This window comes from Gordonia sp. J1A, assembly GCF_055393515.1.
Map to the genome: position 1 here is coordinate 509,750 of NZ_AP041607.1, position 115,343 is coordinate 625,092.

The following is a 115,343-nucleotide window of genomic DNA, read 5'->3' on the forward strand; positions in this document are numbered from 1 at the left end:
GCGTAGCGCAGTGCCGCGGCCACCAGCAGGGCACCGATGAGGACGGGAAGTCCCACACGGGCCGCCTGCTGACCGGTGGCCGAATCGATGGCGGCCTTGGTGATGAGTGGAGTGACCAGATCGACGGCAACGGCGCCGAGGGTGACGGTGACCAGCACCACGGCGAGGCGGCGGTGTCGTCCGCACTCGCCGACCAGGCGGCGAATCCAGCCCTGCGCGGCCGGCGCCGCGCGGCCGGTCAACCGGCCTCGATCGTGCGCTGGTGCGCGAGAACCTCCCCGTCGACGTCCCAGAAGCGGGGCGGGGGACCGAAGGCTTCGCGCGCATTGCGGACCACGAGCGACCCCAGCGCCCGGTTGCCGACGCCGCCGACCACCGCGCCGATGCCGCCCGGAATGAGCTTGCCCATCACGACGGGTGCCTTGCCGATCGTGAACTTCTTGATGAACCGGTTGCCGAGCGTCTTATTGAGCGTCGAGAGGTTGACCCCGGGCATCCCGGGCACGCCGAGCTTGGCGATCGCGTCACCGCCTCGCGCTCCGAGCGCTTTCCCGACGACAGACGTGCCCTCTTCGCCGAGCGCGACGGCGAGCACCAGCGTCTTGCGGCGTTCGGTGTCCGCAGGCGAGATGCCGTGGACTTCGGCGACCGCCAGGGCCAGCAGGGCGGACGCCTCGATGAACACGGCGCTCTCCGCGGTGATCGCGCCGAGGGCGGTCAGGGTGCCCACGCCGGGAATCGCCGCGGCCGCGCCGACCGCGCCTCCCGATGCGGTGACCGAGCGCAGGTAGTGCTTCTCCAGCCGTCGGATCACCTGCTCGGGACCCTCGTCGGGATGCTTGCGGCGCACGCGGCGCACGTACTTCGCCACCGCCGGTTGTTGAAGTCGCTGGGCCTTGTCGACGAGCACGGTCAAGATCGCCAGCGACGACTTGCCCGCGTTCTGGGCGGCCCGGCCGTCGACGTACGTCACCGGAGCGGGCGCGCCACTGCGGCGGTTGTCGTCGCTGTGCGCGACGGATTTCGACTTGCGCATGTGTCGATCCTCCCTGTCGGCCGGGCTGTCGGCGCGGACGTGTACTCCGATTCCGCGCGAGGATTCCGCGCGACCGGTGCGCGACGCGATGGCCGGGCGACGACTCCACAATATGCGCGACCACTGACATCGGTGGTGCGCCGAGCGTCCGCCAGAGCGCCCGGCGGCGTCCGGAACAGGTCGGTGAGCGGTGTTAACCTGATGCCCTCGCTCGGCCTCGCGCCGATGTCCGGATCCGAAAGGACGCGCACGTGACCACAACCCTGCAGACTCCGGTGTTCAAATCGGTCACCGATCGGCCGTGGGCGGCGTTGATGGCGCTGTGCGTCGGCTTCTTCATGATCCTCGTCGACATGACGATCGTCGCGGTCGCCCAGCCGCAGATCATGGAGGCGCTCGACGCCGATGTGAACGGGATCGTCTGGGTGACCAGCGCCTATCTGCTCACCTACGCGGTGCCGCTGCTGGTCGCCGGCCGTCTCGGCGACAAGATCGGGCCGAAGCGGGTGTACCAGGCCGGCCTGTTCCTGTTCACCGCTGCGAGCGTGTGGTGCGGACTGTCGGGAAGCATCGGCGAACTCATCGCGGCCCGCAGCGTGCAGGGACTCGGCGCGGCGCTGATCACACCGCAGACCATGGCGCTCATCACCCGCATCTTCCCGCCCGAGCGGCGCGGTGCGGCGATGGGCGTCTGGGGCACGGTCGCCGGTGTCGCCACACTGGTCGGTCCGCTTCTCGGCGGCGTCCTCACCGACTCGCTGGGGTGGGAGTGGATCTTCTTCGTCAATCTCCCGGTCGGGCTGGTCGGACTGGTGCTCGCCCAGATGCTGGTGCCCAGGGTGGAGACCCACGACCACAAGTTCGACTGGGTCGGCGTCGCGCTGTCCGCGGTGGGTCTGACGGCGCTGGTCTTCGGCATCCAGGAGGGAGAGTCGTACCACTGGGCGGCATGGATCTGGGTGCTCATCGGCGCCGGAGTCGCGGTGATGGGGTGTTCGTCTTCTGGGAGAGCCGCACGCGGGGGGAGCCGCTGGTGCCCCTGTCGCTGTTCCGCGACCGCAACTTCAGTGTGTCGAACGTGGGTATCGCCACGATGGGATTCGCCGTCTCCGGTTCGATGATCCCGATCATGTTCTTCCTCCAGCTGGTCGGCGGGATGTCGCCGCTGCGGTCGGCGCTCGTCCTGGTGCCGATGGCCGTGCTGACCGGCATCTTCGCGCCGATCGTCGGGCGCGTGCTCGACCGGGTCCATCCGCGAAACGTGGTCGCGCTCGGACTGTTCGTCTATGCGGTGGCGTCCTTCTGGGCCGGAGCCGTGTTCCGGCCGGAGAGCCCCGTGTGGCTCCTGGTCGCGCCCACGCTCCTGATGGGTCTGGCGAGCGCCGGGATCTGGGCGCCGCTGGCGGCGACCGCGACGCGGAATCTGCCCTGGCATCAGGCGGGGGCGGGCGCCGGCGTGTACAACACCACGCGGGTCATCGGCTCGGTGATCGGTTCGGCGGGAATCGGTGCGCTGATGATGTCACGGCTCTCGGCGCACCTGCCGGGAGTCGACACCGCCGGCCACAGCGGCGAGGTTCATCAGCTGCCGGAGTTCTTGCGCGACGGATTCGCGAGAGCGATGGGCGAGTCGATCTATCTCGGCGCCGCCGTCCTGCTGGTGGGTGCCGTCGCCACGCTCTTCCTCGTGCGGACCTGAGTCGGTTCGGCGGACTGAGCCGCGGCCGCGTCTGACCCGGATTGTCGGAGGTGCCTCGTACCATCGTCACGACGGGCCGACTCCGGTCCGACAGACGATCTGGAGGGAGCGGGAGCATGTCACGGCCGGCCTACGACGATTCGGCGCTCGACGGCGCGTCGTGCGTGACGGAACCGCTGTTCGACCTCGAACCGCTGGCATTGTTCGCCGTCCCCGCCGACGCTGCGGAATCGACGCCCGAGCCCGCCGCGGCACGGAGCGTCACCTTCCTGCACACGGCCGACTGGCAACTCGGCATGACCCGGCACTTCCTGTCCGGAAACGCGCAGTCGACGTACAGTGCGGCCCGCGACGACGCAGTGGTGCGCATCGGCGACCTCGCACGCGCCACCGGAGCGGAGTTCGTCGTGGTCTGCGGAGACGTCTTCGACGACCCCCGGGTGTCGACCCGGATCATCCGCCGCACGCTCGCTGCGCTGGGTGAGTATCCGGTCCCGGTGTACCTGCTGCCCGGCAATCACGATCCGCTCGATGCCACCAGCGTGTACCGCTCGCGCGAGTTCGTCGCCGCCTGCCCGGACAACGTCATCGTCCTCGACGAGCCCGGGGTGGTGGCGGTGCGCGACGGTGTCGCATTGGTGGCGGCCCCGTGGACCACGAAACGGCCGTTGACCGACCTGGTGAGCGATCAACTGTCCCAGCTGACCGAGTCCGACGACATTCGGATCGTGGTCGGACACGGCGGGGTCGATTCGCTCAGTCCCAACGACGACCCGTCGATCGTCGGCAGCACCGCCCTGGATGTCGCGGTGGCCGCGGAGCTCGTCGACTACGTCGCCCTGGGGGATCGTCATTCGCTCACTTCGGTCGGCGACTCGGGGCGCGTGTGGTACTCCGGTGCGCCAGAGGTGACCGCGTTCGATCATGTCGAGTCCGCGCCGGGGCACGTTCTGGAGGTGACCCTGAGCCGGGGCGGCGAGTCCTCGATCGAGGTGACCCCGCACCGCGTGGGGCAGTGGTCGTTTCGCACGATCCGCGAGCACATGAACGGCGCTGACGACATCGCGCGGCTGCGCGGACTGTTCTCCGAGATCCCGGACAAGTCGCGCACGGTGGTGCAGTTGGCGTTGACCGGGACCATCAGCGTGACCGACGAAGTCGCACTGGCCGACCTGCTCGACGAGTTCGGCGACCGGTTCGCGGCGTTGAAGATCTGGGAGCGGCACCACGACTTGACCGTCGTGTCCGATCCTTCCGATGTGGCCCAGCTCGATCTCCAAGGCTATGCGGCGCTCGCCGCGGCCGAGCTGGCCGAGCGGGCGGCGTCGGATTCCGACATCGCGGACGCCGCCGACGCGCGCGCGGCCCTCGCCCTGCTGTACCGGCTGGCGGGGGCGGGCCGATGAGACTGCACCGACTGCGAGTGGCGAACTTTCGCGGAGTGGCCGCCCGTGAGGTGGAGTTCGCCGACACGGGCGTCACCGTCATCGAGGGCGACAACGAGGCGGGCAAGTCGTCGATGATGGAGGCCTTCGACCTGTTGCTGGCAGCGCAGGCGAGCAGCAAGGCGAGGAACGTCCGTGCCGTCCAGCCCGCGGGGCGCGACGTCGGTACCGAGGTTTGGGCCGATATCTCTTGCGGCTCTTGGCGTTTCGAGTACTTCAAACGTTTCAATCGGCAGCCGGAGACCACCTTGACGATCACGCAGCCGGTGCGTGAACAACTCACCGGGCGCGAGGCGCACGAGCGTGTGGACCAGATTCTCGCGGAGGCGCTCGACAAGACGTTGTTCGGGGCGCTCCGATTGCTGCAGTCGGCCGACCCGCGGTTGGGCGACCTCGCGAACAGTTCGGCGCTCTCGCAGGCCCTCGACCGTGCGGCGGGACAGTCCGAGTCGGACGGCGGCGAGACGCCGCAGACCCAGGAACTGGTCGCGGCGGTGGCCGCGGAGTACAAGAAGTACTTCACCCTCGCCCAAGGACGGCCGACCGGTGAACTCGCCGCGGCCGCCGATGCGGCCGATCGGGCAGCCGCCGCGGTCGCCGAGCGCGAGGAGATCCTGGCGCGGGTTCAGGACGCCGCTGATCGGCTTCCCCGCGTGGCCGAGACCATCCGAGGGTTGGTGGCGCAAGAGCAGTCGGGCAACGTCGAGGTCTCCACCGCGGCCGCGGCGCTGGCGGAGGCCGAAGCGGTGAGCGAGCAGGTCAAGGCGGCTCGGGCCACAGTCGAGAGCAGGAAGCTGTCGCACCGGGTCGCGGCCGACGCGTTGCGAAGCCGTCGGCGCGACCGGGAACGAGCCGCGGCGCTGCGCGAGTCCCTCGCGGAGAATCGCCGAGCCGTGAGTCAGGCGCGCGCGAAGGCCGAGGCCGCCGCCGGCGAGGCGGCCGAGCTTGCGTCGGCGCTCGCGGAATCGCAGAAGCGGCGAGACGACCTCGGCGCGGAACTCCGGGCGGCCGAGAGGGCGGCGGTGGTCGCATCGGATCGGGCCCGTCTGGCCCGCCTGGACAACTCACTCGACGAGGTCCGGCGGCTGCGATCGGAATTGGCGTCGGCGCGTGCCGAAGCCGCAGCCGTCCCGGTGAGCGAGGACGACGTCCGGCTCGCCGCCGCACTCGAGCGCGATCTCGCCGCCACCGCGGCTCGGCTCGACGCGGCCGCACCCACGGTCACGATCACTCGCCTGGGCGCGGACGAGGTCCTCCTCGACGGTGAGACGGCGGCGGACGGTGCGCAGGTCTCGGCGGCGCGGCCCACAGTCGTGGAGGTGCCGGGATCGGTGCGCGTCGAGGTCCGGCCGGGCGCCGATTCCGCTGAGCCGGCCGCAGAACTGGAGACGCTCCGCGAGCGGGCCGCAGAGCTTCGTCGCCGGTGCGGAGTAGCCGAACTGTCGCTCGTCGCGTCGGCGGCCGCGCGACGAGCGGAGATCCTTCGGCGGATTCAGGACACCGAGCGTGCCCTGGCGCGTGAGCTCGGCGGAGCCGAGGCGGAGGACCTCGAGCGGCAGCGCCTGGACCTGCTGTCTCGCCTCCCTGAGCAGGCGGGAGCAGACGCCGGCAACGGGCACGAGGGGGAGCGCGCTCACGCCGACCTCGCCGAGCTCCGGCGGATCGAACGTGACGCGTCCGATCTCGCCGCGGAAGCCGACCGAGCACGGCAGGCGCGGCTGGCAGCGGTGCGTGAGTACGAGTCGCGGGCATCGGCGCTGGAGGAGACCGGCGTCCGCATCGCCGAAGAGTCGGCCGCACTGGAGTCCGAGCTCAGCGCCTCCGCCGCGGCGGCCTCCGACGAGACGCTAGCGGAGCGGGTCTGTGAGCACGCGGCCGAGGTCGACGACGCGGAGGCGGATCTGGCTCGGCTGACGCAGCGCCTCGAGCAGCTGGATCTGAACGGATTGCGCGAGAAGCTCGCGCAGGCCGAGGCCGCGCAGGACCGGCTGCGCAGGCAGGTGTCGGAGCAGAAGCGAATCCAGACCGAGCTGTCGACCAGACTCGAGGTGTGCCGAAGCGACGGACGTCTCGATGAACTGTCGGAGGCGGTCGCGGCGAACGACGCCGCGCAGGCACACCTGCAACGCGTCCGAGAGCGCGCCGCAGGAGCGCGTGTGCTGCACGAGACGCTGCAGCGCAAGCGCAACGAGAGCCGCGCGCGGTACGTGGATCCATTCGCCGAGCGTCTGGAGGAGCTGGCGGCCCCGGTCTTCGGCTCCGGTGTGTCGTTCCACATCGACGACGACTTCGTCATCGCCACCCGCACCCTCGACGGTGTGACGGTCGACGTCGACTCGCTCTCGGGCGGTGCCAAGGAGCAGCTCGGTCTGCTCGCCCGGCTCGCCTGCGCCACTCTGGTCGACAAGGCCGACGGGGTGCCGTTGATCCTCGACGATGCGCTCGGCTACACCGATCCGACGCGCCTGGCCTCGATGGCCCATGTGCTCGGCACTGCGGGTGGCGATGCGCAGATCATCGTCCTGACCTGCACGCCCGACCGGTACCGGGAAGTGGCCGGCGCCAAGCTGATCGCCGTCTGACGCGCTGCGGTGACCCCGGTGTTGGGCGGTGAGGTCCCTGTGCGCTAATGTTGCTTTCGCCCGATGAGCCCCCCTAGCTCAGGGGATAGAGCGTCTGCCTCCGGAGCAGAAGGTCGTAGGTTCGAATCCTACGGGGGGCACCAGATCTGTCAGCGCTGATCATCCAGATCTGTCAGCGCTGATCATTCTCAGCGGTCTTCCCAGACCTCGCCCGGCCTGCTGAATCCCTGCCGAACGTCGCAGTGTGTCAGTAGCCTACCGACCATGCCGACACAGCTCGATCCGCGCCCGAACGGTGTCCTCTCGTCCGTGACGGAGACCGACTGGGATGCGATCGCGGCGTGGACCGACGACAAGTACATGTCGTTCGACGTCCGGCCGTCTGGCCGTTCGACGTCGCCCTGCTCGTCGATGTTCTCGATCGACGTCGGTGAGATCACCATGACTCACTTCCGGTACGGCACCGAGGTGGCACTGCGGGACTTCGACGCCGAAGCGGGCAACGTGCTGGTTCTGACCACGCTGCGCGGACGGACGCGGCACCGGGTGGGGCGCGCCGAGGGGACCGAGCTCGGGGCCGGGCAGACGTTCGTCGCGGACTGCAGCCGCACCGACTTCCGGCTCGCCGCCGACGACGACCATCTGCAGCTCAATCTCACGGTGCCGCACCGACTGCTCGCCGATCTCTCGCTGCAGTGGTGGGGCCACGTCCCCGACGACGCCCTGTGGTCCCGCGGCGCCGTGATCGGCGGATCGGGGAGCCCGTGGTGGAATCTGCTCGGGTATGCGACGAGTACGGCGGCCATCTCGCCCGAGGCAGTCGCCTCGGGCAGAATCGGGCTCCATCTGCAGGAGCTCATCGCCGCGCAACTCCTGCACGATTGGGCGCTGCGAGCCGCCGTCGACCTCGAACGTCGGCCCGCCGTGGCGGCACCGGGCTATGTCCGCACCGCGGCGCACTTCATCGACGCCCACGCCCGCGACCTGCCGACGGTGGCCGAGATCGCGGCCGCGGCGGGCGTGAGCGTGCGGTCGCTGAGCGGTGGATTCGCTCGTTATCTGGGAACGTCGGTGCGCTCCTATCTCGTCGAGCAGCGCCTCCAAGGCGTCTACCGCGAACTGCGCTCCGGCGCCGAGTCGGTGACGGCGACCGCCCACGCCTGGGGTTATGTGAACCTCGGCGTCTTCGCGGCCTCCTATCGACGCAGGTTCGGCGAGAATCCCTCCGAGACGCTCGCTCGCGCGCGGTCGTGACCCGCCGCCGGTAGGGACGAGTCTCCGCTACGAGAAGCTCGCCGCTCGGAGACGGTGCCTGCCGTTCGCAGACGTACCCGGCCGTGAACACCGGCCAGGATCACTGGTGCCATCAACTGCTGCACAGGAGATCCCGATGCCCGACCTCACCCGCCTCGACGACATTCTGAACCGAGCCGCCTCCGCCGACGACGCCCAGTGCGTGCCCGGCGTCGTCGCGACCGTCACCCGCAGCGGCGGCGACGCCTACCTCGGCACCGCGGGCGTCCGGTCCGTGGACGACGGTCGGCCGATGACCGCCGACACGGTATTCGCGATCTTCTCGTGCACCAAGGCGCTCACGTCCACCGCCGTGCTGCAATGCGTGGAGGAGGCGCTGGTCGACCTCGACGCCCCGGCTGCGGACTATGTACCGGACATCAGCCGGCTGCAGGTGCTCGAGGGCTTCGCCCCGGACGGCTCACCGCGACTGCGGGCACCGTCGACGCAGATCACCACCCGGATGCTGCTGCTCCACACGGCGGGCCTGTCGTACTCCTTCTTCTCACCGGAGTACGCCCGCCTGCTCGAGTCGACGGGACAGCCGGACATTCTCACCGCATCCCGCGAATGCCTCACCTCGCCACTGCTCTTCGACCCCGGGACTCGGTGGGGATACGGAACCAACATCGACTGGGCCGGGCTGGTGGTGGAAGCCGTTCGGAGACAACGGCTGTCGCAGGTGATGCGGGAGCGGATCTTCGAGCCCCTCGGCATGGACGATTCGGCCTTCGTCATGAGCCGGTCGATGGCGGATCGTCGCGCGGAGGTCCACCAGCGCGTCGACGACGGGTCATTGGTCGCCACCGGCCTGGTGCTTCCGCAGGACCCGGAGGTCGACATGGGCGGACAGGGGGTGTACGCCACGATCCCGGACTACACCCGCTTCCTGCGGATGTGGTTGCGGGACGGCGAGGGCGAGCGCGGTCGGGTGCTCGCGCCCGAGACCGTGCGGGCGGCATCCCGGAACGGGCTGGGCGAGCTGAAGGTCGGAAAGCTCGTCGGGTCGGCGCCGGCCCTGACCCACGACGCGGAGTTCTTCCCCGGGCAGTCCAAGTCGTGGGCCTACTCGTTCATGGTCAACGACGAGCCCGCACCGACGGGCCGGTCGGCGGGCTCGCTCGCGTGGGCCGGACTGGCCAACCTCTACTACTGGATCGACAGGGAGGCGGACGTCGCCGGGATGTGGGGCTCGCAAGTGCTGCCGTTCGCCGATCCCGCGTCGGTCGCCGCCTTCCTGGACTTCGAGACCGCGGTGTACCGCTCGATCCGCTGAGGCGCGGTCACCGTCCCTCGCCGCGGCGGCGGACACGCAACCGGTCCCATTCGGCGATGCGCTCGCGGACGGAGGCTTCGAAACCGTTGGCCGTCGGCCGGTACAGCGGTTCGTGCTCCAGGCCTTCGGGGAAGAAGTCGGCCCCGGAGAATCCGTCCTCGGTGTCCGGGTCGTAGCGGTAGCCGGCACCGTAGCCGAGCTCGCGCATCAATCCGGTGGGCGCATTCAGAATGTGCTTCGGCGGCATGAGCGATCCGGTGCGCCGGGCGAGGGCCCGGGCCGCCCCGAACCCCCGGTAGACGGCGACCGACTTCGGCGCGGTGGCCAAGTACACCACCGCCTGTGCGATGGCGAGCTCACCTTCGGGTGAGCCGAGCCGCTCGTATGTGTCCCACGCGGCCAGCGCCTGCGCGAGCGCCCGGGGATCGGCCATGCCCACGTCCTCGGCGGCGAAGCGCACGATGCGCCGGGCGATGTAGAGCGGATCCTCTCCGCCGTCGAGCATCCGGGCCAGCCAGTACAAGCCGGCATCGGCGTCGGAGCCGCGCATCGACTTGTGCAGGGCCGAGATCAGGTTGTAGTGCCCTTCCTGCGACTTGTCGTACAGGGGAGCCCGCTGCTGCACCAGCCGGACCAACTCGTCGACGCCGATCGGCGTGCTGATGTGGCCGAGTTGCTCGACGAGGTTGAGCAGATAGCGTCCGTCGCCGTCGGCCATCGCGATCAGCGCCTGCCGGGCCTCGCCGTCGAGGGGCAGCTCCCGTCCCGTCAGAGTCTCGGCTCGTTCGACCAACTCGACGAGCGCGGCCTCCTCGAGTCGTTTGAGAACGAAGACTCGGCAGCGGGAGAGCAGGGCGGCGTTGAGCTCGAAGCTGGGGTTCTCGGTGGTCGCGCCCACCAGGACGACGGTGCCGTCTTCGACGTAGGGAAGGAAGGAGTCCTGCTGCGCGCGGTTGAACCGATGCACCTCGTCGACGAACAGCAGGGTGCCGCGGCCGAGCTCGCGGCGCTTCTCCGCCGCGCGGAACACCTTCCGCAGATCGGCGACTCCCGCGAATGTCGCCGACAGCGGTTCGAAGACGAGGTCGGTCTGTTCGGCGAGAAGCCGCGCGATCGTCGTCTTGCCGCAGCCCGGGGGACCCCACAGGATCATCGACGCCAGCCGCTTCTCGGCGACCATCTGGCCGATCGCTCCGTCCGGGCCGAGGAGGTGGTCCTGCCCGACCACCTCCGTGATCGACCGAGGCCGCATTCGGTCGGCGAGCGGACGGCCGGTGTCGTCGGGCTCGAAGAGTGACGGCTGTTGCACGCTGTGCTCCTCGTCGCGCGGATGCTGCCCGATTGTAGGTGCGCCCTCCGACATCCGGCCGTCTGCGCCGGTGGCCGTCAGCTCGTCACACGGTCGGCCGTGGGTTGGGATTCGAGGTAGCGCTCCCGGGAGTCGTCGAGCTCGTCGATCCAGCGGGTGTGGTGAACGGCGGCCATCGTTCCCGTCATCACCGACGGGTACACCTGATCCCGGTAGGTGAGGATGTTCCGCTTCTTGTCGGCCTTCCATTCGAGGAAGATCCGCACCACCTCGTCGAGGTCGAACATCGGGTAGTCCGTCTGCTCGATCAGATCGCGGATGTAGTCGGCCTGGAAACGCACCGCGGCGGCGTCGTCCTCGACGCCGCGGTAACGATCGGCCCACTGACGCATGTGCGCGGCGCGCTCAGCGGCGGACGGGAGCTGGGCTCGACCGAGGATGAGGTCCCGGACATACCAGGCCTGCGCGTCGAACATGTTGAACGTGAACCACTGATTCTGCGCGCCGAGGTAGTGCAGGTGCGGGTTCGCCTGCCACGTCACGCCCCGGTAGAGACCGCCGGGGTAGAGGTTGTTGGGCGAACGCAGATGCAGATGCTCCGGGAGGAACGGGTAGTGGTGCAGGTACCCGGTGCAGAGGATGATCGCGTCGAACTCTCCGGATGAGCCGTCGATGAAGGTGGCGACACCGCCGTCGATCCGGTCGATCTGCGGTCTCTCGTCGACACCGTCGGGCCACGCGAATCCCTGCGGCCGCGACCGGCAGCTCATCGTCACGTGCCGGGCCCCCATCTTGTGAGATTGGATGCCGATGTCCTCGGCGGAGTACGACCCCCGACGAGCAGCAGGCGCTGACCGGCGAATCGCTCGGCGCCGCGGAACTCGTGCGCGTGGATCACCTCGCCGGGAAAGGTTTCGATTCCCGCGATGTCGGGGACATTGGGAAATGAGAAATGACCCGTCGAGACGATGACTTCGTCGAAGACCTCGGTGGAGGTCACATGCTCGCGCAGATCGTCGACGGTGACGGTGAACTGTTCGGTCTCATCGTCGAATTCCACCCGACGCACCACGTGAGCGAATCGGACGAGTTCTTTCACACCCGACTGGACGGCACGGCCGTTGATGTAATCCCAGAGGACTTCGCGAGGAGGATAAGAGGAGATCGGACGGTTGAAATGCTCGTCGAATGTGTACTCGGCGAACTCGAGCGCCTCTTTGGGGCCGTTGGACCACAGATTCCGGTACATGCTCGAATGCACGGGTTCGCCGTACCCGTCGGTTCCAGTGCGCCAGGTGAAGTTCCACTGTCAACCCCAGTCGTCCTGCTTCTCGTAGCAGACCACTTCGGGGATCTCGGAGCCGGACTTCTCCGCCGATTTGAAAGCGCGCAGGGCTGCCATTCCACTGGGCCCCGCGCCGATGATCGCAACTCTTTTCACACTATTCAACATTTTACCTTTCACGCCAGACTGGACTGAGGGATGTCGTTGGAATCCGCTGGTCCCGGGCCGTGTACCGACCCATCTGTGGTCAAACGATCGATGGTCGTCCCAAGGGTCACGATGGTGAATTGTCCGACCGATGTCAAACTCGTCGGGAGTGATTTCAGCGGCGTGATAGAATTGCGCGTTTCGCATTCTTCAGAGCGAATCGGTCGCCGGCTCGGTGGCTCGTGGCACCGGCTGCCCGCTACGGTCGGTCCATGACCGCCCCGCATTCCCGCGCTCTCAACCGAAACACCGTGCTGTGCGTCTCGCTGGCGGCGCGGCCGTCCGACATCGGGACCCGCTTCCACAACTATCTCTACAACCGGTTGGGCCTGAACTTCGTCTACAAGGCCTTCGCGCCGACCGACATCGCCTCGGCGGTGGCCGGGATCCGTGGCCTCCCGATCCGCGGTGCCGGGGTGTCGATGCCGTACAAGGAGGCGGTGATCGACCTGATCGACGTGATGGAGGAGTCGGCCGCGGCCATCGACTCGGTGAACACGATCGTCAACGACGACGGCGTGCTCCACGCGTACAACACCGACTATCAGGCGGTCGCCGACCTGCTGGCCGCCTCGCGCTTCGATCGCACCGCGCCGGTGGCCGTCGCCGGAAGCGGCGGAATGGCGAAGGCGGTGGTCGCGGCGCTGCGTGCGACCGGCTTCACCGATGTGACCGTGGTCGCGCGCAACCGGGCCGCCGGTGCCGTGCTCGCCGCGCGATACGGCTACCGGCATGCGGTCAACGCAGCGGGACTCGCCCCCGCAACTCTCGTCAACGCGACGCCGATCGGCATGGCCGGGGGACCGGACGCCGACGCGCTGCCGTTCGACGAGGCTCTCGTCGACGCGGCGACCGGTTGTCTCGACGTGGTGGCGATGCCGCCCGACACGCCGATGGTGCGGGCGATGCGGGCACGCGGACTCGAGACGATCAGCGGAGACGCGGTGATCGCCGGCCAGGCCGCGGCGCAGTTCGCGCTCTACACCGGAGTGACGCCGACGCCGGAACAGATCCGGGAGGCGTCCGAGTACTCACGTGCCGGCGATGCGACACTGACCGGGTGACTTCGACTACCGGCGCGCCCTCGGTGAAAGTGATCGCCTTCGACACCTTCGGGACGGTGGCCGACTGGCATACCGGGGTCAGTCGTGTTCTGGCTCAGATCTTTCCGGAGATCGACGCCTCGGCGCTGGCGCGTTCCTGGCGACGAACCTACGCGCCGGCACTGGCCGAGGTGGAACAGGGGAGCCGGGACTGGACGCTGCTCGACGATCTGCATCGCGAATCACTCGACCGGCTGCTGCGCGAAGAGCACGGAATCCGGGCCGGTGCCGATCAGCTGGACGCCGCGGTGCACGCGTGGCACGTCCTCCCGGCGTGGCCGGATTCGCCCGAGGGACTCCGTCGCCTCAAGGAGAGGTACACGATTTGCGCCCTGAGCAACGGCAACGTGGCACTCCTGACCGAGATGGCCAAGTCCGCGGGTCTGCCCTGGGACTTCATCGGCGGCTCGGACCTCTGGCGCCACTACAAACCGTCCGGTGAGGTGTACCTCGGGCTCGCGCGGCTGATGCGGGTGGATCCCGGTGAGGTCCTGATGGTCGCGACGCACGTGACCGATCTCGCCGCGGCGCGTGGATTCGGCCTGCAGACGGCGTATGTGGAGCGGCCCGCGGAATGGGGTCCGGAGCCCAAGCCGGAGGCGCGCTGCCCCGACGATCGCTTCCACGTTCGCGGCATCGACGAACTCGCGACCCTGCTCGGCTGCTGAACCGCGCTACCGCCACTACGCCCGCGTCATGACGCAGATCCGTCCGTTCCTCATGTTCCAGGGGGCCGTCGCCGCCGACGCGATCGACCTGTACCTCTCCGCATTCCCCGGCGGACGCGTGGTCACGTCCACGCCGCACGCCGACCCGGCCCAGGGCATCATGCTCGCCGAACTCGATCTCGCCGGTCTGCGGGTGCTGGTCAGCGACAGCGCCGTCGGCCACGCCTTCGATTTCACCCCGTCGAGTTCGCTGTTCGTCGACGTCGACGATCGCGCCGAGCTCGAGCGTCTCGCCGCACTTCTCGGCGAAGGCGGCGGGGTCTTGATGCCGATCGGCGACTACGGCTTCTCGCAGGCCTTCGCCTGGGTCAACGACCGATTCGGAGTGTCCTGGCAGCTGAACCTGCCCTGAGCACTTCGCCCGGCGGGTGGGGCCTCGGACAGCGCCGATTCCCGGCACCGAGGTCCGATTGTCGTGAACCGCACCTGGGACAATAAGATAGGTTCCCGTGACTCCCACCGAACTCGCTGCTCTGCTTCGCGCTGCGACGCAGAAGGTCTTCCACGCTCATGACCTCGATACGTCGTTGATTCCGGAGACCGTGGTCGTGGAGCGTCCGCGCAGCCCGGAGCACGGCGATTACGCCACCAACATCGCCCTGCAACTGGGCAAGCGCGCGGGAGCCAATCCGCGCGAACTGGCGACGTGGCTGGCCGACGAGTTCGCGACCGACCCCGGCATCGACTCCGCGGAGGTCGCCGGACCCGGATTCGTCAATCTGCGCTTGGCTGCGGCCGCACAGAATCAGACGGTCGCCGCCGTCCTCGCACAGCGGGATGCGTACGGCCGCGGTGATGAGCTCTCGGCGCTGAACGTGAACCTGGAGTTCGTGTCCGCCAATCCCACCGGCCCCATCCACCTCGGCGGCACACGCTGGGCCGCGGTGGGCGACGCACTAGGGCGCGTGCTCACCGCACGCGGCGCGAAGGTGACGCGCGAGTACTACTTCAACGACCACGGCGAGCAGATCAACCGGTTCGCGAACTCGCTGCTGGCCGCGGCCAAGGGCGAGCCGACCCCCGACGACGGGTACGCCGGCGAGTACATCGACGAGATCGCCGCGACCGTCGTCGAGAAGTCGCCCGGAGTCCTCGAGCTGCCGGTCGCGGAGGCGCGGGAGGTCTTCCGTGCCGAGGGCGTGGAGCTCATGTTCGCGCACATCAAGCGGACGCTGCACGAGTTCGGCACCGATTTCGACGTCTACACGCACGAGAACTCGATGTTCGATCGAGGCCTCGTCGAGCAGGCGATCGACGAGCTCAAGGCCAACGGGAACCTGTACGAGGCCGAAGGCGCCTGGTGGCTGCGGTCGACGAATTACGGCGACGACAAGGACCGCGTCGTCATCAAGAGCGACGGGAACGCCGCCTACATCGCCGGCGACATCGCCTACCTCAAGGACAAGCACGACCGCGGCGCCAATCACCTCATCTACATGCTCGGCGCCGATCACCACGGCTACGTGGTTCGGCTGAAGGCCGCAGCCGCCGCGCTGGGATACGACCCCGAAGCCGTCGAGGTCCTCATCGGGCAGATGGTGAATCTGGTGAGGGACGGACAGCCGGTCCGGATGTCCAAGCGCGCGGGAACCGTCATCACGCTCGACGACCTCGTCGAGGCGGTCGGAGTCGACGCCGCCCGCTACGCGCTCATCCGCTCGTCGATCGACGTCAACATCGACATCGACCTCGATCTGCTGCGCAAGCAGTCCTCCGACAACCCGGTCTACTACGTGCAGTACGCGCATGCCCGGCTGTCGGCGCTGGCCCGTCACGCGGCCGAGCTCGGGTTGTCGGCGAGCACCGCGCGTCTGGAGCTTCTCGACGACGAGTCCGAGGGCGATCTGATCCGCACCATCGGCGACTTCTCCGAGGTGGTCGCCACCGCCGCCGCACTGCGCGAACCGCATCGGGTCTCCCGCTACCTGGAGTCGCTGGCCGGTGCCTATCACCGGTTCTACGCGCGCTGCCGCGTCCTCCCGCAGGGCGACGAGGAGGCGGGCGATGTGCACGCCGCCCGGCTCGCGCTCTGCGAAGCCACCCGCCAAGTCCTCGCCAACGGCCTCGAGCTGGTCGGCGTCAGCGCTCCGGAGAGAATGTGATGGCACACCCCGCCGGCCCCCGCCACGCCGAGATCCTCGCCGCTCCGCATCTCGCGGAGCGCCCCAACCGCCCCGAAGAGCTCTCCCGTATCCCGGAGAACGTCTACCCGCGTGGGACCGTCCGCGACGAGGACGGCGTCGTGACGATCGGCGGAGTCCGGGTCGACCGGCTCGCCGAGCAGTACGGCACCCCGCTGTTCGTGTACGACGAAGCGGACTTCCGGTCGCGCTGCGCCGACATGCAGCGGGCGTTCGGGCCGTACGGCCGCGTGCACTACGCGTCGAAGGCCTTTCTCTCCTCGCAGGTCGCGAAGTGGATCGAGTCCGAGGGCCTCTCGCTCGACGTCTGCTCCGGAGGCGAACTGGCGGTGGCGCTGCACGCGGGATTCCCCGCCGAGCGCATCGCACTGCACGGCAACAACAAGGCCGAGGACGAACTGGCGGCGGCACTCGACGCCGGTGTCGGGGACATCGTCCTGGACTCGATGATCGAGATCGAGCGTCTGGACCGTCTCGCCGGTGAACGGGGAGTGGTCGCCGACGTGCTGGTCCGGGTGACTCCGGGCGTCGAGGCGCACACTCACGAGTTCATCTCGACGGCGCACGAGGACCAGAAGTTCGGTTTCGCACTCGCCGGCGGTGTGGCGCTCGACGCGGTTCGCGCGGTCTTCGCCGCCGACAACCTGCGTCTGGTGGGGCTGCACAGCCACATCGGCTCGCAGATCTTCGAGATCGACGGATTCGAGCTCGCCGCACGCCGGGTGATCGGCCTGCTCGCCGACATCGTCGCCGAGTTCGGGGTCGAGAAGACCTCGCAGCTCAAGGTGCTCGACCTCGGCGGCGGTCTCGGCATCTCGTACCTGGAGAGCGACGACCCGCCGCCGGTCAGCGTGCTGGCCGAGGCGCTGGCGGAGATCGTCCGCCGCGAGTCGGCCGCGCTGAACCTGCCGATGCCGACCATCGCGGTCGAACCCGGTCGCGGGATCGCGGGGCCGGCGGGCGTGACGCTGTACCGGGTGGGAACCGTCAAGGACGTCGCACTCGACGGGAACACCGTGCGCCGGTACGTCTCGGTCGACGGCGGCATGAGCGACAACATCCGCACGGTGCTCTACGACGCCGAGTACGACGTCCGGCTCGCCTCGCGGGTCTCGGACGCGAAGGCCGTCGTCTGCCGGGTGGTGGGCAAGCACTGTGAGAGCGGCGATATCGTTATCCGCGACTGCTGGCTGCCGGACGACCTGGTCCCGGGCGATCTGCTCGTGGTGGGCGCCACCGGCGCCTACTGCTATTCCATGTCGAGCCGCTACAACATGGTGCCGCGTGCGGCGGTCGCGACAGTCAATGACGGCCGGTCCCGGCTCATGCTGAGGCGGGAGACGGTGGAGGACTTCTTGAGCCTGGAGGTGGACCCGGAATGAGCGAATCATCCCGTCCGATCGGCGTGGCCGTGTTGGGCATGGGCAATGTCGGCACCGAGGTCGTTCGGATTCTGACCGAGAACGCCGCCGACCTGCGGGCTCGGATCGGCGCGCCGCTCGTGCTCCGGGGCGTCGCGGTGCGTGATGCCTCCCGCGCGCGCGAGGGCGTCGATCCGGCGTTGCTGACCGACGATCCGCACAGCCTCGTCGCCCGCGACGACGTCGACATGGTGGTCGAGCTGATCGGCGGCATCGAGCCGGCCCGCGCGCTCATCAAGACCGCCCTGGAGTCGGGCAAGTCCGTCGTCACCGCCAACAAGGCGCTGATCGCCGCGCACTCGGGCGAACTGGCCAAGGCGGCCGAGGACAACCGGGTCGACCTGTACTTCGAAGCGGCGGTCGCGGGCGCGATCCCGGTGATCCGCCCGCTGACCCAGTCGCTCGCGGGCGACTCGGTGAATCGGGTGGCCGGAATCGTCAACGGCACCACCAACTACATCCTCTCGGAGATGGACGAGACCGGCGCGGGCTACGGCAAGGTACTCGCCGAGGCCGGCCGGCTGGGCTACGCCGAGGCCGATCCCACCGCGGACGTCGAAGGGTACGACGCGGCTTCGAAGGCCGCGATTCTCGCCTCGATCGCCTTCCATTCCCGGGTCACCGCGTCGGACGTCTACCGCGAGGGGATCACCAAGATCACCTCGAAGGATCTCGAGGCGGCGAAGAAGTTCGACTGCACGGTGAAGCTCCTGGCCATCTGCGAGCGCATCCAGACCGCCGACGGGGAGAAGATCTCCGCCCGCGTCTACCCGGCGCTGGTTCCGTTGGAGCACCCGCTCGCCACCGTCAACGGCGCGTTCAACGCCGTCGCCGTGGAGGCGGAGAATGCCGGCCGCCTGATGTTCTACGGTCAGGGCGCCGGCGGCGCACCCACCGCATCGGCGGTGCTCGGTGATCTGGTGATGGCCGCCCGGAACCGGGTGTACCACGGGCGCGGTCCGCTGGAATCCACCTACGCCTCGCTGCCGATCGCGTCGATCGACGAGGTCCCGACGCGCTACTACGTCTCGATGAAGGTCGCCGACAAGCCCGGAGTCCTTCAGCAGGTGGCGGGCGAGTTCGCGGCGCGCGACGTCAGCATTGCCGCGGTACGCCAGGAGGGCGCGGGCACCGACGCCCGGCTGATCGTCGTCACACATCGCGCCTCCGACCGCGCACAGTCGGAAACCGTTGCCGCACTTGAACAGATGGACTCCGTAATCAAGGTGTCCAGCGTGCTCCGTCTGGAGGGAACCAATGACTAACGCCGAGTACCAGCCCGTCCACCGCGGATGGCCGGGCCTGATCGAGGCCTACCGCGACCGCATGCCGGTGCGCGACGACTGGAAGATCGTCACCCTCCTGGAGGGCGCGACGCCGCTGGTGGCGGCTCCGGTGCTCTCGGAGATCACCGGCTGCGAGGTCTACCTCAAGGTGGAGGGGCTCAACCCCACCGGGTCGTTCAAGGACCGCGGTATGACGATGGCCGTCACCAATGCCGTCAACAACGGCAAGAAGGCGGTCCTCTGCGCCTCGACCGGCAACACGTCGGCGTCGGCTGCGGCGTATGCGACGCGCGCGGGAATCACCTGTGCGGTGCTGATCCCCGAGGGCAAGATCGCGATGGGCAAGCTCGCTCAGGCCGTCATGCACGGCGCGAAGGTGATCCAGGTGCAGGGCAACTTCGACGACTGTCTGGAGCTCGCGCGCAAGGTGACCGCCGACTACCCGGAGATCGAGCTGGTCAACTCGGTGAACCCGGCCCGCATCGAGGGCCAGAAGACGGCGTCGTTCGAGATCGTCGACGTCCTCGGCAAGGCCCCCGACGTGCACGCACTCCCGGTCGGTAACGCGGGAAACATCACCGCGTACTGGAAGGGTTACCGCGAGTACCACTCCGACGGGATCATCGACTCCCTGCCGCGCATGCTCGGCGTCCAGGCCGCCGGTGCCGCGCCGCTGGTCAACGGAGCCCCGGTGAGCGACCCGGAGACCATCGCGACCGCGATCCGCATCGGCTCGCCGGCCAGCTGGAACCAGGCCGTCGCCGCCAAGGACGAGTCGGGCGGCATGTTCCGGGCGGCCACCGACGAGAAGATCCTCGAGGCGTACAAGCTGGTCGCCGGACGCGAAGGCGTCTTCGTGGAGCCGGCCTCGGCCGCCAGCGTCGCCGGCCTGCTCGCGAGCCGCGAGGAGGGCTGGGTGAAGCCGGGGGAGACCGTGGTGTGCACCGTGACCGGCAACGGTTTGAAGGACCCGGACACGGCGCTGCTCGGCATGCCGAAGGTGGATGCGATCCAGGTCGATCCCGTCGCCGTGGCGACTGCGCTGGGTGTGAACTGACGACGTGGAAACGGCGATGACCAACGACGCGCTGATCGGGCATCCCGACGCGGAATGCATTCTGCCCGAGGGGCTTTCGGTCCGAGTGAAGGTCCCGGCGTCGAGTGCGAATCTGGGTCCGGGGTTCGATTGCCTCGGCATGGCCCTCGCGATCTACGACGAGGTCGCGGTCACCGTCACCGGAACCGGCATCACCGTCGCGGTGACCGGCGAAGCCGCCGACCAGGTTCCGCTCGACGAGCGCCACTTGGTGGCGCGCGCGGTGGTCCGGGGGTTCGAGAGCGCCGGCGTCGCAGTCGGCGGTTTCCACCTCGAATGCCGCAACGCGATCCCGCACTCGCGCGGGCTGGGGTCGTCGGCCGCGGCAGCGGTGGGCGGACTCGCGGCGGCGTCGGCGCTGGTGGCCCTCGACGGTCGGCGCCCGGCCCTCGACGACGCTGCGCTGGTGCAGCTCTCCAGTGAGTTCGAAGGCCATCCCGACAATGCGGCGGCGTCCGTGCTGGGCTCGGCGGTGGTGACGTGGTCGCACGGTCAGGAGTCGTTCTACGCCCGCCGGTTGGAGTTGCATCCGGCGGTGGTGGCCACGGTATTCGTGCCGCAGACCGAGTCGTCCACCGAGACCACGCGCGGCCTGCTTCCCGACGCGGTGCCGCGAGCGGACGCGGTCTTCAACGTCAGCCGCGCGGCACTGGGAGTCGTGGCACTGACCACCGATCCCGCCTGGCTGATCGACGCCACCGAGGACCGTCTGCACCAGGGCTATCGCGAACAGGCGCTTCCCGAGACGACTCGCCTGGTGCATTCATTGCGCGAACGCGGACACGCCGCTACCGTATCGGGTGCTGGGCCTTCGGTTCTGGTGCTGGGAACGAGTCCCCTCGGAACGCACGAGGCAGACCTCGCCGCCGATCTGGGTTTCGCGATGATCCCCGTCGCGGTGGCGGACGGCGTCGAGGTGGTCTCCTGACGCAGCGGCTACCCGGTGGTACGCTGAGAGTGCTTCACCGGGACCCAGGGCGTGTCTGATCTCCACCCGATTGTCCGGCGAACCAACAATTTTTGCTCCTCCACCCGTGTTCTGGGTGGGGCCCCCGGCATCTGAAGCCGGGGAACGAAAGGAATTCCGTGACCGAAACGGATGTGCAGGCACCCAAGCGGGCCCGTACCGGACTTTCCGCCATGCTGCTGCCCGAACTCCGCAGTCTGGCTGCTGAGCTGGGCATCAAGGGCACGTCGGGAATGCGCAAGGGCGATCTGATCGACGTGATCAGGGCTCATCAGCACGGCGGAGCAGGCTCCGCCAAGGGCGCAGAGAAGGCCGCAGCGGACAAGCGTGCGGAGAAGCCCGCAGAGAAGTCCGACGCAGAGAAGTCCGACGCAGCGAAGTCTGCGCCGGAGAAGCCGCAGGCCGGCGAGCATGCCGCGAACGATCAGCAGCCCGGGGGACGGCGCAACGCCCGGCGCGGCGCCGATGCTGCGGGCGATGATGGATCGTCGCGGGCCGCGAAGGCTCCGGAGACTGACAGCTCTGACCACAAGAGCGCTGACCAGAAGAGCTCCGACCAGAAGGGCTCCGAGCAGCGCAACACCGAGCAGGGCCGCGACGAGAAGCCCGCCCAGCAGCGCGGCGAGCAGGACGGCGACGGCAACCGGCGCAACCGCAACCGGAACCGCGGGGGAGAGCGGAACCAGGGCGACAAGAGCCAGGACGGCGGCGATAAGTCGGGTCAGGGCAATCAGAACCAGGGCGGGAACCAGAACCAGGGTCAGAAGAACCAGGGCGGCAACCAGGGCCAGGGCGGCAACCAGGGCGGCGGTCAGAACCAGAACCGCAACAACAACGATGACGACGACGGCGAGGGCGGTGGTCGTCGCCGCGGACGCCGGTTCCGCGAGCGTCGTCGCGGACGCGACCGCGACGGCGGCAACGCGGGGGAGCCCCAGGTCAACGAGGGCGACGTCCTCGCGCCGGTGGCGGGCATCCTCGACGTGCTCGACAACTACGCGTTCGTGCGGACGTCCGGCTACCTGGCCGGACCCAACGACGTCTACGTATCGATGAACATGGTCCGCCGCAACGGACTGCGCCGCGGTGACGCGATCACCGGTGCCGTGAAGGTGCCGCGCGAGGGCGAGAACCCCAACAACCAGCGGCAGAAGTTCAATCCGCTGGTGCGGCTGGACACCGTCAACGGCACCGACGTCGACTCGGCGCGCAAGCGTCCCGACTTCACCAAGCTGACTCCGCTCTACCCGAATCAGCGACTGCGGCTCGAGACCACGCCCGAACGGATCTCCACCCGCGTCATCGACCTGATCATGCCGATCGGCAAGGGGCAGCGTGCGCTGATCGTCTCCCCGCCGAAGGCCGGTAAGACGACGATCCTGCAGGACATCGCGAACGCGATCACCACCAACAATCCGGAATGCCACCTGATGGTGGTGCTGGTGGACGAGCGTCCCGAAGAAGTCACCGATATGCAGCGGAGTGTGAAGGGCGAGGTCATCGCGTCGACCTTCGACCGCCCGCCGTCGGATCACACCAGCGTCGCGGAGCTCGCGATCGAGCGTGCCAAGCGGCTGGTGGAGAACGGTATGGACGTCGTCGTGCTGCTCGACTCGATCACCCGTCTCGGCCGCGCGTACAACAACGCATCGCCCGCCTCGGGCCGCATCCTCTCCGGTGGTGTCGACTCCCAGGCGCTGTATCCGCCGAAGCGATTCCTCGGTGCCGCGCGCAACATCGAGAACGGCGGATCGCTGACGATCATCGCTTCGGCGCTGGTCGAGACCGGGTCGACGGGCGACACGGTGATCTTCGAGGAGTTCAAGGGCACGGGCAACGCCGAACTGAAGCTCGACCGTAAGATCGCCGAGCGGCGCGTCTTCCCCGCGGTCGACGTCAACCTGTCGAGCACGCGCAAGGACGAGCTCCTGCTGTCGCCGGATGAGTTCGCCATCGTCCACAAACTGCGCCGTCTGCTCTCCGGACTGGACTCGCAGGCCGCGATCGACCTGCTCGTCGCGCAGCTCAAGAAGACGCGGAGCAATGTCGAGTTCCTGATGCAGGTGAGCAAGAACGCGCCCAGCGTCGTCGACAACGACTGAGGCCTCCACCGCGGAGTGGTGCACTGTGCCGTATTCCGTGACCCGAATCGGGTCACGGGGTACGGCACAGGGGCGTTTCGGGAGAGTGCGGCGTCAGTAGACGTCGCGGCGGTACTGACCCGACTCGCGCAGCCGCTGGAGTTCGGCGCGTGCTCCCTCATCGTCGAAGCCGCCGTACTCGCGAATGATCGCCACCAGGGTCTCCTCCACGTCGCGTGCCATCTTGGTGGCGTCGCCGCAGACGTAGAGGACCGCGCCGTCGCGGATCCAGCTGTACAGTTCTTCGCCCCGTCCTCCCATGAGGTGCGAGACGTAGACCTTCTCGTCCTGCTCGCGGGAGAAGGCGACGTCGAGCCGGAGGGTCCCGTCGGCTTCCATCGCCCACATCTCGTCGCGGTACAGGAAGTCCTGGTCGCGATGTCGAGCACCGTGGAACAGCCAGTTGCGTCCTCGGCCGTTGTCCTGGCGGCGCTCGTGCAGAAAGGCACGGAACGGGGCGATGCCCGTGCCCGGGCCCACCATGATGATGTCGGTGTCCGGCTCGGGCAGCCGGAACGACTTGTTGGCCGTCACGTAGATCCCCACGGTGTCGCCGGGTTCCACGCGGTCGGCGAGATAGGTGGACGCGGCGCCGCCGCGGTCGCGGCCATCGCCCCAGAACTCGGTCGCGAAATGTCGCACGGTGGCGGGCGTCAGGTGCAGGGTTCCCTCGTGGACGGCAGGCGACGACGAGATCGAGTACGTGCGGGCGGCGAGGGGGCGCAGTTCGCCGAGGAAGGCCTCGGGCGTCGGAAACCAGGTGGGGTCCAGGTTGAGCAGGTCCAGGACGTCCCTGCCGCGCGACCATTCTTCGAGTGCGGCACGGTCGCCGGCCAGCAGGTCGGCCACCTCTCCGACGCCGCGGGCGTTCGCGAGGTGATCGAGCAGGTACGGCGAGACCGAGGTGATCTCGAAACCGTGTGTGAGTGCATTGGTGAGCGTCCGCTCACCCTTGCGGTCGGTGATCACCGTGTCGCCCGGAACGCCGAGCCGGTCGACGATCGCGGCGACCAGCGCCGGCTCGTTGGCGGGGGTGACGTTGACGGCATCGCCTGGCAGGTACTCCAGCCCGGAGCCGGAGATGTCGAGTACGAGGTGGCGCACCTCCTTGTCGCTGTCGGGTGCCGTCAGGAGGCTGTTGCGCACCACGGTCGCAGGGTACGGATTCCGGCGGGACCAGCGAGGCCGTTTCGAGGCGCGGGCGGTTGCGGCATCACTCGTCGGATTCGCGGTCGTCATGTGTACTCGGTGCTCCCGGAGGCTCGCAGGGACGTGGTGCGGGGTGGACGGCGTCCTCGACCGGGCCGGTCCGAGTACGAGGGTAGACCGTCCGGCGGTCGGCTCCGGTTGGGCCCGACAGGAAGAGAGACCGGTCTCACTGCGATCTGACTGCTGTCGCGCTGGAGGACCGCCAGGCCTCGCACCTGCGCGATTGGCCGGGGTGACCGGGGTTGTGGAATAATTCTTCGGTCAGTCCGGTTCCGGTTCACACCACTGAAAAATCAGAGGTGACCCGGCGACCATGATGAAGGGACATCAATGAAGCAGGGAATCCATCCCGACTACGAGGTGACCACCGTCAACTGCGGTTGCGGCAATGAGTTCACCACGCGCAGCACCGCCAAGGGCGGCCACATCACCGTGGAAGTCTGCTCCAACTGCCACCCGTTCTACACCGGCAAGCAGAAGATCCTCGATACCGGCGGTCGTGTGGCTCGCTTCGAGAAGCGTTACGGCAAGCGCGTCAAGTAGCTTGCATCCGGCGCCCGGCGAGAGATCCCAGCGGATCTCGAGTCGGGCGTCTGTCGTTTAACGCCCACCGTCGTTTAACGCCACCGTCGGTTAACGCCCGCTGTCGTTCGACGCCGCCGTCTGGCGCGGCGCGGCACGCCGGAGTGTCTGGGTGGAGCCTCCTAGGACGAAAGAGAATCATCAGGTGAGTACGCAGGAACCGTCCGCGATCGACGACATCCTCGCCGAGCACGCCGGACTCCAGACTCAGTTGTCCGACCCGTCGTTGCACGACGACCCGGCCAACGCGCGCCGCGTGGGCAAACGGTTCGCCGAACTCGCACCCGTGATGACCACCTACACCAAGCTCACGGCCGCGCGCGACGACCTCGAGGCGGCCAGGGAACTCGCCGAGGCAGATCCGGGATTCGCCGAGGAGATCCCGGCGCTCGAGTCGACCGTCGCCGAGTTGGACGCCGCGCTGACCGACCTGCTGGCGCCCCGCGATCCACACGATTCCGACGACGTCGTGCTCGAGGTCAAGTCGGGAGCGGGTGGCGAGGAGTCGGCGCTGTTCGCCTCCGACCTCGTCCGCATGTACCTGAAGTACTGCGAGAAGCGCGGCTGGAAGGCGACGGTCCTGGGCGTCACCGAGTCCGATCTCGGCGGCTACAAGGAGGCCACCGTGTCGATCAAGGCGCGGGAGACGCTCCGCGACGGTGTGTGGTCGCGGCTGAAGTTCGAGGGCGGTGTCCACCGGGTTCAGCGGGTTCCGGTCACCGAGTCCCAAGGCCGGATCCACACATCGGCCGCCGGGGTGCTGATCTACCCGGAGCCCGACGAGGTGGAGGAGATCCACATCGACGAGTCCGACCTCCGGATCGACGTCTACCGCAGTTCCGGGAAGGGCGGTCAGGGCGTCAACACCACCGACTCGGCGGTCCGCATCACGCACCTGCCGACGAACATCGTCGTGACCTGTCAGAACGAGCGCTCGCAGTTGCAGAACAAGGCCCGTGCCATGCAGGTGCTCGCGGCGCGGCTCAAGGCCCTGGCGGAGGAGGAGGCCGAGGCCGAGGCCGCCGCCGGCCGGCAGGCGCAGATCCGGACCGTGGACCGTTCGGAGCGGATCCGCACATACAACTTCCCGGAGAACCGCATCACCGACCACCGGATCGGCTACAAGGCCAACAACCTCGACTCGGTGCTCGACGGTGAGATGGACGCGCTGCTCGACGCGCTCGTCGACGCCGACAAGCAGGCACGCCTGCAGCAGTGACGGCACCCGAAGGCGGTTCGGCCGACGCTCTGCGCCGGTGGGCGGCGGTGCGGCTGGCCGAGGCCGGGATCGACTCGGCCGGTGCCGAGGCCGCCGAACTGGTGGCGCAGATGCTCGGGGTGGATCCCGGACGGCTGCTTCTCGTCGATGAGGTGCCTGCCGAGATGCGCAGTCGCGTCGTTGCCGCCGTGGAGCAACGCTGCTCGCGGGTTCCTTTGCAGCACATCACTTCTCGCGCATTCTTCGCGGGCCTGGAGTTGACGGTGGGACCGGGAGTCTTCATTCCGCGGCCGGAGACCGAGTTGCTAGCGGAGTGCGCACTGGCCCGCATCGCCGAACTCCGCGAGAGTGCGGGCGACCCGATCCGCGTGGTCGACCTGTGCTCCGGGAGCGGCGCGCTGGCCCTGGCGATCTCCGCCGGCGCACCCGACGCGACGGTGACGGCCGTCGAGCGCTCGGAGCGGGCGCTGTCGTATCTGCGACGCAACCTCGAGGCGACCGGACTCACGGAACGGGTCGCCGTGGTGCGGGCCGACGTCACCGATGTCGCGGCGGTCGCGCCCCTGCTGGCTTCGGCGCACGTCGTCGTGAGCAACCCGCCGTACGTTCCGTCCGGCGCCGAGGTCTCACCGGAGGTGGCGCACGATCCGCCCGAGGCGGTCTTCTCCGGCGACTGCGGAATGGACCTGATCGATCAACTGGCGCCGATCCTCGCCTCGGCTCTGCGAGTGGGCGCGTTTGTGGCCGTCGAGCACGACGACACGACCGCCGATCTGGTGCGCGACGCGCTGACGGCGACCGGCGGATTCGCCGCCGTCCGCACCCATGACGACCTCGCCGGGCGACCCCGGTTCGTGACCGCTGTACGAGCAGCCGTCGGTGACCCTGCGCGATCGGGGGCCGACGGCGTGGAAGGATGGAATACGTGAGCGCGGTGTTCGATTGCAGTGATCCAGACGAGCGGGAAGCCGGAATCCGGGCGGCGGTGGGAGCCGTGCGCGCCGGGCGGCTCATCGTGATGCCGACCGACACGGTCTACGGACTCGGGTGCGACGCATTCGACAGCGAAGCGGTCGCGTCGCTGCTGGCGGCGAAGGGCCGCGGGCGGGACATGCCGGTACCGGTCCTGGTGGGCTCGTGGCACACCGTGGACGGTCTCGTCAGGTCGGTGTCGCCGCAGGCCCGAGAGCTGGTGCAGGCCTTCTGGCCGGGCGGTTTGAGCCTGGTGGTGGAGCAGGCCCCGTCTCTCGCCTGGGATCTCGGCGACACCTCGGGCAGCGTGATGATCCGCATGCCACTGCATCCGGTCGCGATCGAGCTGCTGCGGGAGATCGGGCCGATGGCCGTCTCCAGCGCCAATATCTCCGGCCATCCGCCGGCGGTGCAGGTGCACCAGGCCCGCGAGCAGCTGCAGGAGAAGGTGTCGGTCTATCTCGACGGCGGTCCGGCCGACCATGCCGTCGCCTCGACGATCGTCGACCTCACCGGCCCGGACCCTCGCATTCTGCGTGAGGGCGCGATCACCGCCGAGGACATCGCCGAAGTGCTCGACGTGGACGCGGATGAGCTCCGGGGACGGCCGTGACCGATCCGCTGGCGAGTGATCCGGAGATCGCCGAACTGCTTCGGCGCGAGGAGACGCGCCGGCGCGGCAGCCTGCAGATGGTGGCCGCGGAGTCGACGGCCACCCCCGCGGTGCGGGCCGCGGTCGGATCGATTCTGGCGGACAAGTACGCCGAGGGCTATCCCGGCCACCGGTACCACGGCGGAGCGGAGGTGGTCGACGAGGTCGAGCAGCTCGCGATCAGCCGCGCGCACACGCTGTTCGGCGCCGATTACGTCAACGTCCAGCCGCTGTCGTGGGCGCTCGCGAACTTCGCGGTGTACGCCGCGTTCTCGCAGCCGGGCGATCAGGTGCTCTCCCTGAACCTCAAGCACGGCGGCCACCAGTCACACGGCTCGCGCGCGAACCTGTCGGGACGCTGGTTCAGTGTCCTGAACTACGAGGTCCGCCGCGACACCGAGCGGATCGACTACGACCAGATCCGGGATCTGGCCCTGATCCACCGGCCGCGGATTCTCGTCGCGGGCGGTACGTCCTACTCCCGGTCGTGGGACTTCGCGGCGATGCGCACCATCGCCGACGAGGCCGACTGCATCCTCTGGGTCGACGCGGCGCATCTGGCCGGTCTCGCCGTCGGCGGGGTGCTCGACTCGCCCGTGCCGTACGCCGACGTGGTGACGGTCGCCACCAACAAGGTGATGCGCGGACCGCGCGGCGGACTGCTGCTCGCCAGGTCCGAACACGAGGACTCGCTCTCGCGGGCGGTGTACCCGTTCATGCAGGGTGCTCCGGCGATGCACTCGATCGCGGCCAAGGCGGTGGCGTTCGGCGAGTGCCTGCGCCCGGAGTACGCGGCCTATGCCCGCGACGTGGCAGACGACGCCGCCACCCTGGCCACCGAACTGGGCGCCCGCGGGCTGCGCACCGTCTCGGGCGGCACCGACACGCATCTGGCGGTGATCGAGGTCTCGTCGCTCGGCATCACCGGACGGGAAGCGGCCAAGCGGCTGGCGGCCTGCCGGATCATCGTCGACAAGGCGGTCACCCCGTTCGACGAGGCGCCGGTCTCCGAGGGCTCGGCCATCCGCTTCGGCACGGCCGTACTCGCCGCCGACGGACTGCGGCCCGCGGACATGCCGCAGATCGCCGACCTCATGCTCGACGCGATGCGGACCGATCCGTCCGACGAGGCCCGCCGCGCGGCGATCACCGCCGCCGTGGCGGCCGTGGGGGAGGGGTGACGGTGCTCGGATACGCGCTGGAGTCGTCCGGCGGCGGTGCTGGCGTGCCCTTGCGCGAACTCGCGCTCGTCGGCCTCACCGCCGCGGGGATCACGTACTTCCTGACCTCGCTGGTGCGGGTCTGTGCGGTCCGCTTCGGCGCCGTCGCCGTTCCCCGGCAGCGTGACGTCCATGTGATCCCGACGCCGCGGCTCGGCGGTGTCGGAATGTACATCGGCATCGTCTGCGCGATCGGCCTGGCCGCACAGTTGCCCGCTTTGAACCGCGGATTCTCGTACACCCACGACATGCTGGCCGTCATCACCGCGGGACTGGTGATCGTGCTCGTCGGCGTGATCGACGACCGCTGGGGCCTGGATGCGCTGACCAAATTCGTCGGACAGCTCACCGCCGCCGGCGTCCTGGTCATCATGGGCGTCAGCTGGTACCTGCTCTACGTGCCGTTCGCCGACATCGGCACGGTGGTCCTCGATCCGCTCCAGGCCGGCCTGCTCACCGTCGCCATCACGGTCACCACGATCAACGCGATCAATTTCGTCGACGGACTCGACGGCCTCGCGGCCGGACTCGGGCTCATCGCCGCCAGTGCGATCTGCCTGTTCTCCCTCGGACTCCTCCACGACCAGGGCGGCGACGTGAGTTACTACCCGCCGGCCCTGATCACCGTGGCTCTCGCCGGCGCGTGCCTGGGCTTTCTGCCGCACAACTTCTCGCCGGCGCGGATCTTCATGGGCGACTCGGGCGCCATGCTGATCGGACTCATGCTCGCCGCCGCGTCGACGAGCGCCTCGGGCCGCGTCGCCCGCAGCGCATACGGCCCCGCGGATATGTTCACCCTGCTCTCGCCGCTGATCCTGGTGGCGGCGGTGATGTTCATTCCGATGCTCGACATGATCATGGCGGTGATCCGGCGGACGCGCGCCGGAGTGGGCTTCTACACGCCGGACAAGATGCACCTTCACCACCGGTTGCTCGAACTCGGACATTCGCAGCGACGCGTGGCGCTGCTGATCTACCTGTGGGTCGGCGTGCTGGCCTTCTCCGTGGCGGCGGGCAGCCTGCTGCCTCTCGAGGTGGTGATGCCGCTGTTCTTCGGTGGTCTGGTCATCGCGCTGGCGGCGACCTTCGCTCCGCGGTTGAGCCGCCGGTTCGCCCGATAGCGGGGCGGCTGGCTAACCTGGTCTCTCGTGTCGACCAATGACGAGAACGAATCACCCGAACCGGCCGCGAGCGGCATCGACTCGGGGGCGCTGGACGAGGCCACCGATCCCACCGCGCCGCTGCGGGCCGGCCTCAAGTACGGCCTCTACGGACTCGGGGCGCTGCTCGTCGCGGGCCTGCTGATCTGGTGGCCCTGGAAGGGCACTCCGGGGTTGTGGGGCGTACTGGTGGGCGCAGCGATCGGCGGCGGCTTCATCCTCATCACGGTGTTGACCATCCTGCTCACCGCGAAGGCGTCACCGAGCGTGGTGATGGGGGCCCTCATGGGTGGATACCTCGTCAAGGTGGTGATCGTGATCGCTGTGACCGCGCTTCTGAAGGATATGACCTTCTACAGCAAAGGCGCGCTGGTCAGCATGCTGATCGGCGCGATCGTTCTGGTTCTGGGCAGCGAACTGTGGGGAGTGTTGACCACCCGGCAGACCTATGTGGGTCCGGACGCCGACTCGGAGGTCTGAATGTGACGAGTATCACGAAGGGTCGCCTGACCAGCTACTACGGCTGATAGTAGAACGATTGCATCGGGACGATATGCAGATATTGTCGCCCCGGATTGGTCGCTGACCATCCTGACTTGCTAGTCTGCTCACCGCGGGTCGATGCGGCAATGTGCAGTTCAATGCACTGCGGCACCTCGCACACTGAACGATGGAACCCGCCGGCTGAGAAGTTGTGCGGGCCCGAGAACGGGAGAGAACGCTGAGCGCCACCCTCGCAGCCGAGTTCCACGCACCGTCCCTGGATGACTTCTACCCCCCGATGCTGTTCGGAGAAGACACCTGGTGGGGAATGGACCGGCTCATGCTGATCCGAGTCGTCGTGGCGGTGCTCGTCGCGGCGTTTTTCGCGCTCGCTCTGCGCAGCCCCAAGATCGTCCCGAGTGGTCTTCAGAACGTCGGTGAGAGCTTCATCGACTGGGTGCGCATCAACATCGCCGAGGAGATCCTCGGCAAGCAGAACGGCCGCAAGTTCCTGCCGATCATCGCCTCGATCTTCTTCGCGACGATCTTCCTGAACTTGACCTCGATCATCCCGTTCCTGAACATCTCCACCAACGCACGCATCGGCATGCCGCTGGTGATGGCGGCGGTCGCCTACATCACCTACTGCTGGGTGGGCATCGCCAAGTTCGGCTTCTTCGGCTTCATCCGATCCTCGATCGTGCTCCCCGGTGTGCCGCTGCCGATCCACTTCCTGCTGGTTCCGATCGAGTTCGTCTCGACCTTCATTCTGCGGCCGTTCACGCTGACCGTCCGACTCATGGCCAACATGCTGTCCGGCCACATCATGCTCGCGCTGTTCTTCGCCGCGACGCAGTTCTTCATCATCGACAAGAGCGGCATCTGGAGCGTCGCCGGACTGGGCTCGCTCGTCGCCGCCGTCGGCTTCACCTTCTTCGAACTTCTGGTCATCGCGCTGCAGGCGTACATCTTCGCTCTGCTGACCGCGGTCTACATCGACCAGTCGATCCACGCAGACGCGCACTGACACGACTCGTCCTGACCAACTGAATACTTCGGGCCGGCACGAGCGCCGGACCGAAACAGACTGACTCGCTCGCCCGACCGGGTGGGGAGCCACCAAGAAAGGGAATCGCAAAGATGAGCTACATCGCCCAGACTCTGGCCGACGAAACCATCACGGGTAAGGGCTTCGGCGCGATCGGCTACGGCCTCGCTGCCATCGGCCCCGGTATCGGCGTCGGCATCGTGGCCGGCAAGGCCATCGAGGGTATCGCCCGTCAGCCCGAGCTGGCCGGTCAGATCCGCACCACCATGTTCCTCGGTATCGCACTCTCTGAGGCTCTGGCGCTGATCGGTATCGTCGCCGGCTTCATCTTCTGATACGAGACCACGACATGATCAACACCAGTCTGATTCTCGCCGAAGAGAGCGAGAGCCATAACCCGCTCCTTCCCGAGTGGTACGACATCACCTGGTCGCTGGTCGCCTTCGCCGTCGTCCTCTTCGTCTTCTGGAAGTTCGTCATCCCGCGGTACCGCAAGGTGCTCGACGAGCGTCACGACACGATCGAGGGCGGTATCGCCCGCGCCGAGGCGGCTCAGGCCGAAGCGGCTCAGCAGCTGGCGGCGTACCGCGAGCAGCTCGCAGGAGCTCGTGAAGAGGCTGCGGCGATCCGCGACGAGGCACGCACCCAGGGTGCGCAGATCGTCTCGGACATGAAGGCTCAGGCAACCACCGAGAGCGAGCGGATCATCGCCAACGGCGCGGCTCAGCTCGACGCCCAGCGTCAGCAGGTCGTCTCCGAACTGCGCGGTGACCTCGGCAAGCTGTCGGTCGATCTGGCCGAGAAGCTGGTCGGTGCGTCCCTGTCGGACGACGTCAAGCAGGCCGGAACCGTCGACCGGTTCCTCGCCGAGCTGGACGGCGTGTCGAACGAGACCGCCAAGTAATCCGATGGATACACCGATGGTGCGGGTCGGCGAGGGGGTCGGAGAGATCTCCGTCCCTCGCTCCGCCGCATCCGAGGCAAGCCGACACCCAGGCGGGGTCCGCCTAGACAAGGAATGTAGCTAGATGTACGCAGCGTCAAGCCGCGAAGCCCTCGAAGGGGCCCGCGTTGAGCTGGAAACCGTCCTTCGTGGAACCTCCGCATCGTCCGACACCGATGCGGTGACTGTCGGCGAGGAACTGCTGTCGGTGTCCGACGCCGTCAGTGGTGACCGCTCGCTGCGCATCGCGCTGGCCGACTCGAGCACTGCGCCCGACACCCGGGCGGCAGTGGCCGACAAGGTCCTGACCGGCAAGGTCTCTGACGCCACCCGTTCCATCGTCTCCTCGACGGCGGCGCGGGCGTGGTCAAGCGATGCCGACCTCGTCGAAGGCCTCCGCCGGCTGGGCCGAGAGGCTCTGCTGCTGGCTGCCAAGGACGCGGGCAAGTCCGATGCCGTCGAAGACGAGCTGTTCCGCCTCGCACGCGTGATCAAGGGCGACACGGCTCTGGAGCAGGCACTGTCCGATCGTGCACGCAGCACCGCCGATCGCACCGCGTTGCTGCGCAAGCTGATCGACGGCAAGGTGGACACCATCACCGAGCGGCTGGCGGTGAACGCGGTCGCGACCACCGAGGAGCTCCCCGGCGACGCGGTCGACGAACTGTCGCAGCTCGCCGCGGCGAGCAACGGCCGCAAGGTCGCCTACGTCACCAGCGCGGGCGAGCTGTCGAGCGATCAGCGCAACGCGCTCGCGGCCAAGCTCACCGAGATCTACTCGGCACCCGTCACCCTGCACGTCGACATCGATCCCGAGCTTCTCGGCGGCGTCGTGGTGCGTGTCGGTGACGAACGCATCGACGGCAGCATCTCGGGCAAGATCGCGACGCTGCGTCGCGGCCTGCGGTAACACCATCGCACGTCACCACAATCGATTCCCAAGACCAAGAACCAGAAAGCCAGGAAGAGCAGGAACATGGCGGAGTTGACCATCTCCTCCGATGAAATTCGGAGCGCGATCGCAAGTTACACCGAAGACGTGGGCAACCAGGCCTCGCGAGAAGAGATCGGCACCGTCACCGACACCGGCGACGGCATCGCTCACGTCAGCGGCCTTCCGGGTGCCATGGCCAACGAGCTGCTGGAGTTTCCCGGCGGCATCCGCGGCGTCGCACTGAACCTCGACCTGGACGAGGTCGGCGCCGTCATCCTCGGTGACTCGGAGAACATCGAAGAGGGCCAGGAAGTCAAGCGCACCGGCAACGTCCTGTCGGTCCCGGTCGGCGACAAGTTCCTCGGCCGAGTCATCGACCCGCTGGGCTCGCCGATCGACGGACTGGGCGCCATCGAGTCCGAGGGCGACCGCGTCCTCGAACTGCAGGCAGCCACCGTCCTCGAGCGTCAGCCGGTCGAGGAGTCCCTCGCCACCGGTATCAAGGCCGTCGACGCGATGACCGCGATCGGCCGCGGCCAGCGTCAGCTGGTCATCGGCGACCGCAAGACCGGCAAGACCGCGCTCTGCATCGACGCCATCCTGAACCAGAAGGCCAACTGGGCCACCGGTGATCCGGAGAAGCAGGTTCGCTGCATCTACGTCGCCATCGGTCAGAAGGGCTCGACCATCGCGGGCGTCAAGACCGCCCTCGAAGAGGCGGGCGCGATGGAGTACACCACCATCGTCGCCGCTCCGGCGTCCGACTCGGCCGGCTTCAAGTGGCTCGCACCGTACACCGGCTCGGCCCTCGGCCAGCACTGGATGTACCAGGGCAAGCACGTCCTGATCGTGTTCGACGACCTGTCGAAGCAGGCTGAGGCCTACCGTGCGATCTCGCTGCTGCTGCGCCGCCCGCCGGGCCGCGAGGCGTACCCCGGTGACGTGTTCTACCTGCACTCCCGCCTGCTGGAGCGTTGCGCCAAGCTGTCCGACGAGCTCGGCGGCGGATCGATGACCGGCCTGCCGATCATCGAGACCAAGGCCAACGACGTCTCGGCGTTCATTCCGACCAACGTCATCTCGATCACCGACGGTCAGGTCTTCCTCGAGTCGGACCTGTTCAACAAGGGCGTCCGCCCGGCGATCAACGTCGGTATCTCGGTCTCCCGTGTCGGTGGCGCCGCGCAGACCAAGGGCCTGAAGGACGTCTCCGGCTCGCTGCGTCTGGAACTCGCGCAGTTCCGTGAGCTGGAGGCCTTCTCGGCCTTCGCCTCGGACCTGGACGCCGCGTCGAAGGCACAGCTCGAGCGCGGTGCCCGCTGGGTGGAACTGCTCAAGCAGGATCAGTACAGCCCGGTCGCCGTCGAGGACCAGATCGTCTCGCTGTACCTCTGCGGCGAGGGCTTCATGGACTCGGTGCCGGTGGCCGACATCCGTCGCTTCGAGGCCGAGCTCCTCGGCGATCTGCGGCACACCGCCTCCGGCGTGTACAGCAACATCGCCGGCGGCAAGAAGCTCACCGACGAGGACAAGGCCGCGCTCGCGACCGCCACGAACAACTTCAAGGCCGGCTTCATCGCCTCTGACGGCAGCCGTGTCGTCGAGGTCGAGGCCGACCCGCTGGCGCCCGAGGACGTCGAGTCCGAGACGATCCGAGTGACGAAGAAGCTGAAGTAACATGGCAACCATTCGGGAGCTGCGCTCACGGATCAAGTCGATTCAATCGACGAAGAAGATCACGAAGGCGCAGGAGCTGATCGCGACCTCGCGGATCACCAAGGCTCAGGCACGGGTGGCTGCCGCCCGTCCCTACGCCCAGGAGATCACCCGGGTCGTCACGACGCTGGCGAACGCCTCCACGTCCCTGGACAGCCCGCTGCTGGTCGATCGGGAGAACCCGCGCCGCGCCGCGGTCCTGGTCGTCACCAGCGACAGCGGTCAGTGCGGCGGGTACAACTCGAACGTGCTGAAGGAGACCGAGGAACTCCTCTCGTTGCTCCGCAGCGAGGGCAAGGAACCGGTCGTGTACGTGATGGGCCGCAAGGGCATCGGGTACTACACCTTCCGTGACCGTCCGGTGGCCGCCGGCTGGTCCGGGTTCTCCCAGCAGCCGAAGTTCTCCGACAGCGCCGACGCGGTCCACCATCTCGTGGACTCCTTCCTGGCCGGATCCGGTGAGTCGGTGGCGCTGCCCGAGGGCGGCGAGATCGAGGGCGTCGACGAACTGCACATCGTCTACACGCGTTTCGTGTCGATGCTGACGCAGAAGCCGGTGGTGCGCCGGATGGCGCCGATCGACGTCGAGTTCGAGATCGAGCAGTTGAACATGGGGGAGGACATCCTCGAGGACTCCGCCAACGCCGAGGTGAGCGCCGAGGTGGAGTTCGAGCCCGAGGCCAAGGAACTGCTCGACGCGCTGTTGCCGAAGTACGTGGCATCGCGGATCTTCGCTGCGCTGCTCGAGTCGGCGGCATCGGAGAATGCGGCACGTCGCACCGCCATGAAGGCGGCGACCGACAACGCGACCGAGCTCGAGAGGAACCTGTCCCGTCAGGCCAACGCGGCCCGTCAGGCGCAGATCACCCAGGAAATCAGCGAGATCGTCGGCGGCGTCGAAGCGCTGGCGAACTGATCGCGACACAAGACACACCTGAAGGAAAGTGAAGAACAATGACTGCAGCAGTCACTGATACGCCGGGGGCCGCGTCCGCGACAGCCGGTCGTGTCGCCCGGGTGATCGGCCCCGTCGTCGATGTCGAGTTCCCGCGCGGCGCCATTCCCGCCCTGTTCAACGCCCTGCACGCGGAGGTCACCCTTCCGGCGGTCGCGAAGACCCTGACGCTCGAGGTCGCTCAGCACCTCGGCGACAACGTCGTCCGCACCGTCTCGATGCAGCCCACCGACGGCCTCGTCCGCGGTGCGGCCGTCGTCGACACCGGCAAGCCGATCTCGGTTCCCGTCGGTGACGTCGTCAAGGGCCACGTCTTCAACGCGCTGGGCGACTGCCTGGATGCGCCGGGCACCGGTCGCGACGGCGAGCAGTGGGGTATCCACCGCAAGCCGCCGGCCTTCGATCAGCTCGAGGGCAAGACCGAGATCCTCGAGACCGGCATCAAGGTCATCGACCTGCTGACCCCGTACGTCAAGGGCGGCAAGATCGGTCTGTTCGGTGGCGCCGGTGTCGGCAAGACCGTTCTGATCCAGGAGATGATCACCCGTATCGCTCGCGAGTTCTCGGGCACCTCGGTGTTCGCGGGCGTCGGCGAGCGTACGCGTGAGGGCACCGACCTCCACCTCGAGATGGAGGAGATGGGCGTTCTTCAGGACACCGCGCTGGTGTTCGGCCAGATGGACGAGCCGCCGGGCACGCGTATGCGCGTCGCTCTCTCGGCCCTGACCATGGCCGAGTACTTCCGCGACGTGCAGCACCAGGACGTGCTGCTGTTCATCGACAACATCTTCCGTTTCACCCAGGCCGGTTCCGAGGTCTCGACCCTGCTCGGCCGTATGCCTTCGGCTGTGGGTTACCAGCCCACGCTGGCCGACGAGATGGGCGAGCTGCAGGAGCGCATCACCTCGACCAAGGGCCGTTCGATCACCTCGCTGCAGGCGATCTACGTCCCCGCGGACGACTACACCGACCCCGCGCCGGCAACCACGTTCGCGCACCTCGACGCCACCACCGAGCTCTCGCGCCCGATCTCGCAGCTGGGTATCTACCCGGCCGTGGATCCGCTGACCTCGACCTCGCGAATCCTCGAGGCCTCGATCGTGGGCGACGAGCACTTCCGCGTCGCCAACGAGGTCAAGCGCATCCTGCAGAAGTACAAGGAGCTGCAGGACATCATCGCGATCCTCGGTATGGACGAGCTCTCGGAAGAGGACAAGGTCACGGTCGCGCGCGCCCGTCGCCTGCAGAAGTTCCTCGGCCAGAACTTCCTGGTCGCCGAGAAGTTCACCGGCCAGAAGGGTTCGGTCGTCCCGCTGTCGGACACCATCGAGGCCTTCGACCGCGTGTGCAAGGGCGAGTTCGATCACCTGCCCGAGCAGGCCTTCAACAGCTGCGGCGGGCTCGACGACGTCGAGGCTGCAGCCAAGAAGATCGCCGGAAAGTAGTCGCTGCTCATGGCTGACAAGACTTTCCGACTCGAGGTCGTCTCGCCGGACTCGGAACTGTACTCCGGCGACGCGACGTTCCTCGTGGCTCAGACCACCGTCGGCGAACTCGGCATTCTCGCGAGCCACGCTCCGATGCTGGCTGAGCTCGCTCCCGGCGGCTGCGTCGTCGTGACCGAGTCCGGTGGAAACCGGACCGCGTTCGCGGTGCAGGGCGGATTCCTGTCGGTGACCGGCGAGTCGGTCACCGTGCTCGCCGAGCACGCGCAGTTCGCCTCCGACATCGATGTCGCCGCCGAGCGCTCGGTGCTGGAGTCGGCCGACGAGGGCAGCGCGGAGTTCCTCCGGGCCAAGTCCCGGGTCCGCGCCGCGGAAGCCGTGGGCTGACCGGGAGACTGCGACATTGCGCGCAGCAGATGTGATTTAGACGACGACAGCCGTCCTGCTCTGCAGGGCGGCTGTCGTCGTCTCAGGAAGGGCTCATCCGCGGTCGTGTATACCTGCATGTGAGGAGGTTGATGCGGTGCCGATGTGGGTATGGGTGATCGTCGGCGTCGTCGTGGCCGGCCTGTTCGTGGCCGCAGGCGTCGTCTACCGGCTGATCGAGGTCCGGCGCGCCGGGACTCCGGTGCTGCTGCGGTCGCTGCCCGCCGACGCCGATCAGGGCTGGCGGCACGGGTCGGTGCAGTACGGCGACGACGCCCTCGCGTACTACCGCCTCAGTTCCCTGCGTCCGGGCCCCACCGTCAGCCTCTCGCGCCGCCGGATCGAGATCGTGGGACGCCGAGCCCCGGTCGGCACCGAACTGGAGATCATGGACGCCGACTTCGCCATCGTCGAGCTGTCGATAGGGCGCTCCGGTGCCGGTGGCCGCTACGAAATCGGCATGAGCCCGGCGGTCTCCACGGCCTTCCAGTCGTGGATCGAGGCGCGTGCCCCGAAGCGGTCCAAGCGGCGTCGTCCGGCCGCCTGATACCGGGCGCGCCCCGCTCCTCACCGCTTCCGGTCGCCTCCCGGAACCCACTTGACGTCGCCGACCCCGGCGCGCACGTTGCTGACCCGTGCCAGGATGAAGAGCAGGTCGGAGAGCCGGTTGAGGTACTTGGCCGGAAGCACGGACGAATCGTCGGGATGTTCGGCGATCGCCGCCCAGGCGGAGCGCTCGGCTCGCCTGGTCACCACCCGCGCCTGGTGCAGAAGCGCCGACAGCCCGGTACCGCCGGGGAGGATGAACGAGTCCAGGGGAGCGAGCTCGGCGCCGAAGGAGTCGCACCAGGCTTCGAGCGCGTCGATGTACTCCGGTTCGATCCGCAGCGGCGGATACTTCGGATCGTCGACGACCGGGGTGGAGAGATCGGCCCCGGCGTCGAAGAGGTCGTTCTGGACCGTGGTCAGGACCTCCGCGATTTCGGGCGGGACGTCCGCGGCGAGCGTGAGAGCGGCTCCGATGGCCGCGTTGGCCTCATCGCAGTCGGCGTACGCGACCACTCGGGAGTCGGTCTTCGGGACTCGTGAGAAGTCGGAGAGACCGGTGGTCCCGTCGTCGCCGGTGCGGGTGTAGATGCGCGTGAGATGGACTGCCATGTCTGTCAACCTACGCGTCCGGCGATAAGCTGTGTGCGTGAGTGATCGCTACTTGGTTACTGGTGGGGCACGGCTGGCGGGAGAGGTGACGGTTGGGGGAGCCAAGAACAGCGTTCTGAAGCTCATGGCGGCGGCACTGCTCGCGGAGGGCCGCACAGTTCTGACCAATGCGCCCGAGATCGCCGACGTCCCGCTGATGGCGGACGTGCTGCGCGGACTCGGCGCCGAGGTGATGATCGACGGCGACGTGGTGGTGATCGACGTGCCCGCCGAGCCCGAGTACCACGCGGACTTCGACGCGGTGAAGCAGTTCCGCGCCTCGGTCTGTGTGCTGGGCCCGCTGATGGCCCGGCGACGCCGGGCGGTGGTGGCCCTGCCGGGCGGTGACGCCATCGGTTCCCGGCCGCTCGACATGCACCAGGCCGGACTGCGCGCGCTGGGGGCACAGAGTGCGATCGAGCACGGCTGCGTGGTCGCCGAGGCCGAGGAACTCACCGGTGCGGCGGTCGCGCTGGAGTTCCCCTCGGTGGGAGCCACCGAGAACATCCTGATGGCGGCCGTGCTCGCCGAGGGCGTCACGACCATCGACAACGCCGCTCGCGAACCGGAGATCGTCGACCTCTGTGAGATGTTGATCCAGATGGGCGCCCGAATCGACGGCGTCGGCTCGCCCACGCTCACTGTCACCGGCGTGCGGTCGCTGAGCCCGACCCGCCACCACGTGGTCGGCGACCGGATCGTCGCCGGAACCTGGGGAGTGGCTGCGGCGATGACCCGCGGCGACATCCGGGTGCGCGGCGTGGACCCTGATCATCTCCGACTCGTGCTGAAGAAGCTCGAAGACGCGGGGTCCACGGTGGAGCGGTTCGACGACGGTTTCCGCGTGGTGCAGGCAGGCCGGCCGGTGGCGGTGAACACCGCGACGCTGCCGTATCCGGGCTACCCGACCGACATGCAGCCGATGGCGATCGGGCTGGCGGCCGTCTCCGAGGGCATGTCGATGATCACCGAGAACGTCTTCGAGGCGCGCTTCCGGTTCGTCGAGGAGATGGTGCGGCTCGGCGCCGACGCCCGCACCGACGGGCACCACGCGGTGATCCGCGGTGTCGAGACGCTTTCGAGCGCGCCGGTGTGGTCGTCCGACATCCGTGCCGGCGTCGGTCTGGTGCTGGCGGGTCTGGTCGCCGACGGCGTCACCGAGGTGCACGACGTGGAGCACATCGACCGCGGGTACCCGAACTTCGAAGAGCAGCTGAGCGCGCTCGGCGGCAAGATCGAGCGCGTCTCCGGCTGAACGCCCCTTCGTCGTTCGCCCTCCTTCAACGCAGAACCTGTCCGAACGGCCAGGTGCGTCTCCCATCCGCTCGGGCTGATCCTCTCGGCGCCGGGTCAGGGCCCCTTGTCGCCATGATGTGACGGGGAACACGCTGGTGGGGACCGTTTCGGCAACGGGGTGCACCGCATCCCGGACAGAAGGAGTTGACCAGCCCATGGCAATCGAGCTGAATCAGATCTGGGACTTCCCGATCAAGGAGTTCCACCCGTTCCCGAAGGCGAAGCTCGGCGTCGGCGCGCACGACATGCTCGGTGTCGAAGCCAAGGAACTCGGCATGACCCGCGTGCTGTTGATGACGACCGGCCTGCGCGGTTCCGGGATCATCGAGGAGCTGACCGGGAAGATCGAGTACCAGGGCGTCGACGTGGTCCTGTTCGACGAGGTGCAGTCGAACCCGAAGGACACCAACGCGATGGACGCCGCGGCTCGCTACCAGTCGGAGAAGTGCGACGGGATCATCTCGGTCGGCGGCGGCTCGAGCCACGATGCGGCGAAGGGCGCGCGAATGGTGATCGCGCACGACGGCCGCAACATCAACGAGTTCGAAGGCTTCTCCAAGGCCACCAATAAGGAGAACCCGAAGCACATCGCGGTCTCGACCACCGCGGGCACGGGTTCGGAGACGTCGTGGGCGTACGTCATCACCGACACCTCCGACATGGACAAGCCGCACAAGTGGGTGGCCTTCGACGACACCTGCCTGGTGGATCTGGCGATGGACGATCCGTTGCTCTACTACTCGTGCCCGCAGGAGTTCACCGCGTACTGCGGTTTCGACGTCCTCGCACACGCCAGTGAGCCGTACGTCTCGCGACTGGACTTCGCGCCCTCGCTGGGGAACGCCAAGTACTCGATCGAGCTGATCGCGAAACACCTGCCCACCGCCGTCTACGACCCCCACAACCTGGAGGCACGGACCGGCATGATGCACGCCCAGTACATCGCGGCCCAGGCGTTCAACTCGGGCGGTCTCGGCCAGATCCACTCGATGTCGCATGCGGTCAGCGCGTACTTCGACCTGCATCACGGACTGAACAACGCGATCGCGTTGCCGCGCGTGTGGGAGTACAACCTGCCGGCGCGGTACGAGCGATTCGCCGAGATCGCGCCGCTGATGGGCGTCGACACCCGCAACATGACGACGGTGCAGGCGGCCGACGCCGCGGTCGAGGCCGCGATCCGGCTGTCGAAGGACCTCGGCATTCCCGACAACTTCGGCTCGGTGCACCCCGACACCTACCAGAAGAACCGGATGAACACGGGCAAGTACGAAGGCCGCGGCTCGTCGATCGACACCTCCGACGAGATAATCCGCACCATCTCCGAGCACATGATGGAGGACTGGTGCACGCCGGCCAATCCGCGCGAATGCACGGTCGAGTCGCAGATTCCGATGATCCGCCACGCGATGACCGGAAGCTACTGATCGCGACGGTCGAGCAGGACGAGGAGATACGTGCCGTGATGGAGATGACGAAGACGAGGAAGCCTGTGCCTGCCGAACCGCGGGACGGCGAACCGATCGCGCAGTTCGAGACGGTCGACGACCTGACCGCGTCGCTGGAGGCGCAGGGTTATCTGATCGAGCCGGACCTCGCGGTGGTGCTGCACCTCGCGACCCTGCTCGACCGTCCGTTGCTGCTGGAGGGCCCGGCCGGCGTCGGGAAGACGGAGCTGGCGAAGGCCCTCGCCGCGGCGTCGGGCCGGGAACTCATCAGGCTCCAGTGCTACGAGGGCCTCGACGACGCGCGGGCGCTGTACGAGTGGGACTACGCACGCCAACTGCTGCACGTGCAGATGCTCCGTGACCGCATCAGCGACGAACTGGCGGCCCACGAGACGCTCTCGGCCGCGTCGTCGGCGCTCGCGCGAACCGACGTCGGCGTGTACACCGAGGACTTCCTGGTGCCGCGTCCGCTCCTCGCGGCCATCATGTCCACGGCGCCGACGGTGCTCTTGGTCGACGAGATCGACCGCACGGACGAGGCGATGGAGGCGGTGATGCTGGAGGTGCTCGCCGAACGCCAGGTGACCGTTCCCGAACTCGGCACCTTCGTCGCGCGGTCGGCGCCGTGGGTGATCCTCACCTCCAACGACACCCGGGAGCTCTCGCCCGCGCTCAAGCGGCGGTGTCTGCACTTCCAGGTGTCGTACCCGACGGCCGAGCGGGAGCAGCGCATCGTGGCGGTGCGGGCGCCCGGGGTGCCCGAGGCGGTGGTCGCCGACGTCGTCGATCTGGCGCGCCGGCTCCGCGAACTCCCGCTCCGCAAGAGTCCGTCGATCGCCGAGGTGATCGACGCGGCGCGGGCCGCGGCACTCCTGGGTGATCGGCGAGCCGGTGACGGCGACCCGGCGTTGATGTCGTTGCTGGTGAAGTTCGGCACCGACCTCGACCAGGTGCGACGGCTCCTCGCGTCCGATCTCGGATCGGGTGCGAAGGCCGGATCGGGGACGGCGGGTTCGGGCGTGACGGGTTCGGGGACCGCCACCGCCTTCGGTGCCGGCCGGGCCCGGTCCGGTGCCGGAGCGCGGCGATGACCGTGCTCGACGGTCTCGCCGTGGCCTTCGGCCACACGCTGCGAGCCCACGGCCTCCCGGCGTCGCCCGCGGAGGTGATCGAGATCCGGCGTGTGATGGACATCGTCGGAGCGGCCGACCTCGATCGCCTCCGGACGGGGCTCCGGTGCGCCAGCGTGAAGTACTCGCACGAGCAGCCGATGTTCGAGCGTGCGTTCGCGACCTACTTCGGTCTCGGCCGGCCCGAGGAGACGGCCGCCGATCGGCCGAAGGTGCGGACCGTCGTCAACGATCTGCCCGACGACGTCGCCTGGGACGAGGACTTCACCGGCGCCGGACGGATGATCGGTGCCGACGAGCACACCGAGGAGATCGGCGATCTGATGATCGACGATCCCGATGCCGCCGAACGGACGGGCGAGAGCTCACACCGCGAGGACGACGATTTCTCGGTCTCGTCCGGCACCGAGGAACTCCAGGTCGCAACCGAATCGGACAACGTGAGCAGCGGCGCCACGTACACGATAGACGTGGACCACGCCGCTGCCGCGGACGTCGGAGAACTGGTCGCGAGCACCGCGCGCGTCCAGGGCGGAGCGCTGTCGCTGGCCGACGCGGCCAGTCTGCTGCGCGCCCTCGGCGCGGGTGACGGCCGGACGGCGTACGAGCAGGACGGCCCGTGCGACCAGGTCGCCGGGCTCGGCGCCGAACGGCGCGAGGCGCTGGAGGAAGCCCTCGCGCGGTTCGTCGACGCACTGTCGGAGCGGATCGAGACGGTGGCGGCCGATCCGGCCGGGACTGCCGTCGAACACCGCGACCAGGCCGATCTCGATCGGGCCTGTCATCGGCTGGTCCAGCGGATGCGAGGAGCTCCGAGACGGGTTCCCCGACTCGCCGACACCGGCCGTCTGGACATGCGGGCCACCATGCGCGCGGCGATCGCGACCGACGGGATTCCCGTCGACCTGTGGCGACGCCGGACCGTGCCCGGGCCGGTGCGACTGTTGGTGATCGTGGACGTCTCCCTATCGGTGCGCCCGGTCGCCGGCTTCATCCTGCGGCTCGCTCAGACCCTGCACCGCTTCGGCGATCGATGCGAGGTGATGGCCTTCGTCGACGATCCGGTGCTCGTGACGCCGGCTCTGCGGGCCGCCGACACCGACGACGCTCTGGCGGCAGTCCTGGCCGCCGACGGTCTCGACCTCGCCGCGACGAGCGACTACGGACGCACCTGGGCCGCCGTGCTCGACCGCTTCGGCGACCTGCTCTCCCGGCGGACCAGCGTGCTGGTGGTCGGGGACGGACGGAGCAACGCCTTCGATCCCCGGGTGGACCTCTTCGCCGAGATCGCGCGCCGCGCTTACCGAGTGGCCTGGCTGACGCCGGAACCCTCCCGATACTGGAACCAAACCGGTTGTGCGCTAGGCGATTACGCCGAACACTGTGCCGGTGTCGTGAGCGCGCGCGACGGTGAAGAGATCCTCACCCGGTGCGATGAACTCGGCGCGGCGCTGCGCTGAGCGGGGTAGCGTCACCGGCGAACAGGAGGTGATCGGTGACCGGTGACCGGACGCCGCGGCGCGCCACCACCAGCGTCGCGAAGTTTCACACGCCGGAGATCGTGCTCGGCCCCGGATCGTTCCCGGAGGCCGCCGTGGCCGTCGCCGGGCTCGGGGTCCGCCGGCCGCTGGTGGTCTCCGACCGCCGCCTTGAGGCCGCGCCCTGGTACGGCGCACTGCTCGACGACCTCCGCGCCCAGGGTCTGAGTCCGGCGTCGTATCTGGACGTGACGCCGAACCCTCGGGCGGGCGAGGTGGCCGACGGCTTCGCCGCGTATCGCACACACGGTGCCGACGGCCTCATCGCCCTCGGAGGGGGATCGGTGATCGACACGGCCAAGGGCGTCGCCGTGCTCGCGTCCAACGGCGGGGTGATCCTCGAGTACGAGGGCATCGACCGTGCGGTGCGGCCGCTGCCGCCGCTGGTCGCGGTACCGACCACGGCCGGCAGCGGGGCCGACGTCTCTCAGTTCTGCATCATCAACGATCCCGAGCGGCGGACCAAGGTCACCATCATCGGGCGCACGTTGGTGCCGAATGTGACGGTGATCGATCCGACGCTGCTCACCACGGCACCGCCGGAAGTGACCGCGCAGGCGGGGATGGACACGCTCACCCATTGCGTCGAGGCGTACGTGTCCCTGGCTCACGGCAGGCTCACGGACTCGCTCGCGCTCGAGTCGCTCAGCGGAGTGTGGAATAACCTGGAACGGCTGGTCGACGACCCGCGCGACGCCGGAGCCGGCGAGGAGATGGCGCTGGCGTCGCTGCGGGCCGGTATGGCGTTCACCAACGCGATCCTCGGCGCCGCCCACGCCATGAGCCACCCGGTCGGCGGATACTGCGACGCCCCGCACGGCACCATCAATTCCGTCCTGCTGCCGCACGTCATCCGCTACAACGCCGTGGTGTGCGCGGACGACTTCGTGCAACTCGCCGACGCCGTCGGGCTGGCGACGTCGGGAGACCCGCGGGCCGTGGCCGACCGGCTGGCCGACGCCGTCGCACGGCTCGCGGCGCGGGTCGGCATGCCCGACACGCTGTCGCCCCTCGGTGTGCGGTCCGGTGACCTGGATCTGCTCACCTCACACGCTCTGGCGGATTCGTGCATGATCACCAACCCGCGGCGGCCGGAGGAGGCCGCGATCCTCGACCTGTACCGGCAGGCGATGTGACCGTGCCCGAGAAGGAACCGGATCTCGCCAGCCTCGTCGGCCTGCGCACCGTCAAAGCCGGGCACTACGCGCAGTTCCGGGGCACGGCGGCGCGCCTGAGCCGGGTGATGACCGCGTTGGAGGGGATCTCGAAGGCGCTGGTGCAGACCGCCGAGGGGCCCGAGGCACTGGTGGTCGCGGTGGTGGAGACGGTACGAGACCATCTCGGCGCCGACTGGGTGCTGTTCGCGCTGGCCGACGGTCAGTTGGGCAAGACCACCCCGCGGCACCTGATCGCGTCGGGGGACGGGCGGATCATGGCCTTCGAGGGCGTCCGGATCGCGACCGAGCCGACGGATCTGCCCGATCAGGTGCTCAACCGGCTCAACGACGTCCTGCGCGGCGAACGCGATGTCCTTCACGGCCCGATCGTCTCCGAGCACCACATCCATGTGCCGGTCGAATTGGACGGGCGAGTGGTGGGCGGACTGTCGGCGTGGACGCCCTCCGACCGCGACGTCGACCCGGCCGATCTCATGGTTCTACGCATCCTCGCCGGTCAGGCAACCGTGGCGATGGTCAATGCCGCGCTGTTCGCGGAGACCGACCGTCGGGCTGAGGAACTCGCGGAGCGGAACTCGGAACTGCTCCGGACCCAGCGCGAGCTGTCCGCGGCCCAGCGCACAGCGCTCTTGGGCGGCGAGCGGGCGCGCATCGCGCGGGAGCTGCACGACTCGGTCGGTCAGTCGGTTCTCTCGGCCGGGCTGCAGATGGAACTGTGCCGCCCGTCGGTGTCGGGTCCGGCCGCCGACCACGTCGACAAGGCGGTCCGGCTCACTCGCGACGCGATGGAGCAGTTGCGGAACGCGATCTACACGCTCGCCGATGCGCGGACACCGGCGCCCAGCATCGCCGAGACCCTCGATGAACTGTGCGCCCTGCACATGCCTGCCGACACACAGACGTCAGTGACCGTCCGTGGGCGGCCGCGCGAGCTCTCCGGCAACCTCCAGCACGCCGTGCTGCGGATCGCGGGGGAGTCCTTGTTCAATGCCGCCGTGCACTCCGAGGCCGAACGGGTGAACGTCACCTTCGGCTACACCGATGAGCGGGTGACGCTGTGGGTGGACGACGACGGGGTCGGAGATCCCGACGACCTGCGTTCGGTTCTGCGGGCAGCACTGGCCGGAGACCGGGCGGCCGGCCGTCATCGGGGATTGGCGAACATGGCGTCTCGGGCCGAAGAACTCGGCGGGACTCTGCGTATCCGCAGGTCGCGGCTCGGTGGCGTGCGGATCGCCGCCGTGTTGCCGCTCGTTCCGCCGGGTTACGGCGACTCGGCGGAGGAGGAGATCTGATGGGCGCACCGATACGGACGGTCCTGATCGATGATCACGCGTTGCTGCGCGAAGGCCTGCGGTCGTTGCTGGAGCGGGACGACGACGTGGTGGTGGTCGGCGAAGCCGGAACCTTCGACGCCGCGCTGGCCGAGATCGCGCACTGTGCGCCCGATGTGGTCGTGGTGGACCTCAAGCTCACGGCGGGTACCGAATACGAGGGTCTGCGCCTGATCCGGGAGATAGCCAAGCGGAATCCCGGGGTCGCGACTCTGGTGCTCACCACGTTCCTCGACGACGATCTGGTGGTGCGGGCCGTCCGCGCCGGCGCCAAGGGGTACGTGGTCAAGGACGTCGACACCACCGAACTGATCCGCGCCATCCGCACCGTCTCGACGGGCGGAAGCGCCTTCGACCCGCGCAGTGCCGCGATCGTGCTCCGCACCGTGTCCGGCGAGCACGAGGCGCCGGCGGATCTCACCGACCGCGAACGCGAGGTGCTCAAGCTGCTGGCGGACGGAAAGTCGAACGCCGACATCGGCAGAACGCTGTTCATCTCGGAATCGACGGTGAAGTTCCACATCCGCAATGTGATCCGGAAGCTCGGGGTCTCGAAGCGCACGGACGCGGTGTACGTCGCGAGCAAGCGCGGACTGATCTGATCGCCGACCCGGGCGGTGAGTGACGGCGGTCTTCGTCTACAGGTCGATGACGAGCCAGCCACCGTGGTCGGCGAAGATCGTCGTGCGGTGCTCACCGACCGCCTGCGCCCACTGCCGGAGGTCGGCCTCGCGGAGCAGTTCGAGGTGGCCGAAGTGGGGACACACTTCATCCTCGTACGGCACCGCGACCACCACGCGACTCCGCGCGACCCGGCAACATTCGGCGATCGCGGTGCAGACATCGTCTGCGGGGAGGTGCTCCAGAAGATGCAGTATCGTCACTGTGTCGAAACTGTCATCAGTGAAAGGCAGGCGGCGAACATCGCCCGGGACGGTCGTCACCGGGAGATTCAGGCTCGACGAGGCGCTCCCGAGGAGGTCCAGGGCGCCCTGGCAGATGTCGGTGGCCGTCACCGCGAATCCGTCGCCGGCGCACTGCAGGGCGAAGAAGCCGAAGCACGAGCCCACCTCGAGGACGGATTCGCCGACGAGAAGGCCGCGCGCGCGGCGATGGATCGGACTGAACGGCACTGAGCCATCACGGAGTTCCCGGACTGAGTTGCGATAGAAGGCGACCCAGGCCTCGTCCGAATCGGCCGCGCACCCGGTGATGAGTTCGACCGCCGCGGCCTCGAACTCCTCCTGGCCGGCGATCGCGCCGGCCGACACCAGCGCAGTGAGTTCGCCGACAACCACCGAATCGCTGATGTCGCGTGGACCGTAGGGGTGCGCCAGCTCGAGCAGATCGCCGGATCGTCGCCACCTCAGCCGACCGGATCCTCGGAAACCGGCGAGTGCCGAGCGGCCGGACACGGTCTCGACGACCAAGCCACGTGTCGGCGCAGATAGAGCGGCTGGGAGTGCGGTGGCGGTGCTCATTCTCCGACGCTAAGACGGTGGCGCCCTCGGGGTAACTGACCCAACGGTCGTGGGAGCTGACCGAAAGTACAGGTCTGCGACCGTCGACCTGCGGAAACCGCCGAATGTTCACTCTCGCGACCTGGCGATTTGACCTTCCGGGCCGCGCTGCGTAACTTATTGCAGGTCAGCGCGTCGGTGCTGGCGAGCGAAATGTCCTTCCGGTCGGTGAGTTGATCTTGCCGGGGTGGTGGGGGTAGAGTAGCGGTCCTGCGTCTGGCGGACTTCCCGTTCTTCTTCGGAGTTCGAGAATGTCGCGGTTGCAGGGAAGATTCCAGTCTGGTAGGCTGGAAAGGTCGCCTCGGAGACGGGGTGGCGGATAATTGCAGATGTCTGCTGGTGTTCGGCCCTTGTTTGTGGGGGTTGGTTCTGGTGGGTGTGTGTTCTTTGAGAACTCGATAGTGTGTTTTGGATTTCTTGTGCCACTATTTTTTTGTTTTGTGGCGTGGGAGATTTTTGGACAGATTGTGCTTGCCGGCCCTTTTGGGGGGTTGGTGAGTGTTTTGGATGAATTTTTTACCATGTCAGTTTTTTGGATTTGGTCAGGTTCTGTTTTCTGGCTTTGTGTTGAAATCTTGTGGTTTCTGCATTTTTTGTTGGAGAGTTTGATCCTGGCTCAGGACGAACGCTGGCGGCGTGCTTAACACATGCAAGTCGAACGGAAAGGCCCAGCTTGCTGGGTACTCGAGTGGCGAACGGGTGAGTAACACGTGGGTGATCTGCCCTGGACTCTGGGATAAGCCTGGGAAACTGGGTCTAATACCGGATAGGACCACTGATTGCATGGTTGGTGGTGGAAAGCTTTTGCGGTTCAGGATGGGCCCGCGGCCTATCAGCTTGTTGGTGGGGTAATGGCCTACCAAGGCGACGACGGGTAGCCGACCTGAGAGGGTGATCGGCCACACTGGGACTGAGACACGGCCCAGACTCCTACGGGAGGCAGCAGTGGGGAATATTGCACAATGGGCGCAAGCCTGATGCAGCGACGCCGCGTGAGGGATGACGGCCTTCGGGTTGTAAACCTCTTTCGCTAGGGACGAAGCGTAAGTGACGGTACCTGGAGAAGAAGCACCGGCCAACTACGTGCCAGCAGCCGCGGTAATACGTAGGGTGCGAGCGTTGTCCGGAATTACTGGGCGTAAAGAGCTCGTAGGCGGTTTGTCGCGTCGTCTGTGAAATTCTGCAACTCAATTGCAGGCGTGCAGGCGATACGGGCAGACTTGAGTACTACAGGGGAGACTGGAATTCCTGGTGTAGCGGTGAAATGCGCAGATATCAGGAGGAACACCGGTGGCGAAGGCGGGTCTCTGGGTAGTAACTGACGCTGAGGAGCGAAAGCGTGGGGAGCGAACAGGATTAGATACCCTGGTAGTCCACGCCGTAAACGGTGGGTACTAGGTGTGGGGCTCATTTCACGAGTTCCGTGCCGTAGCTAACGCATTAAGTACCCCGCCTGGGGAGTACGGCCGCAAGGCTAAAACTCAAAGGAATTGACGGGGGCCCGCACAAGCGGCGGAGCATGTGGATTAATTCGATGCAACGCGAAGAACCTTACCTGGGTTTGACATACACCAGAAAGCCGTAGAGATACGGCCCCCCTTGTGGTTGGTGTACAGGTGGTGCATGGCTGTCGTCAGCTCGTGTCGTGAGATGTTGGGTTAAGTCCCGCAACGAGCGCAACCCTTGTCCTGTATTGCCAGCGGGTTATGCCGGGGACTTGCAGGAGACTGCCGGGGTCAACTCGGAGGAAGGTGGGGATGACGTCAAGTCATCATGCCCCTTATGTCCAGGGCTTCACACATGCTACAATGGCGCGTACAGAGGGCTGCGAGACCGTGAGGTGGAGCGAATCCCTTAAAGCGCGTCTCAGTTCGGATTGGGGTCTGCAACTCGACCCCATGAAGTCGGAGTCGCTAGTAATCGCAGATCAGCAACGCTGCGGTGAATACGTTCCCGGGCCTTGTACACACCGCCCGTCACGTCATGAAAGTCGGTAACACCCGAAGCCGGTGGCCTAACCCTTGTGGAGGGAGCTGTCGAAGGTGGGATCGGCGATTGGGACGAAGTCGTAACAAGGTAGCCGTACCGGAAGGTGCGGCTGGATCACCTCCTTTCTAAGGAGCAAACAACACGTCGATGCTGGTGCCGAATGTGTATCGGGTCGGTGTTTGTTCATGGGTGAAACACAAGAATCCATCATTTGTTTGTCGGTGGCCTGCGAGATGCGGGCGGGCCGGCGGGTGGTCGACCGTGAGTGATTGCGGTTGTGGACGAAGCACACTATCGGGGTTCTGAGGGAACACGCGTTCTGCGCGGGTTGTCTTGGTGCTCACTGTTTTCCGCCCCGAGTGTGGGGTGTTGGGGGTGGTGGGTGTGTGTTGTTTGAGAAGTGCATAGTGGATGCGAGCATCTAGCCCAGCGAGTTCCTTGGTGTTCTTGTTGGGTTGTGTGTTCTGCAATTTCGATTCTGGTTTGTGCGATCGCGTGTTGTGATCGTTGATTTTTGTTTGTTGTCCGCATTCGCGTCTCGGGCACTGTTGTGGTGTGTGGGGTGTGTTTGTGGGTGTTGTTGTAAGTGTTTGAGGGCGTTCGGTGGATGCCTTGGTACCAGGAGCCGATGAAGGACGTGGTAGGCCGCGATAGTCCTCGGGGAGTTGTCAAACGAGCTGTGATCCGAGGGTGTCCGAATGGGGAAACCCAGCACCAGTGATGTGGTGTTACCCACTCGTGAATGTATAGCGGGTGTGGAGGGAACGTGGGGAAGTGAAACATCTCAGTACCCACAGGAAGAGAAAACAAGTGTGATTCCGTGAGTAGTGGCGAGCGAAAGCGGAGGAGGCTAAACCATGCGTATGTGATACTCGGCAGGGGTTGTGCGTGTGGGGTTGTGGGGTGATCGTTCATCGTGCTGCCGTGCGGTGGGTCAGTGATAAATCGACATGTTAGGTGAAGTGGCCTGGAATGGTCTGCCGTAGTGGGTGAGAGTCCCGTAGCTGAAAGCGTGTTGACTGGCTTCGATTGTTCCCAAGTAGCAGCGGGCTCGTGGAATCTGCTGTGAATCTGCCGGGACCACCCGGTAAGCCTAAATACTTTCTGGTGACCGATAGCGGACTAGTACCGTGAGGGAAAGGTGAAAAGTACCCCGGGAGGGGAGTGAAATAGTACCTGAAACCGGACGCTTACAATCCGTCAGAGCCTGCGCACCTTTCGGGGTGGTGGGTGATGGCGTGCCTTTTGAAGAATGAGCCTGCGAGTTAGTGCTCAGTGGCGAGGTTAACCCGTGTGGGGTAGCCGTAGCGAAAGCGAGTCTGAATAGGGCGTGTTGAGTCGCTGGGTCTAGACCCGAAGCGGAGTGATCTACCCATGGCCAGGGTGAAGCAGCTGTAAGAGGTTGTGGAGGCCCGAACCCACTTCAGTTGAAAATGGAGGGGATGAGTTGTGGGTAGGGGTGAAAGGCCAATCAAACTCCGTGATAGCTGGTTCTCCCCGAAATGCATTTAGGTGCAGCGTTGCGTGTTTCTTACTGGAGGTAGAGCTACTGGATGGCCGATGGGCCCTATCAGGTTACTGACGTCAGCCAAACTCCGAATGCCGGTAAGTGAGAGCGTGGCAGTGAGACTGCGGGGGATAAGCTTCGTAGTCGAGAGGGAAACAGCCCAGATCGCCGGCTAAGGCCCCTAAGCGTGTACTAAGTGGAAAAGGATGTGGGGTCGCTGAGACAACCAGGAGGTTGGCTTAGAAGCAGCCACCCTTGAAAGAGTGCGTAATAGCTCACTGGTCAAGTGATTCTGCGCCGACAATTTAGCGGGGCTCAAGTACACCGCCGAAGCCGCGGCACTCACACATTTCATCCATGCCTGCCTGCGGGTGGGTGTGTAGTGGTGTGGGTGGGTAGGGGAGCGTCCTGCATCCGTGGAAGCAGCGGAGTGATCCAGTTGTGGAGGGTGTGGGAGTGAGAATGCAGGCATGAGTAGCGAAAGACAAGTGAGAAACTTGTCCGCCGGATGACCAAGGGTTCCTGGGCCAGGTTAATCCGCCCAGGGTGAGTCGGGACCTAAGGCGAGGCCGACAGGCGTAGTCGATGGACAACGGGTTGATATTCCCGTACCCGTGTATCCGCGCCCAGTGATGAATCATCTGTACTAACCATCCAAAAGCTGTCGTTGATTTCTTCGGATTTCTCTGATGGTGGCTGCGTGGGACCTTGGGTGTAGTAGTCAAGCGATGGGGTGACGCAGGAAGGTAGCCGGGCCAACTGGTGGAATAGTTGGTGTAAGCCTGTAGGGTGAGACATAGGCAAATCCGTGTCTTTTTGAGCCTGAGAGGTGATGCGTAGCCGTTGTGGTGAATTCGGTGATCCTATGCTGTCGAGAAAAGCCTCTAGTGAGTTGGTACACGGCCCGTACCCCAAACCGACACAGGTGGTCAGGTAGAGAATACTAAGGCGATCGAGTGAACTGTGGTTAAGGAACTCGGCAAATTGCCCCCGTAACTTCGGGAGAAGGGGGACCACGACCGGTGATCACTTTTTCGGTGTGAGCTGGTGGTGGTCGCAGAGACCAGAGAGAAGCGACTGTTTACTAAAAACACAGGTCCGTGCGAAGTCGTAAGACGATGTATACGGACTGACGCCTGCCCGGTGCTGGAAGGTTAAGAGGACCGGTTAATCATCTTTCGGGGTGGTGAAGCTGAGAATTTAAGCCCCAGTAAACGGCGGTGGTAACTATAACCATCCTAAGGTAGCGAAATTCCTTGTCGGGTAAGTTCCGACCTGCACGAATGGCGTAACGACTTCTCTGCTGTCTCAACCACAGGCTCGGCGAAATTGCAGTACGAGTAAAGATGCTCGTTACGCGCGGCAGGACGAAAAGACCCCGGGACCTTCACTATAGCTTGGTATTGGTGTTCGGTGCGGTTTGTGTAGGATAGGTGGGAGACTGTGAAGCCGGCACGCTAGTGTGGGTGGAGTCGTTGTTGAAATACCACTCTGATCGTATTGGGCTTCTAACCTCGGACCCTGATCGGGTTCAGGGACAGTGCCTGGTGGGTAGTTTAACTGGGGCGGTTGCCTCCTAAAGTGTAACGGAGGCGCCCAAAGGTTCCCTCAGCCTGGATGGCAATCAGGTGTTGAGTGTAAGTGCACAAGGGAGCTTGACTGTGAGACGTACATGTCGAGCAGGGACGAAAGTCGGGACTAGTGATCCGGCACCGGCATGTGGAAGCGGTGTCGCTCAACGGATAAAAGGTACCCCGGGGATAACAGGCTGATCTTCCCCAAGAGTCCATATCGACGGGATGGTTTGGCACCTCGATGTCGGCTCGTCGCATCCTGGGGCTGGAGTAGGTCCCAAGGGTTGGGCTGTTCGCCCATTAAAGCGGCACGCGAGCTGGGTTTAGAACGTCGTGAGACAGTTCGGTCTCTATCCGCCGCGCGCGTGTAGAAACTTGAGGAAACCTGTCCCTAGTACGAGAGGACCGGGACGGACGAACCTCTGGTGTGCCAGTTGTTCCGCCAGGAGCACTGCTGGTTAGCTACGTTCGGAAGGGATAACCGCTGAAAGCATCTAAGCGGGAAGCCTGTTCCAAGATGAGGTTTCTCACCCACCTTCGGGTGGGGTAAGGCCCCCTACAGATGATGGGGTTGATAGGCCGGAACTGTACGCACAGTAATGTGTTCAGGTGACCGGTACTAATCGGCCGAGGACTTACCAACAACACTCACCAACAATTCTTTTCGGATTCAACGAATCACGACGGATGGGTTGTGTGGGTCGGTTTCGGTGATTGTTACACGCACACAGAATGTTTGCTCGTTCATCCACTATGTACTTCTGAAACAACACACACACCACGATCTGGTTATAGATTGTGGTGTGGATGGTTTCATATTGTTACGGCGGCTATAGCGGTGGGGAAACGCCCGGTCCCATTCCGAACCCGGAAGCTAAGCCCACCTGCGCCGATGGTACTGCACTGTAATGGGTGTGGGAGAGTAGGACACCGCCGAACACAACTTGTTGGGCCCCGATCAGACACCGTCTGATCGGGGCTCAACCCATTTCCCGGGACGTGCCCCCCGGCGAGTGCCGTCTGGATACGGCGCGCCTGACAGACCGCGAACGCACCCGCTTCAGACTGGCTTCAGGCTGGTTGAGCGAGCGAAGCGAGTCGAAACCACCACACGACGGCAGAGTCGTCTCGATACGGCGTGCTCGCTACGCTCACCCGCCTACTCGACAAACCTCGAGGGGCCGTCTTTTCCAGTCCGGTCGAGCGCGCACCCCCTTCAGGCTGGTTGAGCGAGCGAAGCGAGTCGAAACCACCACACGACGGGAGAGTGGTCTCGATACGGCGTGCTCGCTACGCTCACCCGCCTACTCGACAAACCTCCGGGGGAGCCGGCGATTCCAGGCCGGCTGAGCGCGCACCCCTCTTAGGCTGGTTGAGCGAGCGAAGCGAGTCGAAACCACCACACGACGGGCAGAGTGGTCTCGATACGCCGTGCTCGCTACGCTCGCTCGCCTACTCGACAAACCTCGGGCGACGTTCTTTCCGGGTTGGTTGAGCGCGCACCCCTCTTTGGCTTGTTGAGCGAGCGAAGCGAGTCGAAACCACGACACGGCAGGAGAGTGGTCTCGATACGGCGTGCTCGCTACGCTCGCTCGCCTACTCGACAAACCTCGGGCGACGTTCTTTCCAGGTTGGTTGAGCGCGCACCCCTCTTAGGCTGGTTGAGCGAGCGGAGCGAGTCGAAACCACCGCACGGGGGTGCACATTGGTCTCGATACGCCTACTCGACGAACCTCGGGACGAGGGGCAGGTTGAGCGAGCGGAGGGTGTCGAAACGGCTCGTGACTCGATACGGCTCGGCAAGGCTGTTCGGGTGCGTCGGGGGTCTCCACTACACTCGCTGAGGTGCGTCTTGTGATTGCCGATTGCCAGGTCGACTATGTTGGTCGGCTCACCGCCCATCTGCCGATGTCGAAGCGGCTGATCTTGATCAAGTCCGACGGGTCGGTCAGCATTCACGCCGACGACCGAGCCTACAAGCCGTTGAACTGGATGAGCCCGCCGTGCTGGCTCGTCGAGGAGCCGGCGGCAGACGGATCCGACGGTATCGACTCGGTCTGGGTGGTCGAGAACAAGGCGGGGGAGCAGCTGCGGATCAGCATCGCGGCATTCCATCACGACAGCAGCCACGAACTCGGGCTCGACCCGGGACTGGTGAAGGACGGTGTGGAGGCACACCTCCAGGAACTGCTGGCCGAGCACATCGAGACGCTCGGTGCCGGCTACACGCTCATCCGTCGCGAGTACATGACCGCGATCGGGCCGGTGGACATCCTCTGCCGAGACGCGGATGGCCACACCGTCGCTGTGGAGATCAAGCGACGCGGCGAGATCGACGGTGTGGAGCAGCTGACGCGGTATCTGGATCTGCTCAACCGCGATGCGACGATCGCACCGGTCAGCGGAGTGTTCGCGGCACAGGCGATCAAGCCTCAGGCCAAGACTCTGGCCAACGATCGGGGGATCCGGTGCGTGACGCTCGACTACGACAAGCTGCGCGGCACCGAGGACAACGAGTTCAAGCTGTTCTGACGGTCAGGCCGTGACCTGATCGCCCTTCGGTGAGTCCTCCTTACGCGCCGGACCGCCGTAGCGCTCGTCACCGTGATCGTCGTCGTATTCCGCGTCGACGGCGTCGAGCACATCGGTCTTCTCGGCCGGCGGGGTGGAGGCGTCGTCCTGCGGGGTGAATCGATCCCTCCCGAGCAGCGTGCGGTTGAGGAGTTCGAGGTCGTCGGTCTCGGTGAGAGAGACCAGATCCCGCTCCTCGTCCGACAGTTCGAGGGCGCCGGGGAGGTTGGTGATGTGCTCGCGGAGAGCGTCGAGGTGGTCGAGGATCTGCTTGTGTGCATCGTGGGCCGATTCCGCCAGCTCACGAGAGCGTGCGAGGCGGTTCATCGCGACGTTGTGCGCGGCCCCGCGCAGGCGTGCGGCGTCCTCCTCGGCGGCGGCGATGATCTCCCGGGCCCGTTCCCGTGCGGCCTCGAGATCCCGCTTGGACTGTGCTTCGCGTTCCCGCGCGGCCTCGTCGATCTCGGCGGCTCGCTCCTCGGCTTCGGTGATCTTCGCGTCGGCGTGCTCCTGCGCGAGTTCCTTGGTCCGGGTGGCGGCCGCTGCCGCGGACGCACGGATGTCCTCGGCCTCCTGGCGGGCGACGGACAGCGTCTCGTCGGCCTCGTCCTTGGCGTTGGCACGGACTTCGCTGGCCTCGTCGGTGGCCAACTGCAGCATGCGGGAGACGCGCTCGGTCATCCCCGCGACCGTCGTCGGCGGGACGGAGAGAGTGTTCACCTCGTCCTGGAGCTCGCGGATGCGGTGTCGGGCGTCGTCGAGATGCGCCTGGAGTTCGTCCGCGCTGGCATGAGCGGAGTCACGATCGGCGGCCATCATGCGCAATTCGGCTTCGAGCCGCCGAAGGTGATCGGTGACCTGGTCGCGGTCGTATCCGCGCATCACGATGGGGAAGGGGCTCTGACGATGTCCAGGGGCTGACATGATGCCAGTCTAGGTCCGATCGGCGTCCGAATTCAGTATCGAATGCGGGGTGTTGCGAGCGAGCTTGCACAGCGCGGGCGGCCGGCACGGGGCCGGCCACCCGCTCGGCGACGAGAATGCGGTCGTGATCAGTGACCGACGGCCGGTTCCACCAGCTCGAGGAGAACCCCGCCCGCGTCCTTCGGATGGACGAAGTTGATGCGCGAGTCGGCGGTTCCGCGCTTGGGCTGCGGGTAGAGCAGTCGCACTCCCGCCGAGGTCAGACGCTTGGCGACCTCGTCCAGGTCGGTGACGCGGACGGCCATCTGCTGCATTCCCGGTCCGTTGCGGTCGATGAACTTGGCGATGGTCGACTCCTCGTTGAGCGGCATGAGGAGCTGGATCAAGGTGTCGCCGTTCTCGGGGCCGATCATCGCTTCGCGGACGCCCTGCTCTTCGTTCACCTCCTCGTGCTGGTTCGCGAAGCCGAAGTTGTCGAGCCACCAGGCGGCCGCGGCGTCGAGATCCGGGACCGCGAGGCCGACATGGTCGATCGCTGTCACGAGATCGCCGATCGAGGTCAGAGGGCCTCCGTTGGTGGTGTTTGTCACGTCGTTCGATGGGGAGTTGGTCATGCCATAACGGTAGCGTTGTTTGCAGACGGGGTCGCCATCGCGGCTGCCCCGAGCAGTACCGCAGCTACGGCGTGTGCCGCCGTGACGACCGCTGCCCCCACCGCCAAGGAGCTGATACATGTCCGACAACACCACAGTGATCGTTTCCGGCGCGCGCACCGCTCAGGGACGCCTGCAGGGATCGCTGAAGAACTTCTCCGCCGTCGATCTCGGCGCGGTCGCGGTTAAGGGCGCGCTCGAGCGCGGCAACGTGGACCCGTCGCATGTCCAGTACGTGATCATGGGACAGGTCCTCACCGCAGGAGCCGGCCAGATGCCGGCCCGGCAGACCGCAGTCAAGGCGGGCATCGGCTGGGACGTCCCGGCGCTCTCGATCAACAAGATGTGCCTGTCGGGAATCGACGCCATCGCGCTCGCCGATCAGCTGATCCGCGCGGGCGAGTTCGACTGCGTGGTCGCCGGCGGCCAGGAGTCGATGACCCAGGCCCCGCATGTGCTGCCCGGCAGTCGCTCGGGATTCAAGTACGGCAACACCGAACTGGTCGACCACATGGCGTTCGACGGACTGCACGACGTCTTCACCGATCAGCCGATGGGTGCGCTGACCGAGCAGGGCAACGACACCGACGGCTTCAGCCGTGAGGAGCAGGACGCCTTCGCCGCGCGCAGCCACCGGCTGGCCGCTGAGGCGATCGCCAAGGGCGTCTTCGCCGACGAGATCGTTCCGGTCGAGATCCCGCAGCGCAAGGGTGACCCGATCCTGTTCAACGAGGACGAGGGTGTGCGCGCCGACACCACCGTGGAGACCCTCGCGGGTCTGCGTCCGGCGTTCCGCAAGGGTGGCACGATCACGGCGGGCAACTCCTCGCAGATCTCCGACGGAGCCGCGGCCGTGGTCGTGATGAGCAAGGCGAAGGCCGAGGAGCTCGGACTCGAATGGATCGCCGAGATCGGCGCCCACGGTGTGGTCGCCGGCCCGGACTCGTCGCTGCAGCAGCAGCCCGCCAACGCGATCGTCAAGGCCTGCGAGCGCGAGGGCATCACCCCCGCCGATCTCGACCTGATCGAGATCAACGAGGCCTTCGCGGCCGTCGGCCTGGCGTCGACCCGCGCGCTGGGCGTCGACCCGGAGAAGGTCAACGTCAACGGCGGCGGAATCGCGCTCGGTCACCCGATCGGTACCTCGGGCGCACGTATCACGCTTCACCTGGCTCTCGAGCTCGCCCGTCGCGGCGGCGGGGTCGGCGTGGCGGCGCTGTGCGGCGCCGGCGGCCAGGGCGATGCGCTCATCGTCCGAGTCCCGAAGGCGTGAGTGGGATGGGCAACGTGTTCGACGTCTCGACCCCGGCCAAGCGTTTCCGGCTGATCGCCGTCATCGAGGCGATCACCTGGGGCCTGCTCTTGATCAGCATGGGGGTCAAGTACGGAGCCGGAATCGATGCGGCGACGATGGTCCCCGGCGCGCTCCATGGTGTGGCGTTCGTCGTCTACCTGATCATCACCGTGCTCACCGCGCGGTCGTTGAAGTGGAACCTCAAGGTTCTGGCGCTGGCACTCGTCGCCTCGATCCCGCCGTTCTTCACGGTGTGGTTCGAGCAGTGGGCCAGTAAGAACGGTCATCTGGGCGAACTGTCCGACTCGACGTTCAGTGAGTCCGCCGATCGTGACACACTGAAGGTGTGACCAGACCTTCTCGACGCAATGAACCGGCGAACGCCGCCATCGCGATGGCGGGTGCCGTAGATCTGTCAGTTCTCAAGGAGCGGGCCGAGGCGCAGCGGGCAGCTGCGTCCCGGCCCGCTTCTGACTCTCGCCCCGGCGCCGTCGTCCTCGATGTGACCGAACTCGACTTCGAGACGGAGATCGTCGAACGCTCCACCCGGCAGCTGGTGGTGGTGGACCTGTGGGCCTCGTGGTCGGAACTGAGCACGCAGCTGTCCCCGGTGCTGGCGCGCCTGGCCGAGGCAGCCGGCGGCCGGTGGGCACTCGCGCGGGTCGATGTCGACACGAACCCGCGGATCGCACAGGCCTTCGGTGCTCAGTCGGTGCCGACGGTGATCGCACTGATCGGCGGTCGGCCGGTCGCGATGTTCGAGGGGCCGCAGCCGGAGGAGCAGATCCGCGGATGGATCGACGAGATCTTCGCGAAGGCCGGACATCTGCTTCCGGAGACCGCGGCGACGGCATCCGACGACGAGCCCGAGCAGGATCCGCGCATGGCGGCCGCCGAGGAGTTGATGAACTCCGGCGACCTCGACGGGGCGCTGGCCGCCTATCGCGCGATCGCCGAACTCGAGCCGGACAACGTCGAGGCGAAGTCCGTGGTCCGCAACCTCGAGTTCGTCACCCGAGCGCAGGCCCACGACCCCGAGATCGTCAACACCGCCGCGCCCGGAGACGTGGACGCTCAGCTCGCCGCAGCCGACGTGCTGCTGCTCGGTCAGCGGCCGGAGGCCGCGTTCGATCGGATCATCGAGCTGGTGAAGGTGACGCGCGACGACGACCGCACCCGGGCGCGCGCCCGGCTCCTCGAGCTGTTCGAGCTCTTCGACCCCGCCGAGCCCTTCGTCACGGCAGCGCGCCGGAAGCTGGCGACAGCGCTGTACTGACACAGCGCTGTACTGACGCCTCCGACCGTCCGCCGGCCACCGGCAGGGTCAGCGGCCCGGTGTGAAGAAGACCGCGGCGGAAGCGGGGAGGGTGATGGCCGCGCTGTAGGGACGGCCGTGGCTCGGCTCGTCGACCGCGACGATCCGGCCCAGGTTGCCCACCCCGTGACCGCCGTACTCCCGCGCGGCGGTGTTGAGGATCTCGCGCCACGGCCCGGCGAGCGGGAAGCCCAGCCGGTAGCCGTGGAGATCGCGGTCGGAGAAGTTGAAGACGCAGGCGACGATGCGGCCCCCGGTGGCCGCCCCGTCGTCGGCCAGCCGCAGGAAGCCGATGACGGTGTTGGCGGTGTCGCGGGCGTCGAGCCAGGCGAAGCCGCGGGCGTCGCAGTCCATTCGGTGCAGCGCCGGCAGTTCGGCGTGCAGGTGGGCCAGGTCGCGGGCCGCGAGCGCGATGCCGCGGTGGACCGAGGCGTTCGACCCGTCCGGATCGAGCAGGTTCCAGTCGAGCCCGCGGTCGTCGGCCCACTCTCGGGTCTGCCCGAACTCCTGCCCCATGAACAGCAGCTTCTTGCCGGGATGGGCCCATTGGAAGGCCAGGGCGAGCCGCACCCCCGCCGCAGCGTCGGCTGAGACTGGCATTCTCGTGACGAGGGTGCCCTTGCCGTGGACCACCTCGTCATGACTGATCGGCAGGACGTAGCGCTCGGCGGTGGCGTGCGTGAGGCCGAACGCGACACGTTCGTGCAGCTCCGCACGCCGCCGCGGCGGGAGCGAGAGGAACGACAGCAGATCGTTCATCCAGCCGAGATTCCACTTGAAGTCGAAGCCCAGCCCGCCGCGGTCGGTGGAGACTGTCACCCCCGGCCACGCCGTCGACTCCTCGGCGATCATCACGGCGCCCGGACACGCCTCGTGGACGGCGTCATTGAGGCGCCGCAGGAAGTCGACGGCCTCGTCGTTCTCGTGTGTCCCGCGCGCATTCGGCCGCCATTGGCCCGGGCCGCGCGAGTAGTCGAGGTACAGCATGGACGCGACCGCGTCGACGCGCAGCCCGTCGAGATGGAACTCCGAGCACCAGTAGACGGCGCTCGCGATCAGGAAGTCGCGGACCTCGGGCCGACCGAGGTTGAACGCGTACGTGCCCCAGTCCGGCTGGTCCCGCCGCAGCGGATCGGCGTGCTCGTAGAGGGGAGTGCCGTCGAACTCGCCGAGCGCGAAGGCGTCCTTGGGGAAGTGCGCCGGGACCCAGTCGAGGAGTACCGCGATCCCTTTCGAGTGCAGGTGGTCGACGAAGAAGCGGAAGTCGTCGGCGGTGCCCCACCGGCTGGAGCAGGCGAAGTACGAGCCGACCTGATAGCCCCACGATCCCCCGTAGGGATGCTCGGTGATCGGCATCAGCTGTACGTGCGTGAAGCCGCGGTCGGCGGCGTACTCAGCCAGCTGGACGGCGGCCTCGCGATAACTCAGGCCCGAGCGCCACGACCCCAGGTGGACCTCGTAGATCGACATCGGCTCGCGCTCGGGGCGCCGGTCGGCGCGCGCGGCCATCCACGTCTCGTCGTTCCAGACGAACGACGACGGACCGGCGATCACCGACGCCGTCTCGGGTGGTCGCTGAGTCGCACGGGCGAGCGGATCGGCCTTGTCGCGTGTCAGTCCGTCGGCTCCGACCACGCGGTACTTGTATGCCATTCCCGGCCGCGCGCCGTCGACCGTGGCGGTCCAGACGCCGTGCGGTCCGCGCTCCATCGGGTGGTCGGTGCCCGCCCATCGGTCGAAGTCGCCGAAGACGGTGACCGATCGCGCATTGGGCGCCCACACGGCGAATTCGGTGTCCGCGACGCGGGGCCGGGCGCCGAGCCGCTGCCACAGCGGGTCCGTCACGATCGCCCCGTCACTTCTTCGCGGCGCCCGTCGTCAAGCGGGTGAGCGCGGCTCGGACGGCATCGCGGTCGGTGGTCCGCCAGAACGGTGGAAGCCCGGCCAGGAGGTAGCCCGCATACCGCGCCGTCGCCAGACGTGAGTCGAGCACGGCGACCACGCCGCGGTCGTCGGTGGCGCGGAGGAGCCGGCCCGCGCCCTGGGCGAGGAGCAGTGCCGCGTGGTTCGCCGAGACGGTCAGGAAGCCGTTGCCGCCGCGCGCGTCCACATCGCGCTGGCGCGCCGACAGGAGCGGGTCGTCGGGCCTGGGGAAGGGGATCCGATCGATCATCACCAACCGCAACGAGGGACCCGGGACGTCGACGCCCTGCCACAGCGACAGAGTGCCGAACAGACAGGTGGCCTCGTCGGCGGCGAATCTCTCGATCAGTGCCGACGTCGCATCGTCGCCCTGGCACAGGATCGGGAACCCGACTCGGTCGCGGAGCTTCTCCGCGGCCTCCTTGGCGGCCCGCATCGACGAGAACAGGCCGAGGGTACGACCGCCCGCAGCGTTCATCAGATCGACCATCTCGTCCAGCGTCGACTCCGCGATGCCGTCACGGCCGGGCGCCCGCAGGTGCTTGCCGACGTAGAGAATCGCGGCGCGCTGGTAGTCGAAGGGGCTGCCGGCGTCCATGCCGCGCCATCCCGCGGCCTCCACGTCCTTGCCACCGTGGGCGGGCAGCCCCCAGGTGCGTGCGAGGGCGTCGAAGTTGCCGCCGATGGTCAGGGTCGCGGACGTGAGGATCACAGTCGAGTCGGTGAACAGCGAGGTACGCAGCAGCCCGGCCACCGACAACGGCGCTATCCGCAGCGTCGGGCGGACGTTTCCGCGGATCCGGTCGGCGGACAGCCAGACGACGTCGTGCCTCTTGGTGATGTCGGTCTCGGCGAAGACCGTCAGCACTCGCACCACCGAATCGTGCAGCGAGTCGGTGGCCGACAGCGCCATCTGCCTGGCGGCCGCAGCCTCCGGATCGGTGCCTGCCGACGGCGCCGGACCGACCGCGTTCCGCGCGTTCCAGAGGCGGTCGCGCAGCGATGCGAGGACCTCGGGTGCGCCGCTCGGGAGTCGGGTCCACTCGCCCTGGGGTGAGTCCTCCAGCAGCAACTCCAGCTGTTCGCCCGCGCCGACCAGCGCGTCGGCGCTCTCGTCGTCGATCAACTTGCCGAGCCGGCGGGCGACCTGCGAGACGCTCGCGGCCGAGATCTCCTCGGTGGTGACGGAGGTGATCCGATCCACCAGTTCGTGGGCCTCGTCGATGACCACCACGCGGTGCTCGGGAAGGATGGTCGCCGGACTCATCGCGTCGATGGCGAGCATCGCGTGGTTGGTGACCACGACGTCGGAGGCGCCGGCCTTCTTCCGTGCCAGTTCGGCGAAGCAGTCCTCGCTGTAGGGGCAGTTCGACGCCCCGAGACATTCGCGCGAGGAGACGCTCACCTGGCGCCACGACTGGTCGCTGACGCCGGGGGAGAGATCGTCGCGGTCTCCGGTCTCGGTGTCGGAGGTCCACTCGCGCAACCGCGTCACCTCGCGGCCCATGCGGGACAGGTCGAAGGCGTCGAACAGCTCGGCGTTCGGATCCTCGTCGGCCACTCCCGAGTGGATCTTGTTGAGGCACAGGTAGTTGGCGCGACCCTTCAGGATCGCGAACGACGGTTCGCGGCCCAGCGGCTTCGTGAGCGCGCCCGCGAGACGCGGTAGGTCACGTTCGGTCAGCTGGCGCTGGAGGGCGATGGTGGCCGTCGAGACGACGACGGTCTCGTCGGTGTCGACGGCGTGCCGGAGCGCGGGGACCAGGTAGGCCAGCGACTTTCCGGTGCCGGTGCCGGCTTGGACCGCGAGGTGATGGTCGTTCTCGATCGCCTCGCCGACGGCCTCGGCCATCGCCAGCTGACCGTCGCGCCGGGCTCCGCCGAGGGACTCGACGGCGGTGGCCAGGAGGTCGGCGACATCGGGGACGCTCACTCGGCCGCGTCGTCTTCGTGACGGGTACCGGTGTGCACGAGGGTGCCCACCAGCTCGACTCCCGCGTCGCGCATGACGTCGAACGCGGTCGCGGTGGTGGTCTCGGCGACGGCCGCGGTGAAGTCCAGCAGCACACGTGTGGCGAAGCCGGCTGCGGCGGCGTCGACCGCGGTCGCGCGAACACAATGGTCGGTGGCGATGCCGACGACGTCCACCTCGGAGACGTCGCGCGCGGTGAGCCAGTCGGCCAGGCCGTTTCCGTGTTCGTCGCGGCCCTCGAAGCCCGAGTACGCGGCGTCGAACTCGCCCTTGGAGAAGACCGCCTGCACGGGGCCGGTGCGGAAGGCCGGATGGAACTCGGCGCCGGGCGTGCCCACCACGCAGTGCGGTGGCCACGAGTCGACGAAGTCGGGGGTCTCGGAGAAGTGCCCCCCGGGGTCGACGTGGTAGTCGCGGGTGGCCGCCACCACCGGATACGAGCCGGTGATCGCGTTGATCGCGGCGGCGACCGCACCGCCGCCGGCCACCGCGAGGGAGCCGCCCTCACAGAAGTCGTTCTGGACGTCGACGACGATCAGCGCACGATTCCGCGGTGGGGTCTCCTCGGTCATCGACTCTCCGGTTCGGTCAGGTAGCGGGTGGGGACTGCGGGGTCGCCGTGGCTGAGCCCGAGACCCTCCCACGGGAGGGTGACGAGCCCGTGCGCGAGATGCCCGCGGGACTGCTCCAGTGTAGGCAGCCCGGAAACTCGGTCGCCGCCGCGGACCAGTGGAATCTGGAGTTCGGCCACGTCCAGGCCTCCGGTGCCCGGGATCGCCTGATCCGCGGGCGCGTCGGCACGCAACAGGATCTCTTCGACGATGGTTCCGGACGCGCGGGCCGCGCGAACGGCGCGCTTGCGTCCGCCGTGGCTCTCCTTGTGGCTCGACCGCTTCGCGACCGGGACGCCGTCCACCTCGACCAGTTTGTAGACCATGCCCGCAGTCGGTGAACCGCTGCCGGTCACCAGCGAGGTTCCGACGCCGTAGATGTCGACGGGTTCGGCGCGCAGCGAGGCGATGGCGTACTCGTCGAGATCGCCGGAGACGACGATCTTGGTGCCGGTGGCGCCGAGCTCGTCGAGCTGCCTGCGTACCTGGCGGGCGAGGACGCCCAGATCCCCCGAGTCGATCCGGACCGCTCCGAGCGAGGTGCCTGCGACCTCGATCGCGTTCTTGACACCGGTGGTGATGTCGTAGGTGTCCACGAGCAGGGTGGTCCCGACGCCGAGCGCCTCGACCTGCGCGGCGAAGGCGGCCCGCTCGTCGCTGCCGTCGGGATGCGCGAACGAGAGCGTGAACGCGTGCGCCGCGGTTCCCGCACTCGGCACGCGGTAGGTGCGAGCGGCCTCGAGATTGCTGGTCGCGTCGACTCCCGCGAGATATGCGGCGCGCGCTGAGGCGACCGCCGCGTGCTCGTGCGTGCGGCGTCCGCCCATCTCGATGATCGGGCGGCCGGCGGCCGCGCTCACCATACGCGCCGCCGCGGAGGCGATCGCGCTGTCGTGATTGAGGATCGAGAGGATCAGCGTCTCCAGCACCACAGCTTCGGCGAAGCCGCCGCGCACGGTCAGGATGGGCGAGCCGGGGAAGTAGAGCTCGCCCTCGCGGTAACCGTCGATCTCTCCGCGGAAGCGGTAGTCGGACAGCCATGCCAGGGTGTCCTGGTCGACCACGGTCCGGAGCGAGTCGATCTCCTCCGGACCGAATCGGAAGCGTTCGAGGGCGTCGAGCAGACGTCCGGTGCCCGCGACGACTCCGTAGCGTCGGCCGTCGGGGAGGCGGCGGGCGAAGACCTCGAACACGCAGCTGCGCTGCGCCGTCCCGGCCCTCAGGGCGGCCGACAGCATGGTCAGCTCGTATTGATCGGTCAGCAGCGCGGTACTGGTCACCTTCGCTACCCTATTACTCATGGCGCGCGATGAGGCGACACCAGGTACGAGCACCGGTACCGCGGTGGCAGAACCAGAGGTGACTCACGACCGCCCCTGGGTGACGCTGGTGTGGGACGACCCGGTCAATCTCATGAACTACGTCGCTTATGTCTTTCAGCGGATCTTCGGTTATTCGGAGGAGAAGGCCAAGGCGCTGATGATGCAGGTGCACACCGAGGGGAAGGCCGTGGTCTCCAGCGGCGACCGCGTGAAGGTGGAGGCCGACGTCCGCAAACTGCATGCGGCCGGCCTGTGGGCGACCATGCAGCACGACTCCTGATGCGGACCTGGCGCAGAACCGGTGCGGGCGAGGACGTCCGCATCTGCTCCAACCTCGAGAACTACGAATGCCAACTGCTGGCGTCGATGGTCGAGTCCATCACCGATCTGCTCAACGAACGCGCCGAGTCGGCTCCGCGCGACGAACTGTCGGAGCTGACGGGGATCCAGACGGGGCACACCCGCGCACCGGACGATGTCACGCTGGGACGGCTGCTGCCCGATTTCCATCGACCCGACCAGGAGCCGGAACTCGCGGCCGGACCGATCGCCGCGGACCTCAACGGGGGACTGCGCAGCGTCAACGAACCGCAGATCATCGACGCGAAACTCGCCGCGGCACGCACAGTTCTCGAAACACTGCCGAGCGGCGGCGGGGACGTCTCGCTGACCGAGTCCCAGGCCGACCGCTGGCTGACGGCGCTCACCGACATCCGACTGGCACTGGGCGCGATGCTCGGGATCACCGATGAGCCCTCGAAGCTGCCGCCCGACCATCCGCACGCCGCACACCAGGACGTCTACGACTGGCTGTCGGTGGTGCAGGGGCTGCTGGTCGAAGCACTGATGTCGGCGGAGTGGACGCAGCCGGAGGACCCGTCGCAAGGGGAGTGGGGGCACGACGGATGGTGACCGAGCCGAAGTCGTCTGTGTCGCGCCCCGGCAACCGGATCACGGATGTCGCCGGAATCGCAGTGGGCCATCACCACCGACTCGACGACGAGGTGGTGCTCGCGAGTGTCGCTGAACCCGGCAGCGGGTGGGCGACCGGGACCACGGTCATCACCCTGCCGCGCGGGTGCGCGACGGCGGTGGACGTGCGCGGCGGCGGTCCTGGGACGCGCGAGACCGACCTGCTCGATCCGGTCAACACGGTCCGCGGCGCCGACGCGATCGTGCTCTCCGGTGGCAGTGCCTATGGTCTTGCCGCGGCCGACGGGGTGATGCGGGGACTCGAGGAGGCCGGCGTCGGACTGCCGATGGACGGTCAGGGGCACGTGGTGCCCATCGTGCCGGCCGCGGTCATCTTCGACCTCCCGGTCGGCCGGTGGGAGAACCGTCCGACCGCCGAGTTCGGTGCGCGGGCGCTCGCCGACGCCAGGACCGATTTCGCGATCGGATCGGTCGGGGCCGGGACCGGGGCGCGCGCCGGCGCACTCAAGGGCGGCGTGGGCACCGCGTCGATCACGTTCTCCGACGGTCCGGCTCGCGGATTGACGATCGGCGCTCTCGTCGTGGCCAATCCGGTCGGCGGTGTCGTCGATCCGTCGACCGGGCTGCCGTGGGGTGCCGACGACCTCGAACTGCACCGTTTGCGCGCGCCGAAGCAACTCGAGATCAAGAGGCTCGCTGAGCTCACCGCAAAGGGCACGGTACTGAACACGACGATCGGGGTGGTCGCGACGGATGCCACGCTGTCGGTGGCGAGCACCCGGCGTCTGGCGATGTCCGGTCACGACGGCCTCGCGCGGGCGGTCCGTCCCGCGCATTCACCGCTCGACGGCGACACCCTGTTCGCCGTCGCCACCGGCGAGAAGGCCGCCGATCCGGACATCGCGGTCGACGTTCCGCCGGGGATGGACCCGGACACCGCGATCGTCGCGGCACTGGCCGACGCATCGGCGACGGTGGTGCAGCGGGCGATCGTCTCGGCGGTGGTCGCCGCGACCGGCGTCGCCGGGATTCCGGCATACCGCGACGTGCTGTTCTCCGCCTTCGGCGACGCATGAGCGGCGGGATCGCGTCGCCGTCCGACCCTCGTCTCCCGAAGCCGCGTCGGTCGCCGATGCCCAAGTGGGAGCGGTCGGGCATCACGATGGGCGTCATCGCCGTCGCGCTGCTGGTGGTCGAGGCGATCGACATGGCGACCGGTGGGGACCTCGACGAGTACGGCATCGTGCCGCGACGGCTGTCCGGCCTCGACGGGATCATCTGGGCGCCGCTGCTGCACTCGGACTTCGCTCACCTGATCGGCAACCTGATCCCGGGCGTGGTGCTCGGCTTCCTGCTGCTGATGTCGGGACGATTCCTGTGGGTGACGGCGATCGTATGGGTCATCAGCGGTCTGGGAGTGTGGCTCACCGCCCCGACCGGCTCGGTGACGATCGGCGCATCGGGGATCGTCTTCGGGTGGCTGGCGTATCTGCTGGTCCGCGGTCTCTTCAACCGCGACGTGTGGCAGGTGCTCGGCGGGGTGGTCCTGTTGGCGGTCTACGGTGGGATCCTGTGGGGCGTGCTGCCGCACGGAGGTGGAGTGTCGTGGCAGGGACACCTGTTCGGCGCCGTCGGCGGCGTGCTGGCGGCGTGGATGCTCAGCGACCGACGCGATCCGGGCAGCTCCGAGCCCCGACGACCAGAACTCAAGGGAGGCCCCCGATAACCGAGCTGCAAACCGGTCCCATCGGCATCTTCGACTCGGGCGTCGGCGGGCTCACCGTCGCGCGCGCGATCATCGATCAGCTGCCCGATGAGGATGTCATCTACATCGGCGACACCGCGAACGGGCCGTACGGGCCGTTGACCATTCCGGAGATCCGCAGGCATGCGCTGGCCATCGGTGACGAATTGGTGCACCGTGGGGTCAAGGCGATCGTCATCGCCTGCAACACCGCGTCGGCGGCCTGTCTGCGCGATGCGCGTGAACGCTATGCCCCGATTCCCGTCATCGAGGTGATCCTGCCCGCCGTGCGTCGCGCGGTGGTCGCGACCAAGACCGGTCGGATCGGCGTCATCGGCACGGAGGCGACCATCGCGTCGCGCGCGTATCAGGACTCGTTCGCCGCGGCACGCGATGTGGAGATCACGGCCGTCGCCTGCCCGAGGTTCGTCGACTTCGTGGAGCGGGGGATCACCAGCGGACGCCAGATCCTGGGTCTTGCCGAGGGCTACCTCGAGCCGCTGCAGGAGGCCGGCGTCGACACTCTGGTCCTGGGGTGCACCCACTATCCGCTGCTGTCGGGTGTGGTGCAGTTGGTGATGGGCGATCAGGTGACGCTCGTGTCGAGCGCCGAGGAGACGGCGAAGGACACTGTCCGCGTCCTGACCGAGCGCGACGCCCTGCATCCGCACTCGAATCGCGTGGCCCGGCGTCATTTCTCCGCGACCGGCGATCCGGACTCGTTCCGCAAGCTCTCGACCCGGTTCTTGGGACCTTCGGTGGGCCACGTAGAGCATTTCTGACCACTCCCGTGTGGCGTTCGGCACGGTCGATGCAGTGCCAACTCACCGGTCACAGGAGGGCGGATTGATGCCGGATTTCCGGAGCGGCATGGCAGAGTGTGTCCCATGCGTTTGACGGTGCTCGGGTGTTCAGGGAGTGTGAACGGCCCTGGTGCACCGTGCTCCGGATACCTGGTTCAGGCCGACGGACACCCGCCGGTCTTGATCGATTGCGGACACGGTGTCTTCGGTGAACTGCAGCAACACGCGGATCCGAACCAGGTCGCCGTCCTGCTCAGTCATCTGCACGCAGACCACTGCATGGATCTGCCCGCAATGCTGGTGTGGCGTCGGTGGGCGCCGACTCCGGCCACCGAACGTTCGCTCCTGTACGGGCCGGAGGGCACGGCGCTGCGCGTCGGTGCCGGGGCGTCGGAGTACCCGGGTGAGGTGGACGACCTGTCGGACACCTACGACGTGCGCGAGTGGGTCGACCGCGAAGCCGTCGAGATCCACGGCCTCCACATCGAGCCGTACAAGGTGAACCATCCGCCGAGCACCTTCGGGTTGCGGATCGTCGGCCCCGACGGCGAGGTGCTCGCCTACAACGGCGACACCGGCGTGTGCGAGGAGGTGGTCGATCTCGCGCGCGACGCCGACCTGTTCCTGTGCGAGGCGTCGTGGACGCACGAGCCCGGCGTCCGGCCCGAGGGGCTGCATCTCTCCGGGGTCGAAGCCGGACAGGTGGCCGCCCGCGCATCGGTCCGCTCGCTCGCCCTGACTCACGTGGTCCCGTGGGCCGACTCCGCCGCCATCCTCGACGAGGCGTCGGGCGAGTATGCGGGACCGCTGCAACTCGTCCACCAGGGTCAGGTCATCGAGGTCCGTAAGCCGGTCGCATAGATCGCCTCGCTGGTTGAGCCGCGACGGTCGCTGCCGGTCTGCCCGTTCTTGTATCCGCGCAGCTCGACGACGGACGCGCGCTCCCAGCCCGCGCGTTCGTCGCGGAGTTGCGCGGATGTGCTGCACGCTGCCCGGCACCTCCTCGTCGGCGGATATGTCGGCCTGTCCAGTAAGGTCGGGGCGTGACTTCACGAGCAGACGGCCGGGCAGACGACGAACTCCGGCCCATCAAGTTCACCCGCGGTTTCACCTCTCATCCGGCCGGTTCGGTGCTGGTCGAATTCGGCAACACCCGCGTCATGTGCACCGCCAGCGTCACCGAGGGCGTGCCGTCGTGGCGGCGCGGATCGGGGCTCGGCTGGCTCACCGCCGAATACTCGATGCTTCCCGCCGCGACCCACGAGCGCTCGAAGCGTGAGTCGGTGCGCGGCAAGATCGGCGGACGCACGCACGAGATCAGCCGCTTGATCGGACGTTCGCTCCGCGCGTGCATCGATCTGGCGGCGCTGGGTGAGAACACGATCGCCATCGACTGCGACGTCCTGCAGGCCGACGGCGGAACGCGGACGGCGGCCATCACCGGCGCCTACGTCGCGCTCGCGGACGCCGTCACCTACCTCGGCGCGGCGGGCAAGCTGGCCGACCCGCAGCCGCTGTCGTGCATCATCGCGGCGGTGAGCGTCGGTGTGGTGGACGGCCGCGTCCGCCTCGACCTGCCGTACGACGAGGACTCGCGTGCCGAGGTCGACATGAATGTGGTCGCCACCGACGCGGGCACCCTCGTGGAAGTGCAGGGGACAGGCGAGGGCGCGACCTTCGCGCGCGGAACGCTCGACAAGATGCTGGACGTGGCCTGCGCCGGCATTGAGAACATCGTCGCCGCGCAGCGCGAAGTGCTGTCGCAGCCGTACCCCGGATCGCTCCCGGGCAGCGGGCAGTGACCGGGACGGTCCTGCTGGCGTCGAACAACGCCAAGAAGCTGGCCGAGCTGCGACGCGTCGTCGAAGCGGCGGGCATCACCGGGCTCGAGGTGCTCGGGCTGGGTGATGTCACGCGCTATCCGGAACCGGTGGAAGACGGTGCGACGTTCGAGGACAATGCGCTGCTCAAGGCTCGCGCGGCCGTCGCCGCAACCGGACTGCCATCGCTGGCCGACGATTCCGGCCTCGCCGTCGACGCGCTCAACGGCATGCCGGGAGTCCTGTCGGCACGGTGGAGCGGTGGCGCCGGCGACGCCGCCAACAATCGCCTGCTGCTGGCCCAGCTCGCCGACGTACCGGACGAACGACGCGGTGCGGCGTTCGTCTCGGTGTGTGCGCTGGTGCTGCCGACGGGCGCCGAGACCGTGGTCCGCGGAGAGTGGCGCGGCACCATCCTGCGTGACGAGCGCGGCGCGAACGGCTTCGGTTACGACCCGTTGTTCATTCCCGATGACGAGGTGGCCGCCGGGCGCACCTCCGCGGAGCTGCCGCCCGCGGAGAAGGACGCGCTGAGCCACCGTGGCAAGGCGCTGGCGCAGTTGGTCCCGGCACTCCGGGCCCTCGCCGGCGCGGGCGGAGGAGACCGATGATCGTATTCGACGACGCGGTCGTGACCGCTGTGCTCCGGCATATGAACGACGACCATGCGACCGACAATCTCGTCATTGTGCGAGCGTTCGCCGAACCCGACGCCACCGCCGCGGTGATGACGGGCTTCGACTCGGTTGCGGGGAAGTGGACGGCGACCGTCGACGGAGCGGACCGTCCCGTCCGCGTGCCGTGGCCGAACGAGCTCACCGACCGAGCGTCCATCCGTCGCGAGGTGGTCGCCCTCTACAAGGCCGGTGCCGAGCGCCTGGGGATCGAGCTAGACGATCACTGATCGAGCTTGAACTGCTCCTTAACATCGCGAGTGCGAATGTGCTCGAACCAGAAGGACAGGAACGGGATGGTGCCCGCGATCGCGGTCGCCACCAGCTTCGGCAGCGGCCACCGGACCTTGATCGACAGGTCGACGGTGCAGATCAGGTAGATGAAGTAGATCCAGCCGTGAGCGACGCCGACCCAGCCGAAGCCCTCGACTCCGAAGCCGAACTTTGCGATCATCTCGGCGCACAGGGCGAGCAGCCACACGCCGGTGACCCAGGCCAGAACGCGGTAGCGCAGCAGCGCGCTGCGGATCTGGGGGATGGTCGCAGTCACAGTCCCGTCCGGGGCGTCGTCGGCGGTCTTGGCGGATTCGGTCACGTCGTGGTCCTTCATCGGTCGCGCGGAGATTTCAGCTGATGCGTCAGTCGTGCGTCGGGTGTCTGTCGAGTTCGGCGAGGTATCTGTTGTACTCGGCCAGGTCGTCGTCCGGGGCGGCGTCGAGGATGGCCGCGACCGACGGGTCGTGTCGCGTGGGCCGCTCGGGAAGGACCCCCTCGGGTATCTCGGTCGGCTCGGCGCGGTCGCGGTGTTCAGCGTCCGGATCGGCTTCCATCACGACGAAGCGGCGATAGGCGTACACGACGGCCACCGCGAAGGCCGGCCACTGCAGGGCGTATCCCAGGTTCTGGCCGGTGCCCGTCGACGATTCGTAGCGGCCCCACTGCCACCAGGCGAGCGCCAGGCAAGCGCATGCCGCGACCGCCACCAGCGCGATCAGTGCGGGGCGGTGACGTCGTTTGGCGGGCGACGGCAGAGAGGACTTCACAGTATCGAAGGTACCTGGTCGGCTGCCGTGCATCGGGCCCGGTGCGGCCGCCCTCACTGTGCGTTCTGCCACCAGTCTGCTACTAATTAGCCAAGCCTAATCTTAGGTTCGAGTGGTTGACGATGGGGTGGACATGGGCAAGGGCTTCCAGGGAGCGGTGCTTCGCGCTCTCGGAGCGAAGAATCATCCGGCGACGGTCACCGGTGTGCGGTGGATGACCGAACACGTCGTTCGCATCGAGTTCCAGTGCGGCGAGATCCTGCACGCGGGCGGCGAGAAGCCGGCCGCCTGGATCCGTGCTTGGTTCCCGGATGTGAACAACGCGGCCAAGTTCCATCAACGCGGATACACGTTGCTGGATCCGGACCCGGCGGCGGGGACGTTCGCGATCTGCTTCCTCGTCCACGATCCGGCCGGACCCGCGTCCACCTGGGCGCGCAATGCCGTCGTGGGCGATGAACTGCTGATGACACGGCTCGGCGGCGACGGCTACGACATCGCTGCGGACCGCGAGCGTCCGCGCGGATACCTGCTGATGGGAGACGTGGCGGCATGGCCGGCCATCGTGCGGCTGATCGAGGAGATCGGCGATGACATCCCGATCCGGGCGGTCATCGAGCACGAGAACGACGACGACCGCGACCTGCCGCTGCCCGAGCATCCGGGCCTCACCGTCGACTGGGTGCCCACCAGTCCGGACCGCCGGGCGCTGACCGAGGCGATCGGCGAGGACGACTATCGCGGATGGCACACGTGGGTCACGGCCGAGAGCAAGGCGACGCGACTGGCCAAGGGCGCGCTCGCCCTGAACCACGAGCAGAACAAGGCCACCATGCACACCCAGGCCTACTGGATGGCCGGACGTGCGATGGGAAAACAGGTCGACACGGCGACTGAGGACACCGCCGTGTCGACCGCCTCCGAGACGGCGACGGACGATGTCGCGGAGGCGGCTCTGACCCCGCCCCGCGCCCCGAAGGCCGCAGCGCCCGCCGAGCCCGTCCTCAAACCCGCCCTTCCCGCGCTGATCGTCGCCGGTCTGTTCGCGCTCGTGCTCGCGGTGCTCGCGGTGGTTCCTCTGGTGCTCTTCGCGGAGCTGGCGCGCTTGCTGGTGGAGGGGGCCGACCGCCACGAGCTGATCGACGTCGCGGTCACGGCACTGATCGTTCTGGTGGCGGGCGCCGCCGGCAGCGCGGTGCTGATCACCGTGCTGCACTTCTACGACCAGGTGTACGCCGCGGCGCTGCGGCGGCGAGTGCTCCACAAACTCACCCGACTGCCGCTCGGATGGTTCCTCGGCAGACGCAGCGCGGAGGTCAAGAAGCTGGTCGCCGACGACATCTCGTCGCTGCACTATCTGGTGACCCACGCGGTGCCCGATCTCGTGACGGCGATCGTCACGCCGCTGGCGATCCTCGGGTACCTCTTCTCGGTGAACTGGGTGCTCGCTCTGGTGCTGCTGGTGCCGGTACTCGGGTACATCGTCGCAATGGCACGCCTGGCGACTGCCGACAGAGCCCGCCTGGAACAGAAGATGCGATGGGACGCGACCCTGCCGGGCGACGCCGAACGCTACATCGGCACGCAGCAGGTCAGCCGCGTGTTCGGCGACGGCGCGATCACCGACCTGCCCGCCCGACTGCGGCGTCTCACCGAGTTCCTGAAGGACTGGCAGCGCGCCACGATCGATGCGAAGTCGGTGATTCTGCAGCTCAACCGGCCGACGACGTCGATGGTGGTGGTCGCGCTGGCGGGCACGGCACTGATCACCGCCGACCAGATGGACGCGGCCGCGATCCTGCCCTTCCTGATCCTCGGCACCTCGTTCGGCGACCGGCTGCTCGCCGCGTCGTACGCCGTCGGCGGACTGCGCGAGGGGATGAACGGCAAGACCTCGCTCGATCTGTTGCTGTCGAGCGGTGAGCTCGAACAGGCGGAGAACGGCAGCACCGGGCCGGAGCCGAGCGGCCCGGCGCGAGTGGAACTGCGCGGCGTCACCTTCGGGTACACGCCCGGTCGGCCAGTGGTGCGGGACCTGCACCTGGACCTGCCCGCGGGCGGGACGACGGCCCTCGTCGGACCGTCGGGTGCGGGCAAGTCCACCGTGGCGGCTCTGGTCGCTCGCCTGTGGGACCCGGATGCCGGCGCGGTACTGCTCGACGGCGTCGACCTGCGCGACATTCCCGAGGTGCAGCTGCGGCAGCGGATCGCCGTGGTGTTGCAGGACGTCCAACTCATCCGCGGCACCATCGCCGACAACATCGCGCTCGGCATGCCCGACGCGGATCGTGCGGCGATCGCGGAGGCGGCCCGGGCGGCTCACATCGCCGACGTCATCGAATCAATGCCCGACGGATACGACACGGTGGTCGATCGCGACAGCCTCTCCGGAGGCCAGCGGCAGCGGGTCGCGATCGCCCGGGCGCTGCTCGGAGACCCGCGGTTCGTGGTCCTCGACGAGGCGACCGCCGCCGCCGACCCCGACTCGGAGTGGGAGGTGCGGCAAGGCCTGTCGAGGCTGTTGGCGGGGCGCACGGTGCTCATCGTGGCGCACCGACTGCACACCGTCGCCGACGCGGATCGGATCGTCGTCTTCGACGGCGGACAGATCGTGGAGCAGGGGACCGGCCCGGAACTGATCGCGGCCGGTGGACGATACGCGGCGATGACCGCGCAGGCGCAGGAGGCCCTCCGATGAGTTCAGACTCGACCCGAATCCTGCCGACCGTCTTCGCCGACGTCCGCGTCATCACCGGCGCCGCGGGGCGGCCGCACCGCCTCGCCTTCTACGCGCTCACGACGCTGTCCACGGCGCTGCAGGCGGCGGCCGTGCTGCTGTCGATCCCGCTGTTGCGCGCGTTGTTCGGCGACACCCCGTCGGACGCGTGGGTCTGGGTGGCGGCGATGGTCGCGGTGCTCGCGGTCGGCTGGACCGCGGACATCCTCGCGACCCGCGCCGGACTCCGCGTCGGATTCGGCTTGATCGACGCGGCCGAAAGCGCCGGTGTGTCGGCCATCGGCCGGCTCGATCCGGCCGAACTCCACGGCGATCGTGCGTCCCGGCTGCGCGACCTGGTCACCAAGTCCGGCCCGGAGTCGGTCTCGGCGATCGTCCTGCTCTTCTCGCCGCTGATCCATGCGGCCCTGCTGGTGCCGATGCTGGCCGTCGGCCTGCTGTTCGTGTCGTGGCAGCTCGCGGTGGTCGCTCTCGTCGGCGGTATCGTCCTGCTGGGCGCCTTCTACGGCGGACGCCGGGCCGTCGCGAAGTCGGAGGATCGGTTCGCCGAGGCAGGCCGCGCGCTGGACGACCGCATGCTCGAATTCGGCTGGGCACAGCCCACGCTGCGCGCCGCGGGGGTCGGCACCGGGACCGTCGACGAGGTGCTCGCGGATTCGCGGCGGCGCGGTTTCCGGCTCCTCGCCTGGCAGATCCCCGGCGACCTGCTCTTCACCGTCGCCGGTCAGCTCGTTCTGCTGGCCTTCGGCGTCACCACCGGAGCGCTCTACCTCGACGGCACCCTCTCCGGAGTCACCGCGGCGGCGATGGTCGTCGTCCTGCTGCGAGTGGTGGAGACCACCGGTTCGCTCTCGCTGCTGGCCACCCCGATCGCCGGAGTGGAGCGATTGCTGGCACAGCTGCGCGACCTGGTCGTCGAGGATCTGGCTGCCGAACAGAACACAGTGCGGCGACCGACGTCGAACGACGCGCTCCGCGAAGCCTCCGGTGCTCCCGTGCCGGTCCGTCTGAGCGAGGTCGGCTACACCTACCCGGACGGGACGCGGGCCCTCGACGGGGTGGACCTGACCATCCCTGCCGGGGAGATCACGGTGCTGGTCGGAGCGTCCGGCTCGGGCAAGTCGACGTTGCTCGACGTCATCTCCGGGCTCCGCGAACCCAGCACCGGACGAGTCGACTTCGGCGGCGACGAGACGACTGCCGCCGGTCGGCTGCAGAACGCGTCGATGGTCTTCCAGACCACCTCGCTTCGGCCGGGCACGGTGCGCGAGAACGTGGTCACCAGCGCCGAGCCCGATCTCGTCGAGATCGCTGATCTCGCTCGACTCGACGCCGTGCTGGACACCCTTCCCGAGGGCTGGGACTCGCGGATCGGCGACGGCGGCAATACGTTGTCGGGCGGCGAACGCCAGCGAGTCGGGCTCGCCCGCGCGCTGGCGAAGCCCGCCGGACTGCTGCTGGTCGACGAAGCGACGTCGTCACTCGACGTGATCACCGAACGCGCCGTGGTCGATTCGCTGCGGCGGATCCGCGGGACGCGGACGGTGGTGGCGGTGACGCACCGGCCCGCGCTGGTGGCGCTCGCCGACTCGGTGATCGTCCTGGACCACGGCCGGGTGGTGGACTCGGGTGCGGTGGACGACCTGCTCGCGCGCGGCGGGGTGTTCGCCGACCTGTGGCAGCGGTGGCGAGAAGCGGAGGGCTGGCAAGTCTAGGGGTGCGCCCGGGGTGGTTTCACCGCACAGCCGCTCGCGACCGTTGCCAGTCCCGGACGTCGTGTTCGGTGTGATCGCGTGCCGGCCGCGCGTTCCATGCCGGGACCAGCAGATCGACGACCGCCGCGACGGCGACCGCGAGGAGCGCTCCGCCGATGACGTCCGACGGTCGGTGCCATTGCTGGCTGACGACGGTGAACGAGACCACGCCGAGACCTGCCGTCGCGGCGATCGCCGCAAGCGGCCGCGCACGGCGGGGCGTGACCGCGCACAGGGCGATCCCCGCCGCGGCGAACGCGGCGACCGTGTTGGACGGGAACGAGTTGAGCGCGTTGCCGACGTCCAGCGGCGGTCGTTGCAGCTCGGATTTCAGGACGACCGCGAGCACCACGACGGCGCCGATCAGCAGGCTCGCGTGCAGGGCGAGCCGCCAGGATCGTCGCGCGAGACAGATCGCGCCGATCAGCAGGCCGCAGCCGGCGAGCACGGGGACTTGTATCTCGGCGAGCAGACCGCCCGTCGGAGCGTCGTTCCCGGTGCGCGCGCCCATCAGTTCCATCACGTCCTGATCGACCATCTGGCCCGCGTACGAGACGACGAGGAGCTCGTACGTCGCGGCGATGCCGAGCGACGCGAGGATCGCGGCCGCGAGGGCGGCGATCGGTGAAGTGCGATGCGTCATCCTTCGATGGTGCCTCGTGCGGTTGGCAGAACGCTCGTCCCGTACCCCGGGAGTGTCGTAGACCGGGACGCTGCTGACATCAGGCGTGGCAAGGCGCGCCGAGGGCGATATGCCCTCGGTACGCCCTGTAGCTACTGATCTTGACGGGGCAAACGACCGGGGCCGCTGGTGCGCGAGAAGGGACTTGAACCCTCACACCACTAGTGGGTACTGGAACCTAAATCCAGCGCGTCTGCCAATTCCGCCACTCGCGCGTGCAGTGCAACTGTACCGGTACGCTCGTGCGGTGATTCGCTACCCTCTGGACGCTCCGGACATCGTCGACGCCCTCGGGGCGGACCTGCGCGCCGCCGGTTACACCTCCGACGGAATCGCCGACCTCCTCGGCGAGGAGGCCGGCCAAGCGCTGGTGAGCGGTGTGTGGTGGCCCGCTCTGCGTCAGACGCGGCGAGCGGCCCCCGACCGCGCGCCGCTCGCGACTCTGATCCGGCTGTTCCTGCTCGGCGCCACGGAACCGGCCGACGACGTCGCCGCCGCACTGCCCGGCGTCGGACCGGAGGCCCTCGTCGACCAGCAGGTGATCGAGCCCGCGGACGGCGGTGTTCGCGCCGTCCTCGACATCCGGCCGCACGGCAGCGACGACGCCGACCGGCTCGTCGTCGCCGATCAGGACGCGTCGATGCGTCCCGGCGCCGTGGCCCACGACCACGTGCTCGGCATCGGCGGGGCGTCGATGTCATTGGCGCAGGCGGTGATCCGCACGCCGTTCGCGCGGGCGCTCGATCTCGGAACCGGATGCGGCGTACAGGCGCTGCACATGTCGTCTCACTGCGAGACGATCGTCGCCACCGACACCAACGCGCGGGCGCTGGCACTGGCGGCGGCGACGGCGCGGCTGAACGGACTGGACTGGGACCTGCGGGAGGGCAGCCTGTTCGAGCCGGTGGCGGGCGAGAGATTCGACCTGATCGTGTCCAATCCGCCGTTCGTGGTCGGCAGCGGTGCGCAGGACTACATCTACCGCGACTCCGGGATGGCCGGAGACGGCATCAGCCGAAGCCTCATCGAGCGGATCGGCGAACATCTGAATCCGGGCGGCATCGCGCAGATCCTGGCGAACTGGGAGGTGCGCGACCTCGACGCATGGGACGACCGGGTCCGGGAGTGGGTGCAGGCGAGCGGTCTGGACGCCTGGGTGGTCCAGCGGGAACTGGCCGATCCCATCAGCTACGTCTCGCTCTGGGTCTCGGATGCGGGGGAGTCGGTGGTCGACGCGGCCGAGCGGGGTGCGCGGTGGCTCGACTGGTTCGAGTCCGAGGGGATCGTCGCCGTCGGCATGGGTTCGATCACCTTCCGCCGACCCGTCGAGGATCGTCCGGCCGATGTGGTGATCGAAGAGATCACCGCCGCCGGCCAGGAGGTCACCGGCTTCGAAGCGCAGGCCTTCTGGGCGCGGCGCGACTTCCTGCGTGAGAACTCCGACGCCGACCTGCTGGCCTCCCGGCTCAGCACCTCACCGGTGTTTCTGGAGACCCAGGCGCTCCCCGGCGACGACGGCTGGCAGCAGGTGAGCGCCTCGGTGACCCGCCCCGGCGGTCCGGGAGCGGTGCTTCCGGTGGACGAGGTGCTGACGTCGCTTCTCGCCGGCTGTCGCGGCCAGGTGCCGCTGGCCGCGCTGATCTCACTGCTGGCCGACTTCCACGGCGTGGACGCCGACGCGCTCGCCGCGGCGGCGATGCCGGCGATCCGCGAAGCCATCGGGCGCGGGATCCTCTACCGGGCCGACTGAACGTCGGGCCGGTAGCGAAACGACGCCCCGGCTACTCCGTCGCCAGCCTCAGCCCGAAACCGACGAGCGCGAGACCGGCCACCAGATCGATGCGGCGCCGAATGCGGGGCGCACGCATCCAGGCGCCGATCCGGTCGGCGGCGACGATGAGCACTGCGAAGTAGACGCCGGTGAGCGCCAGATAGACCAGACCGAAGCCGAGCGTCGTCCATGCGACGGGCGCACCGTCCGGAACGAAGCCCGGCAGCAGGGTGATGAACATGATGCCGATCTTCGGATTGAGGATGTCGGTCGTGAACCCGGTGAGGAAGCCCGCCCGGCGCGACGACGGCGCCTCATCGACCGACGGCCCGCCGCGCAGGGACCGGATCGAGCGCAGCGTCTGGACGCCGAGCACCACCAGGTAGCAGCCGCCGACGATCTTGAGCACCTCGTAACCGATCTCACTCATCTGCAGAATCGCCGAGAGACCGAGGACGGCGGCGAGGACCCAGACCAGCAGTCCGGTCATCACGCCCAGCGACGTCCGGACCCCGCCGGCCCGGCCGCCGCGGGCCAATCCGCGCATCACCACGAGGGAGTCGGGGCCGGGCAGCAGTACCAGGAGCGTCGACGCGAGAGTGAACGACGCGAGAGACGACAGCATCCGTCAATGGTAGGGCCGCGCGTACTCGTCGACGCAGGCGACGGAGCCGAGTGCGGCGATCGCGGCCATGACGGCGTCGGTGGCGCCGCGGACGTCGTGTGAGGCGCCGAGCAACTCATCGGCCGGCATCGGGTCGCCGATGCGGATGCGCACCGGTCCGCGACCGATCCGCCGGGTGCCGGGCGGATTCACCTCGCGTGTTCCCGAGAGCAGAACGGGGACGATGACGGTGCCCGGGACTCGCGCCGCGACTCGCATCATCCCGGTGTGTCCGCGGTGCAACCGCCCGTCGGGCGAGCGCGTGCCCTCCGGGTAGATGCCCCACGCGCCGCCCCGGGCGAGCAACTGCGCCGCAGCCTCGAGCGCGGCGTCGTCGCCCGACCGGTCGACCGGGATCTGACCGGTTCCGCGGAAGAACGCACGACTGACCGCGCCGCGGACTCCGGAACCCCGGAAGTACTCCGCCTTGGCGAAGAACGAGAGTCGGCGGGGTATGGCCAGCGGGAGGACCAGGGAGTCGATCTCCGCCAGGTGGTTGGCCGCCACGATGACCGGACCACTGGTGGGAACGCGGTGGGCGCCGTCGACGGTGATCGGCACCCAGAGCCGGAGTGCGGGGCCGATCAGAACGTGTTTGCAGAGCGGATACAGCACGGGAGGCCTTTCGTAGACAGTGTCTACTGGACAGTGTGCGGGCGACCGTAGACACTGTCAACGTGGTTGACGATCCGAGTACGCGCGCACGGCTGGTCGCCGCGGGGGTCGACCTCGTCGACACCGCGGGATTCGGTGCGGTGGGCGTGCGTTCGGTGGCCGCCCGGGCAGGCGTCTCGCACGGCGCTCCGCGCCGATACTTTCCGACGCTCGAGAGCCTGCTGGCGGCGATCGCCGCCGAAGGCGTGGCCGATCTCAACGCCGCTCTCGCACCCGCCATCGCGAACGGCATCGGCGACGGCGCCGTCGCCTATTGGCGGTTCGCGCGCGCCCGGCCGGGCATGTTCACGCTGATCTTCCGGCACGACCTGCTCGACTCGGCCGGCGGCCGCCTCCGCGAGACCACGGGCGGCTGGTTCTCGGCCCTGGTCGAGGCGACCGGCGACGAACTGCGCGCCATGTCGTGCTGGGCCGCCGTGCACGGCCTGTGCGTGCTGGCCGCGACCCGCGCACCAGAGGCCTTCGGGTTCGAGATCGACGAGAGCGTGGTGCGGCGAGTGGCCGAGGACCGGGCGCGAGGTTAGCCCGCGGCCGAGTCGAGGGCGGCCGCGAGGTCGGCCTTCAGATCGGCAACGTCCTCGAGGCCGACCGAGAATCGCAGGTGCCCGTACTCGCGGAAGCCCTCCGGGTAGGCGGCGACGCGCGGTCCGCTGGTGCCCACGTGCACGATCAGCGACTCGTCGTGGCCGACGGAGACCGCCGACGTCACGACCTTCAGGTCGTTCACGAAGCGGTTCTGCAGGTCCGGATCGCCTTTCAGTGCGAACGACATGATGCCGCCGAAACCGCCGATGCCGCGGTCACCCGCCCCGAACTGACGCTTGGCCAGCTCGTGCTGCGGGTGGCTCTCCAGACCGGGATAGGCCACGTAGGCGATGCGCTCGTCGGCCTCCAGGAACCGGGCGAGCTCCAGCGCCGACTCCTGATGCTGCCGCAGGCGCAGCGGCAGTGTCACCGAGCCGCGCATGATGAGCCAGGCGTTGAAGGGCGAGATCACGCCGCCGACGTCCACCATCGCCTCCGACCGGATCGGTTCCACGAGATCGGCACGCCCGATCACCGCGCCGCCCATCGCGTCGCCGTGGCCGTTGATGTACTTGGTGAGCGAATGCACCACCAGGCCGGCGCCGTCGTCGAGCGGGCGGTACAGCGGCGGGGGAGTGAACGTGGAGTCGACCATCAGGATGATGCCGCGGGCGTCCGCGATCTCCGCCAGCGCGGCGATGTCGGCGACCTTGGTGGTGGGGTTCGCGATCACCTCCGTGGCGATGAGTTTGGTCTCGGGACGGATCGCTGCGATCACGGCGTCGTGGTCGGTGATGTCGACGAACGTGGCCTCGATCCCGTACTTGCGAGGCAGCAGCGACGTCCAGAGCTTGTAGGTCGCCTCGTAGGTGGTGTCGGAGACGACGACGTGATCGCCCGCGTTGACATGCCCGAAGAACACCGCGTGCAGTCCGGCGACGCCGGAGGCGAGGACGACGGCGTCCTCACCGTGCTCGAGCGCGCAGAGCTTGTCCTGCAGCGCGATCTGATTGATCCCGGTGTTGCGGGTGTAGGTGAGGTGCTCGGGGTTCGACCAGTCCATGGTCGACGGATCGGGCGGCAGGTTGTAGGAGTTCGCCATGATGATCGGCACGCGAATCGCCGCGCCGTCGCCGTCGGTGCCCGTGCCGGAGGCGTGATTGCCGCCGTGAACGCTCAGCGTCTGTTCACCGAGTGACCCGGGGACGCACTTATCGGGCCTGTTCATCTCGTCGTACTCCGTTCCGGGCACCTGCCCACTCGCGGCCGCAGCGCTGCGGCACCGCCAGCGTAAGACCGGGCGAAGCGCGCAGTCCGCGCAGGTCCCCGCGACGAACGGCGGCGCACCGGCATCGATGCCGGTGCGCCGCCGCGGGAGTCGACGTCGAGACGTGCCGCTCAGCTGTACAGGTCGGCGATCGCCTCCTGGTACGACTGGTGGATCACGTTCCGCTTCAGCTTGAGCGTGGGCGTGAGCTCACCGGTCTCGATCGTGAAGTCGGTCTCGAGGATCTCGTACTTCTTGATGGCCTCGGCCTTGGACACGGTCTTGTTCGCGCCGGCGATCGCCGCGTCGATCTCGGCGCGCAGTTCCGGATTCCGGATCAGCTCCGACAACGGCGTCGACGCGGGCAGCCCCTTGCGCTCGAGCCATCCGGGGACCGCTTCGGGATCGAGGGTCACGAGTGCGGCGATGAACGGCTTCTGATCGCCCACGACGAGGCACTGGCTCACCAGCGGGTGCGCCCGGATGGTGTCCTCCAGCTGGGCGGGCGAGACGTTCTTGCCGCCTGCCGTGACGATCAGTTCCTTCTTGCGCCCGGTGATGAACAGGTAGCCGTCCTCGAGGCGGCCGATGTCGCCGGTGTGGAACCAACCGTCGCGGATCGCGTCGGCCGTCGCCTGCTCGTTGCGCCAGTAGCCGGAGAAGACCATCGGCCCCTTGAGCAGGATCTCGCCGTCGTCGGCAATCTTCACCGTGACGCCGGGCACCGGACGCCCCACCGAACCGATGCGGCTGTGCTCCTCGTTGTTGGCGGTGACCGCGGCGGTGGTCTCGGAGAGGCCGTAGCCCTCGTACACGGGCACCCCGGCGCCGCGGAAGAAATGGCCCAGCCGCTCACCGAGCGGGGCGCCGCCGGAGATGGCGCCCTCGCAGTTGCCGCCGAGCGCGGCGCGCAGCTTTCCGTACACCAGCTTGTCGAAGACCGCGTGCTTCACCTTGAGCAGGACGCCCGCGTCGCCGGATTCTACCGCCCGGCTGTACTCGATCGCCGTGTCGACGGCCTTCGCGAAGATCTTGCCCTTGCCTCCGTCGATCGCCTTCTGCTCGGCGGTGTTGTACACCTTCTCGAAGACGCGCGGGACCGACAGCACGTAGTTCGGCTTGAATACGGCCAGGTCGGCGATCAGATTCGGAATGTCGTTGGTGTGGCCCAGTACCACGGCGTTCTCCACGCAGCCCACGGCGACGACCCGTGCGAAGACGTGTGCGAGAGGCAGGAACAGCAGCGTCGACTTCCCCTCCTCGAGGCCGGTGCCGACGGCCTCGGCGGTCGCCGCGCACTCGGCGAGGAAGTTCTCGTGCGTCAAGACGACGCCCTTCGGCCGGCCCGTGGTCCCGGAGGTGTAGATCAACGTGGCGGCGTCGGAGGCCCGGGCCTGCGATTCCCGCTCGTCGAGCACCGAGTCGGGGAGGTCGGCGCCGCGCTTGCGGAGCGCGTTGATCGCGCCGTCGTCGATGACGAAGGTCTCGCGAAGCTCGGGCGCCTTCGCGATCACCTCCTGGTGGGTCGACCGGTTGGCCGCGGTCTCCACGATCAGTATCGATGCGCCCGAATCGGTGAGGATCCACTCCACCTGGTCGGGGGACGAGGTCTCGTAGATCGCGACGGTGGTGGCACCCGCGCGCCAGATCGCGTAGTCGATCAGGCTCCACTCGAACCGGGTGGAAGACAGTAGCGCGACGCGGTCGCCACGGCTCACGCCGGCGGCGATCAGGCCCTTCGCGACGGCGTCGACGTCGTCGGCGAAAGCGCCGGCGGTGACGGTGATCCACTGCCCGGAGTCCGCGCGCCTGCGGAACAGCGGCAGAGTCGGGCGGTCCTTCCGGTAGCGCTGCAGAGCAGTGATCGTGGTGGCGTTCTCATCAACTGTCGTGATGGATGGAGCAGTGAACTCCTGCATGGTGACGTCCCCTTGTGATACGAATTGCTTGATCTGTCTAACGCGATCCAAGTGATGGAACCGTACCGCACATCTCAGTGAGGGGCGTCACAGGGTGTCGGCGGGGTATTATCTACACCCGATGACTACGAATGTTCGCCGATGAGCGAATCCGAGAACACCAGCTCTACCGCGCCCGCGGCCGAGAAGTCCACCGCCTTCGGTGACCTCGGCATCGACCCCGGCGTGCTCAAGGCGCTCGACGACGTCGGCTACGAGACGCCGTCGCCGATCCAGGCGGCGACCATCCCTCCGTTGATGGAGGGACGCGACGTCGTCGGACTGGCGCAGACCGGCACCGGCAAGACCGCTGCCTTCGCACTGCCGATCCTCACCCGACTCGACACCTCGGCCCGCAAGCCGCAGGCCCTCGTGCTCGCGCCCACGCGCGAACTGGCGCTGCAGGTGGCCGAGGCCTTCGGCAGCTATTCGACGTACCTTCCCGAGGTCAAGGTGCTGCCGATCTACGGCGGCCAGAGCTACGGGATCCAGCTGTCCGGCCTGCGCCGCGGAGCCCAGGTGATCGTCGGCACGCCGGGCCGCGTGATCGACCATCTCGACAAGGGCACCCTCGACCTGTCGCAGCTCGAGTTCCTCGTGCTCGACGAGGCCGACGAGATGCTGACGATGGGCTTCGCCGAGGACGTCGAGCGAATCCTCGCCGACACCCCGGATCAGAAGCAGGTCGCGCTGTTCTCCGCGACCATGCCGGCCGCTATCGGCCGCCTGGCGCGCAAGTACCTGAACAACCCGCAGGAAGTCACCGTCAAGAACAAGACGGCGACCGCGCAGAACATCACGCAGAAGTACCTGCAGGTGTCGCACCAGCGCAAGCTCGACGCCCTCACGCGGGTGCTCGAAGTGGAGCCGTTCGACGGCATGATCGTCTTCGTCCGGACCAAGTCGGCCACCGAGGAACTCGCCGAGAAGCTGCGAGCTCGCGGCCTGAGCGCGATGGCGATCAACGGCGACATGGTCCAGGCCCAGCGTGAGCGCACCATCAATCAGCTCAAGGACGGTTCGCTCGACATCCTCGTGGCCACCGACGTGGCCGCTCGAGGACTGGACGTCGACCGCATCTCGCATGTGGTGAACTACGACATCCCGCACGACGTCGAGTCGTACGTGCACCGCATCGGGCGTACCGGCCGGGCCGGGCGGTCGGGCACCGCGCTGCTGTTCGTCTCGCCTCGCGAACGTCATCTGCTGCGGTCGATCGAGCGTCACACCCGGCAGGATCTCGAAGAGATCGATCTGCCGAGCGTCGACGACGTGAACGCGCAGCGCGTCGCCAAGTTCGCCGATTCGATCACCGAGAACCTCGCCTCCGACAATCTGGATCTGTTCCGCGGGCTGGTGGAGAACTACGCCCGCGAGAACGACGTCGCGATGGCTGACATCGCCGCGGCGCTGGCCCTGGAGACCCGCGACGGCGGCTTCCTGATGGCTCCCGATCCGCCCAAGGGCGAGCGGGGCGATCGCGGGGACCGGCGTGACCGTGCACCGCGCGGCGGCGGTCATTTCGCCACGTACCGCATCGCCGTCGGCCGCAAGCACAAGGTGTCGCCGGGCGCGATCGTCGGCGCGATCGCCAACGAGGGCGGCCTCACTCGCGGTGACTTCGGCAACATCAGCATCCGCGACGACTTCAGCCTCGTGGAACTCCCCAACGATCTCGACGCCGAGACGCTCGGGATGCTCAAGCACACCAAGATCGGCAAGCATCCGATCGACCTGCGCCCGGACATGGGTCCGCCGCGCGGTCGGGGAGGCGCTCGCGGATCGGCGCGCGGATACGAAGACCGCGGCCGCAAGGGCGGTTACCGCAAGGGCGGCGACAAGTTCGGCAAGCGACCGGCCCGCGTCGCCGGCCGCGGTCGCGACAGCCGCTAGGCTCACGGCGCACTGCCGCATGAGATTGACCGCTCACGACCCGGGATGCCTGTTCTCACAGGTGCGGGACGTGAGCGGTCAATCTTGTGCGGCTGCTCTGTCCCATGGGGCTTTGCGAGTAGCCTTCCCCCTCAGACGCTCGAGCAGAAGCAGCCCGGCTGGTTCGCGGGAATGGGTCTGGTCGCGCCGCTGCTGATGATCGTCGGCTGAGGTTCTCGGGTTGGCGGGTTGGTTTCGACTCGCTCCGCTCGCTCAACCAGCGGGATGTCGCTGGGGACGCTCAATCAGCGGGGTGTTGCTCCGCTCGCTCAACCAGCGGGGTCGGGGAATCGCTCAACGAGGCGACACCCGACGCCGTCAGAGGATCAGCGGCAGCGTCGCGGCGGCGGTCGTCGGAAGGTACAGGGTCGCCAGAGGGGTGAGCGCGGACGGTTCGGGATTCACCTCGATGATCGGCGTGCCCGCCTCGGCGGCGAGCATCGGCAGTCCCGCGGCGGGGTGGACCACCCCGCTGGTGCCGACGATGATCAGCAGATCGCAGGCCACGACCGTCTGCGACGCTGTCAGCCAGTCGAGGTTCGGAAGCGATTCGCCGAACCACACGACGCCGGGGCGCAGACTCGCGCCGCACTCGGGGCATCGGGGGCGCACCGACTCGAGTGCGACGTCCGGATCCGCGCGATGCGGGCAGGCCTCGCAGCGCGGAGCCTTGAGACTGCCGTGCAGATGAGCGTCGACCGTCGACCCAGCTCGCTCGTGGAGATCGTCGACATTCTGCGTGATGACGCTGACACGACCGCCCGCGGACTCCTTCTTCCGGCCGAGCTCGGCCACCGCGTGGTGCCCGGCGTTCGGCTCCACCTCGCCAAGACGCGCCGCGCGGTCCCGATACCAGCCCCACACGAGGTCGGAGTCGCGCCGCCACGCCTCGGGCGTGGCGAGATCGGCGGGATCGTAGTTCTCCCACAGTCCGGTCAGGGCGTCGCGGAAGGTCGGAATCCCGCTCTCGGCCGACATCCCCGCGCCGGAGAAGACACAGACATGGTCCGCGGCGGCGATCAGTGCGGCTGCCTGCGACAGCGATTCGGGAGTGACAGTCCTGGTCACGACTGCGACTCCAGCGCCGATCGTAACACGGCGGCGGTCGACTCCAAGTCGCCGGCACGACGCGTCAGGAACCCCTTAGCGAAGGTCAGCTTGTCGCCCGCATGCCTGGGCACCACGTGCAGGTGCGAGTGGAAGACGGTCTGGGACGCGGCGCGGCCGTCGTTCATCGCGAGATTCACTCCGTCGGCGCCGATCGCGCTCGACCGCATGGCACCGGCGATCCGCTGACCCGCGCCGAACATCTTTCCGCCGATCTCCGGATCGAGATCGGCGAGACCGGACGAGTGCTTTCGCGGGACCACCAGGGTGTGTCCCCGCGTGATCGGTGAGAGGTCGAGGAAGGCGATCACGTCGTCGTCGGAGTACACGACGTGGGCGGGGGAGACGCCGGAGACGATGCCGCAGAAGACGCAGTCGGTCATGGCACCCGAGCGTAACCGCCCGCAACGACACGAGCGCCGGGACCTCCGATGAGGGTGTCCCGGCGCTCGCGCTTGCTTCGGCTACTGGTGTCCCGAGGTGCAGGCCCAGTCGTGGATGTATCCGCCGCCCGAGTAGTACAGGGCATTCGACTCCGCGGTGTAGAGGTCAGCGCCCCAGGCGTAACCCCAGTACGAACTGCTTTTGGAGATCGCGCCGCAGGCATTGCGCATCTGCACCACCACCTGGCAGTCGCTGTAGCCGCACCACGACAGGGCCGCGTTGGACGCGCTCGACCAGTCGGGATAGTCGATGGCGCGACCGGTGGCTCCGGTGCTGGGTGAGAGCGCGATGGCGCCGTAGTAGTTGGCCGCGTGGGCCGGGGCCGGCGTGATCGCGGCGGGAACGGTGAGCGCCGCACCGACACCGGCGGTCACGAGTGCCGCGGTGGCCAGGCGCTTGCGCAGGCTGATCGGACAAGTCTTCATGGTCTTCTCTTCTCTGGATCGGCGGCGATCAGCCGACCGGGCTGCGGGTCGGTTCACCGGACTTCGGTGCGTGAGACGGCTTGGCACTCGGCGACTTGACGTCGGCCGGCTTCGTGACGGTGACGGTCTTGCCCCAGTCGCTCAGGGTGACGGTCATCGAGGCACCCTTGGCAGGTTCGGAGGCGACGCGCACGACGTTGTTCTTGCCGTCCTTGGTGACCCAGACTGTCACCGGGATGTCGCCGTCGAGGCCCTTCGCCTGAGGTGAGGTTCCCGTCAGGACCGCGAGATCCTTGGCCGGGAGGGTTCCGGTGATCTTGGTGGCCTCGACACCGTCGACGGTCTCGCTGCCCTCCTCCTTCGCTCCCTGAATGCTGCGCAGGACGTGCGGCACGCCCTCGTTGACGTCGAGGATCTTGGAGACGTCGTATATCGACCGGCCGCTGCCGTAGTCGATGTACCCCTTGTCGTCGACGTCGGCGTACATGTGGTCGTCGACGTATACGAACGGCGCCTCGACGGACTTGCCGCCCATGTCGAGTGTCGCGGTGCCTTCGCCGACCATCTTCGGCTTGGTTCCGATGGACGCCTCGACCTCGGAGGCGTTGAGGCCCTGCAGCGAGCCCTCCACCTCGATGTCGACCTTCGCACCGGTCAGGGCGGCGGCGGTGTCGGCGGCCGCATCGAGTGAGGTGGTGGCGGCCGAGTCGGACGTGGTCGTCGAGTCGGTGTCGCCGCTGTCGCTGCTGGAGCATCCCGTCAGCGCGACGGCGGCGGTGACGACGGCTGCCGCCGAGGCAAGCGCGAATCGCTTCGAACGTTTCATGAAGTGGGATCCTCCTGATTTTCTCCCCGCAGCAGGCCCCTCCAGCGGATCTGGACGGCTGTCGCGAATTTCCCTGCAACGGAACTTACAGCGATGAGTGACCTGCGCGAAGAATGAGTCGATCATCGGGATGACACGCGGAGCCCGGACCCGACTGTGATAACGGTCACGAAAATTCCTTCGACGCTGGCCGAGGCGGTTACCCGCCGGTCTACCAGCGGGTATACCTGTCGGTCGCCAACAAACATGAGGGATGCCTCATGTTTCTGTGCGACGATTGGCCACGTTCCAGCGACGGGCCATGTCCGACGTGACGCATCGACAGGAGAGCTTGTGACCCTCGACCAGCACCGCACCGGCCAGCACACCGACAGAATCGATTCCGGAAGTCTGCTCGACCGTCTCGCCGCAGGCGAGAGCTATGCGATCTGCTTCGGAGGACAGGGCGGCGCGTGGCTGCCGACGCTCACCGAACTGGTGAACGACGCCGATCTCGGCGAGACGATCGCCGGAATCGCCGACGACGCGCGCGAGGTCCTCGAGCCGGTCGCCGACGAGCTCGCCGCCGCCGGCGCCGACCGCTTCGAGCCCCTCACCTGGATCCGCGCGCACGACGAGGAACTGCCGGTTCCCAGTGAGACCGAACTGGCCGACGCGCTCGTCTCGCTGCCCGGGATCCTGCTCACCCAGCTCGCGGCCGTGTCGAACCTCGGCAAGCAGGGGCTGGACACCACGGTTCTTCCGCCCAGCGCCGTCATCGGCCACTCGCAGGGGATCCTCGCCACCGAGGCCGTGGCCGCCGACGGCCAGCTGCCGGCAGTCGCGGAGTCCGACCTGCTGGCGATCGCTCAGCTGATCGGCGCGGCGGCCACCGTCGTGTCCCGCCGGACGGGTCTGCTCGGCACCCACGAGGCCGCCCCCATGATCTCCGTCGCCGGCGTGAGCCCCGCGCAGATCGACGAACTGCTCGCCGAGTACGTCGCGGGACAGCCCGCCGACGCCACGGGACTGCCGACCGTCGCGATCGTGAACTCCCGGCGCACCGTGGTGCTGACGGGCTCGCCGCGCCATCTCGCGGCGTTCAGTGCGCTCGCCGAGCTCCGCGCGGCCGCCGCGGCCGACGAACGCAAGCGCAAGGTCACCGGCGGCACGCCCTTCTCGCCGGTCATCGAGGACCTCAACGTCACCGTCCCCTTCCATCACCCCGATCTCGCACCGGCGGTGGAACTGGCCGTCGACTGGGCTCAGCGTTGCGGTCTGGACACCGGGCTGGTCCGCAGGCACGCCGCGGCCGTGCTCGTCGACCCGGTGAACTGGGTGGAGCTGGTGGGGGACACCGTCGACTCCGGCGCTCGCTGGGTGATCGACTTCGGACCCGCCGATCTCGCGTCGCGGCTGTCGGCGCCGAACCTGCGCGGGCAGGGCGTCGGCGTGATCGCCGCGGCCACCCGCGGCGGTCAGCGCAACCTCTTCGTCCCCGGCTCGGCTCCGGAGGTCTCGCGGCCGTGGTCGGTGTTCGCGCCGCGCCTGGTGAACCTGCCCGACGGTCGCACCGTGGTCGACACCGCGTTCACCCGTCTCACCGGCCGCTCGCCGATGCTGCTCGCGGGCATGACCCCGACCACCGTCGACCCCGCCATCGTGGCCGCGGCCGCCAACGCCGGCCACTGGGCCGAGCTCGCGGGCGGCGGTCAGGTGACCGAGGAGATCTTCGAGGGCAACCTCGAGCGTCTGCAGGAATTGCTCGAACCCGGCCGCCAGGTCCAGTTCAACTCGTTGTTCCTCGATCCGTACCTGTGGAAGCTGCAGCTGGGCGGCAACAAGCTGGTCCAGAAGGCACGTGCCAAGGGAGCGCCCTTCGACGGCGTGATCGTCACCGCGGGCATCCCCGAACTGGATGAGGCCGTCGACCTGGTCCACGAATTCACCGAGGCCGGCCTGCACTACGTCGCGTTCAAGCCCGGCACCGTCGACCAGATCCGTCAGGTGGTCCGCATCGCGTTGCAGGTGCCGCACTTCCCGGTGATCGTCCAGGTGGAAGGCGGACGCGCAGGCGGTCACCACTCCTGGGAGGACCTCGACGACCTGCTGCTGGCGACCTACGCCGAACTGCGCGACCGTCCCAACATCGTGCTCTGCGTCGGCGGTGGCATCGGCACACCCGAGCGTGCCAGCGAGTACCTGACCGGCGCGTGGGCCACAGCGCACGGCTACCCGGCGATGCCGCTCGACGGCATTCTGGTCGGCACCGCGGCGATGGCGACCCTCGAGGCCACCACCGCACCCGAGGTGAAGCAGCTCCTCGTCGAGACCCAGGGCTGCGACACCTGGATCGGTGCCGGTCACGCGGAGGCGGGCATGGCCTCTGGCCGCAGCCAGCTGGGCGCCGACATCCACGAGATCGACAACTCGGCCTCGCGCACCGGCCGCCTGCTCGACGAGGTGGCCGGCGACGCCGACGCCGTCGCGGAACGCCGCGACGAGATCATCGAGGCCCTCGCCGCGACCGCGAAGCCGTACTTCGGCGACGTCGCGACGATGACCTACCGCGAGTGGCTCGACCGCTACGCCGAACTCGCCGTGGGCAGCGCGCAGGCGCCCCTCGAGTGGGCCGACATCACCTGGGAGCAGCGTTTCTCCGACATGCTGCGGCGCACCGAGGCGCGCATGAACGAGCTCGATTCGGGTGAGTTCGTCTCCGCCTTCGCCGGCGATGTCCCGAACCCGCACGAGGCGATCGCCGAGCTGGCCGAACTGTACCCGGCCATCGACTCCGACATCCTCCACCCGGCCGACGTCGCGTTCTTCCTCGAGCTGTGCCGTACGCCCGGCAAGCCCGTGAACTTCGTTCCGGTGATCGACAAGGACGTCCGTCGCTGGTACCGCAGCGACTCGCTGTGGCAGGCGCACGACGCCCGCTACTCGGCCGACCAGGTCTGCATCATCCCGGGCACCGTCGCCGTCGCGGGCATCACCCGCGTCGACGAGCCGGTCGGCGAACTGCTGAACCGCTTCGAGGCGCAGGTCACCGCCGACCTGCGGGCCGCCGGTGAGCAGGCACGGGTGGTCGCGGCCCGCCGTCACCGCGACATCGTCCCGGAGTCGGGACCGCTCAGCGTTCTCATCGAAGCGGAGGACGTGCTGTGGGCCGGCCGACAGGTCCGCAACCCGATCGCTCTGCTCGGCGACCGCGACGCCTGGAAGCTCTACGACGGCGAGTACGCCGAACACCCCAGCGGCGCGATGGTCGCCTTCGTCCCCGATGCCGAGACGGCCGACGATGAGATCCGGCTCGACCTGGTGGTCCCGGTGTCGGGCTCGATTCTGCGCATCCCGTTCACCGGCGACCTCCGGGCGACCGACGGCGGCAGCCCTCGGATCACCACGGCCGGCGCGGCGGACGCGATGACCGAACTCCTGACCGTCGCGGCCGGCGGCTCGCTGCTCGACTCGGTCGACGGCGTCGTCACGTCGACGGTCGCCTGGAAGGCCGACTCGGTCGCCGACCACAGCGGAGCGACCGCGTCGAGCCTGCCCGGCCCGCTGACCCCGACCACGCCGGTGGCCCCGAACGGTTTCGCCGTGCCCGACACCCTCGTCGTCGCCTGCTGGCCCAGCGTCTTCAGCGTCATCGGCGCCGCCCGGACCGACGCGGGCCATCCCGTGGTCGAGGGTCTGCTGGACTTGGTCCACCTCGACCACGCGGTCGAGCTCACCGGTGAGATCCCCGCGGTCGACACCGAGCTGACGGTGACCGCCCGCCTCATCGGCGTCTCCGACACCGGCGTCGGCCGAGTGGTCGAGGTGCATGTCGAGGTCGCCGCCGCCGACGACTCTCCGATCGCGGTGCTGCGTGAGCGCTTCGCCATCCGCGGCCGGATCGGTTCGGCCGCGTTGCCCGACCCGGTCCGCGCGGGCGGCGCGGCCGCCGGTGAGCAGCCGGGAACGCGGAAATTCCTGCGCTCGGCCTCGCTGACCGCACCGGCCCGCATGAACGGATTCGCCGTGGTCTCCGGAGACCGCAACCCCATCCACACCGACGCGCTGGCGGCCCGCCTGGCCGGCTTGGGCGATCCGATCGTCCACGGCATGTGGCTCTCGGCCGCGGCCCAGCAGGTGCTGGCGGCGGGCGACCGGGAGAACCCGGTTCCCGCTCCGCGCGCCATCCGCGGCTGGACCGCCCGCTACCTCGGCATGGTCCGGCTCGGCGACACCGTCGACATCCGCATCGACCGCGTCGGCATGGATGCCGGTCGGGAGACCGTCGAACTGACCGCCAAGGTCGACGGCGAACTGGTGATGGCGGCGACCGCGCTGCTGGACGCCCCGCGCACGGTGTACGCCTTCCCGGGTCAGGGCATTCAGCACAAGGGCATGGGCCTGGAGGCGCGCTCGCGCTCGGCGGCCGCCCGCGAGGTCTGGGACCGCGCGGACAAGCACACCCGCGAGGCGCTCGGCTTCTCGATCCTCGCAGTGGTGCGCGACAATCCGACCACTCTGGTGGCGAAGGGCACCACGTACCACCACCCCGACGGCGTGCTCTTCCTGACGCAGTTCACCCAGGTCGCGATGGCGACGCTCGGTGTCGCGCAGATCGCCGAGCTCCGTGAAGCCGGGGCCTTCGTCGAGGGATCCATCACCTGCGGTCACTCGGTGGGCGAGTACAACGCGCTCGCCGCCTGCGCCGGCGTGCTTCCGCTCGAGGCGGTGCTCGAGGTGGTGTTCCAGCGCGGTTCCGCGATGCACCACCTGGTTCCGCGCGACGAGCAGGGCCGTTCCGACTACCGCATGGCCGCCATCCGGCCCAGCCAGTTCGGTCTCAAGGACGCCGACGTCGAGGAGTTCGTCGCGTCCGTCGGCCGCGAGGTGGACGAGTACCTCGAGGTGGTGAACCTCAACCTGCTCGGTTCGCAGTACGCGATCGCCGGTACCGTCCGCGGACTGGAGCGGCTGGAGGCCGAGATCGTCCGCCGCGTCGAGGAGTTCGGAGGCAAGCGCGCCTTCATCCTGGTGCCCGGCATCGACGTGCCGTTCCACTCCACGGTGCTCCGCGCCGGCGTGCCCGAGTTCCGCGGCAAGCTCGAGGAACTCCTGCCCGCCGACATCGATCCCGACATCCTCGTCGGCCGCTACATTCCGAACCTGGTGCCTCGGCTGTTCAACCTGAGCCGCGAGTTCGTCACCGAGATCGCCGGACTGGTGCCGTCCGATCCGCTCGACGCGGTGCTCGCCGAGTGGGACTCGTGGGCCGCACGGCCCTTCGAGCTGACGCGCGTCATCCTGATCGAGCTGTTGGCTTGGCAGTTCGCCAGCCCGGTCCGCTGGATCGAGACGCAGGATCTGCTGTTCACACCGGCTGCCGACGGCGGCCTGGGCATCGACCGGTTCGTCGAGGTGGGCGTCAAGAACGCCCCGACGCTCTCCGGCCTGGCCCGCAACACCCTGAAGCTGCCCGACTACGCGGCAGCCGCCGCCGAGGTGCTCAACGCCGAGTCCGACGCAGCGGTGCTGCGCGCGGAGGACTCCGCACCCGAGCCGGTCGAGGACGACGTGGTGCAGGAGGCGCCGGCGGAGACTGCTGCCGCCGCGGCTCCGGCACCGTCGGCTCCCGCTCCGGCTCCGGCGGCTGCCGCCGGGCCCCGACCGGACGACATCGCGTTCGGCCCGGCCGACGCGGTGCGCGCGGTGATCGCCCTGTGGACCAAGATGACGCCGGCGCAGATCGGCCCGGCCGACACCATCGAATCGCTGTGCGACGGCGTGTCGTCCCGGCGCAACCAGCTGCTGCTCGACATCGGCACCGAGCTCGGACTCGGAGCCATCGACGGTGCGGCCGAGGCCGACATGGGGGCGCTCGCGTCCACGGTCAGCACCCTGGCCCGCGGTTACAAGCCGCTCGGCGACGTGCTCACCGACGCCGTCGGCGACCAGATCCGCAAGATCGCCGGTCCCATCGGCAAGCGCGCCTCGTACATCACCGATCGCGTGACCAACGCCTGGCAGCTGGGGGAGGGCTGGGGTCGGCACACGCTGGTGGCCGTGGCCCTCGGCTCCCGCGAGGGCGTCAGCGTCCGGGGCGGCGACTTGGGTGATCTGCTCGATGGCGCGGTCGGCTCGGCCGCCGACTTCGACGCGCTGATCGACCGCGCGGTCCGCAGCGTCGGCCAGGCCCGCGGCATCGCCGTGGAACTGCCCGCCGCGGCCTCGGCGTCCGGCGGGACGGTCGACGCGGCGGCGCTCGGCGAATTCACCGAGCAGATCACCGGCCCGAGCGGCGTCCTGGCACGCACTGCGCACACGATCCTCGATCAGCTGGGGCTGACCGATGTGGTCGACGCCTCGCAGGCCGAGACCGACCCCACCGCTGAGCTGGCCGACCTGGTCAGCAGCGAGCTCGGCTCCGACTGGCAGCGGACCGTCGCCCCGGCGTTCGACGCCGAGCGCGCGGTGCTGCTCGACGACCGCTGGGCCACCGCCCGCGAGGATCTCGCCCGCCTGTGGCTGGACTCCGAGGAGGACGTCCACGGACGTCATCACGAGCTGGCCGAGGCGATGACCGGTGCGGGCGACCAGGTCGCCGAGCACGCCACCTGGTGGCAGGGCAAGGCCCTGGCCCTCGGATACAGCGAGCACGCCGATGTGTACGGTGCCATCGCCCACGCGGCCCAGCTGCCCGAGCCCGGCCGGTTCGCCGACGACATCGCCGTCGTCACCGGTGCGTCGAAGGGATCGATCGCCGCGGCCGTGGTCGGCGAGCTGCTCGCCGGCGGCGCGACGGTGGTCGCGACCACCTCGCGCCTCAACAGCGACCGGATGGACTTCTACAAGGAGCTCTACCGCACTCACGCACGGCACGACGCCGCGCTGTGGGTGGTGCCGGCCAACCTCGCGTCGTACGGCGATGTGGACGGACTGATCGAGTGGCTCGGCTCCGAACAGACCGAGAACCTCGGTGCCAGCACTGCCGTCGTCAAGCCGGTGATGCGCCCGACGCTGCTGTTCCCGTTCGCCGCGCCGCGGGTGGCGGGCGATCTCACCGACGCCGGTTCGCGCGCCGAACTGGAGATGAAGGTGCTGCTGTGGTCGGTGGAACGGCTGATCGCCGGTCTGTCGGCCATCGGAGCCGACCACGACATCGACGCCCGCCTGCACGTGGTGCTGCCGGGATCGCCGAACCGCGGCATGTTCGGCGGGGACGGCGCCTACGGCGAGGCCAAGGCCGCGCTCGACGCGCTCGTCACCCGGTGGGGCGCCGAGGAGTCCTGGAACAAGCGGACCACCCTCGCGCACGCCCTCATCGGCTGGGTGCGCGGCACCGGACTGATGGGCCACAACGACGGACTCGTCGAGGCCGTCGAAGCCGCGGGCGTCAAGACCTGGAGCACGCCCGAGATGGCCGCGGCCCTCGTCGAACTGTGCTCGGAGCAGGCGCGTGAGAGCGCGGTCGCCGAGCCGCTGATCGCCGATCTGACGGCCGGGCTCGACCCGGAGAAGATCGATCTGCGGGCCCTGGCGGCTGCTGCCGCCGAGGCACAGACCGAGGACGGCCCTGAGGATAACGGCGGTGAGGACAACGGCGCTGCGAGCACCGCGGGCGTCACGGTGGCGGCGCTTCCCGCGCCGGCCCGCGCCGACGTCCCGATCGAGCACGCGTGGCCCGAACTCGATTCGCGCCCCGAGGATCTGGTGGTCATCGTCGGCGCAGGCGAGGTCGGCCCCTACGGCTCGGCACGCACCCGATTCGAGATGGAGGTGGACGAGAAGCTCTCGGCCGCAGGCGTCCTCGAACTCGCGTGGACCACGGGTCTGGTGACGTGGGAGGAGACCCCGAAGGCCGGCTGGTACGACGTCGAGTCCGGTGAGCCGGTCGCCGAGTCGGAGATCGCCGAGCGCTATCACGACGCCGTCGTCGAACGGTGCGGCATCCGCCGCTACGCCGACGAGGGGGCGATGGTCGACAACACCTCGCCGCTGCTGGAGTCGGTGTTCCTCGACCAGGATCTGACCTTCACCGTCCCGAACGAGGCCGCGGCCCGCGAGTTCGTCTCGGCCGACCCCGAACGCACCCGGATCGCACCCAACGCCGAGACCGGCGACTGGACGGTCACCCGCCTGGCGGGCACCGAGATCCGCGTCCCGCGCCGTGCGAGCCTGTCGCGCACCGTCGGCGGCCAGATCCCGACCGGTTTCGATCCGGTCCGCTGGGGCGTCTCTCCGGACATGGCCGAGTCGGTCGACCGCGTCGCCCTGTGGAACCTGGTCGCGACCGTCGACGCCTTCGTCACCGCCGGCTTCTCGCCGTCGGAGCTGATGCGCTGGGTGCACCCGGGTCTGGTCGCCAACACTCAGGGCACGGGCATGGGCGGCATGACGTCGATGCGGTCGCTGTACGTCGACACCCTGCTCGGGGAGTCGAAGGCCAACGACATCCTGCAGGAGGCGTTGCCCAACGTGGTCGCCGCGCACGTCGTGCAGTCGTACATCGGCAGCTACGGCGCGATGATCCACCCGGTCGCCGCGTGCGCCACCGCCGCCGTCTCGGTGGAGGAGGGCGTCGACAAGATCCGCCTCGGGAAGGCACTCTTCTCGGTCGCCGGCGGATTCGACGACCTCGGCATCGAGGGCATCGTCGGATTCGGTGACATGTCGGCGACCGCCGACTCGGCCAAGATGACTGCCAAGGGCATCGACGACCGACGGTTCTCCCGAGCCAATGACCGCAGGCGCGGCGGCTTCGTCGAGTCGGCCGGCGGCGGCACGGTGCTGCTGGCGCGCGGCGATGTGGCAGCTCAGCTGGGACTGCCGGTCCTCGGCGTGGTGGCCTGGGCTCAGAGCTTCGGCGACGGCGTCCACACCTCCATCCCGGCGCCGGGACTGGGGGCGCTCGGCGCGGCCCGCGGCGAGAAGGCCTCGCCGTTGGCGTCCGCGCTGTCAGCCCTGGGGGTGAGCCCGGACGACGTGGCAGTGGTGTCCAAGCACGACACCTCCACCCGCGCCAACGATCCGAACGAGTCCGAACTCCATGAGCGTCTGGCCGAGGCGATCGGCCGCAACACCGGCGCGCCGCTGTTCGTCGTCTCGCAGAAGTCGCTGACCGGTCACGCGAAGGGCGGTGCGGCCGCCTTCCAGCTGATCGGCCTGTGCCAGGTGCTCCGCGACGGCGTCATCCCGCCGAACCGCAGCCTGGACTGCGTCGACGAGAAGATGCGAGAGTACCCGCACCTGGTGTGGCCGCGCGAGACCCTGCGCATGGGCGGACGCTTCCCGCTCAAGGCCGGACTGCTGACCTCGCTGGGCTTCGGTCACGTCTCGGGTCTCATCGCGGTGGTGCATCCGGAGGCGTTCGTCGCCACTCTCGACGAGTCCGAGCGGGCGACGTACCGCGAGCAGAGCGCCCGGCGTCTGCGCGACGGCCGTCAGCGTCTGCTGCAGGCGATGTGCGGCGGCGATGCGATGTACCAGCGTCCCGCCGACCGCCGCCTCGGCGACGGTGACGAGCACGAGACCGAAGCCGGGCTCCTGCTCGATCCGGAGGTCCGCCTCGGTGACGAGGGCGCTTACGCCGTGGACGGTCTCGCCCGGTGAGCATCGTCGGGGTCGGCATCGACATGGTGTCGGTGCCGGAGTTCGCCGAGCAACTCCGCACTCCGGGCTCCTCGTTCGGCGCTCACTTCAGCGTGGGGGAGCGGCGTGATGCGGCCGAGCGCACCGGCGACGAGGCGCGTCACCTCGCGGCCCGCTGGGCTGCGAGGGAGGCGGTCGTGAAGGCGTGGTCGTCGAGCCGGTTCGGCTTGGCGCCGCTCCTTCCGGAGTCCGCGGTCAACGACGTCGAGGTGCAGTCGGACGCTCACGGACGCCCGCGGATCCGGCTGCACGGCGACATCGCCCAGGCACTCGCGGGACTGTCGATCCACGTATCGCTCACCCACGACGGCGACATGGCCGCCGCCGTGGCGATCCTCGAGGATCGAGGCGAGAGCTAGCTCCGGCCGGAGACCTCTTCGAGCATGAGATAGCCGCCGAGCATCCGCTTGAGTTCGTACACGGTCATCTCATGATCGTGACCGTCCTGGACCGAGAAGCTCAGCAGCGAGTACGCGGTGTGGACCAGCACCTGGGCCATCATCGCCCGACGGTCGCGCTGATCCGGCGTCAACGGCGCCAGGATCCGCGCGACCTGGTCGGCGAGGATCCCTTCGTTGATCGAGGCCGTCGCGCGCGTCGCGGGGGTCGACTGCACGGCCAGCCACACCGCGCGGCGCGAGGGATCGGTGCGCCACAGTTCGGCGAGGTGGTCGAGGAACTTCTCCAGCAGCTCCGGCCACTTGAGTGACGGGATCTCCGAGGCGAACGAGGTGAGTTCGTCGCGCACCGCGCTCGAATCGTTGCGGTCCAGTTCGCAGACCACCACGTACTTGTTCGCGAAATACTGGTAGATGGTGCCGATCGGCAGTTCGGCGCGTGCGGCGATCTGCTCGCATGTCAGCGATTCGAAGCCGACGTCGATGAGCACCTCGCGGGCCGCGGTGAGGATCGACTCGAAGGTGCGCCTGCTCCGTTCCTGGGTGGGCCGCTTGCGGGGGACGAGCGGTTCCGGGGAACTGATGTCGGACGTCGAATGCTCGGACATGAAGTGATGCCGGGGTCGATCAGATCGACAGGTCGCGGCGCAGCTTCGCGACATGGCCGGTCGCGCGCACGTTGTACTGCGCGGCACCGATGGTTCCGTCCTCGTTCACCAGGAAGGTGGAGCGGATGACGCCGTTGACGATCTTCCCGTACAGCTTCTTCTCACCGAAGGCGCCCCACGCGGCGAGGACCTCCTTCTCCGGGTCCGACAGCAGCGGGAACGTGAGCTGATCCCGCTCGACGAACTTGGCCAGCTTCTCCGGCTTGTCGGGCGAGACACCGATGACGTCGATGCCCTCGTCGTTCAGTTCGGCCAGGTTGTCGCGGAAGTCGCAGGCCTGTTTGGTGCATCCGGGCGTCATCGCGGCCGGGTAGAAGTACACGATCACCTTGCGGCCGGCGTAGTCCGAGAGCGAGACCGGCTTGCCCGTCGAGTCGGGAAGAGTGAACGCAGGGGCCTTGTCTCCGACCGAAAGTCGTCCATTGGCAGACATACGGCCAGGCTATCGGATTCGGATCGACGTCTGACTCTGTAGGCTCAGAACCGTTGTGTACTCGCGCAGCGTACAGCCGTCTATACGTCCCGACAGATCACGGAGGATCGCAGTGGCCGACGAAACCGCACGCATCGAGCAGGAGATCACGAAGGCCCGCGAGGAACTCGCCGGCACGCTCGACCAGCTCGTGGAGCGAGCTAATCCGCAGCGGCTGGCCGACGACGCCAAGACCAAGGCCGTCGCCATCGTGAGCCGTCCGCCGGTCAAGTACGGACTCATCGCCGTCGGAGCGCTCGTCGCGGTCGTGGTGGTGCGCAAGATCCTCCGCTGAGCCGCGCGTGCTGCAACCGCGGAAGATGACGCGAAACTGCATCTGACCAGCCGATTTTTAATCTCGGCAACCATGGTGTTAATGTTTTCTCCGCAAGGCCGCAGCGGCGCAGACCGCCACGGCGATGCAGCAAGGCCAAGCGCCATTAGCTCAATTGGCAGAGCAGCTGACTCTTAATCAGCGGGTTCGGGGTTCGAGTCCCTGATGGCGCACCGAAAAGCCCCTTACCAGCGGAAACGTGGGTGAGGGGCTTTGGCTTTTCCACGGATACTCTCTAATCTACTCTCCAAACGGCTGATCAGAGACGCTCCGGGACGCTCTTAGTCAGGCGAGCGAGCGCATCGGTTGGTCAGTGAACTGGTCGGAGTGTCGGGCCGGATCGGGCAGGTGCTCTCGGGCAGGATGAGTGGTCAGGCAGTCTATCGGTGAGGGAGTCATCTGCGGTGGGATCGATCCACGAGGTCATCGACGCGTTTAGGCAGGCACCATCGAACTCAGAGCGCGGCACGAAGTTCGAGAAGCTGATGGTCCGCTATTTCGAGCTGGACCCGCTGCTTGCCCAGCGCTTCGAGGAAGTGAGCCTGTGGATCGACTGGGAAGGCCGCGAGGGCAAGCCGGACACGGGTATCGACCTGGTGGCGCGTGATCGGGTGACGGGTGAGTGGACCGCCATCCAATGCAAGTTCTACGAGCCCGAACATCATCTGTCCAAAAAGGACATCGACAGCTACTTCACCGCCCTGGGGAAAGCGCCGTTCACCAACGGGATCATCATCTCCACCACCGACCGGTGGGGTAAGAACGCTGAGGAGGCTCTCAACGACCAATCCAAGCCGGTTCAGCGCATCGGACTCGACGTGTTGGCGCAGTCGCCGATCGACTGGCAGGTCGAATGGGCCGACGACGACTTCACCGTCGGGGTGGAGAAGGTCACGCGGCACAGCCCGAGAGAGCACCAGCAGTTGGCGATCGACAAGGTGTTCACCGGATTCGCCGCCGGCAACGATCGCGGCAAGCTCATCATGGCGTGCGGTACGGGCAAGACCTTCACGGCGTTGCAGATCGCCGAACGCACCGCGAAGGAGAACGGAGGCCGGGCGCGGATTGTGTTCTGTGTCCCGTCGATCTCGCTGCTGTCGCAGACCCTTCGTGAGTGGACAGCTCAAACCTCGATGCCGTTGCGTGCGTTCGCTGTCTGTTCTGACCAGAAAGTCTCACGGGCGGCTGAAGACTCCCGGACATACGACGTCGCGATACCGGTGACCACCGACCCGGCGAAGCTGGCGGAATCGCTGCCCACCGCCGACGACAGTGATGGTTTGACGGTTGTGTTCACCACCTACCAGTCACTGCCCGTCGTTTCGCAGGCGCAAGCACAAGGGTTGCCCGCCTTCGATCTGGTGCTGTGCGACGAGGCACACCGGACCACCGGCGTCACCCTAACCGGCGCTGATGAATCCAATTTCGTGAAGGTCCACGATCCGGACTTCCTGAAATCCGCCCGCCGCTTGTACCTCACGGCGACACCGCGCATTTACGACCAGAAGCTCAAGGACAAGGCTGAGGAGCACTCGGCTGAGGTCGCCTCGATGGACAACGAGGAACTGTTCGGCCCAGAGTTCCACCACCTCGGGTTCGGCGAGGCTGTCGAAAGGGGACTGCTCACCGACTACAAGGTTCTTGTGCTCACCGTCGACCAGTCGCTCGTCGCCGGCCCCATGCAGGAACAACTCGCTGGCCCCGACAATGAACTGAGCCTCGACGACGCCACCCGCATCGTCGGCTGCTGGAACGGGCTGGCCAAACGGGCCGGTGCAGCGATCGACGGTTCGACGTTCACCCCTGGTGAGAACCCGATGCGCCGGGCCGTCGCGTTCGCCAAGGACATCGCCTCATCTCAATCGGTCGCAGCCATGTTCCCCGCCGTGGTCGACGCCTACCGCGACACCCTCGACGACGAAGACAGTGACGACCCCGCCGACAACAACGCCGACCTCTACTGCTCGGTGCGCCATGTCGACGGCACCTACAACGCCCTGCAACGCACCTCGCGGATCAACTGGCTCAAAGGGATCAGCGAACCGCTCTCGGACAACGAATGTCGCATCCTCACCAACGCCCGCTGCCTGTCCGAGGGCGTCGACGTACCCGCCCTGGACGCGGTGCTGTTCCTGCACCCACGCAACTCCATCGTCGACGTCGTCCAAGCGGTCGGCCGCGTGATGCGCCTGTCCGAAGGCAAGGACTACGGCTACATCATCCTGCCCGTCGCGGTACCGGCCGAGATGAGCCCGTCACAAGCCTTGCAGGACAACAAACGGTTCCGAGTCGTCTGGGATGTCCTCAACGCGCTGCGTTCGCACGACGAACGGTTCGACGCACACGTCAACGCCATCAACCTCAACGCTGCGGACACCAAGAAGCTCGGCACCGGCACCGATTCGTTGATGGGTGGCCACATCGGGCCCACGACCGGTGACGAGACCGAGACGATCGGCCCCGGCGGTGACACCACACCACCGGTCGACGACGCTGGCTTCACCACTCAACTCGCGTTGTTCTCCCTGTCGCAATGGCGGCAAGCGATCTTCGCCCGCATCGTCGACAAAGTCGGCTCCCGCACCTATTGGGAGGACTGGGCGCACGATGTCGCCGACATTTCCGCCGCTCAGATCGCACGGATCAAAGCGATCCTCGCCCAAGGTGATCCAGTCATCGAAGCGGAGTTCGGCAAGTTCGTCGACGGGCTGCGCGACAACCTCAACGACTCCATCAGCACCGACGACGCGATCAGCATGCTGTCCCAGCATCTGATCACCAAACCCGTCTTCGACGCCCTGTTCAGCGAGCACGACTTCGCCTCCCACAACCCGGTCTCAATCGTCATGCAACGCATGGTCGACACCCTCGGCGACTCCGGTCTCGAATCAGAAACCGCCAGCCTCAACAGCTTCTACGACTCCGTACGGCTCCGCGCCTCCCAGGTCACCAGCGCTGAAGGTAAGCAGCGCATCATCGCCGACCTGTACGAACGCTTCTTCAAGATCGGTTTCAAGAAGCAATCCGACGCCCTCGGCATCGTCTACACACCGGTCCAGGTCGTCGACTGGATCTTGCACGCCGCCGACACCGTCTCCCGTGAACACTTCGGTAAGGGACTCACCGACGACAACGTCCACATCCTCGACCCGTTCACCGGTACCGGCACCTTCATCACCCGACTCATGCAGACGGGGCTGGTCACCCCACACGACCTGGCCCGCAAGTACACCCAGGAACTGCACGCCAACGAACTCATGCTGCTGGCCTACTACGTTGCCGCGGTCAACATCGAAGCCACCTACCACGCCCTGGCCGGCAAAGCCGACACCGCCGACTACGAGCCGTTCCCCGGGATCGTCCTCGCCGACACCTTCCAGATCAGTGAAGCCGACGACACCATGGACGCCGAAATGTTCCCGGCGAACAACGACCGCATCACCCGTCAACTCGGTACCAAGATCAACGTCATCATCGGCAACCCGCCCTACTCAGTAGGTCAGGGCAGCGCCAACGACAACAACGCCAACATCAAATACCCCACCCTCGACGGCCACATCGAGAACACCTACGCCGCCCGGTCAACGGCCACCAACAAAAACAGCCTGTACGACTCCTACATCCGAGCATTCCGCTGGGCGACCAACCGCATCGGCGACCAGGGCATCGTCGCGTTCGTGTCCAACGGCGGGTGGATCGACGGCAACACCGCCGATGGGATGCGCCTCACCCTCGCCGAAGACTACAACGATCTTTACGTCTACAACCTCCGCGGAAACGCTCGGACCGCGGGTGAACTTCGTAAGAAGGAGAAGGGCAACGTCTTCGGCAGTGGTGGACGGACAACGATCGCCATCTTCATCGGTGTCAAAGACCCCACCCGCACCGGCCCCGCCGTGATCCACTACCGGGACATCGGCGACTACCTCACCCGCGACGACAAACTCCGCATCCTCGACACCGACCCACTCCCGGCCATCGACTGGGACACCATCACCCCGAACACCGCAGGCGACTGGATCAACCAGCGCGACGACACCTTCAGCACGTTTCCTGCCATCGGCGACAAGAAGGCGAACCCGGGGGATGTGACAGTGTTCAGCACGTTCTCGGCAGGCCTTCAGACGAACCGTGATGCCTGGGTGTACAACTACAGCCGCGCCACGCTCGAAGAATCCGTCCAGCGCCTCATCACCAACTACAACGCGGCGGTCGGTGACTTCCAGAAGTACTGCGCAGACAACGACATCACCAAGCCCAAAGAAGCAACTGTCACCGAGTTCCTCAAAACCTCACCAACCGCCGCCGATCCGACCCGAATCAAATGGGCACGAAGCCTACGCAATCACGCTGCACGGAACCGAGTTCTTGAGACATCGGGAGAGTTCACGATAGGGACTTACCGCCCGTTCGATAAGCAGCACGTCTACTTCGACAAATACCTCAACCACGAACGATCCCAGCTCGCAACGATTTTTCCCACCCCACACCACACAAACATTGGGATCGTTTTGACGGCGCCAGCGTCGCACTTCGAGTTTACGCCGTTCGCCACGAGGGAATTACCGAACCTTCACACATTGGACACGGGTCAGTTCTTCCCGCGCTACACCTACCGAAGGCTGGACGAGGACGCCGGGACACTGGACTTCTCGACCTCTGCGGGAGCTACCGATGAGTGGGGATACGAACGCGTCGACAACATCACCGACGAGATAGCGTCGATCTACCGAGCCGGGCTAGGCGACGACGTCACCAAAGACGATATCTTCTGTTTCGTCTACGGCCGGCTGCACTCGCCGACCTACCGCGAGACCTATGCCGCCGACCTCAAGAAGATGCTGCCACGCATCCCAACGCCGGAAAATCGCAACGAGTTCGACACCTATGCCAACGCTGGCCGTCAGCTTCTTACGCTGCATGCCGACTACGAGGACGTCGAACCGTACCCGCTCGACATCACTGTGAAGAAGGGCCACCGCCCCGACGACCCCGATACCTGGCGCGTTCAGAAGATGAAGTGGCGCTCCAAGACAGACCACTCAACAATCATCTACAACCCGCAGGTGACGATCTCCGGCATTCCCGAGGAAGCAGAACGCTACTTGCTTGGGTCACGGACCGCTCTGGGGTGGATCATCGAGCGATACCAGATCAAGCCTGACAAGGACTCCAAGATCGTCAACGACCCCAACGACTGGTGCGACGAACACGACGACCCGACCTACATCGTCGGCTTAATCCGCAAAGTGACCACAGTCGCTGTGGAGACAATGGAGATCGTCGACTCCTTGCCGTAAAGCCGTCCGGCGGGGATCGATCCGGAGGGCGACGCGCAAACTATTGGACCGTCAATAGTCAGGTCCGTCGCGACTGGGGCGCGTCGGCGTCCCTGAGTGCGCAGGGGTCTCCTGGATGAGCGCCTCGACAGCCGTCGGATGCGTCCGCGCCTCTTCGGCGGTACGGAACTTCTTCCATCCCAACTGCATGCCCGGACTCCACTTGTCCCGCGGCGTCGATTTGAACAACGCGATGATGTTCTTCTGCCACTCGGCGAGGTCGTTGTACTTCTCTTCGTACCGAGTCTGGAGTTCATCCACCTTTCGCTTTAGCGCGGCGCGGGCCAGTTCGCGGCCTTCCTCGAACCCGGCCTTCTTGGCGGCTTCGGCCTCGGCGCGTAGCGGTTCGACGGTCCGGGCGACCTCAGCGACGACGCGCTCATCGATGGCGGCCATCTGCCGCCGTTCGTATCCGGCCACCCGGTCGTCGGCATCGCGGCGGGCCTGCTCCTCTTCCTCGGCAAGCCTGGCTCGCAGAGCCGCTTCAGCGGCGTGCTGACGCGCTAGCGATGCCTGAGCGTCCTCTCGGGCCTTTTTGACCTCAGCGAGCGCCTGCGCCGCGGCCTCCTGGGCGACGCCCAGCTGCACGCGGTCACGGTCGAGTTCGGCGCTCTTAGCGTTGATCTGACCCCACGCTGCCGAGACCTCCTTCTCGCGCTGGTCCACAATGACGCCCTTGCGGTCCACGCGGTCCTCGTGCTCAGCGTTCTCGCGGACGGCTTCTGCCAGCTCCTCGCGGGCAGCTTCCAGCTCCTGACGATCAAAGTGCAACCGCGCCTTCTCGGCCGCGTTGCGATCGGCCAATTCACGCTCGGCCTTCTCGCGGTCGCGTCGGGCCTTGAAGACCGGCACCGGCTCGTGCCCGCGCCCGGCGTCGACCCGCTCGAACGTGGCGTCGTAGCCCTCGGCGAGCAGCACCGTGCGCATCTCGTCGTGGCGGGCGGCATAGGCCTGTTTAGACTCGCCCATGATCCTCGCGCCGACGAGTTTGAAGTCCTCCGACAACGGCACCAAGAACATGTGGATGTGCGGATGGTCCTCGTCCCAGTGCTCGGCAACGGCGACGGTGTTGTCAGCACCGGTAACCCGCTGAACCTCTCGGACCATCGCGTGCAGCTTCTCCCGGACGTCGGCCTTCTGCTCGGCCGTCATGTCGACGACCTTGCCGGTGTACTCGGGATCGAGCTGGAGGATGACCTCCAGGCACACCGTCGCGTCCTTGCGGACCGCGACCGGCTTGACCGTGCCGTCCTTCATCGTCTTGGTGTGCACCGCCAACCCGACGCGCTCGTCGATCCAGTCCTCGACAGCGGCGATGGAGTCACCGGGCCCGGCGAGCCGCAGCCCACCGGCACCGTCGGGCAGCCACACCACGTTGTCGTCGGTCCGGGCGTCGTCGATCCGCTCATTGCTGTGTACGTGCTCGATGCCCTCGCGCCGCTCCACCGAACGCAGCGCGTGCGACAGCATCGGACCGATCGCCGGTCGCTTGTCGCGGCCCTTGCCGCGGGCCTTGTCCACGTCGACCTTCGCCCGAGACTCCCACCGGTAGGACGTGCTCCACTGCGACACGGGAACCGCCCTTCGGTCGGTTGCTTAACGGCCAATCCCGGCGGGGCCCTGGACGGTGGCGCGGGGCCCTGCTTCGCCGCCCACACCACCGTCCCGCCCACCAGGCTTACCCGTTAAGCATAACCCACTATGTTCATTCGCTCGCTCCTGAACGTGGTCTCCTGCGGAGGGCCAGCCCCAGGCTACGCCTAGGAGCAGTGCCGGCCAGAACACTCGCTCGCTCGTGTCCAGGCAGGCCCTGCCAGAGACGACGACGCCCCCGGAGCTAGCCTGTTCGGCGCTCCGGGGACGGTCGTCGGGGGAGGCGGTCAGCGGTGCTGACCGAAGTCGGCGGCCACGCCGCCGAGAGGGGCCGGGGCGGCGGCCGCGGCGAGGCCCCGGACCACCTCATCGACGACGCCCTTGGCCAGCAGCGCCTCGACCAGACGCGAGACCGGCTCATCGCCGCACCCGAGCACCTCCACGAGGCCCGAAGCGGTCAGCTCCGGGCACCGATGAGCAAGGGCGGCGAGATTGCGCCCGGCCTTCTGGTTGTCGGCCGCGATCGCCTTGCGTTTGGCGGTGCGCGCCGCGGCGATGGCCTTGTCGAAGTCGTCGTAGTTCGGCATGGTTCGTACTCCTGTTCGTTGCTGTCGGCCGGACCGAGTCTCGGTAGCGGCCGGGATGTGTTTCGGGACTGCGCTTCAAAGACGCTCGCGTGGTTCAGCAGGCGCGTTCAGCGCCCTCATCACCCCCGCCCTCGGACTCGGCGGTCAGATCCCACGGCACGCTCCCAGGAGCCGCGTCGCGGATCACCGACAGGAACGGCTCGCACGCCGACGGCGCGAGCATCTGACCGAGCCGGTCCGGGCGCCGGGCGTTCTTCCAGTCGGACTCCTTGACCACGCCCAGCCCCCAGCCAGAGAGCCACGCCAACCGCGCCTTGACGGTCCCGGCTGACGCGGCCAGGCCCGGCACGTCGAAGCCGAGCACGCCCTGCCGGTGCCCGATCAGGATCGACAGCAGCACCGAGCGATGCGGATCAGCGATCCGCCTTCCCGCGCCGTGGGCCCGGCGCAGCTCCCACTCGCGCCACTCGGCCACGGTCCGCAGGCAGCCACCGGCGTCGGCCTGGTTCTTTGCGACCTCGCGGCCGCGCAGGCAGTCGTCGATGGTCTCCCACGCCGTCGTGTCGAACGTCGCGACCTCGTGGGCGGCTCCGTTCGCATCGAGCGGGTGCGCAGCCCGCATGGTGGCGAAGTCGGGCTGACGCTTGCAGTCGTAGTCCATCGACAGTTCCCGGTCGTTGACCGACGCGATGAAGTCCACCCGGCGACCGTCGTCGTAGGACAGCTCCCGGAAGCTCGGGAACACCTTCACGGGGTTCGGCACCCGCCGCGTCCGCGAGATCACCAGGTCGAAGAAGTGCTGGCGCTCGGCACCGGCCTTGAGAACTTCCACCGGCGTCTTGAAACTGTTCTTGGCGAGCACCCCGTCGTCGTTGAGAGCGACGTTGCCGCGGGTGGTCACGTTCAGGAACGAGCGCTGGCGATGCTTGACCTCCCAGATCGAGCAGTCCCCGTCCGCGATCAGGGCGCGAGCGTCGGCGGCCATCGCGGCCAGCCCGTACAGGTCCAGGCCCACGACGGTTTCGAGGTCGGCGTCGCTGATGAAGCCGTCGGTCGTCACCGAGAAGAACCGGAAGCCCGACGCGTGAAGCTGGTTGGCGGCCGCCAGCAACTCGGCCCGAACGAAGCTCGTCGTCATCGCCGCGTGGTACGGCGAGGTGATGGCCGAGCCACCGACCGCGTCCATCCTCTGCTCATAGGCGTCCCAAGCGTTCTGCTGCGCGACGTCCTGCGCGGTCTTGCCGTAGGTGGAGTTGGCCATCGTCTTGATGGCCAGCTCCTCCAGGGACTTCTTGCCGAACGCGGCCTTGACCGCGGCCCGGTCCTTGACCATCTGCACCACCCCGGCCCGCAGCGCGTGCGACGGCGAGCCGTCGGGCATCGACAGCGACCGCAACCGGTAGCCGATCTGGCAGTGCACGCGAGCACCCAGCTTGAGCGCGAGGTAGACCTCTGGACCCATCACCTGCGCGCCCGGTCGGCCCGCCGACGTGCGCACGTACATCGGCGAACCGTCGGTGAAGATCGGCAGGCACGGGTAGACCACATCTCGCCCGAACTCGAACTCGACCCACCCCACGAAGGGAGTCATCGGGCCCGGCACATCGTCGAGCGTCAACTCGCGGTTGGTGATCACCTCGGCGATCACACCGTCCGCGTGAGCCCAGTCGACGTCGCGCACCAGCGACATCGCGGTCGGATACGCGCCCTGAAGGTCGAAGTCGAACGTCTCGGCTTCTCGGTAGCCAGGCATTGGGCACATGTTCAGGCCACCGTGATAGCCGTTGGCGCAGGCGTCGATCACCGCCCGGGCAGCACCGTCGACAGGGATCTTGCCGCGCTTCTCGTAGTACGAACGGTCGTCCTCGCCCGCCCTGACCTCGGGATCACGCTTGACCAACCCGCCGAATCTGAGCGAGAACACCTCATCGCTCCCGATGTTCCAGTAGCGCTGCACGGAGGCCTTGAAGGCGTTAGCCGCTCCGCCCGACAGGGTGACCGGCGGCCGCACATCGACTCCGTAGAGACGTTCGAGGTACTCATGCACCACCACCGGATCGTTGGCGCTGTAGCGCAGGAACAGGATCAAGTCGTCGCGGCGGAGCAGGTCCATGCGCTCGATGACACCGTCGGGCAGGACGACCTTGGGCTGGCCGCACGCAGCGCCCAGAGCGTCGAGCGTCTTCGACCCGGCCGGCGCGTGGCACATCGTGTCCGAGACGCTGACGCTGAACGGATACAGGTACCGGCGAGACTCGTCGGAGGCGCACACCCGGAACGGTTGCAGGGTGACCAGACCACCGGCCGCACTGGTGAGTGACTTGAGCGGGTCCGGCTGCACCCGGCGGAACACCGTCATGTCGGCCTTGCCGAAGTGGCAGCGAAGGTTCAGCGGCACCGAATGCGTGCGGTACAAGCGATTCCGGCGAGCGCGGGACCGTGCCCGCCCGTCGAGATCCTCGTCCCCGTGCCTGGCGAACCCGCGCACGTCCAGACCGTCGGCGCCCACGGAACCGGCCAGCCGGTGCCGCCACAGCCCAGCCTCGCGCCAGACCTCCCGCAGCGCCGTCGTCAGCCGCAGGCGCACCCGCGACAGCGGCAGGAACACCACCAGCACCATCGCCGACGGGTCGACCGGGTCCGGCGTCGCGAACTGGTAGCTGACGAGCACCCTGCGCCCGTCGGCAGTCTGGACGAACTCGGTGTCGAACGACACCGGAATCGCCGCCATGCCGGTTCCGGCGGCTCGAATCGTCGGCAGGTCGCCGAATGCCAGCGAGGCGCCCGCGTGGCCCCCGGAAGCAACCTCTGAGGCCCCGGCGGGGTCGGGGTCACTGTTGCTCTCCCATGGGCGCTTATGACCCCTATCGCTGACCTGCGGTTTTGCGGCACTTTTTTGGAGCAGAATTGAAATCTGCTCCAAATCCGGGGCCGATTCACCCACTCGCGGCACCCTCTTGGACAGGACCAGAAACGGGGCTCCCGAACCGCCCGCGTCGGCGTCCTGAAGCTCCCGGACCGACCAGCCGTCGGCCTCCAGAACGTCGACGTCCGGGCGGTCAAGAACGACGTCAGTAGCGGTACCCGCCGCGGGGATCGTATGATCCGAGCGAGACGTAGCAAACTCGGAGGCCCCGGAGTCATTGGCTCCGGGGTTTTCGCTCGCGGTCATCAGACATCGACCGCCTCATAACCGGCAGCGAGGCTCACTTGGCACCGCCGAACGGGACGGCCTGGACCGAGCCGGCCTTCTTGACGGCGCGGACCCACGCCTCGATGTCCTCGGGGGTATAGCGCACATCGCTGGCCGACAGGCGCGTGGGGCGGGGCCCGAGACCGGCCAGACGCCAGTTCCGGACGGTCTTGGGAGAGGAACCGATCGCCTTGGCGAACTCGGCGGTTTTCAGAAGGTAACGGTCCTTCGGGAGCGTCACTGAAGACACAAGAAACTCCTGGAGCAGGGCACAGTCGTGCCGTACTTCCAGGAGTCACACCCCGCGCTTCCGGTGCGTCATGTACACCGCGTGCTCATCCAGGCGGAGACTTCCGCAGCGAGGCTGCTCCACCGTTGACCAGTTGCCAGCTCCGCGTTGCACCGTCACCGGTACGCAGCTACGGGATGGACGCCCTGGAGCTATTCAGCGAGGCCGCGAGAACCTCTCACCAGCGGGTCTTTAGTCCGCCTGAGATCGACTCTACCTGTCCCGGCCGATCCCCGGCAACTAGAACCCCAGTTAGTGTCCGAGTCTGGAGCTACTCTCTAATTATGGCAAAGACGGTGCAGCACAAGCCCGGAGACGACTCGATCACCGAGGTCGAGCCCAAGAAGCACGGCGACGTGTGGATGATCCGCTGGCGGTGGTGGCCTTACGACGGCAGCAAGTCAGTGCCTCACCGTCACCAGGGCAGGACCAAAGGCGAGGCTCGCGCCAAGGCCCTCGCCAAGGCGGCAGAGCTGCGAGCGGGCCTGACCGCAACGGGGCCGTGGACCAAGGCGAGCAAGCTGAGCGCCTACATCGACGGAGTCTCGCGCCCGGCAATCGAGAAATCGACCCGACTGGCCGAGTCTTCGAAGCCGGTGTATTACCGCGCCCTGGCGAACATCAGCGCCCAGGCCGGCGCAATCACAATCAACGAGGCCAGCAACCCCGACACCGCCGTCAGGATCATCGAGAACATCGCGGCCAAGCACGGTGCCGAATCCGGGCGCACCGCCCGAAACGTGTTGAGCCGCTGGGTCTACGGGCGGATGGTCAGGAGCCGGATCATTGCGCAATCGCCCCTGTTCGGGGCCGACATCGAGTACGGCGAGGTCAAGACCTCCGCCAAGCCCGCCAACGACGTCGCGCTCAGCGAGGCCGACTACGACCGCCTGCTGACCCACCTCCTCGGGATCGACCCGACGACCGAACCCCGCAAGCCACGCAGCCGCGACACATCGACCGACAAGCGGCAAGCCGTCATCGACCTGACACTGCTACAGATGACCACAGGGATCAGGTTGGGCAGCGCCCGACAGATCGAGCCCCACGAGATCATCGACAACCGGGACGGCGGACTGAACGTCTTCGTCCCCCGGCGCAAGCTCAAAGGCGGCGAGGCCCGCAACAGACGGCCGAAGACGTTCACCGTCCTCGATGAACGCGCCGCCAAGAGAATCCGCCAGCGACGCGACGCCACCCCGCAAGGCGCCTACCTGTTCGGGTCGCCCGCCGATCCCACCGGGTTGTGGGATCGCCGCAACTGCACGCGGGCGATCGAGCGCTTCTACACCGAGATGGCCGAAACGTTGGGGATAACCGAGCTAGAGCACGATGTGCGCAGCCACGGGTGGCGGACGACGCTCAACAGCATCTACTACTGGCTGCCGCCGCACGTGCGCGCCGACTGGTTTGGACACAGCGAATCGGTCAACGAGGCCCACTACATCGCCGAACAGATGGACCTGTCGCCGATGGTGACCGCGGCGCGAGAGCGCCGCGCACGCCGCGGCGAGACCGACGGTGTACACACCGATACTGACGACGCCGAGAGCGAGGAAGGCATTGGAGAGTAGATACTCTCTTATCTACTCTCCAATTCCGGGACAAAGCGGGTATCCAGCGGGACGCCGCGGGACAGGCTGTGCAGCCAAAGGACGGTTTTTCCAGCAGAAAGGGCGTTCAACCAGGGGTCCATCAAGTAGGTGGATCAAACTCAGCGGGTTCGGGGTTCGAGTCCCTGATGGCGCACAGTAGAAGCCCTCGTCTGAACCACTCGGTTCGACGGGGGCTCTTCTCGTTCCCAGGGCCTGCTCCCCCGGTCAGCCGCGCCGGGGTTAAAGGCCAGAATGTGTGTACGGTTCGGGCGTGGCGTCGGGTGGTTTACCGGTTTCGGCCTCCCCCATCCGTGTTGGATGCCGTTGCCGTCTTCCCAGTTGAAGCCTGTGTCGTAGGCGGCGGGCCCGATCTGCTCGTCCTCGACGGGCGTTTCCTTCGGTCGCTGCGGTGGTGGGTTGTGGTGCTCTTCGCGGACCAGGCTCCACGGATCGTGTGGGTGGGCGGTGAGGCTGTTGAGCTTCCATTCGGCGGCTCGGCGGGCGTGCTCGGTCAGAAGTCCTCGGTGAGCACGGAACAGGTCTTTGAGACCTTTGTTGGGGCCGCCTTCGAGCGGTGAGGTGGTCCGCGGCAGGGGGTGCTCTTCATCGGTCAGGCGGGGGTCGATCCAGGTGAACAGGTGCTCTTCTGAGATCAGCCGCCGGAACAGTCCTCGGGTCTTGCGTAGGTCGCGGTGGGTGTACCACCAGGTGCTGGTCTCGGCGACGCCCTTCGGGCGCACAGCGTGCGGGCGGGCGTAGGTCCGGTGCCGGAGGAATCGGTCGTGCTTGATTTCCCAGTCGTTGTAGGCCTGAAGCCAGAGCACGGCCTGCTCGGAATTGCGGATATTCATCAAAGCGGTTGTCAGAGTGACAATTTCACGGGCAGCATCGAGTCGGGGTTTGAAGGTGTGGTGGCGGCGCACGGTCTGGAAGATGTGGAAGTAGCAGCGCTGGACTCGAGTGGTGGGCCAATCGTCAGCGATCGCGGCGAGCAGGCCGCGGCCACCGTCGATGACCGCGACGTGCGGGGCGGGTTGGCGTTGCAGGATTTGCTGCCAGGCGATCTTCTTCTCGCGGTCGCACCATTGCCAGTCGACGACGTGGGTGCCGTCGAAGGCGATCAGCAGGCACCAGGATTGGAAGTAGGTGCCATCGAGCATCAATACCTGGGCCGGCTCAGTCGGGGGTGCAG

Annotated in this window: 88 protein-coding genes, 3 tRNA genes, 3 rRNA genes and 3 pseudogenes (2 of these 97 running past the window's edge); 65 read left to right on the top strand and 32 right to left on the bottom strand. The window is 67.7% G+C overall.

The annotated features are described in order from the left end of the window. Window positions 1–242, bottom strand: the 5' end (the start) of a protein-coding gene (locus tag ACZ5QD_RS02400) for an ABC transporter ATP-binding protein (protein WP_006896432.1). The gene continues 3,577 nt to the left of window position 1, outside the view; only the first 242 of its 3,819 coding nucleotides appear in the window; its start codon is at window positions 240–242; its stop codon lies beyond the left edge, outside the window. Further along, window positions 239–1,036 (bottom strand): hypothetical protein, encoded by a 798-nt coding sequence (locus tag ACZ5QD_RS02405; protein WP_006896431.1) that lies wholly within the window; start codon window positions 1,034–1,036, stop codon window positions 239–241. Before ACZ5QD_RS02405 ends, ACZ5QD_RS02400 begins: the two co-directional genes overlap by 4 nt. A 314-nt stretch (window positions 1,037–1,350) precedes the next feature. Here ACZ5QD_RS02405 and ACZ5QD_RS02410 point away from each other — a divergent pair. The 6 genes and pseudogenes from ACZ5QD_RS02410 (at window position 1,351) to acmB (ending at window position 9,331) form a co-directional block, all read left to right on the top strand. Then, window positions 1,351–2,735 (top strand): annotated as a pseudogene (locus ACZ5QD_RS02410) (DHA2 family efflux MFS transporter permease subunit). Between the two features lie 116 nt (window positions 2,736–2,851). Next, entirely contained in the window at window positions 2,852–4,141 is a 1,290-nt protein-coding gene (locus ACZ5QD_RS02415; RefSeq protein WP_464367088.1) for a metallophosphoesterase family protein, read from the top strand. Continuing rightward, window positions 4,138–6,762: an AAA family ATPase gene (locus tag ACZ5QD_RS02420; protein ID WP_464367089.1), complete on the top strand. Its 2,625-nt coding sequence runs from the start codon at window positions 4,138–4,140 to the stop codon at window positions 6,760–6,762. The genes ACZ5QD_RS02415 and ACZ5QD_RS02420 overlap by 4 nt, the downstream gene beginning before the upstream one ends. A gap of 67 nt (window positions 6,763–6,829) precedes the next feature. Further along, window positions 6,830–6,905: transfer RNA gene (locus tag ACZ5QD_RS02425), tRNA-Arg, on the top strand. Between the two features lie 121 nt (window positions 6,906–7,026). Continuing rightward, window positions 7,027–8,016 carry an AraC family transcriptional regulator gene (locus ACZ5QD_RS02430; protein WP_346075744.1) on the top strand — a complete coding sequence of 330 codons (990 nt, stop codon included), beginning with the start codon at window positions 7,027–7,029 and terminating at the stop codon, window positions 8,014–8,016. Window positions 8,017–8,152: 136 nt separating this feature from the next. Then, window positions 8,153–9,331 carry a methyl acetate hydrolase AcmB gene (acmB, locus tag ACZ5QD_RS02435; RefSeq protein ID WP_464367253.1) on the top strand — a complete coding sequence of 393 codons (1,179 nt, stop codon included), beginning with the start codon at window positions 8,153–8,155 and terminating at the stop codon, window positions 9,329–9,331. Window positions 9,332–9,338: 7 nt separating this feature from the next. Here acmB and ACZ5QD_RS02440 read toward each other — a convergent pair whose 3' ends face one another. Both ACZ5QD_RS02440 and ACZ5QD_RS02445 read right to left on the bottom strand, forming a co-directional pair. After that, window positions 9,339–10,640, bottom strand: coding sequence for a replication-associated recombination protein A (locus tag ACZ5QD_RS02440; protein WP_464367090.1), 1,302 nt, complete (start codon window positions 10,638–10,640; stop codon window positions 9,339–9,341). Between the two features lie 77 nt (window positions 10,641–10,717). Next, a pseudogene (locus ACZ5QD_RS02445) lies at window positions 10,718–12,042 on the bottom strand (NAD(P)-binding domain-containing protein). A 302-nt stretch (window positions 12,043–12,344) separates the two neighbouring features. Between ACZ5QD_RS02445 and ACZ5QD_RS02450 the strand changes: the two are divergent. From ACZ5QD_RS02450 to rho, 9 genes are all read left to right on the top strand, one after another. After that, window positions 12,345–13,196 carry a shikimate 5-dehydrogenase gene (locus ACZ5QD_RS02450; protein ID WP_006896421.1) on the top strand — a complete coding sequence of 284 codons (852 nt, stop codon included), beginning with the start codon at window positions 12,345–12,347 and terminating at the stop codon, window positions 13,194–13,196. Continuing rightward, window positions 13,193–13,903 (top strand): haloacid dehalogenase type II, encoded by a 711-nt coding sequence (locus ACZ5QD_RS02455; RefSeq protein WP_231875733.1) that lies wholly within the window; start codon window positions 13,193–13,195, stop codon window positions 13,901–13,903. The genes ACZ5QD_RS02450 and ACZ5QD_RS02455 overlap by 4 nt, the downstream gene beginning before the upstream one ends. Before the next feature lie 28 nt (window positions 13,904–13,931). Continuing rightward, a complete protein-coding gene (locus tag ACZ5QD_RS02460; protein WP_006896419.1) occupies window positions 13,932–14,315 on the top strand; it encodes a VOC family protein in 384 nt (127 codons plus the stop codon). A gap of 97 nt (window positions 14,316–14,412) precedes the next feature. Then, window positions 14,413–16,065 (top strand): arginine--tRNA ligase, encoded by a 1,653-nt coding sequence (gene argS, locus ACZ5QD_RS02465; protein ID WP_006896418.1) that lies wholly within the window; start codon window positions 14,413–14,415, stop codon window positions 16,063–16,065. After that, entirely contained in the window at window positions 16,062–17,486 is a 1,425-nt protein-coding gene (gene lysA, locus ACZ5QD_RS02470; protein ID WP_174302286.1) for a diaminopimelate decarboxylase, read from the top strand. Before argS ends, lysA begins: the two co-directional genes overlap by 4 nt. Further along, window positions 17,483–18,790 carry a homoserine dehydrogenase gene (locus ACZ5QD_RS02475; protein ID WP_222111053.1) on the top strand — a complete coding sequence of 436 codons (1,308 nt, stop codon included), beginning with the start codon at window positions 17,483–17,485 and terminating at the stop codon, window positions 18,788–18,790. The genes lysA and ACZ5QD_RS02475 overlap by 4 nt, the downstream gene beginning before the upstream one ends. Then, on the top strand, window positions 18,783–19,868 hold the full coding sequence (thrC, locus tag ACZ5QD_RS02480) for a threonine synthase (RefSeq protein ID WP_006896415.1): 1,086 nt from the start codon (window positions 18,783–18,785) through the stop codon (window positions 19,866–19,868). The genes ACZ5QD_RS02475 and thrC overlap by 8 nt, the downstream gene beginning before the upstream one ends. Before the next feature lie 16 nt (window positions 19,869–19,884). Next, on the top strand, window positions 19,885–20,835 hold the full coding sequence (thrB, locus tag ACZ5QD_RS02485) for a homoserine kinase (RefSeq protein WP_039867429.1): 951 nt from the start codon (window positions 19,885–19,887) through the stop codon (window positions 20,833–20,835). 212 nt (window positions 20,836–21,047) lie between these two features. Further along, window positions 21,048–22,976, top strand: coding sequence for a transcription termination factor Rho (gene rho, locus ACZ5QD_RS02490; protein ID WP_464367254.1), 1,929 nt, complete (start codon window positions 21,048–21,050; stop codon window positions 22,974–22,976). A 93-nt stretch (window positions 22,977–23,069) separates the two neighbouring features. Here rho and ACZ5QD_RS02495 read toward each other — a convergent pair whose 3' ends face one another. Continuing rightward, the gene (locus ACZ5QD_RS02495; RefSeq protein ID WP_062367562.1) at window positions 23,070–24,254 is read right to left on the bottom strand and encodes a diflavin oxidoreductase; all 1,185 of its coding nucleotides are present in this window, start codon (window positions 24,252–24,254) and stop codon (window positions 23,070–23,072) included. Window positions 24,255–24,554: 300 nt separating this feature from the next. Between ACZ5QD_RS02495 and rpmE the strand changes: the two genes are divergently transcribed. The 16 genes from rpmE to ACZ5QD_RS02575 all read left to right on the top strand — a co-directional run bounded on the left by rpmE (window position 24,555) and on the right by ACZ5QD_RS02575 (window position 38,526). Further along, window positions 24,555–24,767, top strand: coding sequence for a 50S ribosomal protein L31 (gene rpmE / locus ACZ5QD_RS02500; RefSeq protein WP_006896411.1), 213 nt, complete (start codon window positions 24,555–24,557; stop codon window positions 24,765–24,767). Window positions 24,768–24,951: 184 nt separating this feature from the next. Next, on the top strand, window positions 24,952–26,025 hold the full coding sequence (prfA, locus tag ACZ5QD_RS02505) for a peptide chain release factor 1 (protein WP_006896410.1): 1,074 nt from the start codon (window positions 24,952–24,954) through the stop codon (window positions 26,023–26,025). Continuing rightward, window positions 26,022–26,954 carry a peptide chain release factor N(5)-glutamine methyltransferase gene (gene prmC, locus ACZ5QD_RS02510; RefSeq protein ID WP_006896409.1) on the top strand — a complete coding sequence of 311 codons (933 nt, stop codon included), beginning with the start codon at window positions 26,022–26,024 and terminating at the stop codon, window positions 26,952–26,954. The genes prfA and prmC overlap by 4 nt, the downstream gene beginning before the upstream one ends. Then, a complete protein-coding gene (locus ACZ5QD_RS02515) occupies window positions 26,951–27,610 on the top strand; it encodes an L-threonylcarbamoyladenylate synthase (protein ID WP_039867458.1) in 660 nt (219 codons plus the stop codon). The genes prmC and ACZ5QD_RS02515 overlap by 4 nt, the downstream gene beginning before the upstream one ends. After that, window positions 27,607–28,830 (top strand): serine hydroxymethyltransferase, encoded by a 1,224-nt coding sequence (locus ACZ5QD_RS02520; protein ID WP_006896407.1) that lies wholly within the window; start codon window positions 27,607–27,609, stop codon window positions 28,828–28,830. Before ACZ5QD_RS02515 ends, ACZ5QD_RS02520 begins: the two co-directional genes overlap by 4 nt. A 2-nt stretch (window positions 28,831–28,832) precedes the next feature. Continuing rightward, entirely contained in the window at window positions 28,833–29,990 is a 1,158-nt protein-coding gene (locus tag ACZ5QD_RS02525; protein WP_062367574.1) for a glycosyltransferase family 4 protein, read from the top strand. Between the two features lie 27 nt (window positions 29,991–30,017). Next, window positions 30,018–30,509, top strand: a complete 492-nt coding sequence (locus ACZ5QD_RS02530) for a hypothetical protein (RefSeq protein ID WP_006896405.1) — start codon at window positions 30,018–30,020, stop codon at window positions 30,507–30,509. Window positions 30,510–30,810: 301 nt separating this feature from the next. Continuing rightward, a complete protein-coding gene (gene atpB, locus ACZ5QD_RS02535) occupies window positions 30,811–31,539 on the top strand; it encodes a F0F1 ATP synthase subunit A (RefSeq protein ID WP_231875735.1) in 729 nt (242 codons plus the stop codon). Window positions 31,540–31,652: 113 nt separating this feature from the next. Continuing rightward, on the top strand, window positions 31,653–31,895 hold the full coding sequence (locus ACZ5QD_RS02540; RefSeq protein WP_006896403.1) for an ATP synthase F0 subunit C: 243 nt from the start codon (window positions 31,653–31,655) through the stop codon (window positions 31,893–31,895). A gap of 14 nt (window positions 31,896–31,909) precedes the next feature. After that, complete coding sequence (locus ACZ5QD_RS02545) at window positions 31,910–32,464, top strand: F0F1 ATP synthase subunit B (RefSeq protein ID WP_006896402.1); 555 nt, start codon at window positions 31,910–31,912, stop codon at window positions 32,462–32,464. Between the two features lie 124 nt (window positions 32,465–32,588). Further along, window positions 32,589–33,413, top strand: coding sequence for a F0F1 ATP synthase subunit delta (locus ACZ5QD_RS02550; protein ID WP_006896401.1), 825 nt, complete (start codon window positions 32,589–32,591; stop codon window positions 33,411–33,413). A gap of 66 nt (window positions 33,414–33,479) precedes the next feature. After that, complete coding sequence (gene atpA, locus ACZ5QD_RS02555) at window positions 33,480–35,114, top strand: F0F1 ATP synthase subunit alpha (RefSeq protein ID WP_006896400.1); 1,635 nt, start codon at window positions 33,480–33,482, stop codon at window positions 35,112–35,114. A gap of 1 nt (window position 35,115) precedes the next feature. Then, window positions 35,116–36,069: a F0F1 ATP synthase subunit gamma gene (locus tag ACZ5QD_RS02560; RefSeq protein ID WP_006896399.1), complete on the top strand. Its 954-nt coding sequence runs from the start codon at window positions 35,116–35,118 to the stop codon at window positions 36,067–36,069. A gap of 38 nt (window positions 36,070–36,107) precedes the next feature. Beyond that, window positions 36,108–37,553: a F0F1 ATP synthase subunit beta gene (gene atpD, locus ACZ5QD_RS02565; RefSeq protein ID WP_006896398.1), complete on the top strand. Its 1,446-nt coding sequence runs from the start codon at window positions 36,108–36,110 to the stop codon at window positions 37,551–37,553. A gap of 9 nt (window positions 37,554–37,562) precedes the next feature. Then, window positions 37,563–37,940, top strand: a complete 378-nt coding sequence (locus ACZ5QD_RS02570; protein ID WP_006896397.1) for a F0F1 ATP synthase subunit epsilon — start codon at window positions 37,563–37,565, stop codon at window positions 37,938–37,940. Between the two features lie 136 nt (window positions 37,941–38,076). Then, window positions 38,077–38,526, top strand: coding sequence for a DUF2550 domain-containing protein (locus tag ACZ5QD_RS02575; RefSeq protein WP_006896396.1), 450 nt, complete (start codon window positions 38,077–38,079; stop codon window positions 38,524–38,526). A 20-nt stretch (window positions 38,527–38,546) separates the two neighbouring features. Here ACZ5QD_RS02575 and ACZ5QD_RS02580 read toward each other — a convergent pair whose 3' ends face one another. Beyond that, window positions 38,547–39,137: a cob(I)yrinic acid a,c-diamide adenosyltransferase gene (locus tag ACZ5QD_RS02580; RefSeq protein ID WP_375002242.1), complete on the bottom strand. Its 591-nt coding sequence runs from the start codon at window positions 39,135–39,137 to the stop codon at window positions 38,547–38,549. Between the two features lie 37 nt (window positions 39,138–39,174). On the opposite strand from ACZ5QD_RS02580, the gene murA reads away from it, so the two are divergent. The 7 genes from murA to ACZ5QD_RS02615 all read left to right on the top strand — a co-directional run bounded on the left by murA (window position 39,175) and on the right by ACZ5QD_RS02615 (window position 47,702). Next, window positions 39,175–40,431 (top strand): UDP-N-acetylglucosamine 1-carboxyvinyltransferase, encoded by a 1,257-nt coding sequence (gene murA / locus ACZ5QD_RS02585; RefSeq protein ID WP_006896394.1) that lies wholly within the window; start codon window positions 39,175–39,177, stop codon window positions 40,429–40,431. Window positions 40,432–40,627: 196 nt separating this feature from the next. Continuing rightward, a complete protein-coding gene (mdo, locus tag ACZ5QD_RS02590) occupies window positions 40,628–41,899 on the top strand; it encodes an NDMA-dependent methanol dehydrogenase (RefSeq protein WP_375002239.1) in 1,272 nt (423 codons plus the stop codon). Between the two features lie 44 nt (window positions 41,900–41,943). Next, window positions 41,944–43,011 carry a MadB family AAA-type ATPase gene (locus ACZ5QD_RS02595; RefSeq protein WP_464367091.1) on the top strand — a complete coding sequence of 356 codons (1,068 nt, stop codon included), beginning with the start codon at window positions 41,944–41,946 and terminating at the stop codon, window positions 43,009–43,011. Next, on the top strand, window positions 43,008–44,510 hold the full coding sequence (gene madC, locus ACZ5QD_RS02600) for a MadC family VWA domain-containing protein (protein WP_006896391.1): 1,503 nt from the start codon (window positions 43,008–43,010) through the stop codon (window positions 44,508–44,510). The genes ACZ5QD_RS02595 and madC overlap by 4 nt, the downstream gene beginning before the upstream one ends. Window positions 44,511–44,545: 35 nt before the next feature. Next, entirely contained in the window at window positions 44,546–45,724 is a 1,179-nt protein-coding gene (locus ACZ5QD_RS02605) for an iron-containing alcohol dehydrogenase (RefSeq protein ID WP_006896390.1), read from the top strand. A gap of 2 nt (window positions 45,725–45,726) precedes the next feature. Then, window positions 45,727–47,061: a MadS family sensor histidine kinase gene (locus ACZ5QD_RS02610; RefSeq protein WP_006896389.1), complete on the top strand. Its 1,335-nt coding sequence runs from the start codon at window positions 45,727–45,729 to the stop codon at window positions 47,059–47,061. Then, a complete protein-coding gene (locus tag ACZ5QD_RS02615; RefSeq protein WP_006896388.1) occupies window positions 47,061–47,702 on the top strand; it encodes a MadR family response regulator transcription factor in 642 nt (213 codons plus the stop codon). Before ACZ5QD_RS02610 ends, ACZ5QD_RS02615 begins: the two co-directional genes overlap by 1 nt. A 36-nt stretch (window positions 47,703–47,738) precedes the next feature. Here ACZ5QD_RS02615 and mftM read toward each other — a convergent pair whose 3' ends face one another. Continuing rightward, on the bottom strand, window positions 47,739–48,581 hold the full coding sequence (gene mftM / locus ACZ5QD_RS02620; protein ID WP_039867425.1) for a mycofactocin oligosaccharide methyltransferase MftM: 843 nt from the start codon (window positions 48,579–48,581) through the stop codon (window positions 47,739–47,741). Window positions 48,582–49,213: 632 nt separating this feature from the next. On the opposite strand from mftM, the gene ACZ5QD_RS02625 reads away from it, so the two are divergent. The 4 genes from ACZ5QD_RS02625 (at window position 49,214) to nucS (ending at window position 56,222) form a co-directional block, all read left to right on the top strand. Further along, window positions 49,214–50,734: ribosomal RNA gene (locus ACZ5QD_RS02625) — 16S ribosomal RNA — on the top strand. A gap of 455 nt (window positions 50,735–51,189) precedes the next feature. Beyond that, a 23S ribosomal RNA gene (locus ACZ5QD_RS02630) occupies window positions 51,190–54,333 on the top strand. Window positions 54,334–54,512: 179 nt separating this feature from the next. Beyond that, window positions 54,513–54,629: ribosomal RNA gene (rrf, locus tag ACZ5QD_RS02635) — 5S ribosomal RNA — on the top strand. Together the 16S, 23S and 5S rRNA genes form the textbook arrangement of a ribosomal RNA operon. 906 nt (window positions 54,630–55,535) lie before the next feature. Then, on the top strand, window positions 55,536–56,222 hold the full coding sequence (nucS, locus tag ACZ5QD_RS02640) for an endonuclease NucS (RefSeq protein ID WP_039868169.1): 687 nt from the start codon (window positions 55,536–55,538) through the stop codon (window positions 56,220–56,222). Between the two features lie 3 nt (window positions 56,223–56,225). Here nucS and ACZ5QD_RS02645 read toward each other — a convergent pair whose 3' ends face one another. After that, window positions 56,226–57,185 (bottom strand): coiled-coil domain-containing protein, encoded by a 960-nt coding sequence (locus ACZ5QD_RS02645; RefSeq protein ID WP_006898212.1) that lies wholly within the window; start codon window positions 57,183–57,185, stop codon window positions 56,226–56,228. A gap of 128 nt (window positions 57,186–57,313) precedes the next feature. Further along, window positions 57,314–57,799: a methylmalonyl-CoA epimerase gene (gene mce, locus ACZ5QD_RS02650; RefSeq protein ID WP_039868171.1), complete on the bottom strand. Its 486-nt coding sequence runs from the start codon at window positions 57,797–57,799 to the stop codon at window positions 57,314–57,316. A 118-nt stretch (window positions 57,800–57,917) separates the two neighbouring features. Between mce and ACZ5QD_RS02655 the strand changes: the two genes are divergently transcribed. The 3 genes from ACZ5QD_RS02655 to ACZ5QD_RS02665 are packed head-to-tail and all read left to right on the top strand — an operon-like array spanning window position 57,918 to window position 60,408. Further along, window positions 57,918–59,111, top strand: a complete 1,194-nt coding sequence (locus ACZ5QD_RS02655) for an acetyl-CoA C-acetyltransferase (RefSeq protein ID WP_006898214.1) — start codon at window positions 57,918–57,920, stop codon at window positions 59,109–59,111. Window positions 59,112–59,116: 5 nt separating this feature from the next. Beyond that, on the top strand, window positions 59,117–59,482 hold the full coding sequence (locus ACZ5QD_RS02660) for a DUF3817 domain-containing protein (RefSeq protein WP_006898215.1): 366 nt from the start codon (window positions 59,117–59,119) through the stop codon (window positions 59,480–59,482). Window positions 59,483–59,526: 44 nt separating this feature from the next. Further along, on the top strand, window positions 59,527–60,408 hold the full coding sequence (locus tag ACZ5QD_RS02665) for a tetratricopeptide repeat protein (protein ID WP_346077657.1): 882 nt from the start codon (window positions 59,527–59,529) through the stop codon (window positions 60,406–60,408). A gap of 48 nt (window positions 60,409–60,456) precedes the next feature. On the opposite strand, the gene glgB is transcribed toward ACZ5QD_RS02665, so the two are convergent. The 4 genes from glgB to ACZ5QD_RS02685 are packed head-to-tail and all read right to left on the bottom strand — an operon-like array spanning window position 60,457 to window position 66,233. Then, a complete protein-coding gene (gene glgB / locus ACZ5QD_RS02670; RefSeq protein WP_278126871.1) occupies window positions 60,457–62,292 on the bottom strand; it encodes a 1,4-alpha-glucan branching protein GlgB in 1,836 nt (611 codons plus the stop codon). Window positions 62,293–62,302: 10 nt separating this feature from the next. Next, window positions 62,303–64,303, bottom strand: coding sequence for an ATP-dependent DNA helicase (locus ACZ5QD_RS02675; protein ID WP_346077645.1), 2,001 nt, complete (start codon window positions 64,301–64,303; stop codon window positions 62,303–62,305). Further along, a complete protein-coding gene (locus ACZ5QD_RS02680; RefSeq protein WP_045536748.1) occupies window positions 64,300–64,914 on the bottom strand; it encodes an isochorismatase family protein in 615 nt (204 codons plus the stop codon). Before ACZ5QD_RS02680 ends, ACZ5QD_RS02675 begins: the two co-directional genes overlap by 4 nt. Next, complete coding sequence (locus ACZ5QD_RS02685; protein WP_062367953.1) at window positions 64,911–66,233, bottom strand: nicotinate phosphoribosyltransferase; 1,323 nt, start codon at window positions 66,231–66,233, stop codon at window positions 64,911–64,913. The genes ACZ5QD_RS02680 and ACZ5QD_RS02685 overlap by 4 nt, the downstream gene beginning before the upstream one ends. Window positions 66,234–66,252: 19 nt before the next feature. On the opposite strand from ACZ5QD_RS02685, the gene clpS reads away from it, so the two are divergent. The 9 genes from clpS to ACZ5QD_RS02730 all read left to right on the top strand — a co-directional run bounded on the left by clpS (window position 66,253) and on the right by ACZ5QD_RS02730 (window position 72,479). Further along, a complete protein-coding gene (gene clpS, locus ACZ5QD_RS02690) occupies window positions 66,253–66,555 on the top strand; it encodes an ATP-dependent Clp protease adapter ClpS (protein ID WP_081598161.1) in 303 nt (100 codons plus the stop codon). After that, window positions 66,555–67,187, top strand: a complete 633-nt coding sequence (gene aosR / locus ACZ5QD_RS02695) for an oxidative stress transcriptional regulator AosR (RefSeq protein WP_006898222.1) — start codon at window positions 66,555–66,557, stop codon at window positions 67,185–67,187. Before clpS ends, aosR begins: the two co-directional genes overlap by 1 nt. Next, window positions 67,181–68,284 carry a P1 family peptidase gene (locus tag ACZ5QD_RS02700; protein WP_346077659.1) on the top strand — a complete coding sequence of 368 codons (1,104 nt, stop codon included), beginning with the start codon at window positions 67,181–67,183 and terminating at the stop codon, window positions 68,282–68,284. Before aosR ends, ACZ5QD_RS02700 begins: the two co-directional genes overlap by 7 nt. Continuing rightward, entirely contained in the window at window positions 68,281–68,934 is a 654-nt protein-coding gene (locus tag ACZ5QD_RS02705; protein ID WP_428832065.1) for a rhomboid family intramembrane serine protease, read from the top strand. Before ACZ5QD_RS02700 ends, ACZ5QD_RS02705 begins: the two co-directional genes overlap by 4 nt. Continuing rightward, window positions 68,931–69,734: a glutamate racemase gene (murI, locus tag ACZ5QD_RS02710; protein ID WP_045536770.1), complete on the top strand. Its 804-nt coding sequence runs from the start codon at window positions 68,931–68,933 to the stop codon at window positions 69,732–69,734. Before ACZ5QD_RS02705 ends, murI begins: the two co-directional genes overlap by 4 nt. A 105-nt stretch (window positions 69,735–69,839) precedes the next feature. Further along, on the top strand, window positions 69,840–70,616 hold the full coding sequence (locus ACZ5QD_RS02715; RefSeq protein WP_464367092.1) for a cyclic nucleotide-degrading phosphodiesterase: 777 nt from the start codon (window positions 69,840–69,842) through the stop codon (window positions 70,614–70,616). Window positions 70,617–70,798: 182 nt separating this feature from the next. Next, window positions 70,799–71,557, top strand: a complete 759-nt coding sequence (gene rph / locus ACZ5QD_RS02720; RefSeq protein ID WP_006898227.1) for a ribonuclease PH — start codon at window positions 70,799–70,801, stop codon at window positions 71,555–71,557. Then, window positions 71,554–72,186: an RdgB/HAM1 family non-canonical purine NTP pyrophosphatase gene (gene rdgB, locus ACZ5QD_RS02725; protein ID WP_062367955.1), complete on the top strand. Its 633-nt coding sequence runs from the start codon at window positions 71,554–71,556 to the stop codon at window positions 72,184–72,186. The genes rph and rdgB overlap by 4 nt, the downstream gene beginning before the upstream one ends. Continuing rightward, complete coding sequence (locus ACZ5QD_RS02730; protein WP_346077649.1) at window positions 72,183–72,479, top strand: DUF2470 domain-containing protein; 297 nt, start codon at window positions 72,183–72,185, stop codon at window positions 72,477–72,479. The genes rdgB and ACZ5QD_RS02730 overlap by 4 nt, the downstream gene beginning before the upstream one ends. On the opposite strand, the gene ACZ5QD_RS02735 is transcribed toward ACZ5QD_RS02730, so the two are convergent. Continuing rightward, window positions 72,473–72,844 (bottom strand): DUF3817 domain-containing protein, encoded by a 372-nt coding sequence (locus tag ACZ5QD_RS02735; RefSeq protein ID WP_039868175.1) that lies wholly within the window; start codon window positions 72,842–72,844, stop codon window positions 72,473–72,475. The two genes, ACZ5QD_RS02730 and ACZ5QD_RS02735, sit on opposite strands and share 7 nt — an antisense overlap. Before the next feature lie 43 nt (window positions 72,845–72,887). After that, window positions 72,888–73,292 (bottom strand): hypothetical protein, encoded by a 405-nt coding sequence (locus ACZ5QD_RS02740; RefSeq protein WP_006898233.1) that lies wholly within the window; start codon window positions 73,290–73,292, stop codon window positions 72,888–72,890. 133 nt (window positions 73,293–73,425) lie between these two features. Between ACZ5QD_RS02740 and ACZ5QD_RS02745 the strand changes: the two genes are divergently transcribed. Together ACZ5QD_RS02745 and ACZ5QD_RS02750 are read left to right on the top strand one after the other, a co-directional pair. Beyond that, window positions 73,426–75,990 carry an ABC transporter ATP-binding protein/permease gene (locus ACZ5QD_RS02745; protein ID WP_375004138.1) on the top strand — a complete coding sequence of 855 codons (2,565 nt, stop codon included), beginning with the start codon at window positions 73,426–73,428 and terminating at the stop codon, window positions 75,988–75,990. Beyond that, entirely contained in the window at window positions 75,987–77,744 is a 1,758-nt protein-coding gene (locus ACZ5QD_RS02750) for an ABC transporter ATP-binding protein (RefSeq protein ID WP_464367093.1), read from the top strand. Before ACZ5QD_RS02745 ends, ACZ5QD_RS02750 begins: the two co-directional genes overlap by 4 nt. A 19-nt stretch (window positions 77,745–77,763) precedes the next feature. Here the strand turns inward: ACZ5QD_RS02750 and ACZ5QD_RS02755 are convergent, their stop codons facing one another. Beyond that, on the bottom strand, window positions 77,764–78,426 hold the full coding sequence (locus ACZ5QD_RS02755; RefSeq protein WP_464367094.1) for a phosphatase PAP2 family protein: 663 nt from the start codon (window positions 78,424–78,426) through the stop codon (window positions 77,764–77,766). 166 nt (window positions 78,427–78,592) lie between these two features. Then, a tRNA-Leu gene (locus ACZ5QD_RS02760) sits at window positions 78,593–78,680 on the bottom strand. Between the two features lie 32 nt (window positions 78,681–78,712). Between ACZ5QD_RS02760 and ACZ5QD_RS02765 the strand changes: the two genes are divergently transcribed. Then, window positions 78,713–80,215 carry a DUF7782 domain-containing protein gene (locus tag ACZ5QD_RS02765; protein ID WP_278126881.1) on the top strand — a complete coding sequence of 501 codons (1,503 nt, stop codon included), beginning with the start codon at window positions 78,713–78,715 and terminating at the stop codon, window positions 80,213–80,215. Between the two features lie 31 nt (window positions 80,216–80,246). On the opposite strand, the gene ACZ5QD_RS02770 is transcribed toward ACZ5QD_RS02765, so the two are convergent. Both ACZ5QD_RS02770 and ACZ5QD_RS02775 read right to left on the bottom strand, forming a co-directional pair. Continuing rightward, complete coding sequence (locus ACZ5QD_RS02770; protein WP_464367095.1) at window positions 80,247–80,861, bottom strand: LysE family translocator; 615 nt, start codon at window positions 80,859–80,861, stop codon at window positions 80,247–80,249. Between the two features lie 3 nt (window positions 80,862–80,864). Continuing rightward, window positions 80,865–81,515: a lysophospholipid acyltransferase family protein gene (locus tag ACZ5QD_RS02775; protein ID WP_464367096.1), complete on the bottom strand. Its 651-nt coding sequence runs from the start codon at window positions 81,513–81,515 to the stop codon at window positions 80,865–80,867. 62 nt (window positions 81,516–81,577) lie between these two features. Here ACZ5QD_RS02775 and ACZ5QD_RS02780 point away from each other — a divergent pair, with 62 nt between their 5' ends. After that, the gene (locus ACZ5QD_RS02780) at window positions 81,578–82,099 is read left to right on the top strand and encodes a TetR/AcrR family transcriptional regulator (RefSeq protein ID WP_346077004.1); all 522 of its coding nucleotides are present in this window, start codon (window positions 81,578–81,580) and stop codon (window positions 82,097–82,099) included. Here ACZ5QD_RS02780 and ACZ5QD_RS02785 read toward each other — a convergent pair. Then, window positions 82,096–83,328 (bottom strand): trans-sulfuration enzyme family protein, encoded by a 1,233-nt coding sequence (locus ACZ5QD_RS02785; RefSeq protein WP_464367097.1) that lies wholly within the window; start codon window positions 83,326–83,328, stop codon window positions 82,096–82,098. The two genes, ACZ5QD_RS02780 and ACZ5QD_RS02785, sit on opposite strands and share 4 nt — an antisense overlap. Window positions 83,329–83,498: 170 nt before the next feature. Next, entirely contained in the window at window positions 83,499–85,286 is a 1,788-nt protein-coding gene (locus tag ACZ5QD_RS02790; protein ID WP_006898243.1) for an AMP-dependent synthetase/ligase, read from the bottom strand. A gap of 141 nt (window positions 85,287–85,427) precedes the next feature. On the opposite strand from ACZ5QD_RS02790, the gene ACZ5QD_RS02795 reads away from it, so the two are divergent. Then, on the top strand, window positions 85,428–87,218 hold the full coding sequence (locus ACZ5QD_RS02795) for a DEAD/DEAH box helicase (protein ID WP_006898244.1): 1,791 nt from the start codon (window positions 85,428–85,430) through the stop codon (window positions 87,216–87,218). A 357-nt stretch (window positions 87,219–87,575) separates the two neighbouring features. Here the strand turns inward: ACZ5QD_RS02795 and ACZ5QD_RS02800 are convergent, their stop codons facing one another. The 4 genes from ACZ5QD_RS02800 to ACZ5QD_RS02815 form a co-directional block, all read right to left on the bottom strand. Next, window positions 87,576–88,325 carry an SIR2 family NAD-dependent protein deacylase gene (locus ACZ5QD_RS02800; RefSeq protein WP_464367098.1) on the bottom strand — a complete coding sequence of 250 codons (750 nt, stop codon included), beginning with the start codon at window positions 88,323–88,325 and terminating at the stop codon, window positions 87,576–87,578. After that, window positions 88,322–88,747, bottom strand: a complete 426-nt coding sequence (locus ACZ5QD_RS02805; RefSeq protein WP_006896535.1) for an HIT family protein — start codon at window positions 88,745–88,747, stop codon at window positions 88,322–88,324. The genes ACZ5QD_RS02800 and ACZ5QD_RS02805 overlap by 4 nt, the downstream gene beginning before the upstream one ends. An 81-nt stretch (window positions 88,748–88,828) precedes the next feature. Continuing rightward, a complete protein-coding gene (locus ACZ5QD_RS02810; protein WP_006896536.1) occupies window positions 88,829–89,233 on the bottom strand; it encodes a DUF4189 domain-containing protein in 405 nt (134 codons plus the stop codon). 28 nt (window positions 89,234–89,261) lie between these two features. After that, entirely contained in the window at window positions 89,262–90,059 is a 798-nt protein-coding gene (locus ACZ5QD_RS02815; protein WP_006896537.1) for an LppX_LprAFG lipoprotein, read from the bottom strand. 333 nt (window positions 90,060–90,392) lie between these two features. Here ACZ5QD_RS02815 and ACZ5QD_RS02820 point away from each other — a divergent pair, with 333 nt between their 5' ends. After that, the gene (locus ACZ5QD_RS02820) at window positions 90,393–99,644 is read left to right on the top strand and encodes a fatty acid synthase subunit beta domain-containing protein (protein ID WP_464367099.1); all 9,252 of its coding nucleotides are present in this window, start codon (window positions 90,393–90,395) and stop codon (window positions 99,642–99,644) included. Continuing rightward, complete coding sequence (gene acpS / locus ACZ5QD_RS02825) at window positions 99,641–100,042, top strand: holo-ACP synthase AcpS (RefSeq protein ID WP_062367943.1); 402 nt, start codon at window positions 99,641–99,643, stop codon at window positions 100,040–100,042. Before ACZ5QD_RS02820 ends, acpS begins: the two co-directional genes overlap by 4 nt. Here acpS and ACZ5QD_RS02830 read toward each other — a convergent pair. Both ACZ5QD_RS02830 and bcp read right to left on the bottom strand, forming a co-directional pair. Further along, a complete protein-coding gene (locus ACZ5QD_RS02830) occupies window positions 100,039–100,689 on the bottom strand; it encodes a TetR/AcrR family transcriptional regulator (RefSeq protein ID WP_006896540.1) in 651 nt (216 codons plus the stop codon). The two genes, acpS and ACZ5QD_RS02830, sit on opposite strands and share 4 nt — an antisense overlap. A gap of 19 nt (window positions 100,690–100,708) precedes the next feature. Further along, window positions 100,709–101,182, bottom strand: a complete 474-nt coding sequence (bcp, locus tag ACZ5QD_RS02835; protein WP_006896541.1) for a thioredoxin-dependent thiol peroxidase — start codon at window positions 101,180–101,182, stop codon at window positions 100,709–100,711. A 112-nt stretch (window positions 101,183–101,294) separates the two neighbouring features. Here bcp and ACZ5QD_RS02840 point away from each other — a divergent pair, with 112 nt between their 5' ends. The 3 genes from ACZ5QD_RS02840 (at window position 101,295) to ACZ5QD_RS02850 (ending at window position 106,855) form a co-directional block, all read left to right on the top strand. Then, complete coding sequence (locus ACZ5QD_RS02840; protein WP_006896542.1) at window positions 101,295–101,516, top strand: DUF3618 domain-containing protein; 222 nt, start codon at window positions 101,295–101,297, stop codon at window positions 101,514–101,516. Between the two features lie 139 nt (window positions 101,517–101,655). Next, window positions 101,656–101,728, top strand: a tRNA-Lys gene (locus ACZ5QD_RS02845). Between the two features lie 231 nt (window positions 101,729–101,959). Beyond that, complete coding sequence (locus ACZ5QD_RS02850) at window positions 101,960–106,855, top strand: DEAD/DEAH box helicase (RefSeq protein WP_464367100.1); 4,896 nt, start codon at window positions 101,960–101,962, stop codon at window positions 106,853–106,855. Window positions 106,856–106,906: 51 nt separating this feature from the next. Here ACZ5QD_RS02850 and ACZ5QD_RS02855 read toward each other — a convergent pair whose 3' ends face one another. From ACZ5QD_RS02855 to ACZ5QD_RS02870, 4 genes are all read right to left on the bottom strand, one after another. Then, window positions 106,907–108,466, bottom strand: a complete 1,560-nt coding sequence (locus ACZ5QD_RS02855) for a plasmid recombination protein (protein WP_464367101.1) — start codon at window positions 108,464–108,466, stop codon at window positions 106,907–106,909. A gap of 308 nt (window positions 108,467–108,774) precedes the next feature. After that, complete coding sequence (locus ACZ5QD_RS02860; protein WP_464367102.1) at window positions 108,775–109,074, bottom strand: hypothetical protein; 300 nt, start codon at window positions 109,072–109,074, stop codon at window positions 108,775–108,777. 94 nt (window positions 109,075–109,168) lie between these two features. Next, entirely contained in the window at window positions 109,169–112,246 is a 3,078-nt protein-coding gene (locus ACZ5QD_RS02865; protein ID WP_464367103.1) for a hypothetical protein, read from the bottom strand. Window positions 112,247–112,280: 34 nt separating this feature from the next. Continuing rightward, window positions 112,281–112,517 carry a helix-turn-helix transcriptional regulator gene (locus ACZ5QD_RS02870; protein WP_005184838.1) on the bottom strand — a complete coding sequence of 79 codons (237 nt, stop codon included), beginning with the start codon at window positions 112,515–112,517 and terminating at the stop codon, window positions 112,281–112,283. A gap of 323 nt (window positions 112,518–112,840) precedes the next feature. Between ACZ5QD_RS02870 and ACZ5QD_RS02875 the strand changes: the two genes are divergently transcribed. After that, window positions 112,841–114,130 (top strand): hypothetical protein, encoded by a 1,290-nt coding sequence (locus ACZ5QD_RS02875; protein ID WP_464367104.1) that lies wholly within the window; start codon window positions 112,841–112,843, stop codon window positions 114,128–114,130. Window positions 114,131–114,437: 307 nt separating this feature from the next. Here ACZ5QD_RS02875 and ACZ5QD_RS02880 read toward each other — a convergent pair. Then, window positions 114,438–115,343: pseudogene (locus ACZ5QD_RS02880) on the bottom strand (IS1249 family transposase); it runs 262 nt beyond the window's last position.

Excerpts from the sequence above, each read along its gene's own strand:
- ACZ5QD_RS02405 (WP_006896431.1), bottom strand. The coding sequence starts at position 1,036 with ATGCGCAAGTCGAAATCCGTCGCGCACAGCGACGACAACCGCCGCAGT.
- ACZ5QD_RS02415 (WP_464367088.1), top strand. The coding sequence starts at position 2,852 with ATGTCACGGCCGGCCTACGACGATTCGGCGCTCGACGGCGCGTCGTGC.
- ACZ5QD_RS02420 (WP_464367089.1), top strand. The coding sequence starts at position 4,138 with ATGAGACTGCACCGACTGCGAGTGGCGAACTTTCGCGGAGTGGCCGCC.
- ACZ5QD_RS02430 (WP_346075744.1), top strand. The coding sequence starts at position 7,027 with ATGCCGACACAGCTCGATCCGCGCCCGAACGGTGTCCTCTCGTCCGTG.
- acmB (WP_464367253.1), top strand. The coding sequence starts at position 8,153 with ATGCCCGACCTCACCCGCCTCGACGACATTCTGAACCGAGCCGCCTCC.
- ACZ5QD_RS02450 (WP_006896421.1), top strand. The coding sequence starts at position 12,345 with ATGACCGCCCCGCATTCCCGCGCTCTCAACCGAAACACCGTGCTGTGC.
- ACZ5QD_RS02460 (WP_006896419.1), top strand. The coding sequence starts at position 13,932 with ATGACGCAGATCCGTCCGTTCCTCATGTTCCAGGGGGCCGTCGCCGCC.
- ACZ5QD_RS02475 (WP_222111053.1), top strand. The coding sequence starts at position 17,483 with ATGAGCGAATCATCCCGTCCGATCGGCGTGGCCGTGTTGGGCATGGGC.
- thrC (WP_006896415.1), top strand. The coding sequence starts at position 18,783 with ATGACTAACGCCGAGTACCAGCCCGTCCACCGCGGATGGCCGGGCCTG.
- thrB (WP_039867429.1), top strand. The coding sequence starts at position 19,885 with ATGACCAACGACGCGCTGATCGGGCATCCCGACGCGGAATGCATTCTG.
- rho (WP_464367254.1), top strand. The coding sequence starts at position 21,048 with ATGCTGCTGCCCGAACTCCGCAGTCTGGCTGCTGAGCTGGGCATCAAG.
- ACZ5QD_RS02495 (WP_062367562.1), bottom strand. The coding sequence starts at position 24,254 with ATGACGACCGCGAATCCGACGAGTGATGCCGCAACCGCCCGCGCCTCG.
- rpmE (WP_006896411.1), top strand. The coding sequence starts at position 24,555 with ATGAAGCAGGGAATCCATCCCGACTACGAGGTGACCACCGTCAACTGC.
- atpB (WP_231875735.1), top strand. The coding sequence starts at position 30,811 with ATGCTGTTCGGAGAAGACACCTGGTGGGGAATGGACCGGCTCATGCTG.
- ACZ5QD_RS02540 (WP_006896403.1), top strand. The coding sequence starts at position 31,653 with ATGAGCTACATCGCCCAGACTCTGGCCGACGAAACCATCACGGGTAAG.
- ACZ5QD_RS02545 (WP_006896402.1), top strand. The coding sequence starts at position 31,910 with ATGATCAACACCAGTCTGATTCTCGCCGAAGAGAGCGAGAGCCATAAC.
- ACZ5QD_RS02550 (WP_006896401.1), top strand. The coding sequence starts at position 32,589 with ATGTACGCAGCGTCAAGCCGCGAAGCCCTCGAAGGGGCCCGCGTTGAG.
- atpA (WP_006896400.1), top strand. The coding sequence starts at position 33,480 with ATGGCGGAGTTGACCATCTCCTCCGATGAAATTCGGAGCGCGATCGCA.
- ACZ5QD_RS02560 (WP_006896399.1), top strand. The coding sequence starts at position 35,116 with ATGGCAACCATTCGGGAGCTGCGCTCACGGATCAAGTCGATTCAATCG.
- atpD (WP_006896398.1), top strand. The coding sequence starts at position 36,108 with ATGACTGCAGCAGTCACTGATACGCCGGGGGCCGCGTCCGCGACAGCC.
- ACZ5QD_RS02570 (WP_006896397.1), top strand. The coding sequence starts at position 37,563 with ATGGCTGACAAGACTTTCCGACTCGAGGTCGTCTCGCCGGACTCGGAA.
- ACZ5QD_RS02580 (WP_375002242.1), bottom strand. The coding sequence starts at position 39,137 with ATGGCAGTCCATCTCACGCGCATCTACACCCGCACCGGCGACGACGGG.
- mdo (WP_375002239.1), top strand. The coding sequence starts at position 40,628 with ATGGCAATCGAGCTGAATCAGATCTGGGACTTCCCGATCAAGGAGTTC.
- ACZ5QD_RS02595 (WP_464367091.1), top strand. The coding sequence starts at position 41,944 with ATGACGAAGACGAGGAAGCCTGTGCCTGCCGAACCGCGGGACGGCGAA.
- madC (WP_006896391.1), top strand. The coding sequence starts at position 43,008 with ATGACCGTGCTCGACGGTCTCGCCGTGGCCTTCGGCCACACGCTGCGA.
- ACZ5QD_RS02615 (WP_006896388.1), top strand. The coding sequence starts at position 47,061 with ATGGGCGCACCGATACGGACGGTCCTGATCGATGATCACGCGTTGCTG.
- mftM (WP_039867425.1), bottom strand. The coding sequence starts at position 48,581 with ATGAGCACCGCCACCGCACTCCCAGCCGCTCTATCTGCGCCGACACGT.
- ACZ5QD_RS02645 (WP_006898212.1), bottom strand. The coding sequence starts at position 57,185 with ATGTCAGCCCCTGGACATCGTCAGAGCCCCTTCCCCATCGTGATGCGC.
- mce (WP_039868171.1), bottom strand. The coding sequence starts at position 57,799 with ATGACCAACTCCCCATCGAACGACGTGACAAACACCACCAACGGAGGC.
- ACZ5QD_RS02655 (WP_006898214.1), top strand. The coding sequence starts at position 57,918 with ATGTCCGACAACACCACAGTGATCGTTTCCGGCGCGCGCACCGCTCAG.
- ACZ5QD_RS02660 (WP_006898215.1), top strand. The coding sequence starts at position 59,117 with ATGGGCAACGTGTTCGACGTCTCGACCCCGGCCAAGCGTTTCCGGCTG.
- ACZ5QD_RS02665 (WP_346077657.1), top strand. The coding sequence starts at position 59,527 with ATGGCGGGTGCCGTAGATCTGTCAGTTCTCAAGGAGCGGGCCGAGGCG.
- ACZ5QD_RS02680 (WP_045536748.1), bottom strand. The coding sequence starts at position 64,914 with ATGACCGAGGAGACCCCACCGCGGAATCGTGCGCTGATCGTCGTCGAC.
- clpS (WP_081598161.1), top strand. The coding sequence starts at position 66,253 with ATGGCGCGCGATGAGGCGACACCAGGTACGAGCACCGGTACCGCGGTG.
- aosR (WP_006898222.1), top strand. The coding sequence starts at position 66,555 with ATGCGGACCTGGCGCAGAACCGGTGCGGGCGAGGACGTCCGCATCTGC.
- ACZ5QD_RS02700 (WP_346077659.1), top strand. The coding sequence starts at position 67,181 with ATGGTGACCGAGCCGAAGTCGTCTGTGTCGCGCCCCGGCAACCGGATC.
- ACZ5QD_RS02705 (WP_428832065.1), top strand. The coding sequence starts at position 68,281 with ATGAGCGGCGGGATCGCGTCGCCGTCCGACCCTCGTCTCCCGAAGCCG.
- ACZ5QD_RS02715 (WP_464367092.1), top strand. The coding sequence starts at position 69,840 with ATGCGTTTGACGGTGCTCGGGTGTTCAGGGAGTGTGAACGGCCCTGGT.
- ACZ5QD_RS02730 (WP_346077649.1), top strand. The coding sequence starts at position 72,183 with ATGATCGTATTCGACGACGCGGTCGTGACCGCTGTGCTCCGGCATATG.
- ACZ5QD_RS02745 (WP_375004138.1), top strand. The coding sequence starts at position 73,426 with ATGGGCAAGGGCTTCCAGGGAGCGGTGCTTCGCGCTCTCGGAGCGAAG.
- ACZ5QD_RS02750 (WP_464367093.1), top strand. The coding sequence starts at position 75,987 with ATGAGTTCAGACTCGACCCGAATCCTGCCGACCGTCTTCGCCGACGTC.
- ACZ5QD_RS02755 (WP_464367094.1), bottom strand. The coding sequence starts at position 78,426 with ATGACGCATCGCACTTCACCGATCGCCGCCCTCGCGGCCGCGATCCTC.
- ACZ5QD_RS02770 (WP_464367095.1), bottom strand. The coding sequence starts at position 80,861 with ATGCTGTCGTCTCTCGCGTCGTTCACTCTCGCGTCGACGCTCCTGGTA.
- ACZ5QD_RS02785 (WP_464367097.1), bottom strand. The coding sequence starts at position 83,328 with ATGAACAGGCCCGATAAGTGCGTCCCCGGGTCACTCGGTGAACAGACG.
- ACZ5QD_RS02790 (WP_006898243.1), bottom strand. The coding sequence starts at position 85,286 with ATGCAGGAGTTCACTGCTCCATCCATCACGACAGTTGATGAGAACGCC.
- ACZ5QD_RS02795 (WP_006898244.1), top strand. The coding sequence starts at position 85,428 with ATGAGCGAATCCGAGAACACCAGCTCTACCGCGCCCGCGGCCGAGAAG.
- ACZ5QD_RS02805 (WP_006896535.1), bottom strand. The coding sequence starts at position 88,747 with ATGACCGACTGCGTCTTCTGCGGCATCGTCTCCGGCGTCTCCCCCGCC.
- ACZ5QD_RS02810 (WP_006896536.1), bottom strand. The coding sequence starts at position 89,233 with ATGAAGACTTGTCCGATCAGCCTGCGCAAGCGCCTGGCCACCGCGGCA.
- ACZ5QD_RS02815 (WP_006896537.1), bottom strand. The coding sequence starts at position 90,059 with ATGAAACGTTCGAAGCGATTCGCGCTTGCCTCGGCGGCAGCCGTCGTC.
- ACZ5QD_RS02830 (WP_006896540.1), bottom strand. The coding sequence starts at position 100,689 with ATGTCCGAGCATTCGACGTCCGACATCAGTTCCCCGGAACCGCTCGTC.
- bcp (WP_006896541.1), bottom strand. The coding sequence starts at position 101,182 with ATGTCTGCCAATGGACGACTTTCGGTCGGAGACAAGGCCCCTGCGTTC.
- ACZ5QD_RS02860 (WP_464367102.1), bottom strand. The coding sequence starts at position 109,074 with ATGCCGAACTACGACGACTTCGACAAGGCCATCGCCGCGGCGCGCACC.
- ACZ5QD_RS02865 (WP_464367103.1), bottom strand. The coding sequence starts at position 112,246 with ATGACCGCGAGCGAAAACCCCGGAGCCAATGACTCCGGGGCCTCCGAG.
- ACZ5QD_RS02875 (WP_464367104.1), top strand. The coding sequence starts at position 112,841 with ATGGCAAAGACGGTGCAGCACAAGCCCGGAGACGACTCGATCACCGAG.